The sequence below is a fragment of the Hyphomonas sp. genome (assembly GCF_022844445.1).
In the GTDB taxonomy this organism is placed as follows: domain Bacteria; phylum Pseudomonadota; class Alphaproteobacteria; order Caulobacterales; family Hyphomonadaceae; genus Hyphomonas.
Window position 1 is genome coordinate 111,154 of the sequence record NZ_JALHLS010000005.1, and the last position, 109,459, is coordinate 220,612.

At 63.8% G+C, this 109,459-nt stretch carries 113 protein-coding genes and 1 other RNA gene (2 of these 114 running past the window's edge); 46 read left to right on the plus strand and 68 right to left on the minus strand.

The window, feature by feature from the left end:
- Positions 1-264, minus strand: the 5' end (the start) of a protein-coding gene (gene mutL, locus Q0C17_RS07605) for a DNA mismatch repair endonuclease MutL (RefSeq protein ID WP_291203763.1). It extends 1,575 nt beyond the left edge of the window; the window shows 264 of its 1,839 coding nt (coding positions 1-264); its start codon is at positions 262-264; the stop codon falls past the left edge of the window.
- A 137-nt stretch (positions 265-401) separates the two neighbouring features.
- On the opposite strand from mutL, the gene Q0C17_RS07610 reads away from it, so the two are divergent.
- Positions 402-935, plus strand: a complete 534-nt coding sequence (locus Q0C17_RS07610; protein WP_291203766.1) for a cytochrome c family protein — start codon at positions 402-404, stop codon at positions 933-935.
- A gap of 89 nt (positions 936-1,024) precedes the next feature.
- Here the strand turns inward: Q0C17_RS07610 and Q0C17_RS07615 are convergent, their stop codons facing one another.
- On the minus strand, positions 1,025-1,531 hold the full coding sequence (locus tag Q0C17_RS07615; protein WP_291203769.1) for a DUF1543 domain-containing protein: 507 nt from the start codon (positions 1,529-1,531) through the stop codon (positions 1,025-1,027).
- Positions 1,532-1,683: 152 nt separating this feature from the next.
- Here Q0C17_RS07615 and Q0C17_RS07620 point away from each other — a divergent pair, with 152 nt between their 5' ends.
- A complete protein-coding gene (locus Q0C17_RS07620; protein ID WP_291203772.1) occupies positions 1,684-2,118 on the plus strand; it encodes a DUF2141 domain-containing protein in 435 nt (144 codons plus the stop codon).
- Positions 2,119-2,183: 65 nt separating this feature from the next.
- Here the strand turns inward: Q0C17_RS07620 and Q0C17_RS07625 are convergent, their stop codons facing one another.
- The 3 genes from Q0C17_RS07625 to Q0C17_RS07635 all read right to left on the minus strand — a co-directional run bounded on the left by Q0C17_RS07625 (position 2,184) and on the right by Q0C17_RS07635 (position 4,635).
- Positions 2,184-2,678: a MarR family transcriptional regulator gene (locus Q0C17_RS07625; protein ID WP_291204246.1), complete on the minus strand. Its 495-nt coding sequence runs from the start codon at positions 2,676-2,678 to the stop codon at positions 2,184-2,186.
- Positions 2,679-2,825: 147 nt separating this feature from the next.
- Complete coding sequence (locus Q0C17_RS07630; RefSeq protein ID WP_291203775.1) at positions 2,826-3,500, minus strand: DUF805 domain-containing protein; 675 nt, start codon at positions 3,498-3,500, stop codon at positions 2,826-2,828.
- A 70-nt stretch (positions 3,501-3,570) separates the two neighbouring features.
- Positions 3,571-4,635, minus strand: coding sequence for an enoyl-CoA hydratase/isomerase family protein (locus tag Q0C17_RS07635; RefSeq protein WP_291203778.1), 1,065 nt, complete (start codon positions 4,633-4,635; stop codon positions 3,571-3,573).
- A gap of 138 nt (positions 4,636-4,773) precedes the next feature.
- Here Q0C17_RS07635 and Q0C17_RS07640 point away from each other — a divergent pair, with 138 nt between their 5' ends.
- Positions 4,774-5,061 carry a PilZ domain-containing protein gene (locus Q0C17_RS07640; protein ID WP_291203781.1) on the plus strand — a complete coding sequence of 96 codons (288 nt, stop codon included), beginning with the start codon at positions 4,774-4,776 and terminating at the stop codon, positions 5,059-5,061.
- A gap of 12 nt (positions 5,062-5,073) precedes the next feature.
- Here the strand turns inward: Q0C17_RS07640 and Q0C17_RS07645 are convergent, their stop codons facing one another.
- From Q0C17_RS07645 to Q0C17_RS07655, 3 genes are all read right to left on the minus strand, one after another.
- Positions 5,074-5,913 carry a TauD/TfdA family dioxygenase gene (locus Q0C17_RS07645; RefSeq protein ID WP_291203785.1) on the minus strand — a complete coding sequence of 280 codons (840 nt, stop codon included), beginning with the start codon at positions 5,911-5,913 and terminating at the stop codon, positions 5,074-5,076.
- A gap of 18 nt (positions 5,914-5,931) precedes the next feature.
- Positions 5,932-6,483 (minus strand): cytochrome b, encoded by a 552-nt coding sequence (locus Q0C17_RS07650; RefSeq protein WP_291203788.1) that lies wholly within the window; start codon positions 6,481-6,483, stop codon positions 5,932-5,934.
- Positions 6,484-6,545: 62 nt separating this feature from the next.
- Entirely contained in the window at positions 6,546-6,932 is a 387-nt protein-coding gene (locus Q0C17_RS07655; RefSeq protein ID WP_291203791.1) for a globin, read from the minus strand.
- A gap of 107 nt (positions 6,933-7,039) precedes the next feature.
- On the opposite strand from Q0C17_RS07655, the gene Q0C17_RS07660 reads away from it, so the two are divergent.
- Positions 7,040-7,888 carry an SDR family NAD(P)-dependent oxidoreductase gene (locus Q0C17_RS07660; RefSeq protein ID WP_291203795.1) on the plus strand — a complete coding sequence of 283 codons (849 nt, stop codon included), beginning with the start codon at positions 7,040-7,042 and terminating at the stop codon, positions 7,886-7,888.
- A gap of 322 nt (positions 7,889-8,210) precedes the next feature.
- Entirely contained in the window at positions 8,211-9,761 is a 1,551-nt protein-coding gene (locus Q0C17_RS07665; protein ID WP_291203798.1) for an AMP-binding protein, read from the plus strand.
- 267 nt (positions 9,762-10,028) lie between these two features.
- Here the strand turns inward: Q0C17_RS07665 and Q0C17_RS07670 are convergent, their stop codons facing one another.
- Positions 10,029-11,168 carry an isobutyryl-CoA dehydrogenase gene (locus Q0C17_RS07670; protein WP_291203801.1) on the minus strand — a complete coding sequence of 380 codons (1,140 nt, stop codon included), beginning with the start codon at positions 11,166-11,168 and terminating at the stop codon, positions 10,029-10,031.
- A gap of 64 nt (positions 11,169-11,232) precedes the next feature.
- On the opposite strand from Q0C17_RS07670, the gene Q0C17_RS07675 reads away from it, so the two are divergent.
- The 3 genes from Q0C17_RS07675 to Q0C17_RS07685 all read left to right on the plus strand — a co-directional run bounded on the left by Q0C17_RS07675 (position 11,233) and on the right by Q0C17_RS07685 (position 13,601).
- Complete coding sequence (locus tag Q0C17_RS07675; protein WP_291203804.1) at positions 11,233-11,769, plus strand: GNAT family N-acetyltransferase; 537 nt, start codon at positions 11,233-11,235, stop codon at positions 11,767-11,769.
- A gap of 29 nt (positions 11,770-11,798) precedes the next feature.
- Positions 11,799-12,797 carry a porphobilinogen synthase gene (hemB, locus tag Q0C17_RS07680; RefSeq protein WP_291203809.1) on the plus strand — a complete coding sequence of 333 codons (999 nt, stop codon included), beginning with the start codon at positions 11,799-11,801 and terminating at the stop codon, positions 12,795-12,797.
- Positions 12,798-13,247: 450 nt separating this feature from the next.
- Entirely contained in the window at positions 13,248-13,601 is a 354-nt protein-coding gene (locus Q0C17_RS07685; RefSeq protein WP_291203814.1) for a hypothetical protein, read from the plus strand.
- A gap of 15 nt (positions 13,602-13,616) precedes the next feature.
- Here the strand turns inward: Q0C17_RS07685 and Q0C17_RS07690 are convergent, their stop codons facing one another.
- The 3 genes from Q0C17_RS07690 to Q0C17_RS07700 are packed head-to-tail and all read right to left on the minus strand — an operon-like array spanning position 13,617 to position 17,052.
- A complete protein-coding gene (locus tag Q0C17_RS07690; protein ID WP_291203817.1) occupies positions 13,617-15,680 on the minus strand; it encodes a penicillin acylase family protein in 2,064 nt (687 codons plus the stop codon).
- 41 nt (positions 15,681-15,721) lie between these two features.
- The gene (locus tag Q0C17_RS07695) at positions 15,722-16,162 is read right to left on the minus strand and encodes a DUF1801 domain-containing protein (protein WP_291203821.1); all 441 of its coding nucleotides are present in this window, start codon (positions 16,160-16,162) and stop codon (positions 15,722-15,724) included.
- Positions 16,163-16,188: 26 nt separating this feature from the next.
- Complete coding sequence (locus tag Q0C17_RS07700; protein WP_291203828.1) at positions 16,189-17,052, minus strand: NAD(P)-dependent oxidoreductase; 864 nt, start codon at positions 17,050-17,052, stop codon at positions 16,189-16,191.
- 140 nt (positions 17,053-17,192) lie between these two features.
- Here Q0C17_RS07700 and Q0C17_RS07705 point away from each other — a divergent pair, with 140 nt between their 5' ends.
- From Q0C17_RS07705 to Q0C17_RS07730, 6 genes are all read left to right on the plus strand, one after another.
- Entirely contained in the window at positions 17,193-17,879 is a 687-nt protein-coding gene (locus Q0C17_RS07705; protein ID WP_291203831.1) for a flagellar motor protein MotB, read from the plus strand.
- 100 nt (positions 17,880-17,979) lie between these two features.
- Positions 17,980-18,738 (plus strand): arginyltransferase, encoded by a 759-nt coding sequence (locus Q0C17_RS07710; RefSeq protein ID WP_291203835.1) that lies wholly within the window; start codon positions 17,980-17,982, stop codon positions 18,736-18,738.
- A 57-nt stretch (positions 18,739-18,795) separates the two neighbouring features.
- Positions 18,796-19,905, plus strand: coding sequence for a TRAP transporter substrate-binding protein (locus Q0C17_RS07715; protein WP_291203840.1), 1,110 nt, complete (start codon positions 18,796-18,798; stop codon positions 19,903-19,905).
- An 18-nt stretch (positions 19,906-19,923) separates the two neighbouring features.
- Positions 19,924-20,592, plus strand: a complete 669-nt coding sequence (locus Q0C17_RS07720; protein ID WP_291203845.1) for a TRAP transporter small permease subunit — start codon at positions 19,924-19,926, stop codon at positions 20,590-20,592.
- On the plus strand, positions 20,582-22,165 hold the full coding sequence (locus Q0C17_RS07725) for a TRAP transporter large permease subunit (RefSeq protein ID WP_291203848.1): 1,584 nt from the start codon (positions 20,582-20,584) through the stop codon (positions 22,163-22,165). The genes Q0C17_RS07720 and Q0C17_RS07725 overlap by 11 nt, the downstream gene beginning before the upstream one ends.
- A gap of 3 nt (positions 22,166-22,168) precedes the next feature.
- Positions 22,169-23,305, plus strand: a complete 1,137-nt coding sequence (locus Q0C17_RS07730) for an aminotransferase class I/II-fold pyridoxal phosphate-dependent enzyme (RefSeq protein ID WP_291203855.1) — start codon at positions 22,169-22,171, stop codon at positions 23,303-23,305.
- A gap of 355 nt (positions 23,306-23,660) precedes the next feature.
- Here the strand turns inward: Q0C17_RS07730 and Q0C17_RS07735 are convergent, their stop codons facing one another.
- The 3 genes from Q0C17_RS07735 to Q0C17_RS07745 all read right to left on the minus strand — a co-directional run bounded on the left by Q0C17_RS07735 (position 23,661) and on the right by Q0C17_RS07745 (position 25,316).
- Positions 23,661-24,290, minus strand: a complete 630-nt coding sequence (locus Q0C17_RS07735; protein ID WP_291203858.1) for a hypothetical protein — start codon at positions 24,288-24,290, stop codon at positions 23,661-23,663.
- A gap of 71 nt (positions 24,291-24,361) precedes the next feature.
- The gene (locus Q0C17_RS07740; RefSeq protein WP_291203861.1) at positions 24,362-24,706 is read right to left on the minus strand and encodes a hypothetical protein; all 345 of its coding nucleotides are present in this window, start codon (positions 24,704-24,706) and stop codon (positions 24,362-24,364) included.
- 46 nt (positions 24,707-24,752) lie between these two features.
- Entirely contained in the window at positions 24,753-25,316 is a 564-nt protein-coding gene (locus Q0C17_RS07745) for a LemA family protein (protein WP_291203864.1), read from the minus strand.
- A 278-nt stretch (positions 25,317-25,594) separates the two neighbouring features.
- Here Q0C17_RS07745 and Q0C17_RS07750 point away from each other — a divergent pair, with 278 nt between their 5' ends.
- The gene (locus Q0C17_RS07750; protein WP_291203867.1) at positions 25,595-26,338 is read left to right on the plus strand and encodes a Sir2 family NAD-dependent protein deacetylase; all 744 of its coding nucleotides are present in this window, start codon (positions 25,595-25,597) and stop codon (positions 26,336-26,338) included.
- On the opposite strand, the gene Q0C17_RS07755 is transcribed toward Q0C17_RS07750, so the two are convergent.
- On the minus strand, positions 26,335-26,883 hold the full coding sequence (locus tag Q0C17_RS07755) for a GNAT family N-acetyltransferase (protein WP_291203871.1): 549 nt from the start codon (positions 26,881-26,883) through the stop codon (positions 26,335-26,337). The two genes, Q0C17_RS07750 and Q0C17_RS07755, sit on opposite strands and share 4 nt — an antisense overlap.
- A gap of 20 nt (positions 26,884-26,903) precedes the next feature.
- On the minus strand, positions 26,904-29,141 hold the full coding sequence (gene parC, locus Q0C17_RS07760; protein ID WP_291203875.1) for a DNA topoisomerase IV subunit A: 2,238 nt from the start codon (positions 29,139-29,141) through the stop codon (positions 26,904-26,906).
- A gap of 119 nt (positions 29,142-29,260) precedes the next feature.
- Between parC and Q0C17_RS07765 the strand changes: the two genes are divergently transcribed.
- Entirely contained in the window at positions 29,261-29,956 is a 696-nt protein-coding gene (locus tag Q0C17_RS07765; protein WP_291203878.1) for an extensin family protein, read from the plus strand.
- 69 nt (positions 29,957-30,025) lie between these two features.
- The gene (locus Q0C17_RS07770; RefSeq protein WP_291203883.1) at positions 30,026-30,637 is read left to right on the plus strand and encodes a glutathione S-transferase family protein; all 612 of its coding nucleotides are present in this window, start codon (positions 30,026-30,028) and stop codon (positions 30,635-30,637) included.
- Here the strand turns inward: Q0C17_RS07770 and recO are convergent.
- Genes recO through rpoZ form a run of 8 tightly spaced genes read right to left on the minus strand, consistent with a single transcriptional unit; the run spans position 30,634 to position 37,420 of the window.
- Positions 30,634-31,365: a DNA repair protein RecO gene (recO, locus tag Q0C17_RS07775; RefSeq protein WP_291203888.1), complete on the minus strand. Its 732-nt coding sequence runs from the start codon at positions 31,363-31,365 to the stop codon at positions 30,634-30,636. The two genes, Q0C17_RS07770 and recO, sit on opposite strands and share 4 nt — an antisense overlap.
- Positions 31,362-32,309: a GTPase Era gene (era, locus tag Q0C17_RS07780; protein WP_291203891.1), complete on the minus strand. Its 948-nt coding sequence runs from the start codon at positions 32,307-32,309 to the stop codon at positions 31,362-31,364. Before era ends, recO begins: the two co-directional genes overlap by 4 nt.
- Complete coding sequence (rnc, locus tag Q0C17_RS07785; protein WP_291203894.1) at positions 32,306-33,061, minus strand: ribonuclease III; 756 nt, start codon at positions 33,059-33,061, stop codon at positions 32,306-32,308. Before rnc ends, era begins: the two co-directional genes overlap by 4 nt.
- On the minus strand, positions 33,058-33,468 hold the full coding sequence (gene acpS, locus Q0C17_RS07790) for a holo-ACP synthase (protein ID WP_291203902.1): 411 nt from the start codon (positions 33,466-33,468) through the stop codon (positions 33,058-33,060). The genes rnc and acpS overlap by 4 nt, the downstream gene beginning before the upstream one ends.
- Entirely contained in the window at positions 33,465-34,223 is a 759-nt protein-coding gene (locus Q0C17_RS07795) for a pyridoxine 5'-phosphate synthase (protein WP_291203909.1), read from the minus strand. The genes acpS and Q0C17_RS07795 overlap by 4 nt, the downstream gene beginning before the upstream one ends.
- Positions 34,223-34,804 (minus strand): orotate phosphoribosyltransferase, encoded by a 582-nt coding sequence (gene pyrE, locus Q0C17_RS07800; protein ID WP_291203915.1) that lies wholly within the window; start codon positions 34,802-34,804, stop codon positions 34,223-34,225. Before pyrE ends, Q0C17_RS07795 begins: the two co-directional genes overlap by 1 nt.
- Positions 34,794-37,061 (minus strand): bifunctional (p)ppGpp synthetase/guanosine-3',5'-bis(diphosphate) 3'-pyrophosphohydrolase, encoded by a 2,268-nt coding sequence (locus tag Q0C17_RS07805; protein ID WP_291203921.1) that lies wholly within the window; start codon positions 37,059-37,061, stop codon positions 34,794-34,796. Before Q0C17_RS07805 ends, pyrE begins: the two co-directional genes overlap by 11 nt.
- 8 nt (positions 37,062-37,069) lie before the next feature.
- Positions 37,070-37,420 (minus strand): DNA-directed RNA polymerase subunit omega, encoded by a 351-nt coding sequence (gene rpoZ, locus Q0C17_RS07810; protein ID WP_291203924.1) that lies wholly within the window; start codon positions 37,418-37,420, stop codon positions 37,070-37,072.
- A 156-nt stretch (positions 37,421-37,576) separates the two neighbouring features.
- On the opposite strand from rpoZ, the gene Q0C17_RS07815 reads away from it, so the two are divergent.
- From Q0C17_RS07815 to Q0C17_RS07825, 3 genes are read left to right on the plus strand one after another with little or no spacing between them, the layout of a single operon-like run.
- Positions 37,577-38,146: an NYN domain-containing protein gene (locus Q0C17_RS07815; RefSeq protein ID WP_291203927.1), complete on the plus strand. Its 570-nt coding sequence runs from the start codon at positions 37,577-37,579 to the stop codon at positions 38,144-38,146.
- The gene (locus Q0C17_RS07820) at positions 38,130-38,330 is read left to right on the plus strand and encodes a hypothetical protein (protein ID WP_291203933.1); all 201 of its coding nucleotides are present in this window, start codon (positions 38,130-38,132) and stop codon (positions 38,328-38,330) included. Before Q0C17_RS07815 ends, Q0C17_RS07820 begins: the two co-directional genes overlap by 17 nt.
- Positions 38,331-38,390: 60 nt before the next feature.
- Positions 38,391-38,564 (plus strand): hypothetical protein, encoded by a 174-nt coding sequence (locus tag Q0C17_RS07825; RefSeq protein WP_291203936.1) that lies wholly within the window; start codon positions 38,391-38,393, stop codon positions 38,562-38,564.
- 95 nt (positions 38,565-38,659) lie between these two features.
- Here the strand turns inward: Q0C17_RS07825 and Q0C17_RS07830 are convergent, their stop codons facing one another.
- On the minus strand, positions 38,660-39,538 hold the full coding sequence (locus tag Q0C17_RS07830) for a lipid A-modifier LpxR family protein (RefSeq protein WP_291203939.1): 879 nt from the start codon (positions 39,536-39,538) through the stop codon (positions 38,660-38,662).
- Between the two features lie 306 nt (positions 39,539-39,844).
- Positions 39,845-41,713, minus strand: coding sequence for a ribonucleoside-diphosphate reductase subunit alpha (locus Q0C17_RS07835; RefSeq protein WP_291203944.1), 1,869 nt, complete (start codon positions 41,711-41,713; stop codon positions 39,845-39,847).
- Between the two features lie 408 nt (positions 41,714-42,121).
- Between Q0C17_RS07835 and Q0C17_RS07840 the strand changes: the two genes are divergently transcribed.
- A complete protein-coding gene (locus Q0C17_RS07840) occupies positions 42,122-42,274 on the plus strand; it encodes a hypothetical protein (RefSeq protein ID WP_291203947.1) in 153 nt (50 codons plus the stop codon).
- A 260-nt stretch (positions 42,275-42,534) separates the two neighbouring features.
- Here Q0C17_RS07840 and ffs read toward each other — a convergent pair.
- Positions 42,535-42,627: signal recognition particle sRNA small type (gene ffs / locus Q0C17_RS07845), an RNA gene on the minus strand.
- Between the two features lie 128 nt (positions 42,628-42,755).
- Between ffs and Q0C17_RS07850 the strand changes: the two genes are divergently transcribed.
- Positions 42,756-44,861, plus strand: coding sequence for a S9 family peptidase (locus tag Q0C17_RS07850; protein ID WP_291203952.1), 2,106 nt, complete (start codon positions 42,756-42,758; stop codon positions 44,859-44,861).
- Between the two features lie 6 nt (positions 44,862-44,867).
- Here the strand turns inward: Q0C17_RS07850 and Q0C17_RS07855 are convergent, their stop codons facing one another.
- From Q0C17_RS07855 to Q0C17_RS07885, 7 genes are all read right to left on the minus strand, one after another.
- Entirely contained in the window at positions 44,868-45,056 is a 189-nt protein-coding gene (locus Q0C17_RS07855) for a hypothetical protein (RefSeq protein WP_291203955.1), read from the minus strand.
- Between the two features lie 142 nt (positions 45,057-45,198).
- Complete coding sequence (locus tag Q0C17_RS07860; protein WP_291203958.1) at positions 45,199-46,773, minus strand: acetolactate synthase large subunit; 1,575 nt, start codon at positions 46,771-46,773, stop codon at positions 45,199-45,201.
- Between the two features lie 257 nt (positions 46,774-47,030).
- Positions 47,031-48,899, minus strand: a complete 1,869-nt coding sequence (locus tag Q0C17_RS07865; RefSeq protein ID WP_291203965.1) for a feruloyl-CoA synthase — start codon at positions 48,897-48,899, stop codon at positions 47,031-47,033.
- Between the two features lie 101 nt (positions 48,900-49,000).
- Positions 49,001-50,416 (minus strand): M20/M25/M40 family metallo-hydrolase, encoded by a 1,416-nt coding sequence (locus Q0C17_RS07870; RefSeq protein WP_291203968.1) that lies wholly within the window; start codon positions 50,414-50,416, stop codon positions 49,001-49,003.
- A 63-nt stretch (positions 50,417-50,479) separates the two neighbouring features.
- The gene (locus Q0C17_RS07875) at positions 50,480-51,286 is read right to left on the minus strand and encodes an ion transporter (RefSeq protein WP_291203972.1); all 807 of its coding nucleotides are present in this window, start codon (positions 51,284-51,286) and stop codon (positions 50,480-50,482) included.
- Positions 51,287-51,332: 46 nt separating this feature from the next.
- Positions 51,333-51,497, minus strand: a complete 165-nt coding sequence (locus Q0C17_RS07880) for a hypothetical protein (protein WP_291203976.1) — start codon at positions 51,495-51,497, stop codon at positions 51,333-51,335.
- Between the two features lie 5 nt (positions 51,498-51,502).
- Entirely contained in the window at positions 51,503-51,805 is a 303-nt protein-coding gene (locus Q0C17_RS07885; protein WP_291203979.1) for a hypothetical protein, read from the minus strand.
- A gap of 213 nt (positions 51,806-52,018) precedes the next feature.
- Here Q0C17_RS07885 and Q0C17_RS07890 point away from each other — a divergent pair, with 213 nt between their 5' ends.
- From Q0C17_RS07890 to Q0C17_RS07910, 5 genes are all read left to right on the plus strand, one after another.
- Positions 52,019-52,831: a folate-binding protein gene (locus tag Q0C17_RS07890; protein ID WP_291203984.1), complete on the plus strand. Its 813-nt coding sequence runs from the start codon at positions 52,019-52,021 to the stop codon at positions 52,829-52,831.
- On the plus strand, positions 52,824-53,408 hold the full coding sequence (locus Q0C17_RS07895; RefSeq protein ID WP_291203989.1) for a DNA-3-methyladenine glycosylase I: 585 nt from the start codon (positions 52,824-52,826) through the stop codon (positions 53,406-53,408). The genes Q0C17_RS07890 and Q0C17_RS07895 overlap by 8 nt, the downstream gene beginning before the upstream one ends.
- The gene (locus Q0C17_RS07900; RefSeq protein WP_291203995.1) at positions 53,405-53,623 is read left to right on the plus strand and encodes a hypothetical protein; all 219 of its coding nucleotides are present in this window, start codon (positions 53,405-53,407) and stop codon (positions 53,621-53,623) included. The genes Q0C17_RS07895 and Q0C17_RS07900 overlap by 4 nt, the downstream gene beginning before the upstream one ends.
- A complete protein-coding gene (locus Q0C17_RS07905) occupies positions 53,620-53,898 on the plus strand; it encodes a hypothetical protein (protein ID WP_291204002.1) in 279 nt (92 codons plus the stop codon). The genes Q0C17_RS07900 and Q0C17_RS07905 overlap by 4 nt, the downstream gene beginning before the upstream one ends.
- Positions 53,899-53,993: 95 nt before the next feature.
- Positions 53,994-55,130 (plus strand): beta-ketoacyl-ACP synthase III, encoded by a 1,137-nt coding sequence (locus Q0C17_RS07910; RefSeq protein WP_366914779.1) that lies wholly within the window; start codon positions 53,994-53,996, stop codon positions 55,128-55,130.
- A 25-nt stretch (positions 55,131-55,155) separates the two neighbouring features.
- On the opposite strand, the gene Q0C17_RS07915 is transcribed toward Q0C17_RS07910, so the two are convergent.
- Entirely contained in the window at positions 55,156-55,305 is a 150-nt protein-coding gene (locus Q0C17_RS07915) for a hypothetical protein (RefSeq protein ID WP_291204014.1), read from the minus strand.
- Positions 55,306-55,467: 162 nt separating this feature from the next.
- Here Q0C17_RS07915 and Q0C17_RS07920 point away from each other — a divergent pair, with 162 nt between their 5' ends.
- Positions 55,468-56,085 (plus strand): HD family hydrolase, encoded by a 618-nt coding sequence (locus tag Q0C17_RS07920; protein WP_291204016.1) that lies wholly within the window; start codon positions 55,468-55,470, stop codon positions 56,083-56,085.
- Positions 56,082-57,020 carry an NAD regulator gene (locus tag Q0C17_RS07925; protein WP_291204026.1) on the plus strand — a complete coding sequence of 313 codons (939 nt, stop codon included), beginning with the start codon at positions 56,082-56,084 and terminating at the stop codon, positions 57,018-57,020. Before Q0C17_RS07920 ends, Q0C17_RS07925 begins: the two co-directional genes overlap by 4 nt.
- A gap of 63 nt (positions 57,021-57,083) precedes the next feature.
- On the opposite strand, the gene Q0C17_RS07930 is transcribed toward Q0C17_RS07925, so the two are convergent.
- From Q0C17_RS07930 to Q0C17_RS07985, 12 genes are all read right to left on the minus strand, one after another.
- Complete coding sequence (locus Q0C17_RS07930) at positions 57,084-58,508, minus strand: pitrilysin family protein (protein ID WP_291204030.1); 1,425 nt, start codon at positions 58,506-58,508, stop codon at positions 57,084-57,086.
- Positions 58,508-59,857 (minus strand): pitrilysin family protein, encoded by a 1,350-nt coding sequence (locus Q0C17_RS07935; RefSeq protein ID WP_291204033.1) that lies wholly within the window; start codon positions 59,855-59,857, stop codon positions 58,508-58,510. Before Q0C17_RS07935 ends, Q0C17_RS07930 begins: the two co-directional genes overlap by 1 nt.
- 42 nt (positions 59,858-59,899) lie before the next feature.
- A complete protein-coding gene (locus Q0C17_RS07940) occupies positions 59,900-60,397 on the minus strand; it encodes a DUF3035 domain-containing protein (RefSeq protein WP_291204036.1) in 498 nt (165 codons plus the stop codon).
- 41 nt (positions 60,398-60,438) lie between these two features.
- Positions 60,439-60,957 (minus strand): signal peptidase II, encoded by a 519-nt coding sequence (gene lspA, locus Q0C17_RS07945; protein ID WP_291204039.1) that lies wholly within the window; start codon positions 60,955-60,957, stop codon positions 60,439-60,441.
- Positions 60,958-61,041: 84 nt separating this feature from the next.
- Positions 61,042-64,062 (minus strand): isoleucine--tRNA ligase, encoded by a 3,021-nt coding sequence (gene ileS / locus Q0C17_RS07950; RefSeq protein ID WP_291204042.1) that lies wholly within the window; start codon positions 64,060-64,062, stop codon positions 61,042-61,044.
- A gap of 212 nt (positions 64,063-64,274) precedes the next feature.
- Positions 64,275-64,841 carry a YbjN domain-containing protein gene (locus tag Q0C17_RS07955; RefSeq protein WP_291204045.1) on the minus strand — a complete coding sequence of 189 codons (567 nt, stop codon included), beginning with the start codon at positions 64,839-64,841 and terminating at the stop codon, positions 64,275-64,277.
- 159 nt (positions 64,842-65,000) lie between these two features.
- Positions 65,001-65,927: a riboflavin biosynthesis protein RibF gene (gene ribF, locus Q0C17_RS07960; protein ID WP_291204049.1), complete on the minus strand. Its 927-nt coding sequence runs from the start codon at positions 65,925-65,927 to the stop codon at positions 65,001-65,003.
- Positions 65,927-66,358 (minus strand): MaoC family dehydratase, encoded by a 432-nt coding sequence (locus Q0C17_RS07965; RefSeq protein ID WP_291204052.1) that lies wholly within the window; start codon positions 66,356-66,358, stop codon positions 65,927-65,929. The genes ribF and Q0C17_RS07965 overlap by 1 nt, the downstream gene beginning before the upstream one ends.
- 58 nt (positions 66,359-66,416) lie before the next feature.
- Positions 66,417-67,268: a TIGR01459 family HAD-type hydrolase gene (locus tag Q0C17_RS07970; RefSeq protein WP_291204056.1), complete on the minus strand. Its 852-nt coding sequence runs from the start codon at positions 67,266-67,268 to the stop codon at positions 66,417-66,419.
- A 33-nt stretch (positions 67,269-67,301) separates the two neighbouring features.
- Positions 67,302-67,859 carry a hypothetical protein gene (locus Q0C17_RS07975; protein WP_291204061.1) on the minus strand — a complete coding sequence of 186 codons (558 nt, stop codon included), beginning with the start codon at positions 67,857-67,859 and terminating at the stop codon, positions 67,302-67,304.
- Positions 67,860-67,928: 69 nt separating this feature from the next.
- Complete coding sequence (locus Q0C17_RS07980; RefSeq protein ID WP_291204063.1) at positions 67,929-69,158, minus strand: EAL domain-containing protein; 1,230 nt, start codon at positions 69,156-69,158, stop codon at positions 67,929-67,931.
- Positions 69,159-69,474: 316 nt separating this feature from the next.
- Positions 69,475-70,308: a fumarylacetoacetate hydrolase family protein gene (locus Q0C17_RS07985; RefSeq protein WP_291204065.1), complete on the minus strand. Its 834-nt coding sequence runs from the start codon at positions 70,306-70,308 to the stop codon at positions 69,475-69,477.
- A 112-nt stretch (positions 70,309-70,420) separates the two neighbouring features.
- Between Q0C17_RS07985 and Q0C17_RS07990 the strand changes: the two genes are divergently transcribed.
- Positions 70,421-72,076: a DUF262 domain-containing HNH endonuclease family protein gene (locus tag Q0C17_RS07990; protein WP_291204068.1), complete on the plus strand. Its 1,656-nt coding sequence runs from the start codon at positions 70,421-70,423 to the stop codon at positions 72,074-72,076.
- On the opposite strand, the gene Q0C17_RS07995 is transcribed toward Q0C17_RS07990, so the two are convergent.
- The 3 genes from Q0C17_RS07995 to Q0C17_RS08005 all read right to left on the minus strand — a co-directional run bounded on the left by Q0C17_RS07995 (position 72,073) and on the right by Q0C17_RS08005 (position 76,052).
- Positions 72,073-73,467 (minus strand): PepSY domain-containing protein, encoded by a 1,395-nt coding sequence (locus Q0C17_RS07995; RefSeq protein WP_291204071.1) that lies wholly within the window; start codon positions 73,465-73,467, stop codon positions 72,073-72,075. The genes Q0C17_RS07990 and Q0C17_RS07995 overlap by 4 nt on opposite strands.
- Before the next feature lie 3 nt (positions 73,468-73,470).
- Positions 73,471-75,492 carry a TonB-dependent receptor gene (locus Q0C17_RS08000; RefSeq protein ID WP_291204074.1) on the minus strand — a complete coding sequence of 674 codons (2,022 nt, stop codon included), beginning with the start codon at positions 75,490-75,492 and terminating at the stop codon, positions 73,471-73,473.
- Positions 75,493-75,569: 77 nt separating this feature from the next.
- Entirely contained in the window at positions 75,570-76,052 is a 483-nt protein-coding gene (locus tag Q0C17_RS08005) for a DUF2946 family protein (protein ID WP_291204078.1), read from the minus strand.
- A 92-nt stretch (positions 76,053-76,144) separates the two neighbouring features.
- Here Q0C17_RS08005 and Q0C17_RS08010 point away from each other — a divergent pair, with 92 nt between their 5' ends.
- The 5 genes from Q0C17_RS08010 to Q0C17_RS08030 all read left to right on the plus strand — a co-directional run bounded on the left by Q0C17_RS08010 (position 76,145) and on the right by Q0C17_RS08030 (position 78,662).
- Positions 76,145-76,912 carry an SDR family oxidoreductase gene (locus Q0C17_RS08010; protein ID WP_291204081.1) on the plus strand — a complete coding sequence of 256 codons (768 nt, stop codon included), beginning with the start codon at positions 76,145-76,147 and terminating at the stop codon, positions 76,910-76,912.
- On the plus strand, positions 76,912-77,283 hold the full coding sequence (locus Q0C17_RS08015) for a tRNA-binding protein (protein ID WP_291204085.1): 372 nt from the start codon (positions 76,912-76,914) through the stop codon (positions 77,281-77,283). Before Q0C17_RS08010 ends, Q0C17_RS08015 begins: the two co-directional genes overlap by 1 nt.
- Positions 77,280-77,750 carry a PaaI family thioesterase gene (locus tag Q0C17_RS08020; protein WP_291204088.1) on the plus strand — a complete coding sequence of 157 codons (471 nt, stop codon included), beginning with the start codon at positions 77,280-77,282 and terminating at the stop codon, positions 77,748-77,750. Before Q0C17_RS08015 ends, Q0C17_RS08020 begins: the two co-directional genes overlap by 4 nt.
- Positions 77,751-77,830: 80 nt before the next feature.
- On the plus strand, positions 77,831-78,388 hold the full coding sequence (locus Q0C17_RS08025) for a TIGR00645 family protein (RefSeq protein ID WP_291204091.1): 558 nt from the start codon (positions 77,831-77,833) through the stop codon (positions 78,386-78,388).
- Between the two features lie 43 nt (positions 78,389-78,431).
- Positions 78,432-78,662, plus strand: coding sequence for a hypothetical protein (locus tag Q0C17_RS08030; protein ID WP_291204094.1), 231 nt, complete (start codon positions 78,432-78,434; stop codon positions 78,660-78,662).
- A 39-nt stretch (positions 78,663-78,701) separates the two neighbouring features.
- On the opposite strand, the gene queA is transcribed toward Q0C17_RS08030, so the two are convergent.
- Genes queA through gyrA form a run of 4 tightly spaced genes read right to left on the minus strand, consistent with a single transcriptional unit; the run spans position 78,702 to position 84,004 of the window.
- The gene (gene queA, locus Q0C17_RS08035; protein ID WP_291204097.1) at positions 78,702-79,757 is read right to left on the minus strand and encodes a tRNA preQ1(34) S-adenosylmethionine ribosyltransferase-isomerase QueA; all 1,056 of its coding nucleotides are present in this window, start codon (positions 79,755-79,757) and stop codon (positions 78,702-78,704) included.
- A gap of 45 nt (positions 79,758-79,802) precedes the next feature.
- Positions 79,803-80,675 carry a peptidylprolyl isomerase gene (locus tag Q0C17_RS08040; RefSeq protein WP_291204100.1) on the minus strand — a complete coding sequence of 291 codons (873 nt, stop codon included), beginning with the start codon at positions 80,673-80,675 and terminating at the stop codon, positions 79,803-79,805.
- Entirely contained in the window at positions 80,672-81,169 is a 498-nt protein-coding gene (gene coaD, locus Q0C17_RS08045; RefSeq protein WP_291204102.1) for a pantetheine-phosphate adenylyltransferase, read from the minus strand. The genes Q0C17_RS08040 and coaD overlap by 4 nt, the downstream gene beginning before the upstream one ends.
- Positions 81,170-81,211: 42 nt before the next feature.
- A complete protein-coding gene (gene gyrA / locus Q0C17_RS08050) occupies positions 81,212-84,004 on the minus strand; it encodes a DNA gyrase subunit A (protein ID WP_291204105.1) in 2,793 nt (930 codons plus the stop codon).
- Between the two features lie 177 nt (positions 84,005-84,181).
- On the opposite strand from gyrA, the gene Q0C17_RS08055 reads away from it, so the two are divergent.
- Positions 84,182-85,237 (plus strand): kelch repeat-containing protein, encoded by a 1,056-nt coding sequence (locus Q0C17_RS08055; protein ID WP_291204108.1) that lies wholly within the window; start codon positions 84,182-84,184, stop codon positions 85,235-85,237.
- Here the strand turns inward: Q0C17_RS08055 and blaOXA are convergent.
- Positions 85,225-86,082: an OXA-1090 family carbapenem-hydrolyzing class D beta-lactamase gene (blaOXA, locus tag Q0C17_RS08060; RefSeq protein WP_366914783.1), complete on the minus strand. Its 858-nt coding sequence runs from the start codon at positions 86,080-86,082 to the stop codon at positions 85,225-85,227. The genes Q0C17_RS08055 and blaOXA overlap by 13 nt on opposite strands.
- Positions 86,083-86,103: 21 nt before the next feature.
- On the minus strand, positions 86,104-86,595 hold the full coding sequence (gene ssb / locus Q0C17_RS08065) for a single-stranded DNA-binding protein (RefSeq protein ID WP_291204114.1): 492 nt from the start codon (positions 86,593-86,595) through the stop codon (positions 86,104-86,106).
- A 221-nt stretch (positions 86,596-86,816) separates the two neighbouring features.
- On the opposite strand from ssb, the gene Q0C17_RS08070 reads away from it, so the two are divergent.
- On the plus strand, positions 86,817-86,963 hold the full coding sequence (locus Q0C17_RS08070; protein WP_291204118.1) for a hypothetical protein: 147 nt from the start codon (positions 86,817-86,819) through the stop codon (positions 86,961-86,963).
- A 42-nt stretch (positions 86,964-87,005) separates the two neighbouring features.
- Entirely contained in the window at positions 87,006-89,975 is a 2,970-nt protein-coding gene (uvrA, locus tag Q0C17_RS08075) for an excinuclease ABC subunit UvrA (protein WP_291204121.1), read from the plus strand.
- A gap of 1 nt (position 89,976) precedes the next feature.
- Here the strand turns inward: uvrA and Q0C17_RS08080 are convergent, their stop codons facing one another.
- The 3 genes from Q0C17_RS08080 to Q0C17_RS08090 are packed head-to-tail and all read right to left on the minus strand — an operon-like array spanning position 89,977 to position 92,770.
- Positions 89,977-90,915, minus strand: a complete 939-nt coding sequence (locus Q0C17_RS08080; RefSeq protein WP_291204124.1) for a hypothetical protein — start codon at positions 90,913-90,915, stop codon at positions 89,977-89,979.
- Between the two features lie 18 nt (positions 90,916-90,933).
- The gene (locus Q0C17_RS08085) at positions 90,934-91,905 is read right to left on the minus strand and encodes a hypothetical protein (protein ID WP_291204127.1); all 972 of its coding nucleotides are present in this window, start codon (positions 91,903-91,905) and stop codon (positions 90,934-90,936) included.
- Positions 91,906-91,960: 55 nt separating this feature from the next.
- Entirely contained in the window at positions 91,961-92,770 is an 810-nt protein-coding gene (locus tag Q0C17_RS08090; RefSeq protein ID WP_291204131.1) for a hypothetical protein, read from the minus strand.
- An 81-nt stretch (positions 92,771-92,851) separates the two neighbouring features.
- Here Q0C17_RS08090 and trmFO point away from each other — a divergent pair, with 81 nt between their 5' ends.
- Entirely contained in the window at positions 92,852-94,255 is a 1,404-nt protein-coding gene (trmFO, locus tag Q0C17_RS08095; protein ID WP_291204134.1) for a methylenetetrahydrofolate--tRNA-(uracil(54)-C(5))-methyltransferase (FADH(2)-oxidizing) TrmFO, read from the plus strand.
- Between the two features lie 5 nt (positions 94,256-94,260).
- Here trmFO and Q0C17_RS08100 read toward each other — a convergent pair whose 3' ends face one another.
- Positions 94,261-95,565, minus strand: coding sequence for a sorbosone dehydrogenase family protein (locus tag Q0C17_RS08100; protein WP_291204136.1), 1,305 nt, complete (start codon positions 95,563-95,565; stop codon positions 94,261-94,263).
- A gap of 313 nt (positions 95,566-95,878) precedes the next feature.
- The gene (locus Q0C17_RS08105) at positions 95,879-96,529 is read right to left on the minus strand and encodes a squalene/phytoene synthase family protein (protein ID WP_291204139.1); all 651 of its coding nucleotides are present in this window, start codon (positions 96,527-96,529) and stop codon (positions 95,879-95,881) included.
- A 67-nt stretch (positions 96,530-96,596) separates the two neighbouring features.
- Between Q0C17_RS08105 and Q0C17_RS08110 the strand changes: the two genes are divergently transcribed.
- On the plus strand, positions 96,597-97,205 hold the full coding sequence (locus Q0C17_RS08110; RefSeq protein ID WP_291204142.1) for a superoxide dismutase: 609 nt from the start codon (positions 96,597-96,599) through the stop codon (positions 97,203-97,205).
- A gap of 45 nt (positions 97,206-97,250) precedes the next feature.
- Positions 97,251-97,949 (plus strand): hypothetical protein, encoded by a 699-nt coding sequence (locus tag Q0C17_RS08115; RefSeq protein ID WP_291204145.1) that lies wholly within the window; start codon positions 97,251-97,253, stop codon positions 97,947-97,949.
- 5 nt (positions 97,950-97,954) lie between these two features.
- Here the strand turns inward: Q0C17_RS08115 and Q0C17_RS08120 are convergent, their stop codons facing one another.
- Positions 97,955-99,403: an SUMF1/EgtB/PvdO family nonheme iron enzyme gene (locus tag Q0C17_RS08120; RefSeq protein WP_291204150.1), complete on the minus strand. Its 1,449-nt coding sequence runs from the start codon at positions 99,401-99,403 to the stop codon at positions 97,955-97,957.
- Positions 99,404-99,683: 280 nt separating this feature from the next.
- On the opposite strand from Q0C17_RS08120, the gene Q0C17_RS08125 reads away from it, so the two are divergent.
- From Q0C17_RS08125 to Q0C17_RS08135, 3 genes are all read left to right on the plus strand, one after another.
- The gene (locus Q0C17_RS08125) at positions 99,684-101,309 is read left to right on the plus strand and encodes a DEAD/DEAH box helicase (RefSeq protein ID WP_291204153.1); all 1,626 of its coding nucleotides are present in this window, start codon (positions 99,684-99,686) and stop codon (positions 101,307-101,309) included.
- Between the two features lie 127 nt (positions 101,310-101,436).
- Positions 101,437-103,386 (plus strand): alpha/beta fold hydrolase, encoded by a 1,950-nt coding sequence (locus Q0C17_RS08130; protein WP_291204155.1) that lies wholly within the window; start codon positions 101,437-101,439, stop codon positions 103,384-103,386.
- Positions 103,387-103,400: 14 nt separating this feature from the next.
- A complete protein-coding gene (locus Q0C17_RS08135; RefSeq protein ID WP_291204157.1) occupies positions 103,401-103,787 on the plus strand; it encodes a VOC family protein in 387 nt (128 codons plus the stop codon).
- A 54-nt stretch (positions 103,788-103,841) separates the two neighbouring features.
- On the opposite strand, the gene Q0C17_RS08140 is transcribed toward Q0C17_RS08135, so the two are convergent.
- Positions 103,842-105,278: a coniferyl aldehyde dehydrogenase gene (locus Q0C17_RS08140; protein WP_291204159.1), complete on the minus strand. Its 1,437-nt coding sequence runs from the start codon at positions 105,276-105,278 to the stop codon at positions 103,842-103,844.
- Between the two features lie 161 nt (positions 105,279-105,439).
- On the opposite strand from Q0C17_RS08140, the gene Q0C17_RS08145 reads away from it, so the two are divergent.
- Both Q0C17_RS08145 and Q0C17_RS08150 read left to right on the plus strand, forming a co-directional pair.
- Positions 105,440-106,240 carry an enoyl-CoA hydratase/isomerase gene (locus Q0C17_RS08145; RefSeq protein WP_291204161.1) on the plus strand — a complete coding sequence of 267 codons (801 nt, stop codon included), beginning with the start codon at positions 105,440-105,442 and terminating at the stop codon, positions 106,238-106,240.
- Between the two features lie 96 nt (positions 106,241-106,336).
- Complete coding sequence (locus Q0C17_RS08150; RefSeq protein WP_291204163.1) at positions 106,337-106,825, plus strand: DUF3291 domain-containing protein; 489 nt, start codon at positions 106,337-106,339, stop codon at positions 106,823-106,825.
- Here the strand turns inward: Q0C17_RS08150 and Q0C17_RS08155 are convergent, their stop codons facing one another.
- The 4 genes in view from Q0C17_RS08155 to Q0C17_RS08170 are tightly spaced (at most 3 nt apart) and all read right to left on the minus strand, a layout consistent with a single transcriptional unit that may run on beyond the window.
- Positions 106,826-107,194 (minus strand): TfoX/Sxy family protein, encoded by a 369-nt coding sequence (locus tag Q0C17_RS08155; RefSeq protein WP_291204168.1) that lies wholly within the window; start codon positions 107,192-107,194, stop codon positions 106,826-106,828.
- A 3-nt stretch (positions 107,195-107,197) separates the two neighbouring features.
- Positions 107,198-107,458 (minus strand): DUF3253 domain-containing protein, encoded by a 261-nt coding sequence (locus tag Q0C17_RS08160; protein ID WP_291204171.1) that lies wholly within the window; start codon positions 107,456-107,458, stop codon positions 107,198-107,200.
- On the minus strand, positions 107,455-108,690 hold the full coding sequence (locus Q0C17_RS08165) for a serine hydrolase domain-containing protein (RefSeq protein WP_291204174.1): 1,236 nt from the start codon (positions 108,688-108,690) through the stop codon (positions 107,455-107,457). The genes Q0C17_RS08160 and Q0C17_RS08165 overlap by 4 nt, the downstream gene beginning before the upstream one ends.
- Positions 108,690-109,459, minus strand: partial view of an acyl-CoA dehydrogenase family protein gene (locus Q0C17_RS08170; RefSeq protein ID WP_291204176.1) — the 3' portion only. Its footprint extends 391 nt past the window's final position; 770 of the gene's 1,161 nt are visible here — the last part of the coding sequence; the start codon falls outside the window, past its right edge; the stop codon is at positions 108,690-108,692. Before Q0C17_RS08170 ends, Q0C17_RS08165 begins: the two co-directional genes overlap by 1 nt.

Here is a 109,459-nt window from a genome sequence, read left to right on the forward strand (position 1 = left end):
AAGTTTCGAGGTCGCGTGCCGCTCCAGCGCCACCGACAAATCCTCTGCCGAGAGGCCGCAGCCATCATCCTCGATGGTGATCCGCTTCAGGCCGCCTTCCTCGATGGCGATCGAGATGTTGAGCGCGCCAGCATCGAGCGCGTTTTCCACTAGCTCCTTTACAGCGGCCGCCGGTCGCTCAACCACTTCGCCAGCGGCGATACGGTTGACCACCTCGGGCGGTAGCCGGAGTATGACGGGACGGAGGCGCGCAGAATCAGGCATCAGCCGCATATTGTAGCCGCCCGCCCGGCGCCTGTCCCGCGCGGAAGTGCGCGCTTCGGACGCGAGGCTTTAGCGTTGAATTTTCCCCGCTTCCCGGCGACACTGGTTCATCATTCCTCACTCAAGGCCTTGCTGTCATGCGCATTTTCGTCTCCGCCGCCCTGGCCCTCTCTCTCATTGCCGCCTGCGGCGGCCCGGCCGAAACGGTGCCCGCTGCCCAAGCCGCCCCGGCTGCCGCCCCCGCCGAGGCGATGCCGGCCCCGGCCGCGCCAGCAGCGTCACCCGGCGAGCCGAGCCCGGAATTCGCATCGCTGCCCGCGCCCTACAACACCGCTAGCTATGCTGCCGGGAACCGGACCTGGAAACTCTGCCAGTCCTGCCACCTGACTGCCGAGGGCGCTGGTAACCTCGTGGGCCCGAACCTGTATGGATTGTTTGGTCGCCCGGTCGCCTCGGCGCCGGACTTCGACTATTCGCCCGCACTGAAGGCCGAAACCTTCATCTGGTCGCCGGAACAACTCGACAATTGGCTGGCCAATCCGCGCACCTTCGTGCCCGGCAACCGGATGAGTTTTTCCGGCGTGCGCAAGCCGGAAGACCGCCTGGCTGTGATCGCGTACCTGATGGTGCAGACTGGATATTCGGCGCCGGAAGAAACACCAGCGGAGTGACTTTCGCTAGCGCCGGGCGCCGATCTAGCCCGCGGCCCTGATCGTGCGAGCACGGCGGCGGGCTTCTTCGATTGAGGGCTGCTTTGCGGTCAGAGCTTGATATAGTCCGAGATGATTTTCGGTGCAGGGGCGCCGGCGATGGGCGCGCCGAGGCTGATATGGATACCGCCTGCCAAAAGAGTGTTCACTTCGACGACCTCATCGACGGTGGCGAGGTTGTCCTTGTGGCGGGCTGACCAGTCGGGCGAGAGCGCGCGGGCGCGGCTCCAGATCTCGGCTTTGTCTGCGCCGGCCATAAAGAGATAATGGTGCTGCTCGCCGAAAAGTTCGGGCGTGTAACCACCAACATTGATGAACCAGAGGGAAGCACCGGGTTTCGCCGGCGCAGGGCCCGCGACGACCTCGACCGGCCGGCCGTCGACATGGGTAAGTTCGGCATATCCATCGATATGCAGAGAGGCCGGCGTGCCCCACCAGGCGGCGCGCAGCTGGGGCACGGTGTCCATCAGCGTCTCGCCGGTGACGAAGCGCAGGTCATGAAGCTCAATGTTGGCGCGGGGATGATTGCCGCCCACGAAAACCGCAAAGAGTTTCATCGGTCACTCGCCTCTGCCACCTCGACCGATTTGGCGCAGCCGGGCGGGCGGGGCAAGCCCCGGTCATTTCACTTTGCTTTGCAAAGTTGTTTGTTGACAGGCGTTTTAACTTTGAATTACAAAGTGCTTGTCATTTGACAAAGGAGACCGACATGACCCGTTCTATATCCCTGAAATCCGCGCTCGCGCTGGCGGGCGCGCTGGCCGCTGCCGGCATGGCGCAGGCGGCACCGCTCACGGTGAACGTGGAGGGCATCGAAGCGCGCGGCGGCAAGTTCTATGTGGGCGTGCAGACCGCGGCGCAGTTCATGAAGGAAGAAGGCATCGCCGGCGAGATCATTGAGGCGCCGGAGGCCGGCAGCCGCAGCTTCACCTTCGACCTGCCGGAAGGCGCCTATGCGGTATCGATCTGGCATGACTTCAACGCCAACGGCAAATTCGACACAGCCGAGAATGGCCGGCCGCTGGATGGCTGGACGTCGCCGAATGCCGAGACCCTGCGCGCGGCGCCGACCTTTGAACAGTCGGCCGTAAGCGTTGGCGCGGCCGGCGGCGGCGCTACGCTGAAGATGATCTATCCCGAGTAAGCCGGGCAAGTCCGTAGACGGAGGAGGAAGCCCCGGCCCCTTGAGGGGCCGGGGTTTTCGCTAGCCTAGAGGCGGTAGCGGATCTGGTCAGACCAGAAGCGTTCGAGGCGCGAGATCGTCTTGTTGAGCTGCGACAGGTCGTCGGCGCGGACGCTGGCAGTGGGCTCGAGGGCAGTCGCCTGCTTCTCGAACAGTTTCGCCACGCGGACACGGACCTTCTTGCCGCGGTCGGTGAGACGGAGCGTAACTGTACGCTTGTCGTCTTCCGAACGCGTCTGGATCAGGTAGCCACCTTCCTGCAGTTTCTTGACGTTGTAGGAGAGGCTGGTGCCGGCAAACGCGCCGCGGGCGCGGAGCACGGAAGCCGGAGCTTCGCCTTCGCCAATCTCGTACAGGAGGAGCGCCTGGACGCCGGTCAGCGAACGCTCACCACCGCGCTCAAGGTCGTCCTTGACCACATCGTGGAGACGGCGATGGGCTTGCTCAAGAAGCGACAGAGACTTCAGGAAAGACTCGCCGATAGAAGTATTTGCAGTTTCCTGCATGTCGATCATCATCATTGTAACCACCACTCAACTTTTGTTGTAGTTTGAGTAGAGTTACATGATGAGAACTAATATTTTGATAAGCATGCTTGGTATACGCAAGCACAGAGTTAATAAACGACGATTTTCATTAACCGTTACTGAGGCGTAACGGAATTGCCATCAGGCGAAGACGTCTACTGTCTGCGCACCGCCGTACTTTGGAGAGGGCCCGTGTTTGTTGGGCTGTGGGCGAGAATCGAAGAACATCAGAATGAAAAGTATGATCGCTCCAATATAAGGAATGAAGTTGATCAAGTAGAGCCAGCCGGACATGTCCTGGTCGTGGAGGCGCCGGACCGTAATGGAGATTCCCGGGATCAGGCTATAAAAATAGAACAGGACAATGAATATTGGCAGGAATCCAGCTTCTCCGTCAGCGTAGGCAATGAATACAGAAGCAGACACTACAGAGTCCGCGACGAAGCAAACAATCAGCGTGACTATGTAGAAAAACAGGTAACCCCAATACTCGGCGCGCCGGGCCCGGCCGTAGAACTGAAAGTAATTCCGCGACAGGGCCCGCAAGAAATATTGCAGCATCCCATCCGATTTTGCTGCAACAGCCGGAATATAGGCTGCATCTGTATTGGTGACCGGAAGCTCAGACTGGGCGCTGGCAACAATATAGATGTCGCGTGCATCCTCGCCGAGGCCGATGAAATCCACCTGCGCGCCGGCCGGCAGCACAGCGGCGCGATGAACATGGGCCGTGGTGAAATGATAGCGCTTGCCGTCCACGCCGAGGATCAGACCCGGGCCGCTCGCATCCTCAGGCTTCAGGACTTCGCCGCGCATTGATCCCTACCCTGCTCTGTGGTCGGGGCGAGTATCGGCGCCGGGCGCGGCGCCTGTCCAGCCCTGCCGGTCATGCGCTGAAGGTCAGCTCGTCAGGGCCCAGAGGCGCGAAATAGCGGGCGACATCGGCGTCCGACACGTCTTCCAGGCACGCGGGCTTCCAGACGGGCGCATTGTCCTTGTCGATGATGACGGCGCGCACGCCTTCCAGGAAATCCGCACTCTGAACCTTGCGCCAGCCGATCCGGAATTCCATGCGCATGTTGTCCTCGAAGGTTGCGGCGGAGCGGCCTTCGCGCAGCTGACGCAGGGCGACCTTGACAGTTTCCGGGCTCTTGGCGCGGAGCGTTGCGGCCTCAGTGCGAGCCCAGTCACCGCCATCAGCCTCCAGCGCAGCGAGGATGTCCTCGGCGCGGTCTGCGGCGAAGCAGCGATTGATGACAGCGCGGTGCGTCTCGAAGCTGCCAGGCGGGACGGCGTGGGTGAGCCGGCCGAGGATCTCGTTGAGGAGTTCGGCGGCGCCAGCGGAGAAGTCTGCTGCCTCGACTTGTTTGGCGAGGGCCGGAATGAGCTCGGAGGGGAGGAAATGCGTGGCGACGCGGGCAGCGGCGACGTCCGCGCCCTTGAGGCGCGCCCCGGTCAGCGCCAGCCACGTCCCGAGTTCGCCGCCAAGGCGCGGCAGGAACCAGCCGCCGCCGACATCCGGGAAGAGGCCGATACCGGTTTCAGGCATGGCGAAGACGGTGCGCTCCGTCGCTACGCGGTGTGATCCGTGGACAGACAGGCCGACGCCGCCGCCCATCGTAACACCGTCGATGACGGCGAGAACCGGTTTCGGGAAAGCTTCGAGGGCGGCGTTCATGCGGTATTCGGTTCGGAAGAAACCGCGGGCCTCGGCCCCGTCCGCTGCGCCGCTTTCAGCAAGCATGCGGATGTCGCCGCCGGCGCAGAAGCCGCGGGTGCCCTCCTGATGGTCGATCCAGAGAAGATGTATGGAGGGGTCTGCAGACCATCGGGTGACGGCGTCCAGGATGGCCGCACACATCGGCGTATTCAGGGCGTGCAGGGCGCCCGGGCGGGTCAGCGTGATGCGGCCGAGCCCGCCTTGCTGGCGGATCAACACGTCAGATGTCATGGCAGGTCTCCGTCCGGAAAGCGTAACGCAAACGTAAATGCCCACTTCCAAAATTGAGACAAGCTGTTTCGCCAAGCCTTTACATGTTTGTGCGACAACAGCGGTGAAACCCTGCCCTGTCCCAGCCCCGGAATGCCGATGTCCAGCCAGCTAACCACCAGCTCACGTCTTGAAGTGGGCAAGTTCAATCGCCGCGGCCAGCGCGTTCGCGTCGATGCTCGCGGACTGGTCAAGCTCGGCTGGTTCCGCAAACAGGAAGTGGAAGTGCGAGACGTCTCACCGGGCGGGGCGCGTCTTGCCCTGCCGGAAGGCGTGCTCCTGCCGGACGAGTTTGAGCTGCGCATCCCGCAGTTCAAGTATCCGCGCACGTGCATGAAGCGCTGGGAAAGCGGTCTGGAAATCGGCGTCGAGTTCAAGTTCGAATAGGGCGTCAGTCGCTCAGTTCAGCGCGCAGCCTTCGATAGTGATGCGGTGCATCAGGCGCCGCTCGCCGTGATAATCATTCATCGCCCAATGCCAGGTCGCGCGGTTGTCCCAGAAGGCGACCGAGCCGGGCTGCCATTTGAACCGGTGGGCGTGGGCCGGGTTCATTGCATGGGCATAGAGGCGCGCGAGAAGTTCATGTGACGCCTGGTCCGTGTATCCTTCGATCCGTGTCGTGAAAGCCGGGTTCACGTAGAGCGCCTTCTTGCCGCTCAGGGGATGGGCAATCACGACAGGATGTGTGACATCCTCCAGCACGTCCGCTGCGGCGGCATTTCCAATGCGGCTATCCGTGTCGCGGTTGGCTTTGTAGTGATTGTCCGGCGCCGAACCGAAGATGTGCCGAGCCGAGTGAACGGCCTGCAGGTCCGCGATTTCGGCCTTCGTGGAGGCATCGAGCGTGTCGTAGGCGGCATACATGGAGGCGAACCATGTGTCTCCGCCGGCATCCGGTAGCTGACGGGCGACGAGGACAGAGCCCATCGCCGGTTCGGCGTCATAGGAATGATCCGTATGCCAGCCGCCGCCGATATTGGTTTTCTGTTCCTTTTCCTTGAGCACCAGCGCAATTTCCGGAAAGCGCTCATGCGCCTGGAAGAAGCGGTTGATATTGATGGGGCCGAAGCGGCGCGCAAAGGCAATATGTTCGTCTTCGGAGAGCGACTGGTCGCGGAAGAAGATCACACCGTGATCGGCATAGGCCTGACGCACAGCGGCGAACTCGCCGGGCGTCAGATGACGGATATCCACGCCGGTGATTTCGGCGCCGGCGCCTTGAAGGGGCGTGACCTGCATGACGGACTCCTTCGGTGTCTAAGAGGCGGACTGCCCGGTCAGCATGCGCCGCAGGGTGCTATCGCGGTCGATGAGCGAATGCTTCAGGGCGCCGGCGATATGCAGGACGATCAGCGCGGCGAGAGTGTAGGCTGCATAACCGTGAACCGCGCGGAAGGACCGCGCGAGATCCTTCATTTCGGCCACCGGCGGGATCGTGAAGAGTCCGTACATGTCTATCGACCGGCCGCCGACCAGCGACATTAAAATGCCGGACAGTGGCATGACGATGAGTGTCAGGAGCATCGCGCCGTGAACGGCCTTTGACAGGGCGAGTTCCCAGCCGGCGCGGTCTGACGCGGCCGCCGGGAAACCCTGGCCAAGGCGCCAGGTGACCCGCCAGAGGGCGAACAGGAGCAACAGCGTACCGGTGGCTTTGTGCAGGTTGCGCACTTCGCCGGCCTGCTCGTCCGGCAAAACGTCATACGAAAGGATGAAGCCGACGATCAGCAGGCTGGCGAAGAGGACCGCGCCGATCCAGTGATTCAGGCGCGAGACGCTGCCATAGGTGCCTTCGGTCTTGTCGGTCATATGAAGCCCTCTCCAGACGCCTTCGTCCAACCTAGCGGAGCTTGCGCGGCGGCGCCAGTGGGTCAGGCGATGGATGCGATCTCGGCAAGGCGCGTCTCCCAGGCGGCCGCAGCTTCGGGTGTCCAGCTGGCGCCGTTCAGCTCACGAACCGTGTCGCGGATGGCGCCGAACATCAGGTCGAGGTCGGTTTCGGCAAGACCGTAGCCCGTATGGCTGAAGCGGGAGGACGAGATGATGACGCGCTGGACGGCTGCGTCATCGTCAAGGCCGAGGATGGCGTTGAAACAGGTTTCCAGCATCGAACCACGCACGCCGCCGTCTGTGTCCATCACGAACAGCGGCTCGAATTCCGGGCGCAGCGCGAACAGCCGCCGGTAGACCAGCGGCGCCGGGTCTGCGCAGGCCTCTGCGGCGCGTTCGAGCGTTTCGAGGATCAGGGCAGCGGTCATGAGACCTGTTTCGCAGATCGGAGCGGCAGCGTCAAAGCTGACGCCGGGGAGCCGATTGCGCCGCCGCACCGGCGAGCGCAGGATGGCAAAAACATCGGGAGGAAAACATGAAACACCTTGAAGGCAAAACTGCGTTCGTGACGGGCGCGGCCTCGGGCATCGGGCTCGGCATTGCGACCGCGCTGGCGCAGGCGGGCGTGAAAGTCATGCTGTGCGACATCGAGAAGGACGCACTGGACAAGGCGGTCGCGAGCCTCAAGGCGACGAATGCAAACGTGGCCGGCGTCGTGGCGGACGTGTCGCTGAAGGACAATCTGCAGCGCGCGGCCGACGAGACCATTTCGCAGTTCGGCAAGGTGCACATCCTCGTCAACAATGCCGGCGTCGGCGGCGGCGGTGACTATGGCACGTGGAACGACGCGTCCTGGAACTGGGTGATGGGGGTCAACCTCTGGTCAGTGATCTGGGGCATCGAGATTTTCGGACCGCTGATCGAGAAACATGGCGAGGGCGGTCAGATCGTCTCGACCGCATCGATTGCAGGCATGGTGGCACTGACGAACCCGTCCTATGACGTGACGAAGTTCGGCGTGGTGGCCCTGTCGGAGGACCTGCGGCCGAAACTGGCCGCGCGCGGCATCGGCGTGTCCGTGCTGTGCCCGGGGGTAATCCGCACGAACATCGTGTCTTCGGGTCGCAACATTCCGGACCGTTTTGCCGGGCAGATCCAGGCGGTGCCGACGGAAGGTCCGGGCACGGAGATCCTGAAGGCCGTGACCGAAGCGATTGCCAGCGGCATCGACCCACTCTACGTGGGCGAACTGGTCCGCGAGGCCATCGAAGGCGACTGGCCACACATCTTCACCGATCTGCAGTTTGAACCGCACATCGACGCACGGTTTGCGGCGATCAAGCAGGGCTTTGACCGGATTCGGGGAAGAACGCCGCGGCACTGAGGCCCAAACCTCGAAGGGCCTCTCACCGCCCAGGTTGGTTCCGGTTATCGATTTGCGATTATCGGCAGGGTCGCCTCGGTCCGGTCACTCGAGAACCCGGCGGATATTCGGCAGGACTTCGCCGCTGCCAGCCGAAGTCGCTTGCTGGCAGGCGTCCATCAACTCACGACGCCGATCTGTTTGCGCTAGCCGTCGCGTGGCCTATGTCTGACGCTGTTCCGGAGCAGCCGCCGGCGGGTGGCTGCCGCCGTGCTTGACAGCCACTTATCCCGCGTCGATGTTTTTCAGAAGAATGCCAGCTCGCCGTAGGCCAGGAGAAGCTATGTTACCAGGCGCAATCGCAACAACCGATCCGGAACGGATCGCGGTGATTATGGCGGGGTCAGGTGAAACCATTTCCTATGGCGAGCTTGAGAAGCGTACCAACAAGCTCGCACACTTGTTTCGCCAGCAGGGCCTGAGCCGTCTCGATCACTACGCCATCTACATGGAAAACAACGCGCGCTACGTCGAATGCTGCGGCGCGGGCCTCCGGGCCGGGCTTTATTTCACACCCACCAATTCCTACCTCGGCGTCGACGAACTGGCCTACATTCTCAACAACAGCCGCTCGAAGGTCCTCATCACCTCTCAGGCTAAACTGGAAGTGGCGCGAGCGGCGATGGCTCAGGCGCCGGGTGTCGCGCTTTGCCTCGTCGTCGATGGCGCAGGCGACGATAAAAAGGTCCGCGCATTGGACGACGCCGTCGCGGGAATGCCTGACACGCCGATCGCCGATCAGTGGCTTGGTACGGCGATGCTCTACTCGTCTGGGACTACCGGCCGGCCTAAGGGCATCGTTCGCCCGCTACCGGACGCGGGGCCGGACGAAGACCTGCCTGTGTTGAAGTTCCTGCAAACTCTCTGGCTTTACCGCGACCGGATGATGTACCTCTCGCCGGCCCCCCTTTATCACTCCGCACCGCAGATGGCGGTCGCATTGACGATCCGCGCGGGCGGCACAGCCGTCATCATGGAGAACTTCGATGCCGAGAGCTACCTCGCACTGATCGAGCGCCACCAGGTCACGCACAGCCAGCTCGTGCCGACAATGTTTTCGCGCCTCTTGAAACTTCCCGAAGACGTGCGCTCGCGCTACAATTTGAGTTCGCTCGAAGTCGCCATCCACGCCGCCGCCCCTTGCCCGGTTCAGGTCAAGGAGCAGATGATCGCCTGGTGGGGACCGATCATCCACGAATACTACGGTGCCACAGAAGGTCTTGGCTTCACCGCCTGTAACACGCCCGAGTGGCTCGCGCACAAGGGGACCGTCGGGCGCGTGGTGCTCGGTGACATTCACATCCTCGACGAAGACATGAACCCGTCGCCCAAAGGCGAGCCCGGCACGATCTGGTTCAAAACGGCCTCGCCGTTCGAGTATTTCGAGGACGAGGCCAAGACAAAGGAAAGCCGCTCACCGGACGGATCGATGAGCACGGTAGGCGACGTCGGCTACCTCGATGACGATGGCTTCCTCCATCTCACCGACCGCAAGACATTCATGATCATTTCCGGCGGCATGAACATTTACCCGCAGGAATGCGAAAACCTGCTGATCACGCATCCGAAGGTGACGGACGCAGCCGTGTTCGGCGTGCCGAACGAGGATCTCGGTGAAGAAGTGAAGGCCGTGGTGCAGGTCGCACCCGGTTTCGTGGCGGACACGGCCTTGGAAGCGGAGCTGATCGCCTACTGCAGAGCCAACCTGGCGCACATAAAATGTCCGCGTTCGATCGACTTTACCGACCAGCTGCCGCGCCTACCGACTGGCAAGCTTTACAAGCGTGTGCTGCGCGATCCCTATTGGGCAGGGCGCAAGAGCAAAATTTCCTGACGAACCAAACCTGCTCTTGCAAGCCCATTTCCGAAAGCTTGGTCTGGTTGCTTCCGGAAGGGTCACGTTCGCTTCTCGTGCCTGTACTTGGAACAACAAGTTAAGCTTGCCTGCAAACGGCCGCCAGGGGCTGACCTGCCACAGGATTTTCGGCCAAGCTAATGCCTGGGATACGACTGCCGCGCGGAAGTGAATGGCGCCTTTGGGCGATTGCTGCGCAATGGTGTTGCGCCCTTCCTCACCTGCGTGGCCGGTGAGGGGCTGGGATCAGCCCTTCAGCATATCCCTCGAGATGATCACGCGCATGATCTCGTTGGTGCCTTCGAGGATCTGGTGGACCCTCAGGTCACGGACGATGCGCTCGACCCCGTAGTCAGCGAGGTAGCCATAGCCGCCATGGATCTGCAGGGCGTCATTGGCGACCTTGAAGGCGGTGTCGGTGACGAAGCGCTTGGCCATCGCGCACCAGCGGGTGGCGTCCGGCGTCTTGCCGTCGAGGCGGCCGGCGGCTTCGTAGAGCATGACGCGGGCCGCCTGGAGTTCGGTTTCCATGTCGGCAAGCTTGAACTGCGTGGACTGAAAATCCGCGATCGCCTTGCCGAACTGCTTGCGATCTTTCGCATAGGCGACCGCCTTGTCGAGCGCGAGCTGGGCACCGCCGAGCGCGCAGGCGGCGATGTTGAGACGGCCGCCATCAAGGCCCGCCATGGCGAAGCGGAAGCCGTGGCCTTCCTCGCCGATGCGGTTGGCTGCCGGCACGCGGACTTCATCCAGGATGACCTGCGCGGTGGGCTGGCTTTTCCAGCCCATCTTGCGCTCGTTGGCGCCGAAGGAGAGACCGGGCGTGCCCTTCTCGATGATGAAGGTGGAGACGCCTTTTGCTCCGTCCTCTGACGTGCGCGCCATCAGGACATAGACATCCGAGGTGCCCGCGCCGGAAATGAACTGCTTGGTGCCGGTGATGACGTAGTCGTCGCCGTCGCGAACGGCCCTGGTCTTGAGGCTTGCGGCGTCGGAGCCTGCGCCCGGCTCGGTCAGGCAATAGGAAGCGATCAGCTCCATTGAAGTGAGGCGCGGCAACCATTGGGCGCGCTGTTCGTTCGAACCGAACGTATCGATCATCCAGCTGGCCATGTTGTGGATGGAGATGAAGGCCGCAGTCGAGACATCGCCGTAAGACAGCTGTTCGAAAATCAGGGCCGCGTCGGTGCGCGTCAGGCCCGAGCCGCCATGCTCTTCCTTCACATAGATGCCGGCAAAGCCAAGCTCGGCGGCCGAGCGAATCACGTCCACCGGAAAGTGGCTGTCGCGGTCCCAGGCCTCGGAATGGGGCAGGAGCTGCGCCTCGGCGAACTTGCGCGCCATGTCGCGGATCATGATCCGTTCGTCATCAAACATCAGGCTCATTGGCAAGGCGCCCTTATCTCAATATGTGTGGCCCCGAATTGCGATAGAGCCCGGCCTTATGTCAATGCGACGCCTTCCCGAAGGATACTCGATTTCGGGCGTGGCCGCCGACGAAATCCCGGACCTGATTGCCATCGACCTTGCCGCCAGCCAGCTGTTTGCAGGCACCGGGATGTTGCCCGATGAAGAGCTGTCGGACCATGTGCCGGCGGAGGTTTTCGAGGCAGCGATGCCCGGCGGGCATGTGTTCGTCGCGCGGGGACGGAAGGGCGTGCCAGCGGGCTTCGTACTGACCTCGCTGCGGGGGGACACGCTGTACCTCGACCAGATCAGCGTGCACCCGGAGCATGGCCGCAAAGGCCTCGGCGCGGCGCTGGTGCGCCGGGTGTTCCAGGACGCGGAGGACCGGGGGCTCAAGACCGTGACCCTATCGACCTTCCGGGACCTCCCCTGGAATGCGCCTTTCTACCGGACACTCGGATTCCGCGAACTTCCGCGCAGGGAGATGACGGCCTGGATGCTGGAAATCGAGACGCGGCAGGCCGAAGTGATGGATGTGACGAAACGCTGCTTCATGCGCCGCAAGGCGGGGTGGTTGTGAGCGGGGCGGATTTGGCGCTAGGAAGGCATATGACCCAGTTTCCCCAGTCCTTTCCCGCCACTCGGATGCGCCGCCTGCGGCAGGCGCCTTGGGTGCGTTCGCTGACCGCTGAAAACGTGCTCACCCCGGCCGACCTGGTCTGGGCAGTGTTCGTGCATGATGGCGAGGGCCGGGTCCCGGTCGCCTCGCTGCCGGGCGTGGACCGGCTCTCCGTGAAAGAAGCCGCCCTCGCGGCGAAGCGAGCGAAGGCGCTGGGCATTCCGGCGATCGCGGTGTTCCCGTATATCGGGCCGGAGGGCAAGGATGCCGAAGGCACGGGGGCGCTGTCGCCGGACGGCCTGGTGCCGCGGGCCCTGAAGGCGATGAAGGATTCGGCGCCGGAAGTCGGTCTGATCACGGACGTAGCGCTGGATGCCTATACGAGCCACGGGCATGACGGCCTGCTGGACGAGGACGGCACGATCCCGAACGATGCGACCGTGGAGCGTCTCGTGACGCAGGCTCTGGTGCATGTCGGCGCCGGCGCGGACGTGGTGGCGCCGTCGGACATGATGGACGGGCGCATCGGCGCGATCCGCGCGGCCTTCGAGGACGAGGGTTTCACCAACGCGATGATCCTTGCCTATGCGGCGAAGTATGCGAGCGGCTTCTACGGGCCCTACCGAGAGGCGATAGGTTCGGCGGCGGCACTCAAAGGCGACAAGAAAACCTACCAGCAGGATCCGGCGAACACGCACGAAGCGTTGCGCGAGGTCGCGCTCGATCTCGCCGAGGGCGCCGACATGGTGATGGTGAAACCGGGCTTGCCCTATCTGGACATCGTGCACCGCGTCGCCACCACGTTCGGCGTACCGACTCTGGCCTACCAGGTGTCCGGCGAATATGCGCAAATCATGGCGGCCGCGCAGAACGGCTGGATCGACGGCGACCGCGTGATGATGGAGACCCTGCTGAGCTTCAAGCGGGCGGGCGCCGCGGGCGTGATCACCTATTTTGCGGAGCGCGCGGCGGAGAAGCTGGGCGGATAAGGCGGCACTCAGGTCAGCCTGCTGGCCGGACGGCACGAACCATTGCGGGACCCCACCCAGGCAGCGCCAGCGGCGGCGCCGACTGAGCGATGAAGACCTTGCCGCACATCGAGCGCGGCATCCGCCAGAGCCACAACATCCCGATCGAGTTTCGCCCCGAAGGCGCCGCGCCCGACAGCTGCTTTTCGGCCTTTCACCGCCCGCGCGACGACGAGTGGTGTAATCTCAACCGCGCCGGGGGGAGGCTGGACCGAAGAGATGGCGTTGCCGCCAGACACTTGGGCCGAACGCTTCGGGCGCCGAACGCCGATCGGCGGCTGACAGATGGCGCGCCCGCAATGATGGACGCATTGTCATGTACAGCGGCGAGCCTCAGCAAGGTGTCATATCCTGTTCAGACGGCAAGCCGGGCATGTTAGCCTTCAGGGGAAGATAAGCCCGGAGTTTCATATGATCCGCACACTGATTGTTTCTGCCGCCCTGCCTTTCATCGCGCTGAGCGCGGGCGCGGGCGAACCTGCCAACCCGCTCGCCACCTGCATGATTGCCAACACCACCCCGTCGCAGAAGGCCGGCATGAAGCAGATGATCATTCACGCGCTGCAGGAGAACAAGCCGGCGGCAACGGAGACCTTCCTGAAGCTCAGCGTCGAGGCCATCTCGATCGCAGCCGCACAATGCGGAGCCACGTTTGCGGACGTTCAGTCACCTTCCTTCCAGGGCGCCCTGGAAGCCTATGGCCAGAGCCTGGGCGATGCCGTGATGAAGGACGCGCTGGCCTTCATGGACATCCCGGTCGACTGACCTGCCCACAGCGTCCTATTGATAGACCGGCAGCGGGCTGTCCTTGAACTCTTCCTTCGAGAACATTTCCGCCTGGTCGGCATAGTGCGGTGAAGCCGGGTGGCCCATGGCGGCGCCGAAGGGGTAGATAGTCCGCGTCTGCGGGGCGCTGCCATCCTTCGGCCATTTCACCACTAGCATGAAGCTGTCGCCACCGACGGCCGTGTAGCGGCCATCTTCGGCCGGGCGGTACATCAGGGCGCGGAGGGTTTCAGGGCCGCCGGCGAGGGGAAAATCCGCCTTGCCGCGGATGAGTCGCGCGAAGTCCGCATACGGCACGTCGAGCTTGCCAAAATGTTTGCGCAGATGGGTATCGGCATCGCCAAGGATTTCTCGGCCCGGACGCGGCTCTTCACGGGCATAGAGGTTCCACTGCAACTCCTGCAGAATGATCAGGGCAAGCGCGTCGGCGGCGCCCTGCCCGTCTGCTGTCCAGTCCCAGGTGTCGAGAAGCGTGACCGCCTCGGACAGCGTTTCGGCCGCGCGCGCATCGTCCACGGCGGCGAGGAAAGCCTCGCCGAGACGGGAAGCCTTGTCATAGCCCTTGTCGAACTTGATGCGGTGGATGTCAGCATCGTCGAAGATGTCGTCCGCTTCCAGCAATGTCTTTGCCCGGAGGATGCGGTTGGTCATCCAGGTCTCGATGCCGACGAGGTCAGGATAGTCTTCCGGTTTCATATCTTCCGCAGGCGCAGTGGCCAGCCAGGGAAGGTTGTTGGAATTGACGATGTAGCCGGCGGGCGGAGACAGCAGGAACGGAATACGCTCCGGCGGCTCATACTCGGTCCAGATCAAGTCAGACCGGTCGCCCGGAAGGACCTTCTCCCAGGCAATCGCGGGATCGCGCTTTGGCAGGCGGGCATTGTAGAGGTAAGCGATGTTGCCGAGCTTGTCGGCATAGATGTAGTTGGTGGCGGGGATGGCCTGCATAGCCATTACGGCGCGCCAATCCTCCAGCGATTTCGTGCGGCTGAGCCTGTAATACTGCTCGAACTGGCGCACCTCTCCGAATCCGGCGTAGCGGATGGCATAGGCGCCGGATTTGTTCTTGATCACTGGTCCGTGCACGGAGCCCCAGACGTTCTGGCGCACGGGGACAACGACCGGGCCCATCTTCACCTTCAGCCAGACATGGCGGTGCGTCAGGTCTTTCCACTCGCCGTCGAGCTTGTAGCGCTTCCCGCTCTCGTCCAGCACCAGCTTGTACACATCCGTCAGATCGGCGCGGTTGACTGTATTGGTCCAGCCGAGATGGGCGTTGTGGCCCATCAGGATCACCGGACTGCCGGGGAACAGCGCCCCCTGCATAGACCAGCCCTCGCCGCTGGCGATGCGCGCCTCGTACCAGGCGGCGGCACCTTCCCAGGGCTGGTGCGAGTTCGAGACGAGCACGGTGGAGCCGTCCGCCGTGCGGTGCGGCGCGAAGGCGAAGGCGTTCGATCCGCGCTCCTCGGGCTCGCGGTCCGGAGGGATCTCGCCATTGCCGAACAGGCGCGCGACGGTCGCGTCGACGCCGAAGAACAGCGGCGAGACGAGAACAAAACCGCCAATCACATCCTCGCCAGTCAGCGGGAAGACCTGCGGACGCAGCACTTCCTTCGGATGCTTCGCCGCGTATAGGTTAAGTCCGTCGGCATAGCCCTGCGCCATCGCGCGCGCTTGCGGGGAGACCGTCTCGATGCCGGCGGCGATCTGGCCCTTCACATCGATCAGCTTGCCGAAATAATCCGCCTGCGCCCCTTCTGCACCGTCCACGGCGCCCAATTCGCCGCGGACGGCAAGCACCTGGCGCTGGATCGTGGCGAAGTCGTCCTCGGCATGCGCGTAGGCCAGACCGAACGCCGTAGCAGCGTCCGTCTCGCCATAGATGGTGGGCACGCCGTAGGCATCACGCTCTATGCGGTAGGGCGCCGGCGGCGCCGTGCGATCGAGCGCCGAGAGACGCGCGGTGTTGCTGACACAGGATGAAACGGACAGGCCAGCCACCAACAGAAAGGCGCCGAGCAGTACGAAACATGCAATCCGGAAGAAAGACTTCATCCGTCAGAAACTCCGCACCGGAATGGAATGGAGAGACGCGGTTACGCGTCCCAGGATTGGTAGTTCTTACGCATCTGGGCGAGACCTTCCGTGACGATCTCTTCCAGAACCTTCATGTCCACGTCGGCAAGCTTGTTGATGTAGAGGCAGCTCTTGCCGATCTTGTGCTTTCCCAGGCGCGAGAGCGGCCCGGAGAGATCGCTGTAACCAGGGAGAATATAGAGCACCATGTTCGCCTTGCGCGGGCTGAAGCCGGTCAGGCACATTTCGCCGGAATGTCCGCTGTCATAGGTGTAGGCATAGCGGCCATACCCGACGATGCTGCCCCCCCACATCTTCGGCTTGAGACCGGTGACCTTGGTCATCCACTTCAGCAGGGCTTCAGCATCCGCCTTGCGCGGGCCGTCTTCCATTGCCGCGATGAAATCCTTCGGCGTGGTTTCCGTCGGCTTTGTTTTCGGTTCGTCCTTCGCCTTGGCCATCGGTCCCTCCTCCGTTGGCGTAAAGACTACGCGTCCCGGTTCAACCGGGCAATCAGGCTTGACGTATCCCAGCGGCTGCCGCCCATCGCCTGCACGTCGGCGTAATACTGGTCGACCATCGCTGTCAGCGGCAGGCTGGCGCCGGTCTCACGGGCGGCGTCCAGCGTGATCCGCAGGTCCTTGCGCATCCAGTCCACCGCGAAGCCGAAATCGAACTTGCCTTCGGTCATCGTCTTCCAGCGGTTCTCCATCTGCCAGCTTTGCGCCGCGCCGCCGGAGATCGCCTCGATCACCTTCTCGGCGTCGAGCCCCGCTTTCTCGGCAAAGTGCAGTCCTTCGGCGAGCCCTTGCACGATGCCCGCGATGCAGATCTGGTTGACGGACTTTGCAAGCTGGCCCGCCCCGATTTCGCCGATCAGCGTGATCTTGCGCGCGAAGGCGTTCATCACGGTCTCGGCCGCGGCAAAGGCCGCCGGCTCGCCGCCGCACATGATGGTGAGTTTGCCGTTTATGGCGCCGGCCTCGCCGCCAGAGACGGGGGCATCGATGAAGCGGGCGCCCTTCGCTTTGCAGCGCAGAGCAAGGTCGCGGGCAAGGCCGGCCGAGGCGGTCGTGTGGTCGATCACGGTCATGCCCGCCCCAAGGCTTGGCTCCAACGCCTCGAACACGGCGCGCACATCGGGGTCATCACCGAGGCACATCAGCACGAATTCGGCGCCGAACACGGCGGAGGCCGGATCTTTCGCCACATCGCCGCGGTGCACGGCCTTCCAGGCCTGCGCCTTCTCGGGCGAGCGGTTCCAGACGGAGACCTGATGGCCTGCCCGGGCAAGGTGGCCCGCCATGTGGAAGCCCATGACCCCAAGGCCAAGGAAAGCAGTGCGCGCCATGAGTGTCTCCTGATCTGGGTGTGCCGTTCTGGGACGCCCAATACATTGAATTTCATCGAAATCCCATCCCTGCCTGAAGCGTGGGTTTCACCATGACCTGATACACGATGATCTCCGTCAGAAGGACAGGAACCAGGACGATGGCTTACGCCACGACCCACCGGCAACTCGCAGGCAGAATGCCTGCACCACCGGCCCGCAAGATGGGCACGTGGAAGATGGCGTATGCCGACTTCCTGACGGCCCTGATGGCCTTTTTCCTGTTGATGTGGATGGTCAGCGGCGTCTCGCCGGATGCCCGCGCTGCCATCGCTGCCGAGTTCAAGACCAAAGAAACCGTCCTCGCCAGCGCCGCCCCGGTGGTGCCGACCGAAGCGGCCGAGCTGTTCAGCCTTTTGCAACTTTCCGAAAGCCTTAAAGGCGCCGGCGAAAGCGTTATCCTTTCCGCGGAGCCGGATGGGGTGCGCCTTGATCTCGTCGACACGGCCGGGCGCCCTCTGTTTGAAAGCGCCAGCGGCGCACTGACCGCTGAAGGCGCCAAACTCGTCGCCGCGGCGGCCACGACGCTTGAGCCACTAGCCAATCCCGTCTCCATCGAAGGCCACACCGATGCCTTCAGCCTTGCCCAGGCCGGCTATTCCAACTGGGATCTGTCATCCGACCGGGCGAACGAGGCCCGCCGCCTGCTCGAGGCCGGCGGTGTGGCAGGGGCCCGCTTCCAGGCGGTTACCGGCCTCGCCGACACAAAGCCGCTCGAGCCCGGCCAGCCGCACCTTGCCCAGAACCGCCGGATCAGCCTGAAAGTTCATCTGAGCGCCCAGCCATGAGGCTTTCCGGCAACGCCGGTGTGTCTTTTTTGCCGTGTCTCCGGGTCTGCCCGGTTTTCGCCCCTTGGCGCTGGCCCGGCGGCGTGTATCGTCAGCTCACATGAAGTTCACGGATTCCCATCTGTTGCCGGCCGGCCTGGAACGGTCGCTGAGGTTCTACGTTACGAACCCCAGCCCGTGTCCCTATTTGCCTGACCGCAAGGAACGGAAGGCGTTTACCAACCTCGCGATTCCGGAAGCCGATGCCGTGCACAATGTGCTCAGCCAGTCCGGTTTCCGCCGCAGCCAGTCCATCGCTTACCGGCCCGCCTGCCTGCGCTGTAGCGCATGCCGCAGCGTGCGGGTGCCGACGCGCGAGTTTGATGTCAGCCGCAATGACCGCAAAGTGATCGCCCGGAACGCTTCACTGGTGCGCCGCCCGGTGGCGTCCCAGGCCACGCGCGAGCAGTTCCGGTTGCTGAAGTCCTACGTGAAGACACGCCATGACAACGGCGGCATGTCGGAAATGACCTACCGCGACTATGTCGCCATGGTCGGCGGTAGCCCGGTTCAGAGCCTGATCTTCGAATACCGCGACGGGCCGGATGAAACCGCACCTCTGGTCGCCGCCTCCATCACGGACGTGCTGCGCGACGGCTTCTCGATGGTCTACACCTTCTTTGACCCCGAAAAGGACGCGCGCAGTCTTGGTCATTACGTGATCCTCGATCACATCCGCCATGCGCAGGAGATGGGCTTGCCCCACGTCTATCTGGGCTACTGGGTCAAGGGCAGCCCCAAGATGGCGTACAAGCGGCGCTACCAGCCGCTGGAAGTACTTGACGGCGACCGCTGGCGGCTCTTGAGAGACGACGAGTAAGCTGCACTTTCGACCGGCCCGGAGAGGCCGGACGGGCAGCACATGGGGAGGCTGCATATGATCAACCGGCGCAATCTCGTAGGCGCAGGCCTGCTGGGAGCGGCAGGCGCGGCCGCCACCTTCGCCAATCCGAAATCCGGCGAGGCGCTGTCCGGCCCCGCCATCGCGCGCAGCCGCCGCCGCTTCAACATGGTCACCACCTGGCCGAAGGGCCTGCCCGGTCTCGGCCGCGCCGCCGAGCGCGTTGCCGAGAAGGTGCTCAAGATGTCGGACGGGCTGATGGAGATCAAGGTCTTCGCGGCCGGTGAACTGGTGCCGCCTTTCGAGAGCTTCGACGCGGTCGCCAACGGCTCGGCCGACATTTACCACGGCGCCGAGTATTACTGGACTGCCAAATCCACCGCCTTCCCCTTCTTTACCGCCGTGCCCTTCGGCATGACGGCGCAGGAGATCATGGGCTGGATCGACCATGGCGGCGGTCAGGAACTCTGGGATGAACTTTCTGGCCAGTTCGGCATCAAGTGCATTCAGGGTGCCAATACCGGCCACCAGATGGGCGGCTGGTTCCGCAAGGAAATCCGTACGCTGAACGATTTTGTCGGACTCAAGATGCGCATTCCGGGTCAGGGCGGCGAAGTGCTGCGGGCGCTCGGCGGCGCGTCCATCTCTCTGGCGGGCGGCGAGATCTACCAGGCGCTGCAGACCGGAGCGATCGACGCGACCGAATGGGTTGGCCCCTGGAATGACTACGCGCTCGGCTTCCACCGAGAGGCGCCCTACTATTACGGCCCCGGCTTCCATGAACCCGGCGCCAGCCTTGCCGTCGGCATCAACCGGAGCGTCTGGGACAGCCTGATCCCCAGCGAGCAGGCGATCCTGAAAGCGGCTTGCGAGTCCGTGAACCATCTCTCGCTCGGCGAGTTCACCTACCAGAACTCCGTCCACCTCGACCTGCTGGTGCGCGAGCACGGTACACAGCTTCGTTCGTTCCCGGATGAAATCGTCAAACGCATGTCCGAGGCCGCCTTCGATGTGCGCGCCGCGAGCGGCAAGGACGGCATCGAGAAGCGTATTTATGAAAGCTTCGAGCGCTCGCTGAAGCTGATGCGGGGCTGGGCCAATGTCTCGGATGGCAAATACTACGCCGCCCGCGAATTCGGCAAATAGGCAGCGGGGCCAGGGCGAATGGATCCGCATATCTTCCTGACACTGGGCACGGCGCTGAAATGGGTGGGCCTTGCGCTCCTGCCGCTGTTCGCCCTGCCGCTCATCGTGCTCTCCGTGCCGCGCCTTCTCGACGGCGCGGCCAAACACCTGATTGCCGTCATCGACCGGTTCTCCGGCTTTGCCCTCGGCGGGGCCATGGCGTGCGGCCTGCTGTTGGTCTTCAGCCAGCTGATCGTCGTGCTCCTGCGCTATGCGTTCGGCCTGTCTTTCACCTGGCTGAACGAGATCGTGACCTATGCCTTCGCGGCGATGTTCATGTTGGGGGCCGCCGCCGCCCTGCGCGACGGCGCGCACGTACGGGTCGACATCCTGCGGCCACGCTTCGGCGAAGCAGGGCGCAACTGGATTGAGCTGGCCGGCGCCTACCTCCTGCTCTTCCCGATCTGCGTCCGTATCCTGATGACCAGCGAAGCAGGCCTCGCGCGCTCCTGGATGCTGCTGGAAGGCTCTCGCGAGTCCGACGGCCTGCCGATTCTCTATCTCTTCAAGACGCTGGTGCCGGTGTTCGCCGTGCTGCTGATGGCGCAGGGACTGTCGGAATCCCTTAAGGCCGCGCTGCGCCTTACCGGCGCACTGCAACCTGCCGAACCGGCATCCGATGCGAAGGTGAGCGGCCATGGAACTTGAAACGATCCTCGCCGTCACGATGTTTGTCGTGGCACTTGGCGGCCTGCTGGCCGGTTATCCCGTCGCGTTGACGCTCGGCGGCGTTGCCCTGATCTTCGCCCTGATCGGCATTGCTCTTGGCGTCTTCCCTGACTCTTTCCTGAAGGCTTTCCCGAGCCGTATCGAAGGCACGGGCATCATGCAGAGCCCGACGCTTATCGCGGTGCCGTTGTTTGTCCTCATGGGGGTCATCCTCGAGCGCTCGCGCGTGGCGGAAGACCTGCTGACCATGGCGGGGCGGCTGCTTGCCGGCGTACGCGGCGGCCTTGCCTATGCCGTAGTCCTTGTTGGCGCGCTGCTCGCAGCGTCTACCGGCATTGTGGGCGCAACCGTGATTGCGATGACGCTGATCGCCCTGCCTGCCATGCTCCGCCAGGGGTATGACACGCGCCTTGCCACAGGCACGATCGCGGCCTCCGGCACGCTCGGCCAGATCATCCCGCCGTCGATTGTCCTCATCCTTCTGGCCGACGCAATTTCCAATGCAGCCAGCCAGGCAAGCCTTCAGACCGGCGGCGGCTCCGCGGTCGTCTCGGTCGGGGACCTTTTCGCGGGCGCGCTTATTCCGGGATTGCTGCTCGTTGCGCTCTACCTCATCTGGATCGCTGTCATTTCCTTTCTGCGCCCTGAAGCCTGCCCGCCGGCAACATCGACCGACGATCTTGAACCTGTGGCTTTCCGCGACATCGCGCTCAGCCTCGGCGCGCCGCTCGTTCTCATCATCGCCGTGCTTGGCTCGATCCTCGCCGGTATTGCACCGCCTACGGAAGCCGCAGCAATTGGCGCCGGCGGCGCGCTGCTGCTCGCGGGCCTTCGCCTCGACAAGGAGACCGGCAGCCGCCTGTCACCTGTCATGTACCTCGGTCTTGCCGGCCTCCTGCTCATTCTGGTGCTTCGCAATCTTCTCGACCTGCGCGCGGGCGCGGCCACACACACACTGGTGGAGTATGCCGGCCTCGCGATTACCGTCCTTTCGACCATTGCCTTCTTCGCTGCCCTGACGGCTGGCCTTGTCGTGCTGCGGAATGCCAAGCAACTGACGCCTGCCCTGAAGAGCGCGACGCACATCACCTCGATGGTGTTCCTCATCCTGATCGGCGCGTCCCTCTTCAGCCTCGTTTTCCGCGGCTTTGACGGGGACGACATCGTCGCCGAGATCCTCCACAGCGTGCCCGGCGGCAAGTGGGGGGCGCTGGCGATGACCATGCTGGTCATGTTCGTGCTCGGCTTTTTCCTCGACTTCATCGAGATCGTCTTCGTCGTGGTGCCGCTCGTCGCGCCGCCGCTGATCGTGCTGGGGTGCGATCCGATCTGGCTCGCCATCCTGATGGCGGTGAACCTGCAAACCAGTTTCCTGACGCCGCCTTTCGGATTTGCATTGTTCTACCTTCGCGGCGCCGCGCCGCCAGAAGTCAGCACACTTCAGATCTGGCGCGGGGCAATTCCGTTTATCGGATTGCAGGTGTTGCTGATCATCCTGATCGCTGCTGTGCCATCGCTTGCCACCTGGCTGCCAGCCATCGCCGCGAAGTAACTGGTGGGACAGGACATTTCTCCCTTCCAGGCGATTACCATCAGCCGGCGCGCGCATGAACTGAAGGCGGCGGGCCAGCGCATCCTGCATATGGAATTCGGCCAACCCTCGACCGGCGCGCCGTCTGCGGCGATTGCTGCCGCGCACGGCGTGCTCGACCAGGAAGCGATGGGCTACTGGGAAAGCGTGCCGCTCAAGGCGCGCATCGCGCAGCACTATCAGGGCACCTATGGCGTCACGGTTGATCCGCGGCGCATCGCGCTGACCTGCGGGGCTTCGCCAGCGCTGGTGCTCGCCCTGTCAACGGCGTTCAATCCGGGAGACCGCATTGCCCTCGCCCGGCCCGGCTATGTCGCGTATCGCAACACGATCCGCGCGCTGAACCTCGTGCCGGTCGAAATTCCCTGCGGCGAGGCAGAGCGGTTCCAGATCTCTGCGGCGGCTATCGCCGCGCTGGATCCCGCACCGCAGGGCATCCTGCTGGCAAGCCCTGCGAACCCGACCGGCACGATCCTTCCAAATGCGGAGCTTGCCGCAATCGCCGCTGTCGCCCGCCGCATCGGCGCCCGCCTTGTCTCCGACGAGATCTATCACGGCCTCAGCTATGGCCCGGCGATCCATTCGATGCTGGAGCATGAGCCGTCCGCCTATATCGTGAACAGCTTCTCGAAGTACTTCTCGATGGCTGGTTGGCGGCTCGGCTGGCTCGTCTCACCTGAGGACGGCGTCGCGCGCACCAGCGCCTATATCGGAAACCTGTTCCTTACCGCGCCCTCGCTCGCCCAGCATGCGGGCCTCGTTGCCATGGACAGCCGCGCGGAGCTCGACGGGCATGTGGAAGTCTACCGCGCCAACCGCACGCTGATGCTGGAGGCGTTGCCGCGCCTTGGCCTTGAGCGGATCGCCCCGCCGGACGGCGCCTTCTACATTTATGCCGACATCTCGCGCTTCACCGATGACAGCCTTGGCTTTTGCCTGCGGCTGCTCGAGGAAACCGGCGTCGCAACCGCACCTGGGGTGGATTTCGATCCCGTTGAAGGCCAGCGCTTCATGCGGTTCTCGTTTGCGCTGTCGACGGAAGAAATCCGCGAAGCGCTTGGCCTCCTCGAGCCGTGGTTCAGGGCGCAACCAAGGCGCTGAAGCGGACGGCCCGGCAGGTTGCAGCTCTTTTGGCGTGGACACCCGGCGGTTTCTCGCCCGCGCCTTTGGCTTCGGCAGTTTCCGGAAACGGCTCTGGCACCAGGCGAACTCGACGCCGACATCGATCAAGGCATCAGACCGCCCGCACGGGCAGGCAAACTCCCAGAGATCCAGCACCCGGTAGGTCTCGCCGGCAACGAGCGGAACAGGCCGTCCCGTCACATGGTTCGGGGCCGCGTTGACGCACAAGACCAGATCGCCGGGACCAAGAGTATCGCTCATCGCGCGGCTTCCATACCACAAGCCGCGCGCTCAGACTATTCCAAGCGGTTGCGGGGCTTGGGCGCGCGCCGCGCTATTCGCAAGCACCCCAGAAGGTCTCGATGCCCGGCAGGGCACCTTCGGTGAGGACCTGCTCGGGCACGAAGACCTGAAAGTCCTCTTCCGGCATGACGCGAATATAGAGCGTCCGCGCGAGGCTGCCCGGGGTCTGTTCCGGCTCGTTCCAGCAGCCGGGGGCCACGGCGCCGAAGTTCAGTTCGTTCTCGCCAGGCGCTTCCGCCTTGAGGCGCGCGAGCTCGGCGCTCAGCGCGGCGAGGCGGGCGGCGTCTTCCGGCCGAGTGGCATAGGTCCAGATGGTGAAGCCGTCCTTGTTCTCGGTGGCGAGGAACTGGCTGTCGAACCCTTCGGACGTCACCAGCGGGAACGATTCAGCGAGGTCCACGCCCAGGCGCGGGCTGATCACGTTGATCTGCAGGTAGGCGCCGTCATCATAGGCGCGGAAAGTGGACGGGATGCGCATCGCCAGCGCGATCTTCGACAGGTCGAGCTGCGTCGGGTCGAGCGTCGGCGCCGGGGGCGGCGTCTCGGTCATCACGCTCGTTTCCTCGACCGGCAGCGGCGCCTCGGGCGCGGGCTTTTCGGCTTTCGGCGAACAGGCCGTAAGCAGCAGGGCGGCAGTGGCAACAACTAGGGCAAGGCGCATTGCATGGGCCTCCTTTCCGGATCAGCGCGCTATGCTCACCCGAAATCGCGGGTTTCGTCCAGCGCTTCGCTTCAGGCGCAATCATAAGCGGCTTCCGCGCCGCCGTCTTGCGTGCGGGTCAGCGAAAGAAATGTGCAACCCTGCGGCGCCGCCTTGCGGGCCGCTTCCTCCAGTTCGGCGGCCAGCGTTTCCTCGCCCGCCTGAACCCGGAAGTCGCCGTCCATGGCGAGCGTCAGCTTCAGCTTGAAACCCTGGCCATCCAGCGGGGCGGCGAAGAAGTTGTAATTGTCCGTGCCGATGGTCTGGGCCGCAAGGCCGTCCCAGGCCGAGGCGCTCCACCGGGCGGTCGGCGAACCACCGGATGCGCAAGCGGCGAGCCCGATGAGACCCGCCGCCAGAAGGATTGAAGCTTTCATACCGGCCTCCTGAGCAGGAAGACCAGTCTAGCCGAAAGCGGACAGGCTAGAAACCAACCTTCGGCGGCTCGTCCAGCGCGGCGCGGCTGTCGGCGCCGACATCGAAGAATTCGCGGGATTCGAAGTTGAAGCTGCCGGCGATGATCGACCCCGGGAACTGTTCGCGGGCCGTGTTATAGTCCTGGACCGCCGAGTTGTAGAACCGGCGTGCCGCGGCGAGCTTGTCCTCGATGGACGACAGCTCGTTCTGCAGTTGCAGGAAGTTCGTGTTGGCCTTGAGGTCCGGATAGGCCTCGGCGAGGGCGAACAGCTTGCCGAGCGCCTGGCTCAGCACGCCTTCGGCCCGCGCCATGTCGCCGGCGGTGCTGGCGGCCTGCGCGGCATTGCGCGCGGCGATCACCTGCTGGAACGTCGCCTGCTCGTGCGCCGCGTAGCCCTTCACGGTTTCGACGAGGTTGGGGATCAGGTTCTGGCGCTGCTTCAGCTGCACGTCGACGTCCGCGAAGGCCTGATTGACGCGCTGCCGCTTCATCACGAGGCCGTTGTAGATGAGGATGATCATGCCGACGATGGCGACGATCACCGCCAGGACAATGAGAACCAGGTTCATGGGGAGCCCCTCCGGAATGCCTTAAGTGCCAAGGCCTAACCGGCGCTGCGCCGTTTCGCAAGCAATATGCCCTCAGCGCGGCGGCGAGTAGGCCGCGGTGCTGACCTGTACAAAGTGGCGCGGGGCGGCCTCGGGATAGACCACCGCCGTCAGCGATCCGCCATGCACCGCGCCCGTGTCGATGCCGGTTGCGTGCGGAAACTGTGCCGACCCCGAACCATGTGACGGGACGGCATGTTCCGCTAGAACTTTCGGGCGAACGAATTACTCTGTCAGGCATGACAGATGCCGACATCCTCGCCCACATGATCCGCAATGCCCACAGGGTCGCCGTGTTTACCGGCGCAGGCATCTCAACCGAAAGCGGCATCCCGGATTTCCGCTCCCCCGGCGGCGTGTGGAGCAAGATGCAACCGATCATGTTCCAGGACTTCGTCGCCTCGCGCGACAAGCGCCGCGAAGCCTGGACGCGTGTGTTCAATCGCACCGCCGGCTGGACCGGTGCCTCGCCGAATGCCGGCCACTATGCGATTGCCGAACTGGTCGCCGCCGGGAAGGTGGCCAGCGTCATCACGCAGAACGTCGACAACCTGCACCAGGATTCCGGCGTCCCTGACCGGCAGGTGATCGAGGTGCACGGCAATGCCAGCTATGCCAAATGCCTCACCTGCTCGAAGCGCTACGAGATTGAAAGCCTGCGCCACCGCTGGGAAGCCGACGAGGACATCACCTGCATCTTCTGCACCGGTCTGATCAAGACCGCCACCATCTCCTTCGGCCAGGCGATGCCTGAAGCGGAGATGGAGCGCGCTTCGGAAGAAGCTTCGCTATGCGACCTGATGCTGGTAATGGGCTCATCCCTCCTCGTCTATCCGGCGGCCGGCATACCGCTGCTGGCCAAGAAACTTGGCGCCCAGCTTGCGATCATCAACCGCGAACCTACCGATCAGGATCCGTATGCGGACCTTGTGATAAATGACGAGATCGGGCCGCTGATGACAGATGTGGTGGGAAGGCTTTAGGCAGCGCTCTTGAAGCGCTTTCGCGAAACGTCCCATTCGGCGTGCGTCTGTGACCATTCATCATTCGGAAGTGAGTCAAAGGGCGGCGGCAAGACGATAGGCCCAAGATTTTTTGAACCCAGCCGAGCGGCCAGCTTCTGGGAAGCTGTGTTTGCAGGACGGATGGTATGGATGACGCGCGGCTCGCCGAGCTGATGAAACGCGAAATCCATCGCGGCGACGGCGCCCTCCAGTGCCAGGCCCTTTCCCTGATATTCCGGAAGAAGCATCCAGCCGACTTCGACACACGGCCAGCCAAATGGTTTCGAGGGGCCGAACCGCCCCACGAAACGGCCGGTAGCTTTCTCGATCGCGCAAAGCGAGCCCCAGCCCATAATCTTCCAGTGGCCAGCGATCGAAAGCAGCTGGTTCCAGCTCTCGCGCAGGTCCTGAACGCCACCCGTATTGGCTTTGACGGACTCGTCCGCCTCCATGATGGCCCATGCCTCATAGTCCCCTCGTTCCGGTGGCCGCAAAATCAGTCGCGAGGTTTCGATCCGAACCATCGTGATCGCGTCCTGAAGCCCTACCCCGTAAACGTTCCGCCTCTCGGGAAGCCTTTCGGGACGACCTTGCCGGCCTGGGCGCGCTGGCCGCGCCAGCTCTTCCATTCCTCGAAGGCGCGGTGGCGCCCGCCGGTCATCACGATCAGCCCATCGCGCTTGTCGAAGGTGATAAGGTCAGCCAGTTCGGACTTGCCGCTATAGGCTTGCAGCTTGTTGCCCTTGCCGCGGGACATTTCCGGCAAGTCCTTCAGCGGGAAGATCAGCATCTTCCTGTTCGTGCCGACCACGGCGATCATGTCGCCTTCCACCGGCGCGCAGACCGTCAGGCGCCCCTCACCCGTGTTGACGACCTGTTTGCCCGCCTTGCGGTTTGATTCCAGCTCGGTCTCCGGAATGACAAATCCGTACCCGGAGCTTGAAGCCATCACGCGCTTACGCTCGGCGTCAAACTTGAACATGGCGACGATGTCCACATTGTCTTCCAGCTCGATGGACAGGCGGATCGGCTCACCATTGCCGCGCCCGCCCGGCAGCTTGTCCGCCGCCAGGATAAAGGCGCGCCCGTCGGACGACATGATGACCAGCCGGTCGGTCGTCATCACCTCTTCCATCCAGGCCGGGCCATCGCCTTCCTTGAACTTGATCGAGTCCGCATCGATGCTGTGGCCCTTCATGCCGCGGATCCAGCCCTGCTGCGACAGGACAACCGTTACCGGCTCCTTTGGCCTGGAGGCTTCAAGCGCAGCAGCAAGGTCAACCTCTGGCGCTGCCTCGAATGTGGCGCGCCGTCTTCCGAGCGCCGTCCCCGGATCAAATTCATCGCGGGCGGATTTCAGGTCTTTCGATACGCGCGACCATTGCTTGCGCGGCGAGGCGAGCAGCGCGACGATTTCCTCGCGCTCTTCCTTGAGCTTTGTATGCTCACCCTGGATTTCCATCTCTTCCAGCTTGCGCAACGCACGCAGGCGCAGGTTGAGGATGGCTTCGGCCTGAATGTCGGAAATCTTGAACCGCTTCATCAGGACGGGCTTCGGCTCGTCCTCGGTCCGGATGATGCGGATCACCTCGTCGATGTTCAGGTAAGCTTTCAGGAAGCCTTCCAGGATGTGCAGGCGCTTCTCGATCTTGTCGAGGCGGAACTCGGAACGGCGCACCAGCACTTCGCGGCGGTGGTCCAGGTAAGCCTGCAGCACGGCCCTGAGGCCCATCACCTGCGGCGCGCCCTTGTGCAGCACGTTCATGTTGAGGCTGAAGCGCGTTTCAAGATCGCAGACCTTGAACAGGCTCTCCATCAGCACGCCCGGCTCGACCGTCTTGGCGCGCGGCACCAGTACAAGGCGCACATCCTCCGCGCTTTCGTCGCGCACGTCTTCCAGCAGCGGAACCTTCTTGGTTTCCAGCAGTTCGGAGAGCTTTTCGAGCAGGCGCGACTTCTGCACCTGGTAGGGGATCTCGGTCACGATGATCTGGTAGGTGCCCCGGCCGGTGTCCTCGACCTGCCAGCGCGCTCGCATGCGGAAACTGCCGCGGCCTGTCTCGTAGGCCTCCAGCATTGCGGCGCGTTCTTCGACGATCACACCGCCGGTCGGAAAGTCCGGACCCTGAACAAATTCCATCAGCTCGGCGGTCGTCGCCTTCGGCTTCTCGATCAGGAAGCGCGCGGCATCGATCACCTCGGCCACATTGTGCGGCGGGATCGAGGTCGCCATGCCGACGGCGATGCCGGTGGCGCCATTGGCCAGCAGGTTCGGATAGCCGGCGGGCAGCACCACGGGCTCTTCGTCATTTTCGGCATAGTTCGGGCGGAAATCGACCGCGTTCTCGTCGAGCCCGTCCATCATCAGCTCGGCCGCGCGCGTCATCCGCGCCTCGGTGTAGCGATAGGCCGCCGGGCTGTCCCCGTCGATGTTGCCGAAGTTGCCCTGCCCGTCGACCAACGGGTAGCGCACGTTGAAATCCTGCGCCAGGCGCACCAGCGTGTCGTAGATCGAGCTGTCGCCGTGCGGGTGGTAGTTACCCATGACGTCGCCGACGATCTTGGCGCACTTGCGGTAGCCGCCTTCAGGGTCGAGCCGCAATACGCGCATGCCGTAGAGGATGCGCCGCTGCACGGGCTTCAGGCCGTCGCGCACATCCGGCAGCGCCCGCGCCGTGATCGTGGAGAGCGCATAGGCGAGATAGCGCTTGGACAGCGCCTCGCTCATCGTCTCGTTGATGATCCGCTCTTCCGGCGGCGGAGTCGGTCCGCGCTTCACCATTCTGGTCTCTTCTGCAGTTCGTGCCACATTCTGTGCCTGCACGCGTTCTAGGGTCGATTCCGGCCCGCGTGCCAGCACTGGTTAACAGAAACAGGCGTTTGGTTAAGGAAAGGAAAAGGGTGAAGCTGCGAAAGGCCCTCACGCGCTATTTCACGTTGCTGGTCCTGCCTTCAGCGCTCGTGATCGGTGTTTTCCTGCGTTTTGCGCCGCCCCAGCACAACCCCTTCCTGCCGCTCGACCTGAACGACAGGCCGGGCCTCGCCTCCCACTTCAAGATGACCCAGCTGGTGCGCCATCCCTCGGCTTGTTTCGACGCCCTGGACGCGACGGGCGTGCTCTACACCCTGCTGGAAGACTCCCCGCCCGGAGAGGCCTGCGGAAAGTATGATGCCCTGACACTGGAACGCTCGCTGACCCCCTATTCGGCCACGCTCAGCATGACCTGTGGCCAGACCGCCTCACTCTACCTCTGGGAGCGCCATATCGCCCGGCCCGCGGCTGTGGAAATCTTCGGGTCCCCCATCGCGCGGATCGAGACTTATGGCAGCTTCTCCTGCCGCAACATCGCCGGGACGAGCCGCAAGTCCGAACACGCGCGGGCCAATGCCATCGACATCTCCGGCTTCCGCCTCGAGGACGGCCGCCTGATCAACGTGAAGACCCATTGGGACAATGGCGGCAAGGAAGGCGCTTTCCTGAAACGCGTCCACAAGGGGGCCTGCCGCATCTTCTCGGTCACCCTTGGTCCCGACTACGACGCCGCCCATGCCGACCATTTCCATTTCGACATGGGCAACCGGCGCACCTGTCGTTGAACGGCCCTTGCCGGACGCAGCGTCAGGGCCTCATTGTCCCTCCTGACAACACAAACCGGGAGGACCACCATGAAGCTCATCAATTCTGTAGGCCCCAATCCGCACGTCGTGCGCATGTTCATGGCCGAGCGCGGCATCACCCTACCGCTCGAAGACATCGACATCCTGAAGGGCAAGAACCGCGAGGGCGATTACCTGAAGACCAATCCCGCCGGCCAGTCGCCGGCGCTGGTGCTGGATAACGGCTCGGTCGTCACCGAAATCACCGCCATCTGCGAATACCTCGACGAGAAATTCCCGGGCGACAGCCTGATCGGCAAGACTGCCGAAGAGCGCGCCCAGACGCGCCGCTGGACCCGCTGGGTCGATCTCAATATCGTCGAACCGCTCGCCTCGGGCTTTCGCTATTCCGAGGGCCTGCCGATGTTCCAGGCGCGCATGCGCTGCCTGCCGGAAGCGGCCCCGGGCCTGAAGGCCAAGGCGCAGGACGGCCTCGCTTTCATGGACGCGCAGCTCGCGAGCCGCACCTTCGTCGCCGGCGAAAAGTTCTCACTCGCCGATGTGCTGCTGTTCTGCTTCCTCGCCTTCGGCGGCGCCGTAGGCCAGCCGCTGAACCCGGAGCTGAAAAACATCGGTCGCTGGTTCGCGGCCGTCGGCGCGCGCGCGAGCGTGAAGGCCTAGGGCTTCGTCAGCAGGCGGAGAACCAGGCGCTCCCGCTCCGGCGGCACGCCCCGGTGCACGGCGGCGAACAGGCGGTTCTCCAGGAAGTGACCGGTCAGCTTCAGCCCGGCGGCAATGTCGCCGGGCTTCACTGCCGCCGCAGGCCGCATGAGGAAATCCGGCAGGGCCAGGAGCCGGTCGAGGTATTGCTCGGCTTCCGACCCGCGCACAGCGCGCCCGGTCTTCGGCGAGACGTGCGTCAGCCCGTCATTGGCGCCGGATATCGCGCATTCCTCAAGGTCCAGCCCGAAGCCCAGCGCTGAAAGCAATCCCAACTCCCAGCGCACATACAGCGCCGGCCAGATGTCCCCGTTACCGAGTTCGTCGAGCAGCACCATCGTTGCCTCATAGAGGTTCGATCCAGCGGCATCGCCCTCGTTCATGCTGGCGCGGAGCATCGCCGTGATCGCGGAAACCGCCGCCAGCGCCGCCGGATCATCCAGCAGGCGCGAGGCGCGCTCCTTGCGCGGCTCTGCCATGTCAAACCGGCCCAGCTGGTCATCCAGCCGCCCCGACCAGGACAGCGCCACCGTATTTCCGGAATCGTAGTGCGCCCGCCGCTTTCGGGAGGCGCCGCCATAGACGAGGCCGGACCGGCGGCCCCGGGTTGCCGTGAGAACATCAAGGATGAGGCCGCCTTCGCCGAAGCGGCGCCCACCAAGGATTATTCCGTCATCGGACCAGTTCATACATCAAATTCGAGGCCGAAACCGGAGTAGTTCTCGCGCTTCTCCTGCCACCGCTCGTCCACCTTGACGAACAGGAACAGATGCACCGGCCGTTGCAGCATTTCCGTCAGTTCAATTCGGGCCTGCCGGCCGATTTCCTTGATCAGTGCGCCGCCCTTGCCCAGAACCATCGCCTTGTGGCCCTCGCGCCCCACAATGATGACCTGCTGTACACGAACTGACCCATCCTTGCGTTCCTCCCAGCTCTCGGTCTCAACCGTCAGCTGGTAGGGTAGCTCCTGATGCAGGCGCAGCATCAGCTTTTCGCGCGTCACTTCCGCCGCCAGCACACGCATCGGCAGGTCGGCAATCTGGTCCGGCGGGTAGAGCGCTTCGCTCTCCGGCATGCGCGACGCGATTGCGGCGGCCAGTTTGTCAACCCCGTCGCCCTTCTCGGCGGAGATCATAAAGATCTCCTCGTAGACACCCTCGGCGCTGAGTTTCGCCATGATCGGCAGCACACGATCATGCGGGAAGAGGTCGATTTTGTTTAACGCCAGAATCGCGTGCTTGCCGGCATCCTTCAACTGGCTGATGACCCGCTGATCGTCCTCGATTGAGTGGCGCTGCGCGCCGGTCGTGTGGCCCTCGTGCTCAGCCACCCAGGCCGAGGCATCGATCAGGTGCACGATCGCATCAGCATCATCCGCTCCGCCCCACGCCGCTTTCACCATCGCGCGGTCCAGCCGGCGTTTGGCGACAAAAATGCCGGGCGTATCGACGATTACCACCTGCGCCGCGCCGACCTGCGCCACGCCGCGCACCGGAAAGCGCGTCGTCTGCACCTTGTGCGTGACGATGGCCACCTTCTGCCCGACGAGCCGGTTGGTCAGCGTCGACTTGCCAGCATTCGGCGCGCCGATGATAGCGCAGAAGCCTGCATGAGTTACGGCCTGTTCGCTCATGTATTCCCTTTCAGTTGTTCCAGCATGCGCGCCGCAGCTTGCCGCTCGGCGTCGCGCTTGGAGGGGCCCGTTGCGGCGGCCGTCCCGTTCTGCGCGATGCGCACTTCAACCTGGTATTCCGGTGCATGATCCGGGCCGGAGCGGCCGGTGACGACATATTCCGGGAGCGGATGACCCTGCCCCTGCGCCCATTCCTGCAGCAGAGTCTTCGGATCCTTCATTTCGGCCGGCCCGCTGTTGAACTGCGGGGCCCAGCCTTTCTCGACAAACTTACGCGCTGCTGCAAGGCCGCCGTCGACGTAAATCGCTGCGATCACCGCCTCGCAGGCATCTCCCAGTGTCGATTCCCGCTCGCGCCCGCCGCTTGCCACTTCGCTGTCTGAAAGCAGCAGGAAGGCGCCGAGCCCAAGATGCCGGAAAGCCTCCGCACACGCACCTTTTTTCACAAGCCGGTTAAGCCGCGGCGCCAGATCGCCTTCGGTCTCGTTGCGGCGCCGGTCGATCAGGCGCTCGGCGATCAACAGGTTCAGCACCCTATCGCCGAGGAATTCCAGCCGTTGGTTCGCATGATGCAGCGACTCCGCCGCGCTCACCGCGCTCGGATGCGTCAGCGCCGTAAGCAGAAGCGCCTTGTCCTTGAACCGGTGGCCGCAGGCCGTCTCGGCCGCGAGAACGGCGGCCTCGCTGAGGCCCGGCCGGACGGCCTTGGCCGCAGCGCGTTGGCGCGTACGCTTGGGGCGAGCCTGGTTCATGGCGCTGCCAATGGGATGGCTTCGATGATCACCTGAGCTTCTGCCCACGGATGATCGTCTGTCAGTGTCAGGTGCACCACCGCACGGTGTCCCGGGGGCGTCAGCTTCGCGAGCCGCGCCGCCGCCCCGCCCGTAAGCTCGAAGCCCGGCTTGCCTGATGGCAGGTTGACCACGCCCAGGTGCTGCCAATGCACGCCTCCGCGCGGCACGCCGGTTCCGAGCGCCTTGGCGCAGGCCTCCTTCGCCGCAAACCGCTTCGCATAGGTTTCCGCTACACGCCGCCGGCCGCGCGCCTTCGCAATCTCGTATGGCGTAAAAACGCGCGTCTCGAACCGTTCTCCAAAACGGTCAAGCGAGCGCTGGATGCGCTCGATATTGCAGAGATCGTTGCCGATGCCGATGATCATGCCGCCGCAACAGCCCCGCGCGCGATGTCCATGCGGCGACGCATTTCGCGGATTGCTGCGTCGAGCCCGATGAAGATCGCTTCGCCGATCAGGAAGTGGCCAATGTTCAGCTCGGCCAGTTCGGAGATCGCCGCGACCGGTCCGACATTGTCAAAGGTCAGCCCGTGCCCGGCATGCGGCTCAATGCCCCGGCGGCGCGCATCGGCTGCCGCAAACTTCAGCCGCTCCAGCTCGGGCGCCGCGGCCTCAGCCCCGCCGTCCAGCCACAGTTCCGCATACTTTCCAGTGTGAAGTTCCACGACCGGCGCGCCGAGCACTTCCGCCACCGCGATCTGAACCGGATCCGGCTCAATGAACAGCGACACGCGCGCGCCCGCGCGGCGCAGCGTCTCGACCATCGGCGCGATCCGGTTGTGCATGCCGGCGACATCAAGCCCACCTTCGGTCGTACGCTCCTCGCGCCGCTCCGGCACGAGACAGGCCGCATGCGGACGAAACGCCGTTGCAATCGCCTCCATCTCGTCGGTGACCGCCATTTCCAGATTGATCGGCAGGCGCGTCGCGCGGCGAATGGCTTCAAGGTCGCCGTCGCGGATGTGGCGGCGGTCTTCACGCAAGTGGATGGTAATGCCGTCGGCGCCCGCGGCTTCAGCGATCTGCGCTGCGCGCACGGGATCCGGATGCGGCCCGCCGCGCGCGTTGCGAATTGTGGCAACGTGGTCGATGTTGACCCCGAGGCGCAGGAAGCCCGCCATCAGGCAAGCCCCCGCGAGCCGGGCTTCACCGCCGGCATCGCGGCCAGCTCGGGCGGCAGCGCATCGGCTGAATAGTCCGGGAAGTTCACCTGAGCGAGTGAGACCAGCTCGCAGCCGACATCGGCGCGCCCGCCGGAGCGGTCGATGATGCAGGCCCCGCCCACAACCCTGCCCGGCAACTTGTCGAGCGCCTCAACCGTCTCGCGGAACGAGAGGCCGGTCGTCACGATATCTTCGGCAATAAGTACACGGTCATTCTCACCGATAGAAAAGCCGCGGCGGAATTCCAGCTTACCGTCCACGCGCTCGGCAAAGATCGCCCGCGCGCCGAGATGGCGGGCAATCTCATAGCCGGGAATGATCCCGCCGACGGCGGGGCCTGCGACGACGTCGATCTTCCCGAACTTCGCCGTCAGCTTCTGTGCCAGCGCCTTGCAGAGTTTCTCCGAAAGGTCAGGGCGCGAAAAGACCAGCGCCTTCTGCAGGAAGACCGGGCTGCGGCGCCCCGAAGAGAGGATGAAATGCCCCTCCATCAGCGCGCCGGCATCGCGGAACACGTCGAGTACCTGATCACTGTTCATCCTGGCTCTCCTGGTCGCGCACGGCGCGGTCGACAACGGCCAGCGAGCGCAGGGCCGCCAGAATCTGGGTCAGGCGTTTCAGGTCTTCCACTTCAATATCCATCAGCAATTCAATGAAATCGGGTTGGCGCGTGCCGGTCGAGATGCCAACGATGTTTCCGTTCGACTCCGCTACGGCGGAGCAGAGCTTGGCGAGCACGCCTTTCTGGTTGGACGCATTGATCCGTATACGCGCAGTTGCCACTGCGCCGGTCTTCGCAAGTTCGGTCCATTTCAGGTCGCGCCACAGTTCCGGCCGGTCGTCATACTCGGCAAGGCGCGGGCAGCTGGAAATGTGCACCACGAGCCCCTTGTTGGGCACCTGGACGCCGATGATACGGTCGCCCGGCAGCGGTCGGCAGCACTGGCCGAGATGCAGCGTCACGCCAGGCATCAGATCCTTGCCTTCTACGAACAGCGGCGCATGGCGGCTGTCGATCGGCGTCTTGTCGGCATCGTCCGTGCGCTCGGCGGCATAGCCCGGGAACGCGGCATTCACTACCGCCGACGTCTGCAGCTTGCCCCGGCCCACATCCTCTCTCAGGTCATCGATCGAGGAAATGCCGATCTTGTTGGCGACGTCGATCAGCATAACGTCCACAGGTTCGGCGCCTGCGCGGCGCAGCGCCTGGTTGATCAGGCCCTCGCCAAGCCGGCGAAACTCGGCCGCTTCCCGGTCGCGCTCCAGCTTGCGCTGCTTGGATTTCGCCCGGCCGGTATAGGTCATCGCCTCCCAGCCGATCACCGGCGCCGGCGCCCGCCCACGGATGATGTCCACCACATCTCCATTCTTCAGCGGCCGGCGCATGGATTTTTCCTCGCCGTTGATTCGTGCACCGGTGGTCGTGTCACCCACGGCCGAGTGAACGGCATAGGCAAAGTCCAGGGGCATGGCGCCTGCTGGCAGAATGATCAGCTTGCCCTTCGGTGTGAAGGTGAACACATGCTCCCGGTACATCTCGAGCTTGGCATGCTCGAGAAACTCACCCGGCTCGGCTCCATCGCGCAAGAGTTCGGCAAAGGCCTTCAGGTTAGCTTCCGGGTCAAGACCGGCCGCGCGCGCGGAGTCCACGTCAAAGCCATAGGCACGGTTCTTGTACCCCCAGTGCGCCGCCACGCCGTATTCAGCCGTTCGGTCCATCGCCTCGGTCCGGATCTGCAACTCGACGCGGCGGTTGCCGCTGGCGCGTACGGTTGTGTGCAGGCTCGCATAGCCGTTCGGCTTCGGCACCGAGATGAAATCCCGGAACCGGTCCGGAATGCATGACCAGTGCGTATGGATTGCACCGAGTACGGAATAACAGTCCGGCACATTGTCCAGGATCACGCGGAAAGCGAACAGGTCCGCAACGTCACGGAAGGAGATCGACTTGCGCTCCAGTTTGCGCCACAGCGAATAGGGCTGCTTGCGCCGGCCCTTGAGACGGTAGCGGATGCCGGTGGCGTCGAGCAGCTTGGTGAGGTCGTCGCGGATCCGGTCGAGGTCGCCGCGGTTCTCGCGGTCGAGTTCTTCCAGCCTGAAGAGGATCGCACGGCGCGCTTCTGGGTTCAGTTCCTGGAAAGCGAGATCGTCCATTCGCGCGGCCACGTCATAGAGGCCCACGCGGCGCGCCAGTGGCGCATAGATGTCCATCGTCTCGCGCGCCGTCCGCTGCCGGCTTTCCGGCTTCTTGCGGTGGTGCAGCGTCTCCATGTTGTGCAGCCGGTCGGCGAGCTTCACCAGCAGCACGCGGATATCGCTCGTCATCGCAAGGATGAACTTCTGGAAGTTCTCCGCCTGCGCCGCTTCCTTGGAGGTAAACTCCAGCTTGTCGAGCTTGGTCACGCCGTCGACCAGCTCCGCCACATCCGCGCCGAAGCGCACCTCGATGTCGCCGATGTCGATGTCTGTATCTTCCACTACGTCGTGCAGCAGCCCTGCAACGATCGTCACCTCGTCGAGGCGCACATCCGCCAGCAGGTTTGCGACGCGGATCGGGTGGGAATAATAAACTTCGCCGGAATCGCGCATCTGCTCGCCGTGATGCTTCTTGGCGAAGTCATAGGCCCGGCCGAGCAGCTCGGAGCGCACGCGCGGGTGATAGGCCCGCACCTTGGCAATCAGCTCTTCGCGGGTAGGAACCGGCGGCAGCGCTCCGGCGCCATCCGGCGCAGCGGTCGTCTTGCCAGCGTTTGCGCCAGCCCCTTTTTCCGGACCGGAAAGGGCGCTGCCGTCCATTTGCTCTCCTAGAGGCGGTCGTCGCGCCCGGATTCGATTTCAGCCTGGTAGGCACGCAGCACGTCGTCCTCGGTGGCGGCCGGAGCAGCCATGAGAGCCTGGCGGTCGGCTTCGCGCTCGTTCTCTTCGCCCGGACGGATGTCCTGCAGGTTCGAGATCAGCGCTTCCTTGACCACTTTCAGGTCGATCGAGGAGTCGGCGATCTCGCGCAGCGACACGACCGGATCCTTGTCATTGTCCCGGTCGACGGTCAGCGGCGAGCCTTCGCGGATCATCCGCGCACGGTGGCCGGCGAGCAGGACGAGCTCGAACCGGTTGGGGACTTTCTGGATGCAGTCTTCGACAGTAACGCGGGCCATTTCGGGAAAATCTCCTGAGAACCGCCCTTTATATGCGCTGCAACACATCGCGGCAACCCAATCCTTGCAGGGTTCCGCTAGGACAGGTAAGCGATGTGAATACACGTTTCCGGGCAATTTATTGGCCCCTCCTATTTGAAGAAAAGGGTATTGCCAATGGCCTTCTACAAGGATGAGCGCCTGGCCCTGTTCATCGACGGCGCCAATCTCTACTCGGCCGCCCGCGCGGTCGGCCTGGAGATCGATTTCCGCAAGCTCCTCAAGGAGTTCCAGAACCGAGGGCGCTTGATCCGCGCCAACTACTATACGGCCCTCGTCGAGAACGACGACTACAGCCCGATCCGCCCGCTGGTCGACTGGCTGGCCTATAACGGCTTCAACGTGGTCAAGAAGCCGGCCCGGGAGTTCGTCGACCGCGATGGACGCAAGCGGGTGCGGGGCAACATGGATGTGGAGCTGGCCGTCGACATGCTGGAAGCCGCCGGCTGGGCCGATCACATCGTCCTGTTCAGCGGCAATGGCGACTTCCGCCGCCTCGTCGAGTCCGTGAAGGCAAAGGGTGTCCGGGTTTCAGTCGTCTCCACCATGAACGCCACCCCCCCGATGATCGCCGACGACCTGCGCCGCGAGGCGGATACGTTCATCGAGCTCGTAGACCTCGGCGAACTGATCGCCCGCCCCCGCCGCGAAACCGGCGACGCGCCGCAGGATGACGACGAGGACTGAGCCGGGGAGCGCCGCCGGCGTGAATTGGCGCGAAGGCGAGATCGACCTGGTCACTGACAACCTCACCTGCAAGGCGACCGAAGGCGTGTGGCGGAGGTTCCCACGCCGGCTTGTGGTCGGTCCAACTCTGGCTTTCGCTGATGTCCATCCAGCCGTTTTGCGCGCGTTCCTCGTCGCGCTCTGACATCCGTCAGTCACCTTGCCTTCGGGCAGCCGGGATGAGCACACAGCCGAGGCGCAGGTCTTGCGCTCCCATCACAACCACGCACCCGGCAATTATATCGAAGCAACGGCGATCGCCTTGCGGGCGACGGTCAGGCCTGACGAGATCGATCCCGTGCTCGCCGCCCCTGGGCCGCACATCCAGGCTTTCTGCCATATTGGCCCGGCGCGCCTTGGCCCCGTCGACTTTCCCTGAACTGCGTATTGCCCGCGCGCGTCGGAGTCCAAAAACAAAACCCCTGCCGAAGCAGGGGTAGAGGAGTCAATCGCAATGGGTTCGGCAACGTAGCATTAGCGCCGCATCGTGAACGTGATGCCGGCGAAATCTTCGGTATCCTGCAGTGTCTTGTTGCGGTCGCTGAATTCGATCTCGCGGCGGATATAGCTGAGCGACAGCTCGCCCCCCGCGCGCTGGATGGAGAAGCCGGCCTGAAGGTCGCCGACAGTCAGTTGATCCGTCATCTGAACATCGGTCAGTGTGTTCATGCCGAGCGTATTGAGTTCGGTATCCCAGACGAGCGCTTCACCGTCGGCGCCGACAAACACGTACCAGCCTTTTGGCGACGGGCCATCTGCCAGGTCGAGGCCCTGACCGAAGCGGAGTTCACCGCCGATGCTGCGGCCGCGCAGGTCGCCGCCATCGCGGATGGCCACGCGCGGAGCAAGGCCGACGTCGAAGCCGAGGCCGGTCTGGCCGCTGGTCGCGGCAATCGACACACCGAGCGACATGTCGTTGTATTCGGGGTTCGGCTGGCCGTAGCGGCTTGAGGCGAGCTGGGCAGCGACCGAGGCGATCGCGGGGTTGGCGCTCCAGCCAAAGTTCACGTCGGCGTCTGGCACGCCGCTCATGCCCGAGCCGGAAAGGCTGAACGCGGCTGGCGGGGCGCCGCCGGCGACAACCGAGACCGGCGCGTCGGGCGCCGTCAGGCGAATGCCGGCAGGAATGGGGGTCGAGATGGCGAGCGGAGAACCGGCGAAGGCGTTACCGGTCGGCGTGTTGAGTGCACCGTCTCCGAACGAACCTGGCACTGCCATTGTCATGCCGAGCGATGGCGCAACAGCCGGCTCCAGGCTGGCATAATAGTCCGCGCCCGTCGCCACACATCCCTGGCAGGCCAGGGTGATCAGGCTGGATGCGATTGCGTACACCATTCCCTTAAAACCTTTCACGGTCAGCTTCCTTACTCACACTCGTAAGAAAATGACCCTGTTCCACTAATCTACCATGAAGCTTTCAGGCGTCCCAAGGCCAAAACACGCTTCAAAGATTAATTCCTCAATACAGATCCTGAACGTTCAGAAGCCTCTGCAGTTCCCGGATTTTCAGGTAAATTTTGTCGCAAGAACCGCGCCAGAACATCTTACCGCATGATTAACCTGTTGAGATAATTGGCGAAAATGCAGCAGCCCGAACGCAGAACGGCCCACCTCTCGGCGGGCCGTCCGGGCCTTTCGGCGATCAACCTTGGCGCGGGCCTACTGGCAGGCGAGGCACTCGTCATAGTCGGTGCTCTCGGCGTCCATCTTCTCCGTCTCCAGCTTCTCTGAGCCGGCGAACGAGGCGCGCTGGACAGATTTGGACCGGCAATAGTAGAGCGACTTCAGGCCGCGCTCCCACGCCGTCCAGTGCAACATGTGCAGATCCCACTTGGACACATCGCCCGGCAGGAACAGGTTCAGCGACTGGGACTGGCAGATGAACGGCGTGCGGTCCGCCGCCAGTTCGATGATCCAGCGCTGGTCGAGTTCGAAAGCCGTCTTGAAGACATCCTTCTCCTGCTGGTCGAGACAATCGAGATGCTGGACCGAACCTTCGTGCTCGAGGATCGAAATCCAGACATCCGGCGTGTTCAGGCCCTTGGACTCGAGCAGCGTCTCGAGCTGCTGGTTCTTGACTGTAAACGAACCCGACAGGGTCTTGTGCGTGTAGACGTTGGCGGGGATCGGTTCGATGCCGGCCGAGGTGCCGCCACAAATGATCGAGATCGACGCCGTCGGGGCCACAGCCAGCTTGTTCGAGAAGCGGGCCATCATGCCGACATCGCGCGCGTCCTCGCAGGGGCCACGCTCCTTGGCGAGTTTCACTGAGGCCGCATCCGCGCCCTGGCGGATATGCTTGAAGATCTTGAGGTTCAGTGATTTCGCCGTCGCGCTCTCCAGCGAGACATTCATCGCCTGCAGGAAGGAGTGAAAGCCCATGACACCGAGGCCGACCGACCGCTCGCGCTTGGCCGAATAGACGGCGCGGGACATTTCCGGCGGGGCGCGCTCGATGAAGTCTTCCAGCACGTTGTCGAGGAAGCGGAACACGTCCTCCATGAACATCGGCTCTTTCGACCATTCCAGGAACGTCTCGGCGTTTACCGAGGAGAGGCAGCAGACGGCCGTGCGGTCGACGCCGCGATGGTCGACGCCGGTCGGCAGCGTGATCTCCGAGCAGAGGTTCGACTGCGTGACCTTCAGGCCGAGGCGTTTCTGGTGGGCCGGCATCGCATTGTTTACGGTGTCGGTGAACAGAAGGTAGGGTTCGCCGGTCTGCATGCGCAGCTCGAGAATCTTCTGCCACAGCTTGCGGGCATTGACCGTCTTCAGCACATCGCCGGATTTCGGCGAGATCAGCGGGAAGTCCTCGTCGTTGCGGACCGCCTCCATGAAAGCATCAGTGATGTTGATGCCATGATGCAGGTTGAGACTCTTGCGGTTGAAGTCGCCGGAGGCTTTGCGGATCTCGAGGAACTCCTCGATTTCCGGGTGGTGGATGTCGAGATAGCAGGCGGCCGAACCGCGGCGCAGCGAGCCTTGCGAGATCGCCAGCGTCAGCGAGTCCATCACCCGAATGAACGGAATAATACCTGAGGTCTGCCCGTTCTGGCCGACCTTCTCGCCGATCGAGCGGACATTGCCCCAATAGGTGCCGATGCCGCCACCATTCGAGGCGAGCCACACGTTTTCGGTCCAGGTCTCGACGATATCGTCCAGCGAATCGCCGACCTGGTTGAGGAAACACGAAATCGGCAGGCCGCGATCTGCGCCGCCGTTCGACAGCACCGGCGTCGCCGGCATGAACCAGAGTTTCGAGATATAGTCATAGATGCGCTGGGCATGGCCGGCATCGTCGGCAAAGGCGGAGGCCACGCGGGCAAACATGTCCTGATAGGACTCACCCGGTAGCAGATAGCGGTCATCGAGCGTCTTCTTGCCGAAATCCGTCAGCAGCGCATCGCGCGACGGATCGGTCTGGATGGAGTGGCCCTGCACCAGCGTGATCTTCGCTTCGGCGCCTGTTTTCGGCTTGCCCTTGCGAGCGGCTTCTTTGGCGACGGATGTAGCGTTGGTAGCCCGCATGGCGACCCTCCTGAATCATCTGGTTTTACTGGGATTCCGGGGCGTTTCGACCATATCTGGTCCGGCGCCTCTTCCCTGACACAACATATAGTGTCCGAAGGTTAATAGGGGGTCAACGGTGCATTTCGCAAATCCGTCAAAGAAGGGGTGGATAACTCCTGAATCAAAGGTTAACGGCGGGTCCGGATCGCCCGTGTTGCAGGGGCTTTGGACAGGATGTAGCCTTTCTCAAGCGACACCCGAAAGGCCGGACCATGAAACCCGCTTTTTAGGCGCTTGCGCTTCTGGTTTTTCCCTCCCGGCCATCTCACAACGCGACACGGCGCCCGGAGCAAGCGCCAGCCCGGCGGGGCCGCCGCGCCTCTCTCCGCGCTGGCCCAGCAGGCCCACAACGCCTGTCCCGGCCTGATGAGCCGTACCGAATCGGCAGTCGCAAACGGGTATATTCAGTACTACTACCTGAGCGACTGCGAGCGCATGGCCCGCGCCATCGACTTCAACACCGGGAACGAATCGACCGCTACCTATGACGGCCCGAAGCTGCCCGACTCGGACGCCTAAGTGATCATCGGCGCCCTCTGGAGCTCTGCCACGATCGAGGACGCCGTCGGCATGCCTTTCGGCCGGGGCTTTTCCCTGAAGAGCGAAAAAAGCCTCTACTGCTCGGAACTCGTCTGGCGGGCGCTTTCAGCGGGCGCAGGTAAGGATGCTGTGCCGCAGAAAAGCGAACGCTTCGGCCGCGTCTATGCCTCGATCTCGGACCCGTCGGAGAATGACCTCGCGCGCGAGGCGGCAGTGATCACGGCGAAGTCGGATCAGGGTGGAGACAGGCAAACGACCCGGGCTGAAGCTCGTTAGGGCTGCTCGGTTCCCCGCCTGACCCGATTGGCGAGCGACCCGTCCGCCGCCTGCCTCCGAGGGCTATATGCGGGAGGGGCGGCAGAATCGCAAGCTCGGCCTCCACCTGACGCCCGATTCCGCGCTATCGCCTTGTTCCACCTCATGTTAGCCCTTCGTCCACACACCGCTGACGGAGGGCTCCATGATCAGCCGCACCCTTACCCTGACGGCCCTTACCGCTGTCCTCGCCGCGCAGACCACTTTTGCGGAAACCGAAAAGGCGCCGTCCAAGCGCTTTACGGCCGAACGCGTGTTCGACATAGAATACGCCACCGACCCGCAGATCTCGCCTGACGGCAAGACCATCGTCTATGTACGCAATGCGATGGACCGGATTGCTGACCGTGACATCGGCTCGCTCTGGAGCCTCGATGTGGCGAGCGGCGCGCACCGCCCCTTAGTGACCGGCGTCTCCGCCACCAATCCGCGCTGGTCTCCGGATGGCTCGCGCCTCGTCTATTCGACGACCAATGGCACCAAGCCGGAAATCCGGATCCTCTATCTCGATACCGGCCGCAGCTTCTCGCTCGCCCAATTCCAGCAGGGCCCCTCGGAGACCGTCTGGTCGCCGGACGGCAAGACGCTGGCCTTCACGATGTTCGTACCCGGAGAAAAGCCGGGCTTCGCCAAGCCCCCTGCCGCCCCGGAGGGCGCGGCCTGGAGCGAGCCGGTCAAGGTGTATGACAATATCCAGTTCCGCGCCGATGGCGCCGGCTATCTCGAGGATGGGTCGACGCATGTCTTCACGCTGCCGGTAGAGGGCGGCACGCCGCGCCAGGTCACCTCGGGCGAAGCCTCGATGCAGCAGCCCGCCTGGCTGGACAACGACACCCTTCTCGCCTCCGGCAACAGAGCTGAAGACCGCGACATGGACCCGGTCGAAAGCGAAATCTACGCCATCGAGTTGTCGGACCTCTCCGTCCGCCCGCTGACGACCCGCGACGGCCCGGACTATGGCCCGGTTGTTTCGCCGGACGGTAAGCGCGTCGCCTATCGCGGCTATGACGACAAGGTCCTCTCCTACCAGCAGGATAATCTCTATGTGATGAACGCCGACGGCTCGGGCTCCACCGAGCTGGCCGCAGATTTCTTCGGCAGCTTCGACCAGACCGTCTGGACGCCGGATAACAAGAGCCTCCTCTCCCTCGTTGGCGATCACGGCGTGCTGACACTCTACCGCGTCGGCCTTGACGGGAAGACCTCGCAGGTCGTCACTGATATCGGCGGCGCCTCCATCGGCCGACCCTATGCGGATGGCAGTTTCTCCGTGAGCGGCGGAAAGAAGCCGTTGGTCGCCTATACCGCCGGCTTTGCCGACCGCCCTTCGGAAGTCGCCAGCACCGGCCTCGACGGCAAGGGCCAGAGGGTGCTGACCGCGCTGAACGATGATCTGATCCCCTATCTCGAGATGCCGCGCATCGAGGAGATCAAGGTCGCCTCCAGCCATGACGGCAAGGAAATCGAGGCCTGGATCGCGCTGCCTCATGATTTCAAGGCGGATGGCAGCTTCCCTATGCTGCTCGAGATTCATGGCGGCCCGTTCCAGATGTACGGTCCCTTCTTCGCCAGCGAGATCCAGCGCTACGCCGCCGAAGGCTATGTCACCGTCTGGTCCAACCCGCGCGGCTCGACCGGCTATGGTGAGGACTTCGCCCATGCCATCGACAAGGCCTATCCGGGCAACGACTATGACGACCTGATGAGCATCACCGACGAACTCGTCGCGCGCGGCTATGTCAGCAAAGACCGTTTGTTCGTGACCGGAGGTTCGGGCGGCGGCATCCTCACCGCCTGGATCGTCACCAAGACCGACCGCTTTGCGGCCGCCGCTTCAATCAAGCCGGTGATCAACTGGATGACGATGGCACTCGCCGCCGACATCTCGCAATACGTGCGCCGCCACTGGATACGCGCCGACCCCTGGACGGACCCCGAGGCTTTCCTGAAATTCTCACCGATCCGCTACGTCGACAAGGTGGTGACGCCGACGCTGATGATGGTGGGTGAGGAAGACTTCCGCACGCCCGCCTGGGAAGCCGAACAATTCTACACCGGCCTCAAGATGAACGGCGTCGACACCGCCCTCATCCGCATCCCCGGCGCCTCCCACGGCATCACCGCGCGTCCCAGCCGCCTGATTGCCCTCACGGACAATATCATGGGCTGGTTCGCGAAATATGATCCGGCGAAAGCAGCAGGCGCGCCCGCCGCGCCGGTCGCTGCGGCGGTCGAGACATCCGCGCAGTAGGCTGCTTCAGGTCTCGTTGGCAGGCGACTCGTCCCGGCGGCGGGTCTTGCTGACGGCCGTTATGACGCCGATACCCGTGAGCACCACGGCGCCGGTGCCGATCCAGACCGGCTGGAGGCCAAGCAGGTAGGCGCCGTAGCAGAGACCTCCGATCAGGATGATGAAGCCGGTCAGATAGAGCGCGAAGGACGACATGGGACACCTTGGGTGACTGAGGAAACTCAATCACAAACGCTGGACTCCGGCAGCGGTTCCATGAGGCGGCAATTGCCGGCCCGGCGATCACCGAATGAGGCGCTCACCTCGCGAGAGGTGCGGTTGTGGCCGGAGAGGGACTTCAGCGCGCCGGCACATGCGCCGCGATAAGGTGCGGCCCCGGCTCTGCGAAGGCGCGCTCAAGCGCCGCATCAAACTCCTCCGCCGCCCTCGCATTCACCGCCGGCACGCCCTGGGCTTCGGAGAGTTTCACCCAGTCGATCTCCGGGCGTCCGAGGCCGAGCAGGTCTTCCGCCACACGGCCCGGATTGCCGGCGCCAGTGCGGGCGAGTTCGATGTTCAGTATGCGGTAGGAATGATTGACGAAAATCACATTCACTACGTCCACACCTTCACGCGCCATGCTCCACAGGGCCTGGTTCGTATACATGCCGGCGCCATCGCCCGAGAGGCACAGAACCTTCGCGCGCCCTTTGGCCGCTACCGCTGCGCCGAGCGCCAGCGGCATGCCCTGACCGATGGCGCCGCCGGTCAGCATCATCCACTCGTGCGGGCGAGCACGGCCGGTCATCATGAAGGCAGGCAGTCCATTGGAGACGCCGTCATCGGAAACGAAGGTGCCTTCCGGCATGTGGCGCGCGATGGAGGCGCCGACTGTCGCAGCGTTCAGCGCCCCGGTTGGTGCACCGGGAATGTCCAGCAGCGCAGGATCGGCCGCGCCCTTCGCACCGAGCGCATCGGCCAGCGCGGCGAGGATCGCGGCGGCGTCGCTTTCCGGACCGCCAATCACCAGCGGTGTGCAGCCCTCCGGCACCAGCACGCTGGGCCGGCCCGGATAGGCGAAGAACGCGACCGGCACCTGCGTGCCGGCGACCAGCATGAGGTCGGCGCCTTCCAGATCAGCCATCGCGCCTTCGGCAAAGTATTGCATCCGGTCCGGCGCAAAAAGACCCGCGCCGCGGGCCATTCGCGGGAAGAAGGTATCCGTCAGTACACGGATGCCTGCCGCCTTGAGGCGCGCCGCCTGCGCAAGGCCCGCTGGCGTCAAGGCCGTACCGTTGATCAGGATCACCGGCTTCATCGCGCTGCGCACGGCCTTTGCCGCAGCCGCGATCCGGTCCGCATCCGGGGCGCGCAGCTTCGGGCGCGCGCGCTGTGCGCCGGGCTTGCCGCCTTCGGTCCAGGCGGTGTCGGCGGGCAGCAGCAGCGAAACCGGCCCCGGCACAGGCCCGAAACTCGCCTCCCAGGCCTCGGCGGCGAGATTGCCGGCTTCCGCCACCCGGTCGGCCGACTTGATCCAGACGGAGTTCGGGCCGGCAAGGCCGAGAATGTTTGAGGTCAGCGGCGCGTCATAGCGCAGGTGAGGCACGGCATGGTCGCCGATCACGTTGATCATCGGCGTCCAGGCGCGCTTGGCATTGTGGATATTGGCGCCGCCATTGAGATAGCCCGCGCCGAGATGCAGCAGTGTCATTGCCGGCAGGCCGGTCACGCGCGCATGACCATCGGCGGCGCCGGTCGCCACGCCTTCGAACAGGCACAGCACGGACTTGATCCGCGGCTCATGGTCGAGCGCCGTGACGAGGTGCATTTCTGAGGTGCCGGGATTGGCGAAACAGGCGGTGACGCCGTGGTTGGCCAGGGTCGAGACAAGGGCCTCCGCGCCGGTTTTCACGCTGCTGGTTGTGTCTGCCAATTCCGCCTCCCGAAGTGATCTTTCAGGCGTGCTTAGGCGAATTCAGGAGCGGGTGCAAAAGCGAAACGGGCCGCAGATCGCTCTAGAAGCAAGGGGGTCTTCCATGAACGGCCTGCGGCCCGCCATAGCCAAAGGGGAATGGCTGGGCTGCAGCATTCACTGCAGCTTGGGCGGGAATATACATCCCGAATGTCAGAAATCGACCCTTTTCTGAGCAGCCCCGCTGCAAACCACCGGTACGTATGCTCCGACAGGTGTCAAAACAGGAACTTACCGGCAAAGGCGTCCGCGGAATAAAGCCGTTCTATCTGCTCGGCCCGCAACTCCTGGGTGCGGGACTGGTTGATGTATCCCTTTTCGGTTATCTCGCCGAGGTCCGCCTGGGGCTGGCTGGCCTGCAGAAGCAGGCGGGCGATTCGGGCCGCGGCGTTGGGATTCTTCTTGTTGTAGGCCATAAATCCGTCTCGCAGCGCCGCTTCAACTGACGGATGGCGGACGAGCTCTTCCAGCCCAAGCGGCGCTCCGGCGAGGCGCTGGCAATAAGCCTCGTTGAGAAACCCGAGCAGGCCGATCTCTTCACGATTAAGCCCGCAGACGATCGCGTCCGACAGTACCCCCCCACTCGCCGCGACGGCGGCCACGCGGACTGATCCAGTGGAGACCCAGGTGCCGCTGACCAGCTTGAATTCCTCCACCGTGCGCCCGTCGAAGGCGAGGCCCTTCTCCGGCTTGCCAGGATCGACGAACTTCACGGCGTCGCCGAGGCGGTAATAGCCATCCTCATCGAAGGCCTCGGCGGTTTTTTGCGGATTGCGGAAATAGCCGGGCGTGACGTTGACGCCCTTGACGCGCAGTTCGAGCTTCTCGCCGGCGGGCACCAGCTTGAACGTGTTGCCGGGCAGCGGCAGGCCGATCAAGCCCATCTTGTCATTCGGCCAATGAACGTTCGAGGCGGTGGGCGAAGTCTCGGTCGCGCCATAGCCGGCAGAGAGCGAGATGCGCTCACTGGTGATGCGCACTGCGACTTCCTGGATACGCTCGTAGATGTCCTGCCCCATCGAGGCTCCGCCATAAGCCATCGAGGTGAGGCGCGAAAAGAAGACTTCGGCGAGCCCGTCATCCTGCTCCAGCGCAGTGGCGAGCGCCGCCCAGGCCTGCGGCACGGTGGTGTGCTGCGTGGTCGGAATTTCCTTCAGGTTACGGAGCATCTCGGCCAAGCGCTGCGGCGTCGGCGCACCGTGGCAGATGTAAAGCGTGCCGCCCCAGTCCAGCATATTGTGCAGGATGGAATGCGTGCCGTAGGTATGGCTCCAGGGCAGAAAGTTTACCATCACCTGCGGGCCGCCGGTGATCTCGTCGAGGCGCTCCTCGTCCCAGACCGAGCGGATCATCTTGGCATTCGCCGCCACCATGCCGTGCAGGTTGATTACCGCTTTCGGCTCGCCGGTCGAGCCGGAGGTGAGCATGTACTTGGCCACCGTCTTAGGCGTCAGCTTTGCATAGGCTTCGTCCACCGCCGGCCCGGTCTGCCCGGCAAAATCCTCGAGGCTTACGGCGCGCGGCACGTTCGGCGCGTTGCGCGAATAGATGACGATGCGGCCGGTCAGGTCGAGCGCGTCCAGCGCGCGCTGGTATTCCTTGCCGTCTTCCACATAGATGAATTTCGGGCTGGTCAGGTCGTCGATGTAGCGGAAGCGGACGAGATCCTGGCTCAGCGTCGCATAGGCAGGCGTCACCGGCACGACGGGACTGGACACCCACATGCCGGCATACATGACGAGTGCATTGTCGATGGAGTTCTTCGACAGGATCATTACCGGCGCATCCGGCCCTGCCCCCTCACTGAGGAAGGCGGCGGCGATGCGGCGCACCGCGGCGAGGCCTTCAGCATAGGTCACCTTGCGCCAGTCATCCTGCGCGGGATCTTCCGGCCAGCGCTCCGCGAGCCAGACCTGGTCCGGCCGGTCGGCCGCCCATTTCTCCAGCGGGGCGAGCATGTGCGGCGGGTGCGCCTTCAGCGGCAGGCCGCTTTCGAGATAGATCGTCCCGTCGGGGCGGCGGTCGATCTTCAGCTTCAGCGGAAGGTAGGGCACCTCGCGGAACGGGATATGCGCAGTTTTGCTCATGGGCGAATTCCTACCTCCAGCAGGCCTCCCGGAAGGCGCCGTGCATGTGTGCGTGTTGCTGATTGCTCGCGCAGTGCGGCGGAAAGGGCAAGCCCCCCGCCCTACTCCTTGGCGCCCGCCAGTTCCTTCAGAATCACGTACCAATGGTCCAGGCCGTCATAGAATGAGGCGACCGGCAGACGCTCGTTGAGACCGTGGGCAAAGGTGTCGTTCAGCTTCGCGCCGCTGCCGCCGATACCGAGCGTGTCATAACCGAGGTTACGGTAGTGCATCCCGTCGGTCCCGCCTGAGGACATGTGCGGCAGGATGGCGAGCCCGCCCAGGCCGCGCTCGGCCAGCGAGACGTTCAGCGCGGCGAGCACGTCTTCCGGCAGCTTTGATTCCGGGCTTTCGACGAGGGTGGAGATCAGTTTGAACTTCACGTCGTCATTGCCGATGACTTCCATGAGAGTCTTCTCGGTCGCCTCGATGCCGACGCCCGGGAAGATGCGGCAGTTGATGGTGGCGGTGGCCCATTGCGGCAGCGCGTTGTCGGCATGACCGGCGCGCAACATCGTGGGGATGCAGGTGGTGCCGAGCGTGCCGACGGTGGAGGGATCAGCTCGCAGCGCCGCGATGGCGGCCGCGTCGGCTGGGTTCGCCGCGAAGGCGAGCATCGCCTGACCGAGCGGGCCGGGCGTCTGCGCGCCGGCGGCCTTGAACGAGGCAATCGTCAGCGGGCTGTGCAGGACCGGGAAAGTGTAGGCTTCAATCTTCTTGAGCGCCGCGGCGAGTTCATAGATGGCGTTGTCCGCCCGCGGCGCAGACGAATGCCCGCCCGGATTGTTGATCGTCAGTTCGAAGGAGGCATAGGTCTTCTCGGCGCCCTGCACGCTGTAGAACAGGGCCGTGCCGTCAGTGTCCAGCGTCAGGCCGCCGGCGTCGGCGTTCAGCACATAGGCGGGGTCGACCGTCGCCGCGACATATTCCGCCTGCGCGCGCGTGGAGACCATGCCGGTCTCTTCGTCACCCGAGAGGGCAATGACGAGATCGCGGTTCGGTTTGAAGGCTTCCTGCTTCAAGCGGATGAAAGTGGACACGAGGCTGATGACGCCGTACTTGTTGTCGGCCGTGCCGCGCCCGAAGAAATAGCCGTCTTCCTCGATCAGCTCGAACGGATAGCGCACCCAGCTTTCCGGCAGGGCATCGACGACATCCATGTGGGCGAGCAGCACGATCGGCTTCTGCGCTGCAGCGCCCTCGGCGCGGTACCAAACCATGAGGCCCTGAACCGCCTCGCCGTTATTGTCATGGTCAGTGATGCGGATGTCAGCATCAGCAAAGCCGGCAGCCTTCAGCTCACGGACGAGATAGTCGACCAGCTCGGGCGTCTTCGCCTGGCCGCGCGCGGTGCGAATCTCGACGGCCGTCTGGTACATCTCACGAGCGGACTGTTCAAACGGCGTGCGCTCCTCGGCGCGGCCGAGCGGCGCGGCGAGCAGCAGCGCGGCCGAGAGGAGGAAGAGTTTGAGTTTCATGGGGGCCTCCGGGCGGTTTCAGCTTCCTTGCTCGCGCAGCGCGGGAGAAAGGGCAAGCCCCGATCAGGGGTCAAACCCCTCATTCTCGATATAGACCACCTCGCCGCAATGTTTGCAGTGCACCGCGTCGCGGTCATGCCGATACAGGCCGCAATTGGTGCACTCGACTTCGGCCTTGTCGGAAGGCGTGACGAGGGCGCGCAGCAGACGCAGGAAGAGCGTGACGCCGAGCAGCATAATGATGATCGGCAGCACCCTGCCCGTCCAGCCAACGAGGGTGATGTCGCCATAGCCAGTCGTCGTCAGACTGGTGACCGTGAAATAGAAGGCGTCAAGATAGTTGTGCACATCCGAGCCGGGCTTGTTCACCTGGTCGGCATAGACGAGGGCTGACATGATAAAGAGGAAGACGACGACATTGATCCCCCGCTCGATCACGACCCGGTGCAGGTGAAAGTATCTGGACAGCGGACTGTTGTCGCGCAGAAAAGTGAAGGCGCGCGCGATCCTCAGGGCCCGGATGATCCGCAGGAAGGCATAGTTCTGCGAGATCAGAGGCGCGAACATCGTGAACACCACGATGAGATCGGCAATGTTCATGAACCGCTGGAAAAAGCGCCGCTTGGTTGGCGCTATGTAGAAGCGCGCCAAAAGGTCGAGCGCGATGATGCCGCCGATCACATAGTCGAGCCAGAAGTGATAGCCCTCCTTCGGAATGAAGGGCGAGACGAGGAAATAGCCGATCGTCAGAATATCGAAGATCAGCACCGCCCAGCGGAACGTGACGGGCCACTTGCCCACGCCTTCATAGAGCCAGACCAGCGTGCGCCTGAGGCCTAGCGGTTTGCGCTCCGGGGTCGTCTCGGTCATTCCGTCTTCTCCTGATTGGCGCTTATGGCGGGTCAGGGCGGCGGTGTCACGGGGGGGGCGGCTTCGGTTTGGCGTCAGTCTCGGCGACGATGCCATCGATCAGGGCGACATAGGCGGGATCCTTGGCGAAGGCCCGGTATTGGGCGCTGCGCGAGATCGGATTGCCGGACCACCACGCCGCGATTCCCGGATTGGTGATGCTCCACTTCAAAGTGCTCAGCTCTGCCTCGAACCGCTTCGGCTCCAGCCCCCCGTGAGGGACTGGTAGTGCAGCATCTCAAAGATGCGCATGTGGCCGAGCGCGATGAAGCCGAAGGATGTAGGCTCATCATCGTCGAGCGTGTCCAAACCTGAAAGGCCGACACGCCGCAGGCGCGCAATCCCCGGATCGCTTGCAATGAGCCTGTTGATCGCGCTGAAACTGTCGCTGACGGCCTGGTGAGCCGTCGCCCTCAATGCCCTCCTTTTCCGGCGAATCTGATAGCCGACGAAACCCAGCGAGCCGACAATGGCGAGCACGGCAGTGTTCCGGCCAATGCATTAGTCCTCTTGAAGAGCTACGGCGCTTCCCTCAAACGCACGACAGAAACAAAGATATCTCAGGGCCGGAAAGAGCATGACTGGTTCGTCCGGATGCGGCCCAAGGCGTGGCTTCGAGTGCCGCGATGGCGTGTATGAGGTTGGCGCGGGCGGGCATTGCGGCGGGAAGGCGGGCGGACTAAACCGTTGGGCATGCACCGCCTCCCGAACCGCGCGATACTCCGTCTTGAAGGCTCCGACACGCTGGCGCTGCTGGAGCGGACGGTGACGCATACTGTGGCCGGCTGGGAGGCGGGGGTAGCGCGGTACGGCGCGTTGCTGACGCCGCAGGGCAAGGTGATTGCAGACTACATTGCGCACCGGACGCCCGAAGGCGTGCTGATCGACGTGCACGAGGATGCGGCCGAGGATCTTGTGAAGCGGCTGAAAATGTTCCGGCTGCGTTCGGCCGTGGAGATCGTGCGAGACGAGGCACTGGTTCCAGTGATTGATGCGGAAGGCGTGGCCGATCCGAGGACAGGGAAGCTGCCGCACCGGTCGGTTGCCACGGCGCGAGAGGCCGAGGCGCCCCTGCCCCGCTGGGACGCGCTGGCGATCAGCGCGGGCATTCCGGAATGGGGCCGCGATTTCCGCGCAGCAGAAGTGTTCCCGACTGACATCAACATGGATCTGATGGACGGCATCGACTACAAGAAAGGCTGCTTCGTCGGCCAGGAAGTTGCGAGCCGGATGAAGCGCAAGGCGCTGATCCGTAAACGGACGGTCCGGGTGAAGGGCAAATCGCTGGCGTCGGGCGCGCAAGTGCGTGCGGGCGCGAACCTGCTGGGCACAGTGACGAGCGCCGCAGATGGCGAAGGCTTGGCGCTGATCCGGACGGACCGGCTTGCAAAGGCAATCGAGGCCAAGGAGCCGGTGACAGTGAATGATGCGGCGGCAGAGATTGACGGCGCGCCCTGGCTGATCGCCGAAGTGAAAGCCTTGCTGGAGGCGCCGTCCGATGAGTGACGATACACCTTGTTGCGGCTGGGCGCCGGCGAGTGACAAGCTTTACCGCGACTATCATGACACCGAATGGGGCGTGCCGGAGCGCGATGCGCGGGCGCTGTGGGAAAAGTTGCAGCTCGACGGCATGCAGGCGGGTCTGAGCTGGATCACGATATTGAGGAAGCGCGAGTCGATTCGGGAAGAATTCGACGGGTTCGACCCGGAGCGCCTCGCCCGATGGACCTCGAAGCGGACAGCCAAAGCGCTGGAGAATCCCGGCATCATCCGCAGCCCGAAAAAGATCGAAGCGGTGATCGGCAATGCGCAGGCCTATCTCTCCATGATGGAGGAGGGTGAGGACTTTTCAGACTATTGCTGGGGCTGGGTGGGCGGCAAGACGATCCACGGGAAGTGGGAAAACTTCCGCCAGGCGCCAACCTTCACGCCCTGGTCAGAAGCGATGTCCAAGGACCTGAAGAAGCGCGGCTTCAAGTTCGTGGGGCCGACGATTGTGTACGCATGGGCGCAGGCAGTTGGCATGGTCAATGACCATGAGGTAAGCTGCCCCCGGCACAGGGCTGTGAGGAAGCACACATGAAGACCAAGTTGATACTGTTTGCCGCCGTTGGCGTGCTCGCGATGACCAGCGCCTGCCGGTCGGCCGAGCAGCCGGCATCGTACGCCAATCCGGTGGACGCGTGCGCGGGCGAGGAAACCGAGGAAGCGCGCGACCGCTGCATGAAGAACGTGGTGGCCGATGTGGCCACTTCGGTGAAGCGGGAAGCCCAGCGGAAAGCTCAACCGCCGCAATGAGCCGGGCTGGCGCACTGGCTGCCGGACTGGTTGCCGCAACGGCGCTGGCGGGTTGCCAGACCTGGACCGACAAAGCGGACGCAGCAATGCTGGCCGAATGCGCCCGGATCGCCGATCCGGACGCGCGGGACCGCTGCCAGACCGAAGTGATGACCGCGGCGGCGGATGCCGAAAGGGCCTTCCAGGAGAAGCAACGAGAGGCCGCCGAGGACCGCGAGCAGCGCGAGGCCTTGCGGGAGGCCTACGGCGTGCCGAAACGGGCCGCCTGGCCCTGAGGCCACGAGCCTTGGCCCCAAGCGGAACGCACGCTAGAGGTTGAGTCACATAAGGACATGAGGCCGCGCGCAAACCTGCCCTGCGCGGCCCGGCAATGGAGAGCACAGCTTTGACCCGCCCCGTCATTTCGGCCACCGGCCTCTGGACCCCGCCCCATTCGATTTCGAACGCCGAACTGGTGCAAAGCTACAATGCCTGGGCCGACACCTGGAACCGCGAGAACGAGGCAGAGATAAAATCTGGCCTGATGGAGCCAAAGACCCATTCCTCGGTGGAGTTCATCGAGAAGGCTTCCGGCATCAAGAGCCGCTATGTGGTGAACAAGGACGGCGTGCTCGACCCCGACATCATGGCGCCGCGCCTGCCTGAGCGGCCGAACGAGCAGATCTCGATCCTTGCCGAGATGGCCGTGCATGCGGCGCGCGAGGCGCTGAAGAAGGCCGGGCGTGATCCGAAGGACGTGAACGCGGTGATCTGCGCGGCCTCCAACATGCAGCGCGCCTATCCGGCGATGGCGATCGAGGTTCAGGACGCCCTCGGCATCGAAGGCTTTGCGTTCGACATGAACGTGGCGTGCTCGTCTGCGACCTTCGGCATCCAGACGGCGGCGGATTTCATCCGGTCAGGCAATGCGAAATCGGTGCTGGTGGTGAACCCGGAAATTTGTTCAGGCCACCTGAACTTCACCGACCGGGACAGCCATTTCATCTTCGGGGACGTGGCGACCGCCGTGCTGGTGGAGGCCGAAGACATCGCGCCGAAACAGCACTGGAAGATCCTCGGCACGAAACTGAAGACGCAGTTCTCGAACAATATCCGCAACAATTTCGGTTTCCTGAACCGCACCGCGCCGGAAGGCGTCGGCGCGCCGGACAAGCTTTTCGTGCAGGAAGGCCGCAAGGTGTTCAAGGAAGTGGTGCCGATGGTGGCGGAGATGATCACCGCACATTCCAGCGAACTGGGCATTCCAGCGGGCGAGTTGAAGCGCATGTGGCTGCACCAGGCGAATGCCAACATGAACCGGCTGATCTCGTCGAAAGTGCTGGGCCACGAGGCCAGCGATGAGGAGAGCCCGACGGTATTGGACACCTATGCCAACACGTCTTCGGCGGGATCAATTATCGCCTTCCATAAGCACTCGGACGACTTCCGCGCCGGCGACAAGGGGCTGATCTGCTCCTTCGGTGCGGGCTATTCGGCAGGGACGGTATTTGTGGAGAAGGTGGGGTAAACGAGGGCTCGATCAGCCCCTGCCCCTATTCCTCGAAATCTTCGGTGAACATGTCGCCCCAGAGGGCGCGGCGGCTGGCGCGGACGGCTTCGACGACGACGACCAGTGTGCCACAGGCGAGCATCATCACTGCAAAGCCCTGGCCGGAAAAGAAGTTGTAGAAGGCTTCCATCATCGCGTTTCGCTCTCTCGTTTTTTCTTGAGACCGTTATGCGCCAGATGCCTTAATGCGGCATTGGGGAATGGTGACCGCTATCGGGCGAGTTTGTAACCGGATCGCCGTGGTTTCTTTACCCGTGCTACCAATACCTTAAAGATGCGCCGATGGAGGCCTCTCGTGAAGCGATCTGTTAAGCCGCCCCGCGTCTGGCAGCGGATGTTGTCCGGCCGGCGGCTGGACCTGGCGCACCCATCGCCGCTCGACATCGAAATCGAGGACATTGCTCATGGCCTGGCCCGGGTAGCGCGCTGGAACGGGCAAACGCGGGGGGAGCATGCCTTTTCGGTGGCCGAGCATTCTGTGCTGGTGGAGAAGCTGATGCGAAAGCTGGAGCCTGGCCTCGGGCCGGCGGACCAGCTGACGGCGCTGCTGCATGACAGCCCGGAATACGTGATCGGGGACATGATCTCGCCGTTCAAGGCGTTGCTGGGCGAGAGCTACAAGGGCGTGGAGGCGCGCCTGCAGGAGGCGGTGCACCTGCGCTTCGGCCTGAAGGCTGTAACGCCGGCGGGGCTAAAGAAGACAATCAAGCGGGCGGACAATATCTGCGCCTGGTTCGAGGCGGTACAGCTGGCAGGCTTTTCGGAGGCGGAATCGGACGGCTTCTTCGGCAAGCCGCCGGAAGGGCTGAAACTGAAGCTCGCGCCGCTGCCGCCGACCGAGGCGCAGGCATTGTTCCTGAAACGCTTCGGAGAAATCCAGACGGCGATGACGCGGCAGGAAGCGGCGAAATGACTGTAATGATCGGCCTGTCTGCGGTGATGGTGGCGCTGGAGGACGGCGAGCCGCAAGTGCTGGTCACGCGACGGCCAAGTGGAGAATGCGCCCTGCCTTTCGGCCCGTTCGATCCGGCGGGCCACCGCACGTTTGACCTGTCGCTGCGCGGCTGGGTGCGCGAGCAGACCGGCTTCGAAATCGGCTATGTGGAACAGCTCTACACGTTTGGCGACAAGGACCGCGAGACGCCGGAAGCAACGCTGGCGGGCGCACCTCCGGATGCGCGGGTGATTTCAGTGGGCTATCTCGCGCTCACGCCCGAAGCAAGGCCGGCCGGCGCCTCGTTCGAGGCACGCTGGCAGGACTGGTATCATTATTTTCCATGGGAGGATCACCGCGTCCGGCGGCCGCCAATGATCGAAGTGGAGATTGCGCCGCGCCTGAAGACCTGGGCGGCGGGCAATGACCGCCGGCTCGGCCGGGCGCAGATCGCCTTTGGCCTCGACGGCGCGCGCTGGATGGAAGAGCGCGTGCTGGAACGCTACGAGTTGCTCTACGAGGCGGGGCTGGTGGCAGAATGCGCGCGCGATGCGGGCCTGCCGGAGCCGGGCATCTCGCTGGGCGGGAGCATGGCCTCCGACCACCGGCGCATTCTGGCGACGGGCCTGTCGCGCCTGCGCAGCAAAATCAAATATCGACCTGTGGTCTTCGAGCTGATGCCGGACCGGTTCACGCTGTCGGCGCTGCAGCGGTCCGTGGAGGGCATTCTTGGCCTGCAGCTCCATACGCAGAATTTCCGGCGGGCGCTGGACAAGGCGGACCTCGTGGCAGGCACCGGACAGATGGAGACCGGCACGGGCGGGCGGCCTGCGGAACTCTTCACCTTCCGGCGCGACCATGCGAGCAGCTTCTCGAGCCCAGGACTGGCGACGCCGAGAAAGTCTGCGGACTGAACGTGTGATCAAGCCTCTCACCGCAACCCCAGCTCCCGGGCGGGAGAGGGGTTTCAAGATCACTTAAGGGGTAACGGGCGCTTCGATCCCCTGCGGCTGACCGACCACGAAGAAAGAATAGCGGGCGGGGTCGAGGTAGGTTTTCGAGACGCGGTTGACGTCTTCCAGCGTGACGGCGGAGACGAGCGCGTTGCGGCGGTCGAAGTAATCAACGCCGAGATTTTCCTGGCGCACACCCATCATCTGGTTAGCGATCTTCGCATTGGAATCGAAACCGAGCGGATAGGAACCCGTGAGATAGGCCTTCGCGTCGGCGAGTTCCTGCTCGGTCACGCCGCTCTCAACGAACTTCGCCAGTTCCGCCTTGATGCCGGCAATGAACTCGCCCGCGCTCTCGTTCTTGGTCTGGCCGCCACCGGACCACGTCTTGAGGGTCGGGCCGGGGTCGATGCTGGTGGAGATGCCGTAGGTGAGGCCTTTCTGCACACGGAGCGTCTGCACAAGGCGGCTTTCAAAGCCGCCGCCGCCGAGCGTGTAATTCAGTACGAAGGCCGGGAAGAAATCCGGATTGTCCCGCCCGATGCCGGGCCCGATGAAGCGCACAAGGCTCTGCGGCTGTGGCAGGTCAATGACGGCTTCCGTTGCTGCAACACCTGTGAGGTCGATCGGCGGGATCGGGGCGAGCGTGCTCGTCTGCGGCAGGCCGGCAGCAACCTCGTCAATCAGCGGGGCCAGTTCTTCCGGTGTGACAGCGCCGACGGCTGTAACCAGGAGGCGGTCCTTGGTCACAAGGGCGCGCATGTGCTGGCGGGCAAGATCCGGCGTCAGGGCCCCGAGGCTTTCCGATGACAGCTCACGCGCGAACGGGTGCTCCGGGTACAGAGCTTTGGCCGTGGCGCGCCAGGCGAGATAGTTGGGGTTCGTCTCGCGCGTGTTGAGGCCGACTTCCTTCTCGCGCAGGAAGCGCTCGAACGGACCCTCATCGAACCGCGGCGCCGCGAAGGCGGATGCGACGAGCGACATCGCGCCTGCGGCATTCTCGGTCAGCGTCGAGATGGAGCAGCTCGTCCACTCCCCGCCAGCCCCGCAGCTGAAGTCCATATTGAGGTCTTCCATCGCGGTCTGGAAGCCCAGGGAGTCGAGGTCACCGGCACCCTCATTCATGTTGTAGGTGACCACCTCGCCGAGGCCTTCGAGGCCGGCGGGGTCAGACGCGGTGCCTCCTTTCCAGGCCATCTGCACGGCGAGGATCGGGATCGACGGCTCGGACACCAGCCAGACCGAAACCCCGCCCGGCGTGACGAATTGCTGGATCTGGGCGAACTCGCCGTCATGCACGATGACCGCCAGCTCAGGTTTGTCCGGCGATGTGAGGAGCGCTTCAGCGGCCGGCGGCTGCGGCGTGCCGACGAACCAACCCTTGATCGTGGAACAGCCCGTGAGCGCAGAGAGCGCAGCGGCGCACAGGAGAATCTTTGCGGCATGCATCAGAGGTCTCCTTCAGCCGGGAGAAGGTGGGCTTCGATATAGTGTTTTTCCGGCGCGAAGACGGCGCGGACCGCGGCAAGCGCCTCTTCAGGCGTGACGGCGCGCACGGCGTCCGGGTAGCCGAGGATGTCTTCCACCTTGCCGCCGAGGGCGAGCCAGGCGCCGAACGTTTCCGCCATGCCCGACTGGCTGTCGCGGCCGTAGATCGCATCAGCGGCCAGCTTGTTCCGGGCACGGATGACTTCAGCTTCGGCGAAGCCCTCAGCAAGGACCTTCTCGACTTCCGCCATTACAGCGGCTTCGAGCGTCTCCAGCGTGACGCCCGGCGCGGGGCTGGCGGAGATGACGGCCGGGCCCTCATCGTGGAGCGTTGTCCAGGCGAAGGTGCTGGCGGAAATGGCGAGTTGCTGCTGCTCGACCAGGGACTGGTAGAGCCGGCTGGTCATGCCGCCGCCCAGGACTTCGAGACCGACATCAAGGGCCAGCGCGTCGTCCGGCTGCCGGCGCTGGGAGACGCCGAGATAATACCGGCTCCAGTTGGGTTGGCGCACTTTCGGATCGGCGTGGGTGAGCAGGACGGTTTCGGTGAGCGGGGCAACCGACTGCCATTTGCGCGGTCCGTGTTCGGCCCCCGAGGCCGGGATTGCGCCGTAGTGTTCTTCAGCGAGAGCGCGCACTTCATCCGGCGTCACGTCGCCCGCAACGACGAGGATGGCGTTGGCCGGGCTATAATACTCTGTGTAGAAATCAAGGCCATCCTGCGGGGTGAGCGCGGCAACTTCCTCCATCTTGCCGATGACGGTGATTTCGTAGGGGTGGCCCTTCCACAGCGCGGAGAGCGCCTTTTCCTGCAGGATGGCGCCTGGATTGTTTTCGATACGCTGGCGGCGTTCTTCCTTCACGACGTCGCGCTCGGAGATGAACGGACCCTTGGGATCATCATTGATCACGAGGTTGACCATGCGCTCGGCCTCAAGGCCCATCATAGTACCAAGCTGGGCCTTGTGGACGCGCTCGAAATAGGCGGTATAGTCCCAGCTGGTGAAGGCGTTGTTCTGCCCGCCGGAGCGGCTGACGATCTTGTCGAACTCGCCGGGGCCGAGATTTTTCGTCTCCTGGAACATCACGTGTTCGAAGAGGTGCGCTATGCCAGACTTGCCTGGCGCTTCATCGGCGGCGCCGACCTTGTACCAGACCATGTGGGTGACGACGGGCGCGCGGTGGTCCGGCAGGACCACGACGTCCATACCGTTCGAGAGCGTGAAGGTTGAGGGCGCCCACGCGGCTTCCTCTGCAGCGGCATAAGAAGCAAACAGGGCGAATAGCCCGGCAGCGAGACTCCGTTTCATGGGCGTCCTCCGGTTAGGTGTAGCTGTAGTTTTCGGGGCGGATCAGGTTCCGGGGAGCCGGATCCGGTTGCCGCCGCTGGTTTGCTGGATGATCACCGGCTGGTCGCCGGTGGCATTGTCGGTGGCAGCGGACGCTGCGTCTTCCGGCTTGTCCTTGCGCCAGAACAGGATGCGGTCACCGATAGTGGCCGATTTGCGGATCGCTTTGGTCTCTTCATAGTCGACCTGCGCGCGCACCGAGGGGTTTGCGGCATTGGCACCTGCGGCGGCGACGAGTGCCTTCTCGGAAGCGCTGGCGTCCTGGCCCATCGTCGTGCCGAAGGCGGTCGTGTTGCCAGAGGTAGCCGCTTCGACTTCAGAGGGGATACTGGTGCCGGCCGGCGGCGGGCGCAGGCTGTATTCGGGCGGGATGCTGAGCGGGGCCTTGGTGACGACGCGGAACTCGTTGGGGGTCGAGCCGCCGCCACCGCCGTTGGAGGTGCAAGCCGCGGTGGCAGCAAGGGCAGCGCCGGCGGCGAGAATGAGGAAAGGATGCTTCATGGGCGGGGCAGATCCGTTTCTGGTGGCCGGTGGCCGGGGGTTTACGAGCTTGTAGCCTGTTTTGGACGCGAAAGCAGGAACTGGTCAATGAAGAGCAACACCGCGCCGACACTGATGGCGGCATCGGCGACGTTGAACACCCAGGGGAAATAGAGGCCGTTGGCATCGATGAAATCGACCACGGCGCCAAAGCGCACCCGGTCGATCAGGTTGCCGAAGGCCCCGCCGATCACAAGCGCCAGCGCGAGTCGCAGCCAGCGCCCTTCGGCCTTCAGGAGCCAGACAAAGAAGCCGATGGCGATGGTGGCCATGATGGCGGCGAGGATCCAGCGGCCGATTCCGTCCGTCTGGAACAGGCCGTAGCTCATGCCGCGGTTCCAGAGCATGGTGAAATCGAGGGGTCCCGGGAGGGGAATCCGGCCGCAGGGCTCCATCCGGTCAAGGCAGCCGAGCGCGTTGAAGCGCGGCTCCTGCAGGACGAGCCATTTGCTCCATTGGTCGAGCAGCACCACGACGGGCACCAGGAAGAACGGCCAAGCTGAAGGTGACGGCAATTTCATGGGGGTGAGATTGCAGACCGCGCCGGGGGGATCAAGCTTTTGTGTGCACTTCTGTTCCCCTCTCCCGCAAAAGGGGAAAGGGGTTCAAGAGGGCCAGACAATGGCCTGGTCCCATGCCTTCACGGCCAGCGCGTCGCGGGGCGTGATGTCCGGGAAGCCGGGGGTGGCGGTTTTGGGGTCGAAGTATTTCCAGCTGCGGCGGCATTTGATGCCGGGCGCCTTGGCAGGCACCACCCAGATGCCGGGCGAATCGTCGAGCGTGAAGGCGCCGGCCGGACCGGAGGCGCCCTGCACCAGCGTCGCGCCGGAGGTGATGAAGAGGTCGCCGGCGTCTTCGCCCGCGAAGGCATCCAAGAGCGCCTTGTCGCTGACGATGACTTCGGGCGCAGCTTCCAGCGAGGCCCCGATACGCTTGTCCCGGCGCTCGACTTCCAGCGCGCCGGTGACGACGCGGCGGACACGGAAGATCTTCTCCCAGCGCGCCGCGAGGGCGGCGTCGCGCCAGCTCTCCGGCGTTTCCGGGAAGAGCAGAAGGTGGACGGACGGCACCGAGCCCTTGAGGTGGCTTTCGCCGAAGGCTTCGTCCGTAGTGAACGGCATGACCGGCGCGAGCCAGGCGAGGAGTCGTTCCATCACGGCGGCCATCACCGTGCGCACGGCACGGCGGCGATTTCCGTAAACGGAGGTTTCAGCGTCCCAGGCTTTCTTGGTCGCGAAGGACGGGTCACAATAGAGCGCGTCCTTGCGAATGTCGAAATAGACGGCCGAAAGCTCGACGTTCACGAAATTCACGATCGCGGTCATCACGCGCTTGAAGTCGAATACCTGGAAGGCGGCGCGCACTTCGCTGTCGAGTTCGGCGAGACGGTGCAGGATAAAGCGCTCGAGGCCGGGCATATCCTTCGCATCGACAGCTTCGGCGACGCTGTAGCCATCCAGCGCGCCGAGCAGGTAGCGCAGCGTGTTGCGCAGCTTGCGATAGGTCTCGATCGTGCCCTTGATGATTTCGTCGGAAATGCGGGTATCGTCCCAGTAATCGGCCGATGCCGTCCAGATACGGAGGATCTCGATGCCATGCTGTTTCTGGAACTCGTCGGGCTCGATCGTGTTGCCGATCGATTTCGACATCTTCTTGCCTTCCGCATCGACGACCATGCCGTGGGTGACGACCTTCTTGTAGGGCGCCATGCCTCGCGTCGCACAGGACTCCAGAAGCGAGGACTGGAACCAGCCGCGGTGCTGGTCGGAGCCTTCCATATAGACGTCCGCCTGCCCGGTCGCGTTGTCGATGATGCCGCGCGCCCGCAGCGCGAAGGCATGCGTCGTGCCGGAATCGAACCAGACGTCGAGGACGTCGGTGACCTTCTCCCAGCCATCCGGCGAGACGCCCGTACCCTCGAAGAAAACGGCATCGGCTGTGGCGAACCATCCGTCCACGCCGGCTTTCTCGATGGCGGCCTTGATATTGGCGTTGAGCTTGTCGGCCTGCTCCCCGGAAAGGGCAGCGGTGTGCGGTTCGCCCTTCGCGTTGACGAACAGCGTGATCGGCACGCCCCAGTTGCGCTGGCGCGAGATCAACCAGTCGGGCCGGCTTTCGACCATGGCGGACAGGCGGTTGCGGCCGGTGGCGGGGAAGAACTCGGTTTCGGCGATGGCCTTCACGGCGAGTTCGCGCAGCGTCTTGCCCTTGTGGACCGGCTTGTCCATGGCGATGAACCATTGCGGCGTAGCGCGGCGGATAACCGGCGCCTTGGAGCGCCAGGAGTGGGCATCGCGGATCGTGGTGATGCCGCGCGCGAGCAGATTGCCACTCTCGGCGAGGAGGCGGATCACTTCATTGTTCGCCTTTCCCGCCTCGCCCCGCTTCTTGCCCGAGGTGACAATGATGTCGAGGCCGCGGAGCGGCTCCGGTACTTCGTCCGTATACTTACCATCTGGATCGACGATCTGGCGGATCTGCTGTGTGGTGCGCCCGGAGGCCACCCAGACTTCGAAGTCATCTTCGCCGTGGGCGGGCGCTGTGTGCACGAAGCCGGTACCCGCATCGTCGGTAACATGGCCGCCGGCGAGCATTGGGATCGGGTGCTGGAAGAAGGGCGAAAGACCGTGCAGCGGGTGCTGGAGACCCCAACCTTCCGGGTCGACGTCACAAAGGTGCTGATAGCCGCCTGCACGAACCTTGGCCGAGCTCATGGCGTCAGCGACCAACTTCTTTGCAAAGATCAGCTTGTCGCCTGCCTTCACATAGGGCGGGAAACCGAGTTCCTCCGCCGTCATCACATCGGTGACTTCATAAAGTCCGTAGGCGATTTCCGGATTGAAACTCACAGCCTGGTTTGCGGGGATCGTCCACGGGGTCGTCGTCCAGATCACGACCGACGCGCCGGCCACCTGTTCTGAACTCGGACCATCAGGCGCCTCCAGGCGAACCGGGAACTTCACCCACACCACCGGCACCTTGCGGTCGTGGTATTCCACTTCCGCCTCGGCGAGCGCCGTGCGTTCGACGGGGCTCCACATGATGGGCTTCGCACCGCGCACGAGGCCGCCCTTCATCGCCATGTCGAGGAATTCGGAGACGATCATGGCCTCGCTCTCGAACGCCATCGTCAGGTAGGGATTGTCCCATTCGCCCTCGATGCCGAGGCTGCGGAATTCCTTGCCCTGCACTTTCACCCAATGCTCGGCATAGGCGCGGCAGGCAGCGCGGAACTCATCCGCCGGTACCGAATCTTTGGGGCGGTTCTTGGAGCGGAACTCCTCCTCCACCTTCCATTCGATCGGCAGGCCGTGGCAATCCCATCCCGGCAGGTAGGAGGCGTCGAAGCCCTGCATCTGGTGCGAGCGGACGATGATGTCTTTGATGATCTTGTTGAGCGCCGTACCGAGGTGGATGTGGCCGTTGGCGTAAGGCGGGCCGTCATGCAGGATAAAGGGCTTGCGGCCCTTCGCATCGGCGCGGAGTTTTGCGTAGAGGCCCATTTCGTCCCAGCGCCTGATCCATTCGGGCTCGGCCTTGGGCAGGCCGGCGCGCATCGGGAACTCGGTTTTAGGCAGGAACAAGGTGTCGCGGTAATCGCGTTCAGTCGCAGCGGTATCGGTCATCGTGGATCAGGTCTTCGTCAGCGGAAACGGGAACGGGCGGGCGGCCTCAGGCCATACGGGATTACCCGGCCACGGCTGAACAAAGGGTTCAGCCGGCGGCCGGGCCGCTAATTCGAATTGCCTGAATCGCCACGGAATATGTCATCGCCGCAGCGGTTATCACGCCCCAACGGGGACTGTCACCCCTTGAGGCGAAGGTTCCGGGCTCGGGCCTACCACTCCTCGTCGTCGTAGTAATCTTCTTCGCCGGGGACGTAGTCATCGGCGTAGATGCCGGTTTTCCAGATGTAATCTGCCGCCTGCGGGGCGATGGCCAGCAGATTGAGGAGGTTGTCCTTGACGTTGCGGACGGTCATGCCGCCGTCGAGGATGACGTAGCGGGTGATGCCGACCGTCGGGGTTTCGCCGTCCACGCCGCCGGCGGAATACCAGGCAGAGGTGGCCGCCCACATCAGGTTGGCTTCGTTGATCCGTTCCAGCGTTTCCTGACCGTCCGCGTCATAGCGGACCTGCATGTTGATGCCGAGGCAGCCCGGATCGTAGCCTTCTAGATCGCAGGCCGTTCCCATAAGGTTGAAGATCAGACCGGTGTTGGCCGTATCGGTGGCCCGGACGGAGACATCGCCATCATCACCCGAACTATTGATGGTGTAGCCTTCCTCAATCAGGATGGTCTGCAGCTGCTGCAGGTTGACCGTTTTGACGAGCTGGTTGTCGTCGGCCAGTGCGGGCATTGCCAAGGCTGCCAGAACGGCCATGGAAGCGATGATACGGCGCATGAGATCCTCCCCTTGAGGCGCTGAATACCGCAAAACCCTCTGCCTATTTCGGGCGGCTGTGAAGGGCGGGAAAGCCGCCAAATTGCGGAATTTTCATGATTTCGGCGAGAATTGGCCACCAGAGCGCACAGGTGTGCCACGTCCCGGCGAAACTTGCGGTCAGGCGCCGCGCGCGAGGATCGCTCTCGCCTGCGCCGCGTCGCGGTGCATCTGCTCGACCATGGCATCCAGAGAGGGGAACTTGTGCTCCGGACGAAGGTAGGCAACTAGCTGCACTTCCAGGCGCCTGCCGTAGATATCGCCTGCAAAATCAAAGATATGACTTTCCAGTAGCGGGTCACGCAGGCCGGTGGTTGGCGTGCGGCCGAAATTGGCGACGCCGTCCCGCCACGCCTTCTCGCCTTCGATTCGGGCCCGGACCGCATAGACACCGTGCTTGGGATGGATCAGCTCGCCGAGCAGGATGTTGGCGGTCGGGAAGCCCAGCTTGCGGCCGTTCTGCTCGCCGGACTCGACGATCCCGTCGGCGATCCAGGGGCCGCCCAGCATTTCGGCGGCGAGTTCCGGCTCCCCCGCCATCAGCGCCTGCCGGATAGCGGTGGAGGAGGCCTTGGCGCCGTGGTCCTCGACTTCCTCCACAATCGTGACGCCGAAGCCGAGCGCGCGGCCAAGACTGGAGAGGCGCTGGGCATGACCCATACGACCCCGGCCGAAGCGGAAATCGGAACCGACACAGACATGCCTGGCCTTCAGGCCCTCGACCAGCACGGCGCGGACAAAGCCCTCATCGGTCATCGCGGCCATCTCGCCATTAAACGGGAGTTCGAACACGGCGGCAGCACCGGCGGCGAGGATGGCGGCGTTGCGCCGCTCGGGCCGCAGGATGCGGAAAGGCGGATCACCCGGTCGGAAATAGGCGCGCGGCGGGGGCTCGAAGGTCGCCACCGAGAACTTGCCGTGCCCGGCAAGGCGGGCGGCGTCCATCACGGCCTTATGGCCGATGTGCAGCCCATCGAAATTGCCGAGCGCAATCGAGGCGCCCTGGGCGCTTTCCGGAAGACCGCGATAGTCCGCGAAAACGGGCATTACTTGTCTCGGCTCGGGGCCACGACCTCGGCTTCTCCCGTAATGACCCGCTTGCCTTCAACGAGGCACTCAACCTTCAGGGTGACACGGTTGCCGCGGTCCTGCTTGTCGGCGACTTCGGCGCGTACCGTCACAACGTCGCCGATATGGACCGGGCGTTTGAAGCGCATGGAGAGGCCGACGAAGATGGCGCCCGGGCCGGGCAGGTTGTTGCCGAGGATGCCGGAGATGTAGCTGGCCGTCAGCGCGCCATGAGCGATGCGCTTGCCGAAGATCGTGCCGGCGGCGAACTCGTCGGACATATGCAGCGGGTTGAAGTCGCCAGATACTTCGGCGAAGCGCTGGATATCGTTCTCGGTGATCGTGTGCACGGTTTCGTGCGACTGTCCGAGCTGAAGGTCTTCGTACTTGAAACCGGTGAAATTCGTCATGCCGTCGGGGCTCCTGAATCCTTGATGTTTTGTCCGTTACACGCCGCGGCGCGCGGCGTCACCACCTGAGGCCTGTCATGGCATAGGTGGCTTCCTCGCCGTAATCGGCCAGCAGATCCGTCACTTCCGCTTCAAAATCTGCGCCATGCTGCTTCAGGCCTGTCCCGACATAAAGGCTGTCGAAGCCCTGCAGGCGGGCGCCGCGCACATCCGTGGCTGGGCTGTCGCCGATACACAGGATTCGCGTCGGGGGCGATTTCAGCTCCGAAAGCCGCGCAGCGGCCAGGGTATAAATCGGCGCATAAGGCTTGCCGGGGTAGATTACCTGCCCGCCCAGATCCTCGTAGATGGCGGCGAGCGCACCGGCGCACCAGTAGAGCTTGCCGCCTACGCGGACTTGCTTGTCGGGGTTGGCGCAGAGCATCGGGATGCCCTTGGCGACCGCCCGGGCAAGCTCGGCGCGGTAGTCCTCTGGCTGATCGTTCACCTGATCGCGCAGGCCGATGCACAAAAGAAGGTCAGCCCGGTCATCGTCGATAAAGGTGTGGCCGAGGCCTTCATAGAGGAACCGGTCATGTTCCCAGCCCTCGTCGCCGCCCATCCGCCAGACCGTCATCTCCGGCCGGGCGGCGAGTTCGGCGCGGGTGGCATCGCCCGAGGAGACGCAGGTATCGAACACGGCGTGCGGTACGCCAAGCGGCTCGAACAGGCGGATGACCTGCTTGTTGGGCACGGGCGCATTGGTGATCAGGCTCACCTGCCCGCCCTGCTGGCGGAATTTTACCAGCGCGTCGCAGGCCTCGGTGAAGGCGGCGCGCCCGTTATGGATAACGCCCCACACATCGCAGAGGATGGTGTCATAGCGCGGCGCGAGGGCGGCAAGCCCGGCAGGAAACTGGAGAGCGTTCATCGGGGCGGGAGGTAGGCCGGACAGACCAGAGGGTCAATCGCCAAGGCCGCAGGCCGAGGCCGGCAGCGGGTTGAGTACCCACTGTACCGCCGTCGGGACCGAGACCGACTGCGGCAGGAAGCAGCCGCGCAGGCGGTAGGTCGTGCCGACATCGTCCCCGGTGGCGCTCGCGGGATCATACTCGCAGGTGAAGAGGTTAGCCGGGTGGTCGACCGGCGAGCCCATGCGGACATCGAGCAGCATGTGGTTGGAGCCGGTCGGCACGGCGAGAACACCCGCGTCCATGGGCCCGAAACCGCAATCTGTGATCGGCGTATAGAAGCCGTCCTCGCCCTGCACGGTCGGCGACAGAGGTGGGCGGAGCGTTACGTCCAGCCGGACGGGCACAAGGTCGATCAGCGGATCAAGCAGCGCGGGCGGCAGGTCGCTTCCCGACTCCGGCAGCGAGCCGGTGATACCGATAAAGGCGAGGCGCGCTTCGGAAACCGTGGTGATCTCCGGAGGGGCAACCAGTTCGGTCGACTGAGGGGCGATCACGCAGGCGCCGATCAGCGACAGCAGGCCGACAGGAATCATTCCGGCAAGTTTCATGGGACCGCTTCCTCCGCAGATCCGCACCAGAAGGCCCCTGAATTCCGGCTAAATCAAGCCGGAACCGGGTCAGCCGAACTTCGACAGACGATCAATCAGTGCCTGAGGGGGGGCGGTGTCTTCCATCAGAGAGGCCTTGATAGGGCGCGGGGAGCCGAACACGTGACCCTGGCCATAGGGGATGTCGTACTCGAGAATCTCGATGACGCTGGCTTCGTCCTCGATCTTCTCGGCCACCATCGTGATGCCGTAGCGCGACATGACAGCGGTAACTTCCTTGCCGTCGAGGCGGCGGTTGATGTTCGAGGACGGACGCTCGCCCTGCGGATCACGCAGCATGTCGATCAGCTGGCCGCTGTTCATCTTGATGAAGCGGACACCGGCAGCCTGGAGGCGTGACAGGTCGAAGTTCAGGCTGGTCGCATGGTCGAGCGAGAAGCGGAAGCCGAGCGCGGCGAGCTTTTCCATGTTGGCGCGGATCACCGGCGAGCGGTTCTCGAATTTGTCGGCGCGCAGTTCGAAGATCACCGAACCGGAGAGGTCGCGGTTCTCGGTCATGAATTCGAGGAAGAGCGGAAACAGACCGGGATCTTCGAGCGATGCTGCCGCGATGTTGCAGAACACACCGACGCGGCGGTCGCGCTCGGCAAGCTTCCGCACGATCTGCACGCAGCGGAAAAGGGTCAGGTTGTCGATGATACCCATCAGGTTCGCGCGGCGGCCGGCATCGAGGAAATCGGCTGGCGGGATCAGCGAGCCGTCTGCCCGGCGCAGGCGCGTCAGGCCTTCATAGAAAGAAACGCGGCGATGCGGCAGCGAGACGATCGGCTGGAGATGAAGGTCGACGCGGCCGTCCTTGAGAGCGGCGCGCACATCGCGAAGGACCGAGTCTTCGATCGGGGTGACGCGCTGCTGGACTGAGGTTTCGGTCAGCTTGCGCTCGAAACTGACGGTCAGCCGCTCGATCAGCGTCTGCAGCTGTTTCATTTCCTTGGCGAGGTTCTCGCGCTGCTCGCCCATCTCGTGCTTGAGCGTTTCCTCGACGACATCAGTGCGTGCCTCGATCACCTTCACGGTGCGGCCCACGGCGGTGAGGTCCTTCTCGATGCGCTCGATCCGCTCGTCGAATTTCTTGGTTGCCGAACCCGCCCGGGCAAGCACGTGGATCTGGCCGAGAACGGCAGACGTGATGGCACCGCCGGCAATGGCCAGGGGGAGTCCCACGGTGGTGAAGGTGAAGATGCCGTAGCCTACGCCTGCGCCGGCGGCGAGGTATAGAAGGAACAAGACGAACGTCATCAGACCAGCACCCGGAAATAACCCATCAATCTTAACAATAAGGCAGAATTGGTTAACGAATTGCTCGGAATTGGCTTGATTTGCCCCGTCGGGCAACCCGGGCCCGAACCGTTGCCCGAACGCAACACGCCGCGATTTCCTGAGCCGGAACGGCAGATCCGGCATGGACCATTGCAGGGCGAGGCGATTAACAAATGCTTAAGCCTCATACGGCGCGCCGGTCCGCGGCCATTATTGGCCGGAGCGGGGGCGTCTCGGGGGAGACACGGGCCCTGTCCGCAAGGACGGGGCCCTGTCCTTACACCCTGATCTGCGCCTAGCCGATCCGCATCGTGTCCGGTTCCTCCACAACTTTATTCTCGATATGTCCGAGGCCATCGATCTCGATGCGCACCCTGTCGCCCGCTTTCAACCATTTCGGCGGATCAAACCCTGCGCCGACCCCGGCTGGCGTGCCGGTATAGATCACATCGCCCGGCTCCAGTGTGAAGGCAGCCGTCAAGTGTTCGATCTGGGCGGCGATGTCGTGGATCATGTCGCTTGGCCGCCCGGTCTGGCGCAGCTCGCCATTGACGAATGTGCGGATCTCCGCGCCGGAGATGTCGCCCGCCTCGTCCGGGGTCACCAGCGCGGGGCCGAACACGGCATGGGTGTCGAAGCCCTTGCCCATGATCATCGTCTGGCTCGCCTTCTGCCAGTCGCGCACCGAATAGTCGCCGCCGACGCAATAGCCCGCGACGATCTCCATCGCCCGCGCGCGCGGCACATGTCGACCGGCCTTGCCGATGACCACGACGAGTTCGCCTTCATAGTCGAGCTGCGAGGACACCTTTGGCAGGTGCACGTCATCATATGGGCCGTTCGTGGCCGTCGCCTGCTTGTTGAACCATTTCTGGACTTCGGGCTTCGCGGTGTTGACGAAGCTGACACTCTCCGCCGCATGGGCCGCATAGTTGACGCCGATGCCGAGAATCTTTCCGGGCCGCGCGACCGGCGCGAGCAACCGCACCGACGCGAGCGGCAGCGCATCGCCCAACGTTTTTCCGGCCAAAGCCTCCCCGAGTGTCGCCCCGGCGACACGCAGCACGCGGTCACCTTCGAGACGGCCATATGCAGCCTCACCGGCGAGTTCGAACCTGACCAGACGCATGGCGTTACTCTCCTGTCACACTCTATCGTCAATTGCATTGCGAAGCGTTCATGTCTCGTTGTGAACGCGTTTGGCAAGGGCTAGGGGAGAGGGCTTGTAAAGGGGTAGACGCATGCATCTCGGCGTTCGCGCGCAGGAAAGCTCGTTGAGCGACGTGTTTGCGCCCGGCGAGCGCCTGCGCATGCCGCCTTACCAGCGCAGCTATTCCTGGGGTGAGCCGGAGGCGCTTGAGCTGCTCGGCGACCTGCAGGAAGCCACCGATGCGCAGATTCCGCACTTCATCGGCGCGGTCGTTTTCGTGCATGGCGAGGAGCCAGGTGTACTGGAAATCGTTGACGGGCAGCAGCGCCTGACGACGCTGACCATCCTGCTCTGCGTGCTGCGCGATCTCGAGCCTGACAAGGACCGCGCCCGCAGGCTGCACACCCTGATTGCCGACGAGGCGCGGCCGATCCTCGGCGAAGGCGCCAACTGGCGCATCGCGCTGAACTACCAGGACGGCGCTTTCTTCCGCGACACGGTCCAGCGCCCGGGTGCGACACTGGTGCTGGACGCCGATCCAGGCGAGAGCGAAAGCCAGGCACGCATGGTGGCCAATGCGGCTGTGTTCCACAAGGAACTGGGCCTGATGACGCCGGAGCAACGCCGGGCGCTGGCCGAGATTGCCATGAAGGGCTGCGCCCTTGTGCGGGTCGTCGTGGACAACAAGGATCAAGGTTTCAAGGTTTTCCGTGTACTGAACACACGCGGTAAGGAGCCGGGCGCGCACGACATTATCAAGACCGAACTGTTCCAGCGGGCACGGTTCACGTCCGCCGAGGCGGCTCGTTATGCCGAGCGCTGGGCCGAGCATGAGGCCACGCTGGGTGGCACCGCGTTCGACGACCTGCTGCGTCAGATTCGCACGATCTTCGACCGCGGCACCAAAGGCGACATTGTCGCTGCATTCCAGAAGGGTGCGCTTGCCAAGTTTGATTCACGCAAGTTCCTCGACGAAATGCTTCCAGCCTATGTGCGCGCCTACCGCCAGATCGAGACCGCGCAGCTTGATGAAACGCCGCGCTCCGAGGCCATCGCCAACTGCCTGCATCAGATGCGGGCACTGGAGCAGCAGAACTGGCGTGCCCCTGCCCTGCACTTCCTCGCCGAACGCGGGGTGGAAGATGCCTCGGCTCCGGAATTCTTCCAGAACCTTGAACGCCTCGCCTATGTGATGCAGCTTCTGGTACACGACCGCGACCAGCGCAGCCGCCGCTTTGCGCGCGTGACTGAGGCGGTGCGCAATGACCGCGTGCTGCTGTCGAAGACCGGACCATTTGCGATTTCCCGCGATGAAGCGAAGAAGACGCGCGAGCGCCTGATCGGCCGCTTCGCCACCTTCGGCCAACGCCGCGCAATTGCGCTGCGCCTGTGCGCCGCGCTTGCGGGCGGAAGCACCATTCCGCCGGAATCCGACGCTACAGTAGAGCACGTCCTGCCCCGGACGATCCCTGATGACAGCCACTGGATGTTCACCTGGCCGGATGCCGGGCGGCGGCGCGAACAATGCGACACGATCGGAAATTTTGTGCTGCTGACCACCAAGGTGAACCAGAAGGCCGACCGGCTGGACTACCGGGCCAAGAAGGAAATCTACTTCAATGGCGGCGGCGGGCAGGAATTCGCCCTGACGCGCGACCTGATGGAGCAGGACGCGTGGACGCCTGAAATAGTCCGCAAGCGGACGGAAAAGCTCGCCGGAATCCTTGCGGACGCCTGGGGCCTCTAGGACCTCTTGCCGCCAAGGCGCCGGGCCGCCGAGATCAGAAGGTCTATCGTCAGCGCCGCCAGCAGCGTGAGGCCCGCCATCGGCAAGAATACGCCCAGCACAATGATCAGCGTGACCACCCCCAAAGCGAGGCGCTTGTCGCCCGGCATCGGCGGCGTACCGAGACGGCCTTTCGGCCGGCGGCGCCACCACATAATACCCCCAGTGGCACTGAGCAGGATCACACCGAGCGCGGCAATCACGCCGACCACCTGATTCAGCCAGCCGAACAGCGCGCCTTCGTGGAAAGCGACACCGAGCGCCATGAACCGGTCAACGGGATTGTGGTCGGTGAATTCGATGCGCATGATCTCGGCGCCAGTCCAGCGGTCATGGTGGACGGTAATCCTGTCCGGACGTGAGGGCGCCATGGAGCGGACGGTCCATACACCATTCTCCCCGCGCGGAGGCTGCACCTCGACCGGAGACGCGTAGCGCTCCGGCGCGGCGATGCGCAGCACCTCTTCAAGCGAAAGCGGGTTCAGGCCCGTGCTGCCGGCCCCAGCCGACTGCACGCCGACCTCAGCTGCGCCCTTCCCCTGATCCCAGAGTTCGGAACCGGTTCCATGATCCATGCCAGCATGCATGGAATGATCCGTATTCGGCGGGCCGGATTCCAGGGTGACGAACCATTCCTGGCCCGGTGCCTTCAGCCCTGCGAGCGTCTTCACCTTGTTGAACCCGTCGCCCCAGACCTGCGTCCATGGAAGACCGAAGAACAGGATGACCAGAATGACGCCGCCGATCCAGGCGCCGCCCATGCCGTGAACCTTGCGCCAGGTCTCGCGCTTGCCTGGGCCCTCGCCGAACCTGGGCAGGAAGACGCGCCAGAAAGGCATGTTGCGCGGCCACCAGAGATAAACCCCTGTGATGATGAGTATGATCATCCAGCTCGCCATAATCTCGACGACCAGCGAACCCCGGTCTCCGCCAAGCAGCGTGCCGTGGATTCGTTTGACCAAATTCATGAACCGGTCCGGCGTGGCAACGCTGTGCAAAACGTCGCCGGTGGAGCGGTCGATCCAGAGCGTGCGCGGCCCAGCCTCGCCCTTGAGGTCCAGTTCAACCGTCGGGTCATCCGGCCGGGAGGGGATGTAATACTTGCCGAGGCTGGCGCCCGGATAGGCGGCAAGGCCGGCGCTCAGCAGCGCATCCGCCGGCAGGGTTTCCCCGGCCAGCGGCGCGGCGCGGGCATTGATCCGCGCTTCGACAGCCGCGTCGAATTGCGGTTTGAACAGGTAGATTGATCCCGTCACCGCCAGAATGATGGCGAAGGGGATCACCATCAGCCCGGCGAAGAAGTGCCAGCGCCAGACGCGGTGCTGGAGCGTTGTGCGAACGGCGCTGGCCATGGCTCAGAACCTCGCGCGGATACCGCCGAAAACGGCGCGGCGTTCAACGGGGTAGTAGATGACTGAAGCCGGCGTTGCGGTGATCACCGCACCGACATCGCCGGCTGCCTTCTCGTCTGCGAGGTTGCGGGCATCGAGGAAGATGTCGATGTTGTCGGTCGCCTTGAAGCTGCCGGTTACGCCGAGCAGCGTGTAGCCGCCGGTCTGGGTCGTGTTGTTATAGTCCGCATATGGGCCGTCGGGCAGCCATTCGAGGTTCGGCGCGATGCTGAACCGGTCTCCGGAATACTTGATCTCGGCCCGGTAGACATGCTCCGGCACCACCGGAAGCGTGTTGTCGCCGTACTGTGCATCGCCCCGGAAGGAGAAGTCCGAGTACTGATAGACCTGGCGCAGCGTGATGCGGTCCGTCAGGTCGAGCGAAAGCCCGGCCTCGAGTCCCCTGTGGCGCGTCTTGTCGGCGTTGAAGGTCGTCGCCGGGATGTCCGGGCCTACCGTAAACTGCAGCATCTCGCCATCGATGTCGGCCGAGTAGATCGCCACATCCCATTCGGCGATGCCGGCGCGCCCGCGCGTGCCGATTTCTGCTGTCCAGGCGGTCTGCGCATCGACCGGCACGAAGCTGGCAACCTGGGCGACTTCCGAGAAGCCCGGGAACTCGGCCGAGCGGCTGTAGTTCGCAAACATCTGGATGTCCGGCGCGATTTCATAGAGCGCGCCGAACTTCGGCGAGAACTCTTCGAACTCCGCCGAGCCCTTCACGTTCGCGGGCAGGGCGTTGTTCCGGGTCAGCAACTGCTCGCGCTTGCCTTCTGCATAGATCGCCCCGGCCACCAGCGTCAGCTTGTCGGTTACGCCATAGCGGCCCTCGGCATAGACGTTGCGCGTCCAGGCGTCCTGGTCGGCACCCTGGGTCTGCGTACCGCGGGCGCCGTTGATATTGACGAAGCGCTTGGCATCCACGTCGCCTTCGCGCGCTTCGGCGCCAATCGTCAGACCGACCGGACCGGCCTGCCATTCATACCGGGTCCAGATGCCCTTATCGAGCGACTCGTTGTCGATCACCTGGAAGATCGGGTGATAGAGTTCCTTGTCGTTTAGCCAGAGGCCGGCGGCGAAGCTCGAGTTCTCGAAGTCGATGCGCGTCTGGTTCTGCACACGGATCGACTTGATGTCGCGGGCCTGGTCACCCACGAAGTTGCCCTGCTTCGGATTCGACAGCACGGTGGCGATGTTCAGCGCGCCGGGCAGTTCCTGGTTGATGTCGTTGACGCTGGCATAGAAGCGCGTGGTGATATTGTCGGTGACGTCATAGCCGAGATTGCCGTGGAAGCGCATGGAGTCGCGGTTGACATGGTCACGGTCACCGTTCGACGTATCAGCGCTGACGGCTGCCCAGGCATCCCACTTGCCGGACGAGACACCGCCCGAGACGAGGCCGCGATAAGTGTCGAAGCTGCCCACATCGCCGCGCACATAAATGCCCGGCGCAGTGTCGCCCGTAGGCGTCACGCCGTTGACGGCCCCGCCGAGCGTGCCCGAGCCGAAGCGCAGCGCATTGGCGCCGCGATAAACTTCGAGGTGATCGAAGAAAATCGGCTCAAGTTCCTGAAAGTCTCCGTTGTCGTCGGCGAGATTGATCGGGGCGCCGTCCTGCAGGAGCGTCAGGCCGCGCATGTGGAATCCCCGGCTGATGCCCGAGCCGCGGATCGAGACGCGTACTTCCTGACCATAGCGCGGCTGGGTGTAGACACCCGGCGAGAAGGCGAGCGTGTCGCGCATCGAAACGAGGAACCGGTCGGCATATTCCTCGTGGGTGATGACATCGGTGCCGCCTGGTGTGGCAGAGGCGCGGGCCTGTGCTTCAGCGGCGGCGGCGGTCGAGGTGACGATGATCGTCTCCTCGATGCGCACGTCGTCTTCGGTGTCTTCGATGGCTTGGGCTGCGGCTGGAAGGCTTGCCCAGACCGCAAGGCCAAGGGCGGAAAGGCTCAGCGCGGAGCCCGTCTTGAAGGTGAGTTTCATGGATCTTGTCTTCAGATGAAAGTGATCCGGACGGGAGACGTCCGGCAGTCAGCCCCTCCGTGGAGGGACGGCTAGGATCAGGCTTTCAGGAAGACGGGTGGGGCGCGTGAGCCGAGCGGGGGCCCGCGCGGCATGGCCCAGAAGCGGACGTCGCTGCGCGGGGCGATTTCGGGTTCAGGCGCGCTGAATGCAGGCGCGGCGACGTCCGGCACCACCGGCACCGTGGCGCCCTGGGCGAGCACGCAGTCATGGCAGTCGTGGCTCTCATCCGGCAGATCGCCGGCGGCCTTGTCGGCGAGCAGGGCAGCAAGATCGGCCCCAAGCGCGCTGGCGCCGGCGGACATTTCCTTGCCCGGCATCGCGCAGACGATGGCAGCAACCTCGCCCGGCCGCGACATGGCAGCGGCCATCGCACCCGGCATCAGCGCCTGGGTAACGAGGGCGAGCATGGCCAGCACGCGCGCGAGCAAAATGGCGGTGTTTCCCCACATCGCCGGCAGAAATATCAGGTTTCCGGCCGGCGAGAACAGTCCGCTTCGCCGCAGGTGGCCGGCCCACATAATTACCCCACGGAAACCCTAGCCGACCCGCGCCCGCTCCCCTAGGGTCGCCCCCGCTAACAAGCCTGCAAACAACACAAGGGAGGGCCACCATGAGCCTGTTCGATCTGAAGGGTAAATCCGCCATCATAACCGGTTCGTCGCGCGGTATCGGCCGGGCGATTGCCGAAGCCATGGCCGACCAGGGCGCCCGCGTTGTCATCTCCTCGCGCAAGCCGGGCCCCTGCGAGGAAGTCGCTGCCGCCATCAACAAGAAGCACGGCGACGGCACGGCCATCGCGATCCCCGCGAACATCTCCTCGAAGGAAGACCTGCAGGCGATGGTCGACGAGACCAACAAGTCGTTCGGCAAGATCGACATCGTCGTCTGCAACGCGGCGTCGAACCCCTATTACGGCCCGATGGCCGGCATCTCGGATGATGCCTTCACGAAGATCCTGCAGAACAACATCATCTCGAACCACTGGCTGATCCAGATGTGCGCCCCGCAGATGCGGGAGCGCAAAGACGGCGCCATCATCATCGTCTCGTCCATCGGCGGCCTGCGCGCCTCGCCCGTGATCGGCGCCTACAACATCTCCAAGGCGGCCGATTTTCAACTCGCCCGCAACCTCGCTGCCGAGTTCGGCGCCGACAATATCCGCGTCAACTGTATTGCGCCCGGCCTGATCAAAACCGACTTCGCCAAGGCTCTCTGGGACAATCCGGAAACGCTGAAACGCGCCCTCACTGGCACACCGCTGAAGCGTATCGGCGACCCGGAAGAGATCGCCGGCGCGGCTGTCTACCTCGCCTCGAAAGCCGGCGCCTACATGACCGGCCAGATGCTCGTCGTCGATGGCGGTGCCACGGTCACCTGATGCACCTCGTCGATCCGCCGGAGAACCCTCCGGCGCCTGAATTCACCTTCGAGGATTTCCGCCGTCCGGATATCCGCGCGGAGACGGTGCTGGCCGCCGCCCCGCTTGAAGGCGCGCGCAGACCGTCGATCCGGCCGGTCATCGATTTCGGGCCCGGGATCGGCGAATGGAACAGCTATGCCCAGATCACGGCGCATTACCAACCTGCCACTCAGGTTGGCCGGCAGATGACGGCACTTGTCCGTTCCCCCCCGCGCCGGATTGGCAAGTTCATGTCTGAAGTTCTCACTCTCAGCTTCGCCGATGTCGCGGGCGAGACAGTCCTCTTTTCACCGGATCAACCGGTCCCCAACGGAGCCCATCTCGCATGACGCGTACAGAACTCTCCGCCCAACAGACGGCCTTCTTCGCCCGGCTCCGGTCCGGCGAATGGGAACTGCCGCCGGGAATTCGCAATCTCGGCATCCGCCCGCAGGACTGGCTGAAAGACGTCTCCTATGGCCGCGTGCTCTATCAGTGGCCGAACGACGGCAGCCGCGACATCCAGCCAGACCGCGTGTTCGGCGGCTGGGTCGCCGGCCTGTCGGACCATATCGTCTCGATGACAATGGCGAGCGCGCTGGAAGACGGCGAATGGTTCACCACGATGGAACTGCAGACGCGCATCCTGCGCCCGGTGCCGAACGGCCTGATCACCATCGAGGGCCGGCTCGTCAGCCGAGGCAAGACGACCGGCCTTGTCGAAGCCGACTGGTATGACGACAAGCGCCGCCACCTTGCCCGGATTACGGCAGCCAAGGCCATCCGTGCCTATTCGGAGTTGCGCGGACCTGCCTGAATACGCGCCGAACGATCTATCCTCTGGACAAAACTGCCTTCGCGTGAACAAGGCGTGGCGAACCCGGAGATGACCCCGCCATGAGCCAAATCAACCCGCAGGACCCGCAGAACGCACCGCGCGACCCGCTGGCGGAGCGGATTGTCGAACAGGCAATCTTCAGCAGCCGCTGGCTGATGGCGCCGATCTATCTCGGCCTCATCGGCGCGCTGGGAATCCTGATCGTTACCTTCTTCCGCGAACTGATCCACGCCATTCCGGACGTCATGAGCATGGAAGAGGCGGACGTCATCCTGCTTATCCTGTCGCTGGTCGACATCTCGCTCGCCGGCAATCTGGTGCTGATCATCCTATTCTCGGGCTACGAGAATTTTGTCTCCAAGATAGGACCGGCGCAGCACCGCGACCGCCCAGCCTGGATGGGCAAGGTGGATTTCTCCGGCCTGAAGTCGAAACTGATCGCATCCATCGTCGCAATCTCAGCGATCCACCTGCTGAAGATCTTCATGGACCTCGGCAAGTACACAGAACAGCAGCTGATGTGGTACACGATCATCCATCTGAGCTTCGTCGTTTCCGGTGTCGGCTTCGCGCTCATGGATTTCATCGACTCCAAGTCCAAATCGAAATCGAAGTAGGCGAACCGGCTGCACGCTTGCGACGGTTGCGCAGGCAAGGCCCATGCGGATCGAACGCGTCAACCGTGCCTCGCCCAAGACGCTGTTCATCACGCGCACCGATAGCACGCGCGCCGAAGCCCCGGTTCCGAAGAAGGGACCGTTGTCTCATGACGGTATGCGCGTCGCGGTCGAACAGGTTCTCTGCGTCCGGCGCAGCTTCTTCGGCCTGCTCGCAGAAGGCCGCCGCCCGGGCGAAGTCGCCAGCCTCACATCCGCTGATCACGCCGCGTAACCCCTGATGATCTCCGCATCTCCCCGGCGCGGGGATTTCTCATGGCAGAAGCAGACAGGCATCGCCGTAGGAATAGAAGCGGTAGCCCTCACGGATCGCGTGCGCATAAGCCGCCTGCATCACATCTGTTCCCATAAGTGTGCAGACGAGCATGAACAGGCTTGATTCCGGCAGGTGAAAGTTGGTGACGAGCGCGTCCGTCGCGCGAATTTGGTCCCCCGGCTTCAGGAAAATATCCGTCGGCCCCGTGGCCGCATGCAGCGTGCCATCAGCCTCGGCGCAGCTTTCCAGCGTGCGCATCGCAGTCGTCCCCACCGGCACGATCCGGCGGCCTGCTGCCCGCGCCGCATTGAGCCGCGCCGCAACTTCAGGCGTGAGGCGGCGCCATTCCTCGTGCAGCCGGTTTTCGGCAAGGTGCTTTTCCTCCAGCGGCTTGAACGTGCCGAGGCCGACATGCAGGCGTACATGCTCACGCGCGATCCGTGCCGCCTCGATCTCTTCCAGAAGGCGCGGCGTGAAATGCAGCCCCGCCGTTGGCGCAGCCACGCTGGCCGCCTCCTCGCCTGCAAATTTCGTCTGGTAGGTCTCGCGGTCCTTCGCATCGGCCGGCCGGCGGCGCGCGATATAGGGCGGCAACGGCATCGCGCCGTGTGCCTCGAGGGCCGCCTCCAGCGCCGCGCCCTCGCAGTCGAACGCCAGCTCGATCTCGCCGCCTTCGCGCCGGCCGCTGATCGTGGCGGAAAATCCGTCGGCGAACACAATCGTGTCGCCTTCCTTCAGCCTCCGGCCCGGACGCGCCAGAGCCAGCCAGCGCCGGGCGTCGATCCGCTCGACAAGGTTGACGTCCACTGCCACATCGCGGCTGACGCCGTCGCGCGCCGACCGCACGCCCTTCAGCGCCGAGGGGAGCACGCGCGTATCGTTGAACACCAGGACATCGCCTGCTGCGAGATAGCGCGGCAGGTCGCGCACACCCGCATCCTCCAACCGCCCGTCCCCGTGTACCACCAGCAGCCGCGCCGCATCCTGCGGCTCAGCCGGGCGCAGCGCGATCAGCGCCTCGGGCAGGTCGAAACTGTACGGGGTAAGGTCCATGCCCGCGCTCATCGCGCAGGCATGGTCCAAGCGTCAAGCCTGAGCTTACTTTACGATCGCCGGGATGGGCGGCAGGTCGCACACATCGACCTCGCCCTTGGTGGACAGCTCGGCGGCAAACGCCTCAGTATCGGTGCGAAGCACCCAGGCTTTTGGCCGTTTGGCTTCCGGAATGTCAGCGGCGATCTTTACCGACGTCAAAAGGTCCGGATCGGTCACCGATCCACTGCCCGGCGCGCCCTTCTTCAGCGCCTTTACTACGTCCTGCCCCGCGATGACACGTCCCCAGGACGTGTACATCTTGTCGAGGTGGGGCGAGTGTTCGCGCATCAGGAAGAATTGCGTATCGGCCGAGTTCGGATCATCCGTCCGCGCCGTCGACAGAACGCCGCGGCAATGCGGGATCGACGTGCCGACAAAACCGTCTGCGGACATTTCAGCAAAGAAGGCTGGCTGCGTCAGCATGGGGAACCCCTTGAGGTAGCCCATCTTGCCGGTGTCGCCCGGCCCGATCACGACATCCAGCGGCATCTTCGCCACATCTCGGCGAATGGTAAACTCGCCCGGAATGCCCGGCCAGCCCGGATCCTCGCCCTTCTTGGCCCAGACGTCGCCGCCCTGCGCCATAAAGTCGTCGATCACGCGGTGGAAAGTCGTGCCATCGAGATCGCCCGATTGGATGATCTTGGTGAACTGGGCGAAGTGCTTCGGCGCCATGTCGGGAAAAGCCTCAACCAGGACGCGGCCCTTGGTCGTCTCGAACACCAGAAGGTTTGCCGGGTCCACGGCGCGCCAGTTGGCGTCGTCCGGCGTCTCGACACCGGCGCCAATCGTCCAGGCTTTCGCTGCCGTCTCCCCGCACGCAGGCATCGCCAGCCCGAGAAGGCCAGCCGCAATTCCAAACGCTACACGTTTCATTTTCCGTACTTCTCCAACAGCGCCCGCTTCACGTCCGGCGTGACAAAGGGCGTGATGTTGCCCCCGAGGCTCGCGATTTCCTTCACGAGCCGAGAGGCAACGGCCTGATGGCGAACATCCGCCATAAGGAAGACGGTTTCAATGTCGGGATTCAGTTGCTCGTTCATCGCGGTCATCTGGAACTCGTATTCGAAGTCCTGGACCGCGCGCAGGCCGCGCACAATGATCTGGGCGCCGCAGGCCTCGGCAAACTTCATCAGGAGGCCGTGCATCGGCATCACGCGTATTTCCGCCAGGCCCGGCCCATTCAGCTTGGCGCATTCGGCTTTCACCATCGCGACCCGCTCTTCCAGCGTGAACAGGGGCTTTTTCGACTCGTTGACCGCCACACCGATCACCAGTTCGTCGACCAGTTTCATGGCCCGGCCGAAGATGTCGATATGCCCATTGGTCGGCGGGTCGAATGTCCCGGGGTAAAGTCCGATACGGCGCATCTGCTGCCTCCTGTTGCCAGTCCAGTTGTCCGGCAGCGCGCGTCAGCCCTGTCCGCCTTCGACCTTATCCATACCGCCTTCGCCGTCTTCGACAAGCCGGGCGACCGAAACAACCTTCTCGTCGCCGTTGGTGCGCAACACCCAGACACCGCCGGTCGAACGCCCGGCGATCCGGATCTGGTCCACCGGCGTGCGGATCAGCTGGCCGGCATTGGTCACCAGCATCACTTCGTCACCTTCGCCTACAGGGAAGGATTGGGCCACGCGCTTGACCGGACCACCCTTCTTGTCGCGGCCCCAGATGTTCTGGGCCACCAGGCCTTTGCCGCCGCGTCCGGTGACACGGTAGTCATAGGCGGAGGAGCGCTTGCCCATCCCGTCATCGGCCACGGTGAAGATGAACTCTTCGGCCGCGCCAAGCGCCGCGATGCGCTCGGCAGACAGCGCGGCCTCAGCCACGGGCTCCTCATCGTCCTCGGAGATTTCCTCTTCCTCGCCCGTCGCCGCGCGCCGCATGGCGGCGGCATGCTTCAGATAGGCGCGCGCCTCTTCCGAGGTTACGTCCATGTGTCGCAGGATGGCCATCGAGATCACTTCGTCGCCGTCGGCGAGACGAACGCCCCGCACACCAGTCGAATCCCGGCCCGCGAACACGCGCACTTCCGTCACGTCGAAGCGGATGCACTGGCCGAGCGCGGTCGTCAGCATCACATCTTCCTTGTCGGAGCACACCTGCACCGAGACAATGCCGTCACCCGGATCCAGTTTCATCGCGATCTTGCCTGCGCGGTTCACGCGAATGAAATCGGCAAGCTTGTTGCGGCGCACGTTGCCGCTGCGCGTCGCAAACATCACGTCCAGCGTCTCAGCGGCGTTCTCGTCTTCCGGCAGAGGCAGCACGCTTTCGATGCGCTCGTCCGTGGCCAGGGGGAAGATGTTGACCAACGCCTTGCCGCGCGAGGTCGGCCCGCCGACAGGCAGCCGCCAGACCTTCTCCTTGTAGACAAGGCCGGCCGAGGAGAAGAACAGGATTTCGGTATGCGTCGTCGCAGTGAACACGCGCACGACAAAATCCTCGTCCTTCATCGCCATGCCGGAGCGGCCCTTGCCGCCGCGGTTCTGCGTCCGGTAGGCGGCAAGCGGCGTGCGCTTGACGTAGCCGCCATGCGTCACCGTCACGACCATGTCCTCGACTTCGATCAGGTCCTCGTCGTCCATGTCGACGCCGCCTTCGGTAAAGGCAGAGCGGCGCGGCACCGCGAACTTGGTCTTCACCTCGTTCAGCTCGGCCTTGATGATCTCGAGGATGCGAGGGCGCGAGCGCAGGATCGCCAGGAAGTCGGCGATCTTCTCGGCGAGGCCGCGGGCCTCATTGCCGATCTCGTCACGGCCGAGGCCGGTCAAGCGGTGCAGCGGCAGGTTCAGGATGGCGCGGGCCTGCTCGTCCGACAGGTAGATCGTGCCGTCTTCCGGGCCGCGGCGCGTACGCCGGTCGGCGATCAGGTCGATCAGCGGACCCATGTCCTGTTGCGGCCAGGCCTTGTCCAGCAACCGCTCGCGCGCCGTCGCCGGATCGGGCGAGTGGCGGATGATGCGGATGATCTCGTCGATGTTCGCGACGGCAAGCGCAAGGCCTACCAAGACGTGCGCGCGGTCGCGTGCCTTGCCGAGTTCAAACTTGGTGCGCCGGACGACGACCTCTTCGCGGAAAGCCACGAAATACTCGAGCACCTTGCGCAGGTTCATCAGTTCCGGCCGGCCGCCATTCAGTGCCAGCATGTTCACCGCGAAGGAGTTCTGCATCTGGCTGAACCGGTAGAGCTGGTTCAGCACCACGTCTGCGCTCGCATCCTTCTTCAGCTCGATGACAACGCGGATGCCGTTGCGGTCGGATTCGTCGCGCAGGTCCGAAATGCCTTCGATCTTTTTCTCGCGGACGAGTTCGGCGATCTTGGTGATCATCGCGGCCTTGTTCACCTGGTACGGAATTTCCGTGACGATGATGGCTTCGCGGTTATTCTTCGCCTTCTCGATTTCCGTCTTGGCGCGGACGATCACGCTGCCCCGGCCGGTCAGCAGCGCCTTGCGGCTGCCGGACAGGCCCATGATCAGGCCTCCGGTGGGGAAGTCCGGGCCCGGAACGATGGAGCAGAGTGCCTCCTCGTCGATGGCCGGGTTCTCGATCAGCGCCAGTGTCGCGTCGATGATCTCGCCGAGGTTATGCGGCGGGATGTTTGTCGCCATGCCGACCGCGATGCCGCCGCCGCCATTGACGAGCAGGTTCGGGAACTGCGCCGGCAGGACAATCGGTTCTTTCTGCGAGCCATCATAGTTCGGCTGGAAGTCGACTGTGTCCTTGTCGATGTCGGCGAGCAGGTAGGTCGCCTCCTTCGACATGCGGCTTTCAGTGTAGCGCATCGCCGCGGGCGGATCGTTGTCGATCGAGCCGAAGTTGCCCTGGCCGTCGACCAGCATCACGCCCATCGAGAAGGGCTGCGCCATGCGCACCAGCGCGTCATAGATCGCGCTGTCGCCGTGCGGGTGATAGTTACCCATCACGGAGCCGACGATATTTGCGGATTTCTTGTAAGGCTTGTCCGGCGTGTTACCGTTCTCGTTCATCGCAAACAGGATGCGCCGGTGCACCGGCTTCAGGCCGTCGCGCACATCCGGCAGAGCGCGGCTGACGATCACGCTCATCGCATAGTCGAGATACGAGGATTTCAGCTCCGACTCGATCGAGATCAGCTCGATTCCATCCTGCGGACCGGGGGGGCCACCCGCGCCATTTTCCGGGGATTCCGGCTCGTCCGGAGGGGTCGTGGGGTCGCTCATGGGAAGGCCTTCTGCATGTCACCGGCGGGGTACGGAACAGGCGTTCCGAATCGCCGTTTTTCGCTGGCTTTTACCCTAGCAGCCGGGCCGCGCCGGGGCTACCTTTCAATCGCCGGAAATAGCAGTCCCCATAGGGCTTTTCCGGCCTTTTCAGCCCCCTTTCCGGAGCCGCCTGACATGCCTCAGAAACACCCTTCGGGAATCACCCGCCGCTCGGCGATTACCGGCCTTGGCGCGGGGCTCGTGGCTGCGGCCTGCCAGGCCGCACCAGACGGGGCAGATTCCCCAGCCCTGGGAGCTCCGCAGGGCTGGTCGAGCGGTGATGCGCTGCCTTTTCCGGCCCAGGAAATCTATCCCTGCGCGCATGACGGCGCGGTCCACCTCGCCGGCGGCTTTGTCGCTGCCGCTGGCCGCATCACCGGGCCGACAGACCACCACCATATCTGGCGCCCGGATGGCCTAGGCTGGCGCCCCTCGGTGCCGCTGCCCGCCGCCCGGCACCACCCGCACCTGATCAGCTGGCGCGGCCAGGTCTGGGCCTATGGCGGCTTCGAATCGCCGTCGCCGGACGCCATCTGGACCATGCGAGAAAGCGGCTGGATCTTCGATGCTGCGAAGGGGCACTGGAGGCCCGCTCCGGCGCTTCCCGTGCCCTGCGCCGAAGCAGTGATGCTCGTCACCGGCGCCGGCTACCTTCACCTCGCGGGCGGACGCTCACCCGCCGGCAGCGCCAATGCCGCCTGGCAAGACCAGGCCGACCAGACCCACCACTACCTTATGGATGATCCCGGCGGCCCTTGGCGGACGGCGGCACCCTGCCTCACCGCGCGCAACAGCGCCGCAGGCGCGGTGCTGGACGGAAGACTGCACATCGTCGGCGGGCGCAGCGTCAGCGGCGGCAATACCGCCGCGCACGAGGTCTACGACGTGGCTGAAGACCGCTGGCGCACCGCCGCCCCGATGCCGCAGGCGCAAGCTGGCCTTGCAGCGGCCGAACTCGGCGGAAAGCTCTACGCTTTCGGTGGGGAGTATTTCGACAACGGCGGCGGCGTATATCCCGAGGCTTGGGCGTACGATCCTGCTACCGACACCTGGTCGGCCATCGAGCCTATACCCAACCCTCGCCACGGCCTTGGCGCGGTCGCGTTAGGCGGCGTGATCCACACCATCGGCGGCGCGCTGAAGGCCAGCGGTGTCGAGACGAGCGCGCTGGTGGAACTCTACCGGCCCTGATCGTCCGGAGGCAGCGCGCCGATGCTGCGCAGCGCACGCTCCACCGCCGCGCGCCGCTTGGGCGCCTCGGCCATACCTCCCGGCATGTCCATGTTCAGCGCGAACACATAAGTCCCCGGCGAATCGCCCGTTGTCTGTTCCGCCCATCCCACGAACCAGCCGATATCCATCTGGTCCGCGACGCTTTTCCAGCCGGTCTTGCCGTACAGCGCCCAGCCATCGCCGCGGGCCAGCTCCATCAGTGGGATAGTGGCCTCATAGGCTCCCGCCGAAAGAGGCAGCGTCCGGCGAACCAGCCGCGACAGGAACGCGGCCTGCTCCGCTGCCGAGATCGCCAGCGGCCCTTCGAGCCAATAGCGCGTGATCCGGTCCGGCGCGCCGATGTCGCCATTGCCATAGCCAAAGGCAGCGAATGCGGCCGCCAGATTCTCCGCGCCGATCCGCGGCACGACGATCTGGTACACCCACACCGTCGAGCGCCGGAAAGCGGTCGCAAAGTCCTGATCCTCGTTCCAGCCATCGACGAAGCGTTTTTCGCCGTCCCACGTGAACCGCTCGCCGGGGCCTGTCACCGCGCTCTGTTCGAATGCGAGCAATGTGTGCGGGATCTTCGACGTCGAAGCCGGCGTGAAGCGCTCCTGGATCCGCGCGCCGCCACTCAACCAGACATGTTCGTCTTCCAGACGGAGGATCACCAGCGCCGATTTCGAGGGATCGATCCCCTCTGCCTTCAGTGCGCTTTCCATCAGCGCCATCTCGGCTATCGGCTTCGCCGGTCCGGGAAGAGAGGCGCAGGCCGCGACACTCAAGGCCGCCATCAGCGGTAAGGCAAGCAGCCTGCGCAGGAACCCTGCCATCGTCAGATCCTAGAACGGGATCTCGTCGTCGAGGTCTTGGCTGAAGCTTTCCTTCGGCCCGCTCATCTGACGACTGCCGCCGCCACCGCCCGAATAGCCCATGTCCCGCTCGCGGCCACCACCGCCGCCGCCAGCACCGCCACCTTCACCGCGCCCGTCGAGCATCACAAGGGTCGCATCAAAGCCCTGCAGCACGATCTCGGTCGTGTAGCGGTCATTACCGTCCTTGTCTTGCCACTTGCGGGTCTGCAGCTTGCCTTCGATGTAAACCTTGGAGCCCTTCTTCAGGTAGCTCTGCGCAACCTTGATCAGGCCTTCCGAGAAGATCGACACGGCATGCCACTCGGTCTTTTCCTTGCGTTCTCCGGTCGCTTTGTCGCGCCAGTTTTCAGACGTCGCGATCCGCAGGTTGCACACCTGTCCGCCATTCTGGAACTGCTTGACCTCGGGGTCCGCCCCCAGATTGCCAACCAGGATCACCTTGTTCACTGAGCCCGCCATGAGGACCTCCGTCTGTCTGTTTCGCTATCGATTCGAACGCTTGTACGCTTTTGCCGGCCGGATGTCGCCTCACAGGCGATGAATTCCACTGGTGCCTGCACCTTCTGCCCAACAGCAGCCCGCAAGACATGTTCACATTTTGTTCTTGTCGTCAACAGGGACTCGCGGCACAGATAGTCGGAAGGCTGTTTCGCCGGTGCTTGTTTTGAAGAGATCAGTTGATGCCCAGCGCCCTCGCTGCTTTTGTGGTTGCTGCCATGCTCGTCTTGGCCATTGCCTGGTTCGTCATCATATCCCGGGCGCTGGCCAATACGGCCAAGGTCGAGTCATTCTTCTTCGGCGTTAAACCGCCTGAAGACCCAGTATAAACCTTCCCGTCAGCCCATCCTCCCGAGCGAGCCCCGATCCCCATGGCCGAATCCCCCTTCATCCGCGTGCGCGGCGCCAAGGAACACAATCTCAAGAACATCGACGTGGACATCCCGCGCGGCGAGCTTGTGGTGATGACCGGCCTGTCGGGCTCCGGCAAATCCTCGCTCGCCTTTGACACGATCTATGCCGAAGGCCAGCGCCGCTATGTCGAGTCGTTGTCGGCCTATGCGCGCCAGTTCCTGGAGCTCATGCAGAAGCCGGACGTGGAATCCATCGAAGGCCTCTCACCCGCCATCTCGATCGAGCAGAAGACGACCAGCCGCAACCCGCGCTCCACGGTCGGCACTGTCACCGAGATCTACGACTACATGCGCCTCCTCTGGGCCCGCGTCGGGGTGCCCTATTCGCCGGCCACGGGCCTGCCAATCGAAAGCCAGACCGTCAGCCAGATGGTCGACCGCACGATGGAGCTGCCCGACGGCACACGCCTCTTCCTGCTCGCTCCGATCGTCCGTGGACGGAAAGGGGAGTACCGCAAGGAATTCGCTGAACTGCTGAAAAACGGCTTCCAGCGCGTCAAGGTCAATGGCACGTTCCACGAACTGGAAGACCCGCCAAAGCTCGACAAGAAGTTCAAGCATGACATCGACGTCGTCGTCGACCGGATCGTCGTGCGCGCCGGCATGGAGCAGCGCCTCGCCGAAAGCTTCGAGACCGCACTCGGCCTCGCGCAGGGCATCGCCATCGCCGAATATGCCGATCTCGCTCCGGGCGAGACGGAGCCGAAGCGCATCAACTTCAGCGCCAATTTTGCCTGCCCGGTTTCCGGCTTCTCGATCCCGGAAATCGAGCCGCGCCTGTTCTCGTTCAACAATCCATTCGGCGCATGCCCCTCGTGCGACGGTCTCGGCGAACAGCTCAAGATCGATCCTGCGCTCGTCGTGCCGGACAAGGACCTCGGCCTTCTCGACGGCGCCATCGCGCCCTGGGCCAAGTCTACCTCGCCCTACCAGACACAGACGCTCCAGGCGCTCGCCGCGCACTACCGCTTCGACCTGACCAAACCCTGGAACAAGCTGCCCGAAAAGATCCAGGACATTATCCTTCACGGCACCGGCGATGAGGAAGTCCAGTTTCTCTATGACGACGGCATGCGCAGCTACAAAACGAAGAAAACCTTCGAGGGCGTGATCCCGAACCTTGACCGGCGCTACCGCGAAACCGACTCCGCCTGGGTCCGCGAGGAAATCAGCCGCTTCCAGTCCGCCGCGCCGTGCCCGGCCTGCGGGGGCAAGCGCCTGAAGCCGCAGGCCCTCGCCGTGAAGATTGCGGGCCTGGACATTTCGCAAGCCGGCGAATTCTCCATCCGCAAGGCGGGCGATTGGTTCGGCGGCGTCAACAAGACGCTGACAAAACAGCAGAAGGAAATCGCCGCGCGCATCCTGAAGGAAATCAACGACCGCCTGAACTTCCTCAATGATGTCGGCCTCGACTATCTCTCGCTCGGCCGCGCCTCAGGCACGCTGTCCGGCGGGGAAAGCCAGCGCATCCGCCTCGCCTCGCAGATCGGCTCCGGCCTCACCGGCGTACTCTATGTGCTCGACGAGCCCTCCATCGGCCTTCACCAGCGCGACAACGAGCGCCTCCTGCAAACCCTCCGTAGACTGAGGGATCTCGGCAACTCGGTCATCGTAGTCGAGCATGACGAGGACGCGATCCTCACCGCCGACCATGTGATCGACATGGGCCCCGCCGCCGGCGTGCACGGCGGCGAGATCATCGCCAGCGGCACGCCCGAAGAATTGATGGCGAACCCGAAAAGCCTGACGGCGGATTACCTGAACGGCACGCGCGAAATCCCGATCCCGAAGCGCCGCCCCGTCACCAAGGGCTCGCGCAGCCTCGTCGTGAAAGGCGCCACCGGCAACAACCTGAAAAACGTCACTGCCTCGATCCCGCTTGGGACGTTCACCTGCGTCACCGGCGTCTCAGGTGGCGGCAAGTCAACGCTGATCATCGAGACGCTGTACAAGGCGCTGGCGCGCAAGCTCAACGGCTCGTCAGACTCCCCTGCGCCGTATGACAGCCTCGACGGGCTGCAGCATCTCGACAAGGTCATCGACATCGACCAGTCGCCGATCGGCCGCACTCCACGCTCCAACCCCGCGACCTATACCGGCGCCTTCGGCCCGATCCGGGACTGGTATGCCGGCCTGCCGGAAGCGAAAGCGCGCGGCTACCAAGCCGGCCGCTTCAGCTTTAACGTAAAGGGTGGGCGCTGCGAGGCCTGCCAGGGCGACGGCGTCATCAAGATCGAGATGCACTTCCTGCCGGACGTCTACGTCACCTGCGAGACCTGCAAAGGCAAGCGCTACAACCGCGAGACGCTGGAAGTGATGTTCAAGGGCAAGTCGATTGCCGACGTGCTGGACATGACCGTGGAGGACGGCGCGAAGTTCTTCGCTGCTGTTCCGGCGATTGCCTCGAAGCTCGACACGCTGAACCAGGTCGGCCTTGGTTATGTAAAGGTCGGCCAGCAGGCGACGACGCTGTCGGGCGGGGAAGCGCAGCGCGTCAAGCTTGCCAAGGAACTCTCCAAGCGCGCCACCGGCCGCACGCTCTACATCCTCGACGAGCCGACCACGGGCCTCCACTTCGAGGACGTGAAGAAGCTTCTGGAAGTGCTGCACGAACTGGTCGACGCTGGGAACACGATCGTCGTCATCGAGCACAACCTTGATGTCGTGAAGACGGCCGACTGGGTGCTGGACCTGGGCCCGGAAGGCGGCGATGGCGGCGGCATGCTGATTGCGGCGGGTACACCCGAAGAGATCGCCGCAAAGCCGGAAAGCCACACGGGCCGCTTCCTCGCCGAAACCTTCCGCCGCCAGGACGAACGCCGCGCCCAGCGCAACAAGCGCTCCAAAGCGGCGGCGAAAGCTCCGCCCGCGGAGGACAAAGCGAAGAAGCCCACGAAGAAATCCAAAGCCGGCGCCGAGGCAAAATAGCCTACCCGAACGTCTCCGAAATCACGGTCCCGCCCGCCAGGCTGTCCTGCCGCACAACCCAGGCGGCGGGGCCGCCGAGCGCGTGGGCGAAGATGCTCTGCACCATCATCGCCATAAACATGGCAAAGGCGAGCGGGCCCCAGAAGCTGGGCTGGGCCATCGTTGCCAGTACGGCGTCCGCAGTTGCGGCGCCCGCGCTGGAATCAAGGGTCGGCGCAATCAAGACGAAACCGAGGATGCCGACCACGCCATAAGCCACCAGCGACAGGACGGTGAACCCGAGGAACAGCATGAAATAGCTGCCGGTCAGCCCCCAGCCGTTGCCTTTCGTCACGTTCCATGCCTCGAAGAAGCGGATCTGCCGGTCACGGATGGTCAGGGCCGAGGCAGGCGAGAGGCGCGCGAAAAGCCAGAGCGCCGCAATGATTCCGGCAAGGAAGATGAGGCCGCCGACGGCCACGCCGCCCGCAATACCCGCGATCGCGCCCACGATCACGCCAGAGATGATAGCCCCCAGCGCAAGCGCGAAATAGCCGCCGATCATCAGCGCGCCCCAAATCAGGCCGACGAGCGCGAGCCGGCCTTCATCGGCGCCAATCCGCAGGCGGAATCCCTCCGCGCGGATGTAGCGACGCTGACTTGCCCCTTCGAACAGCACCCAGATCACCAGCGAGAGGGGCAGCATCAGCAGCGAGCCGAGGTTCGACTGCATCGAGGCAGCGCTGAGTTCGTCCGCATACGCTGTGATGTCCCCGTCATTCTCCACGAAGGCCCGAAGATAGATTTCGTATATGGGCGCCTGCAGCCAGAGGCCGAAAGCCTGCATGACCAGCGTCGCTGCGGCATAAACGAGCGCGAAGCGCATAAGAAAGCCGCGCGGGCCTTCCGTGCGCAGGAAGTGCAACGTGGCGCCGCTCAGATCCGGGCGGTCGTCGGTCATCTTTTCGCTCCGACGGGTTCAGGTGAAGGATTCAAGCTGGTTTTCCTCATCGATGCCGCCGCGTGGATCGTGTCGAACCGCGAAGGCGGCAGGGCCGCCGACGACATGCTGCAATACGCCTTGCAGGAACATCAGTACAAAGACATACAATCCGACCGGGATGAGAAAGGCGGGTGACAGCATGTGAGCGGTCACATCGCCGCCTGCCTCCGCATCCTGCACCATCGCCATGAAGGCCGGCATCATGCCAAGCTGGACGATGCCGCCGACGACCTGAGCCAGGAGGCTGCCGGCAACCGACAGGATGAGGTAGGCGCCAAGGATCGGCCAGAACCGGCCACGCGAGACGTTCCACGCGTCAAAGAAACGTATCTCGCGGGCCCGAACCGTCAGCGCAAAGCAGGGTGCGAGCCGCGTGGCCAGAAAGACAAAGAGCGGCGTCAGCAGCAGCAAGAGACCCATGGCGGCGAATGTTGGCGCGACGATGCGCTGCCCGACTTCATCCTCCGTCAGCCCCTTGCTGGCAGCATCAATCGCCGCCCACACGCCCCCGAAGATCAGGCCAATCGGAACTGCCCAGATCAGGACACTGAACAGCATCCAAAAAAGACCGACCACCATCATCCGCACTTCGTCGGCACCAAAACCGAGCGAGAAGCCTTCGCCGCGCACGTACCGGCGCTGGGAGGCGGTCTCGAACATCGCCCAGACGACCCAGTAGGCCAGCATCGACAGGCCGTACCAGGGCAGCAGGGAGACCATCCCGCCGAACAACTGCCCGAAGACAAGATCCGGATCGGTTTCATTCTCGATCGATTCCATGGCCTGCGCCCAGGCGGTCAAATCCCCGGCTGCAGCAAAGCCGATTGCGGCGACGACCACCGAGAACACACCGGCATAGGCCAGCCCGTAGAGCCAGGGGAAGGAGTTGAAGTGCGGCGCAGCGAAGGGCCAGCTGAGCGCGCGCTCGAAGGTGAAACCCTTGATCATGCAGTGACCCTCCACGGCAACTGGCCGGGAGCCTAGCCGCGTTCGTGGGCTGCGATCAACCGGTTGCCGGTTCAGGCGCCGCGGCTTCGGGCCTGAGGCGCCGCCAGGCTGCTGCCGCCATGCCATGCCCGGCAAGCAGGAAGGGCGTGAACAGCAGGATCGCCGCCGCGCCTTCGATCAGGTGTCCCACCGGGCTGTCCGGCAGCGCCGCCCGCAGCGCTGCGTTGGCGCCGAGGCCCGCCGCGAAAGGAAGCACGTGCGTGGCGAGCGCGGCCAGCGTGAGGGTTTTCAGCTGGCCCCGCGTCCAGGGGAAAGTGATGAAGACATGCGCCTTGCCCCGGTCGATCGTGGCCGCGCCGAAGAGCGTCAGGCGCAAGGCGAAGTAGGCGAGCACCGCGACGCCCGCCACTGCGACGATCAGGTAGAGCGCCCCATAGGGTGTCGGCAGCATGTCGAGAAATGCCTGCTGCACGAGTTCCGGCGGGGCATCGCCCGCGAGGTCATGCTTGCCCTGCGCCTCGATCAGGATGCCGGGCAGGATCAGCAGGAAGAAGCCGACGAAGAAGCCGATGAAAAGGAAGGCCAGATAAACGGCGAGGTTGGCATGGGCGAGCTGGAGGAAGCCGCCGGGGCGCGGGCCGATCAGTCTGCGGTAGAGGCCGCGCGAGAACTGGATACCGGCGCCGAAGGTGAGGATCGCCATCGCCAGCGGCGCGGCCATGTTTCCTTCGAGGTGCAGGCTGGCGCTGTAGAAGGCGCCGGCCAGCGCGAACAGGCCCAGCCAGCGCAGGTTCGGGCCCAGCGCGGCGAGGCCTTGCTGCCAGCCTTCCTTCACAAGGTTTCGTGCGGAGATGCGGCGCGTCATGGGGCGAACAGGTAATTCGCCCTTGCCCGAGGGGCAAACGCCATCTTGACGCGCCCGGCCCCGGTGGCCCATGTCCGCCCCATGACCCTGAACCCCATCCACGTTATCGGCGGCGGCATGGCCGGCTCTGAAGCCGCCTGGCAGATCGCCTCAGCGGGCGTGCCCGTCATCCTGCACGAAATGCGCGGAACCCGCGGGACCGAGGCCCACCAGACCGACCGGCTGGCTGAGCTTGTCTGCTCCAACTCCTTCCGCTCGAACGACCATACGGCGAACGCCGTGGGCGTGCTGCACGAGGAAATGCGGCGCGCGAACGGCCTGATCATCTCCACAGCCCGCGATCACCAAGTGCCCGCCGGCAGCGCGCTAGCGGTAGACCGCGAGGGTTTCGCCGAGGCCGTGACCGCGAAACTGGAAGCGCACCCGCTGGTAACGATTGTCCGCGAGGAGGTCGACGGGATTCCGCCGGAGGAATGGGACTCGGTGATCGTTGCGACAGGACCGCTGACTTCGATTGCACTCGCCGAAGCGATCCGCGCTCATACCGGCGAGACAGATCTGGCCTTCTTTGATGCCATTGCCCCGATTGTCTATGTCGAAACAGTCGACATGAGCAAAGCCTGGCGCCAGAGCCGCTATGACAAGGCAGGCCCTGGCGGCGACACGGCGGCGTACATCAATTGTCCGATGACGGAGGAAGACTACAACCGCTTCCTCGACGCGCTGCTGGCGGCACCGAAAACCGAGTTCAAGGACTGGGAAAAGAACACGCCCTATTTCGAAGGCTGCCTGCCGATCGAAGTGATGGCGGAGCGGGGTCGCGAGACATTGCGCTTCGGCCCGATGAAACCCATCGGCCTGACCAATGCGCACAACCCGGCCGTCAAGGCACATGCCGTGGTTCAGCTGCGTCAGGACAATGCACTTGGCACGCTGTGGAACATGGTCGGCTTTCAGACCAAGCTAAAGCATGGCGCGCAGACAGATGTGTTCCGCATGATCCCTGGCCTTGAGCAAGCCGAATTCGCCCGCCTTGGCGGCATTCACCGCAACACGTTCCTGAACTCGCCCAAGCTGCTCGACAGGCAGCTGCGCATGAAGACGATGCCGCGCCTGCGTTTTGCCGGCCAGGTGACTGGTGTGGAAGGCTACGTCGAGAGCGCGGCGATGGGCCTCCTCGCGGGGCGCCTCGCCGCCGCCGAGCGGCTTGGGACAAAACTGGAAGCCCCACCGCCGACTACCGCAATGGGCGCGCTGGTCCACCACATCACGGGCGGGCACCTTGCGGCTGGACAAACCTTCCAGCCGATGAACGTCAATTTCGGCCTTTTCCCGGATATCGAGGACTATTCGAAGAACGGCGCCGACGGTAAACGCCTGAAAGGCAAGGACAAGGGCAAGGCAAAGAAAATGGCGCAGGCCGTCCGCGCGCTGGAAGACTTCGACACTTGGCTGGCGGGCGAAGCCGTCGTGGCGGCGGAGTAGGCTGCCTACCTTTTTGTCACGCGCCAGATGCGATTGCCGACATCATCGGCGACCAGCAGACCGCCGCGCCGGTCAAGCGCTACGCCGACCGGACGGCCGCGGGCGATATCGCCGTCGAGGAAGCCGGTCAGCACTTTGCGCGGCTCGCCTTCCGGGCCGCTGGCACCGAAGGGCACGAAGATGACTTCATAGCCGCTGCGCGGATCACGGTTCCAGGAGCCGTGCTGGCCGATGAAGGCGCCAGGTCCGAAGGCAGCAGACATGCCAGGCGCCTTGCCATCCGTCACATCGAGGCCGAGCGAGGCGGTATGTGCGCCAAGGGCATAATCAGGCGCGATGGCGCGGGCAATCAGTCCGGCGTCAGATGGTTTCACGCGCGTGTCCACGTTTTGCCCGTAATAGCTGAAGGGCCAACCATAGAAGGCGCCGTCCTTCACGGAGGTGAGGTAGTCCGGCACGAGATTGTCGCCCAGCTCATCGCGCTCGTTGACGACAGTGTAGAGCGTGCCATCCGCTGAGAAATCCATGCCGACCGGATTGCGCAGACCAGTCGCGAAGAGGCGACCCTTGGCGCTCGCAATATCGATCTCCCAGATCGCGGCGCGGCCGATTTCGGCGTCGAGGCCGTTCTCGCCGACATTGCTGTTCGAGCCGACGGCAGCATAGAGCTTGGTGCCGTCGGCGCTGGCAACGATGTTCTTGGTCCAGTGGTGGTTGATCGGCCCGCCCGGCAGAGTGAAGAACGGCTCCGGCCGCGCAGGGTTCGTGGTTTCGCCCGTGACATAGGGTACACGGACGATCTCGCCGGCATTGGCGATGTAGAGCGTGTCCTCGATCAACGCCATGCCGAAGGGCGACGTGAGGCCGGTCATGTAGGCGGTTTTCGTCTCCGCCACACCGTCGCCATCAACGTCGCGAAGCAGGGAGATACGGTCCGCGCTTGGCACGCCGGCACCGGCTCGGGCCATGGCGCGCTTCATAAAGAAGCCGCGGATGCCGCCGCCATCAGTTTTGGGCGGTGCGTTGGATTCGGCGACCAGAATGTCTCCGTTCGGAAGTTCGTAGAGCCAGCGCGGATGGTTGAGACCGGACGCAAACTCAGTAAGCGCATAACCATCGGCGGGCGCCGGCATCTGACCTTCAGTCCAGGCTTCGGCAGCCGCAACCTTGACAGTCGGCAGCAGCTTCTTCTCCGGGGCCGGCAGTTGCGGCGACGGGCCGAAGCCAATCGAGATGGGCGAAGTCTCTTCTGACGCGCAGGCGGATACCAGCGCAAGCAGAGCCAGCGGGAGAAGGCGGAGATGTTTCATTTTTTGGAAGCCCTTCGAGGTCTGGGCGTACAACGCGGTAGTCAGGCGGATGTTCCGCGCCGTACGTTTGGCCGGATGCAGCTTTCAGGTTGGCTGGAATCCAAGGGTGAGGGCGCAGCCCCGTCCTGGATAGCCCGAGGCTTCTCAGGGAGACTTCCTCCACCCCGGATGCGACCGGATTCGAAACGCGAAAAAACTTTGCTCAGGCGTCATCCCGGTCTTCGCCTGCACCGAAAGCGGAACGTCGACACCATGAGGTGGGAAATGGGGCGCGCACGGGGGCGTTCGCGAAAACGTGCGCCCACCGTGGCAGCTACACTTCGCCGGTATTCATCGCTTTCATGATCGAGAAGCGTTTCGACAGCGGGTTGGGCGCCTTGCCTTCACAGTAGAGTTTGCGGAGGCGGAAATGGGCGACGGCCGGGCGCAGGGGTTTGGGAGCCGGTGAGACGTGGGGGCCGAAGGCGTGGCCGGCCTTGCGGCGGACGGTGGCATAGGCGGCGGAGACGCTGCGGATTTCCTCAGCCCAGTTATGGACTGGAATGAGGATATTGGCGGCGGTGAGGGCGACCCAAACTTCCGGCTCCTTCGAGCGGTCCTGTTCGGTGAAGGCGGTCTGATAGCCGTCCACCAGTTTCTGCAGGGCGCCCGGCTTCAGGCGGCCTTCGGCGGCCTCTTCTGCAATGGCGAGGCAGACATCGTGGCCGCGCGGGGCCTTGCCGGCCTCGATTTCGGCGATCGCTTCGCGCCACCACTGGAAGCGGATGAGACCGAGGGTTTCTTCGCTGACCACTTCCTGCACGCGGACAAGCTCATAGTTCAGGGCGTAGAGCGCGGTGAGGGCGCGGCGCTGGGAGGCAGGGGCGAAACGGCTGGATATCCAGCGGTCCTCGTCGACGCGGCGGACGCGCTTGTCGATCTCGGCCCAGGGAGTCTTGGTCAGGGGTCTGGTCTCGTTTGACATGGCCCCCATATGTGCGAAACCGCTGCGAAGCGAAAGACATCAAAGCTGCAATAAAGGACGTTTCCCCATGGCCTTCACCCTGCCCGACCTGCCCTATGCCCGCACCGCCCTTGCCCCGCACATCTCGGAAGAGACGCTGAATTTCCACTATGGCAAGCACCATCAAGCCTACGTCACCAACCTGAACGGCCTGGTGAAAGACACCCCCCTCGAGAAGGCCTCGCTGGAAGAGGTCATCAAGGACTCAGCCGGCGACAAGGCCAAGGCCGGTATCTTCAACAACTCGGCGCAGGTCTGGAACCACACGTTCTACTGGCATTCGATGAAGCCCGGCGGCGGCGGCAAGCCGCATGGCAAGGTGGCAGAGCTGATCGACCGCGACCTCGGCGGCTACGACAATTTCGTAAAGGAGTTCAAGGCCGCGGGCGCCACGCAGTTCGGCTCCGGCTGGGCCTGGCTTTCCTACAAGGGCGGCAAGCTGGTGATCAGCAAGACGCCGAACGCCGAAACGCCGCTGACCGAGGCCGGCACGACGCCGCTGCTGACGATGGATGTGTGGGAGCATGCCTATTATCTGGATTTCCAGAACCGCCGCCCCGATTACATCGACACGTTCCTGTCGAGCCTCGTGAACTGGGACTTCGCCAACCAGAACCTGGCTGACGCGGGGGCCTGATCGAGCTAGATTCCCCTCTTCGATGAGAAGAGGGGAGTGCCTCGAATGTTCTGTACCCAATGCGGCAAGGCGGCCGCGTCCGAGCATGTGTTTTGTGCCGGCTGCGGCACAAAGCTGCTGCGCGAGACGGGCGCGGCGCCGGTGGGCCCGATCGCGGCCGTCAGCGAGCCGGCTACGGCGCCGGTTACCGAGGCCACCTCCTGGGAAGATTGGCGCGAGACGACAAACTACCGCGTCGTGCTCGGCCACCCGGAAGTGAAGGCTCTCATCGCGGACGCCGCGAAGGTCAGCAAGGCCGGTATGACCGGCGACGAGTTCCTGAAACTGGCGCAGCCGATCCTCGATGCCTCGGGTTCGGGCGGCGTGCCGATGAAGCTGATCGCAGAGATTGCGACGCCGCTCTATGCCAAGATGGGCGTCAAGACCGGCAAGGATGCGAAGAACGGGTACGCGACCACTTACGGGCGGACGCTCGGAGCTATCCTCTGCTCACTGGCGAGCCGGAACCAGACGCTGGTTGCGGTGCATGAAGGCACGGACGGGTGCGTGGTACAGGCGGAGATCCCGTCGAGCATGACGACCTGGAAGGGCAAGCTGTCGCTCACGCTGGAACGCAAGGCGGAAGGCACTCTGGTGTCGAGCGCGGTGGTGTTCGAGGGGCAATCATCAGACTGGGGCCGGTCGAAGCGCATACTGGATGATCTGCATCAGGACATTCTGAATTATCGCAGCCTGCAGCCCTGACCCGTTCAGGGCTGGGCGGCGACGCGGAAGCCGGTCAGCTCGTCTCGCGCATTGCTGTCGAGACGGGCACGGGCGGCGATGCGCAGCTCCGCGGGGGTCGACTTGTACGACCCGCCGCGCACGACCCGCAGTTTGCAGGCGGCGATCTCGACCGAGCGGCCATCGAGTGGGGCGTTGGCGAAGGTGTTGACGTAGCAGTCCTGCACCCATTCGCGCACATTGCCGGAAACGCCGGCGAGCCCGAGCGCGTTGGCGGGAAGTGTGTCGACGCCGCGGGGGTCGGTGCCGGTGGCAGCTTTCTCAGCTTCGAAGAGAGGGCCCCACCAGAAGGGCGTGGTGGTACCGGCGCGGGCGGTGAACTCCCATTCGGCTTCGGAGGGCAGCCGATAGAGACGGCCGGTCTTCTTGCTCAGCCATGTGGCGTAAGCTTGCGCATCTTTCCATGAGACTTTCGCGACCGGCTGGAGGCCGCGGCCTTTAGCGCCGGCGGGGGGCGTATAGCCGCCGCAGCCGCCATCAGCGACACAGGCATCCCACTGGTCATAGGTGACTTCGGTCATGCTGATCGCAAAGGGCGCCATGGCGACCTTGCGCTGCGGTCCCTCCCAGGCATTGCGGGCAAGTTCTTCCTCGGGCGCGCCCATCAGGAAAGTACCTCCGGGAATGTTGAGCATGTCCGGGCACATGTCGCACTCGCGGAAGGTGACGCTTGCGGCTTCGGCAGGTTCTTCCTGGAGCGGCTCGGGTTCCGGTGCGAGGATCGGCTCTTCCGCAGGCGGAGCAACTACCTCGGCGGCGACCGATGCGCTGGCGGCAGGCGCGGCTTGAGCGGTATCAGCCGAAGCGAGCACAGCGAGGCGCGTCAGGACCGGAGCGACAAGATCGGGTCGCAGAATGTAGATGCCGGCGGCACTGAAGATCCCGAAAAGGAAGGTCAAAGTGATTGCGGTGAGCAGGCCGCCCCCGGAGCGCTGTTTCGGCTTGGGCGGCTTGACGCGCCTGCGGGCTTTCTCTGAGGCAGGACGTCCGCCCCGGCTTTCGCTGCCCTTGGACGCGGTGGGCGCAGCGGCGAGGCGTTTTTTGATGACCTCAATGAAGGCGAGCCAGGCCGGATCAGCGCGGTCTCCGTGCCATTTCGACAGGTCGGTGGTCTGGATCAGCTCGAACATGACCGGCCGGTCGCATTCCTCGATCATCAGGGGCACGAGCGTGTTCTTGCGGGCGCCGATGGTGGCCTCGGCGCGGACCCAGCGCGATTTTACCGATTTGCTGGACCAGAGGACGACCACTGCGCGCGCCTTGTGCAGGCGCTCTTCGGTGATTTCGTCATAGTTTTCGCCAGCCTGGAGGTTCTGGTCCATCCAGACATTGAAGCCTTCGGCGATCAGCCCATCGACGATGGCCTGCGCGGTTTTCAGGTCTTCGCGATTATAAGATACAAATATTTCCGACATACGATCCCCCGGTCTTTCGGGTCCCACGACCGGTGGCACTAGAAGCGCCAATTTCAGCACGGTTGCAAGGGCATTGGTCCGGTTTTGCTGCAGGATGCGGGGTTTGCCTGAATGGCGGGCTATACGGCGGGCTGAAAATGCAGTATGGGCCCCGAATGTTCCGGGCATGGGATTCGCCCGGCTGCAGTTCTTCTGGCCATTGGGGCCCGATAGACGCAGGACGAGCGCCGCCAATACGGGTGGCCAGGCAGATCAACCAGACATCCCGGAGACACTACCCTTGACTGAGACAACATTCGCGGATTTCGGCCTTGCCGAGAACATCCTCAAAGCTGTGCTTGAAGCCGGCTACTCCATCCCCACCCCTATCCAGACTGAAGCGATCCCGCACATCCTGATGGGCGGCGACGTGACCGGCATTGCCCAGACCGGCACCGGCAAGACGGCTGCCTTCGTGCTGCCGATGATCCAGCGCCTCTCCACCGGGCGCGCCCGGGCGCGCATGCCGCGCTGCCTGATCCTCTGCCCGACGCGCGAGCTGGCGGCGCAGGTAGCCGAGAACTTCGAGAAGTATGGCAAGTACCTGAAGCTGACGATGGCGCTGCTGATTGGCGGCGTGAGCTTCAAAGAACAGGAAGGCCTTCTGCAACGCGGCGTCGACGTTCTGATCGCGACGCCCGGCCGCCTGATGGACCAGTTTGACCGCGGCAAGCTGTTGCTGATGGGCGTCGAGACGCTGATCATCGACGAGGCGGACCGGATGCTCGACATGGGCTTCATCCCGGACATCGAAAAGATCTGCTCCAAGCTGCCGGCGAGCCGCCAGACGCTGCTTTTCTCGGCGACCTTCCCGACGGACATCCAGCGCCTCGCCAAGACGTTCCAGAAAGATCCGAAGAAGATTGAAGTGGCGCGCCCGACCGACGCCGCCCAGACAATCACGCAGCATGTGGTTCATCTGCCCACGAACGATGGCAAAGCCCGCCGCACGGCGCTTCGCCGCGTGATCGAGACGTGCAACGTGAAGAACGGCATCGTATTCTGCAACCGCAAGGTCGAAGTCGATATCGTGGCGGCTTCGTTGTCGAAGCATGGCCATGACGCTGCGCCGATCCATGGCGACCTGCCTCAATCCGTCCGTACAGAAACGTTGCAACGCTTTCGCGATGGATCGTTGAAACTGCTGGTCGCCTCGGACGTTGCCGCACGCGGCCTCGACATTCCGGATGTCGGCCATGTGTTCAATTTCGGCCCGCCGCCGAAGGACGAGGACTATATCCACCGCATCGGCCGCACGGGCCGCGCCGGACGCACCGGCGAGAGCTACACGCTGGTCGGGCCTGCGGACGAGAAATCCTGGGGCTTCGTGCTCAAGATGATCAAGCAGGACGTGAAGTCCTTCATGCCGGAAGGCCTGCTCGAAGAGCTGAAGGACTTGCCGCCGGAAGAGAAGCGTGACCGCCCGGCTGGGCGCGGCGGCCGTGACCGCGACCGCGAACGCGGCCCGCGCGGACGCAGCGAGCGCGGCGAAAGCCGTGAACGCGGCCCGCGCCGCCGCGAGCGGAGCGAAGAGGCTCCGGCCGCTGTTGAGGCCGTGGAGGCCATCAGCGATGTCGCCGTGATCACCGAGGCGCCAGCCGAAGCACCGGTGGCGCGCGACGAGGCGCCGAAGCGCGAGCGCGGCCCGCGCAGCGACAAGCGCCGTGAACGCGGTGACAAGCCGCGCGCCGAGCGCAGCGAACAGCCCCGCATGGAACGCACCGAGCGCACCGACCGTGCGAGCGACAAACGCGAACGCCCAAGCCGGGACTACAAGCGCAAGGATGACGACCTTATCCTCGAGCCGGCCCCGGAACGGGTCAAAGGTTTCGGCTCGGACATTCCGAGCTTTCTGAAAAAGCGCTGATCGGCGAATAAGCCCTGCACTGAGAACGCCCGGCCGTGTGCCGGGCGTTTTGCATTTTCAGAGAAATGGCCGCTTGAATTCTGGGTAGAAGCGGGGGAAACCTGAAGCTTCAAGCGGAGGGTGAACCATGCGTAGCCAGATCTTGGTTTCAGGCTTGCTTATCTTTGCATTCGGCGCCCCAGCGGCGCTGGCCCAGACCGCGCCGCCGCCCCTCGAAGTGTATGGCGGCCTTCCCCTGTTTTCCGATGTCGAACTTTCGCCAGACGGCACCCGGGTCGCGGCGATTGCCAATGTGCAGCAGGACACGCGACTGATGGTTCTGGGGACGGACGGAAACCTGATCCTGCGGGTTGGCGTCGACTCGATCAAACCCCGAGGTGTCTCGTTCTATGACAACGATCACATGCTCGCCCTGGTATCGGACACGACGAAATTCTTCGGCTCCCGCAGCAAGCTGGAGTTTTCCGGCGCCTACTCGATCAACGTAAATGAAGGCGGGCCGGTGCCACTGCTCTACAAAACCAAGGACCTATTTCCTGCGCAGAGCGGGCTCGGCCGGATCGTCGGGCACGGGAGTAAACCGGGAACGGTGCTGATGCCCGCCTATATCGGTTCAATGTACCAAACGCCATCGAAGGACCTGCTGGAGGTGAGCCTCAAAACCGGCAGGGGTATAACGAAGTTCAAGGGTACAACGGACACGATCGACTGGTTCACGGATGGTCATGGCGGCGTGCTCGCGCGCGAACGGTACAACAACGAAAGCGATGTCTATGAGGTACAGATACGCGATGGCGGCTGGAAAACGATCTTTGAGCGGAAGAAAGTCGAAATCCCTCCACTCTCCATCACCGGCGTCATGCCGGACGGCTCGGGTTTCGCATTTGTGGATCCAGGTGATGAGGACATATTTGACGGACTGATGGTGCTTGGGCTCGACGGCAAGATTTCCGGCCCGGTCCTGAAACGTCCCGGACATGACATCGACGCCGTCTACCGGGACGATGAGCGCCGCATTCTGGGCGTCCGCTATTCAGGCATGAAGCCGGACTACGAGTTCCTCGATGCCGGACTGAAGGCGAGCCATGAAGCCATGACGGCGGCGATGCCGAACGCGGTGCTGTATCTCGACTCGTGGTCGGATGATCGCAAAACCGTTCTCTACTACGCCTTCGACCCCGCACTCGGCGAGGTCTGGCTGGTGCAGGATATGACGACGGGCGGGCTGCAGCTGCTGGCGCGGGCACGCGAAAAGCTGGCGGCAGCACAGACTTCCGCGCCGGTCGGCATTGAATACAAGGCCCGCGACGGCCTGACCATTCCCGCCGTCGTGACCCTGCCGCCTGGCGCTTTGATCGACGATCAGGCGAAGCGTCCGCTGATCGTTCTGCCGCATGGCGGGCCGGCCGCCTATGACCGGCTCGACTTCGATTGGATGGCGCAATTCTTTGCGAGCCGGGGATATGCCGTCCTGCAACCGAACTTCCGGGGCTCGGCGGGTTTTGGCAAAGACTTCTTGGATGCCGGCGCGGGCGAATGGGGCGGCAAGATGCAGGATGACCTGACCGATGGCGTGATCGCGCTGGCTGACTCAGGCATTGCCGACAAGGACCGCGTCTGCATCGTCGGCGCCAGCTATGGCGGGTATGCGGCGCTGGCGGGCGCGGCATTCACGCCGGACGTCTACAAGTGCAGCGTTGCAATTGCGCCGGTGAGCGATCTCAACGCGATGCTGCAGGAGAGCCGGCAGAAATACGGATACGATCACTGGGTCATCAGCTATTGGGAAAGCATAATGGCGGATGGTGAGGCCCGGCGGAAAAAGTTACAGGCCATCTCTCCGGCGAAGGCGGCGAGCCAGATCAAAATACCTGTGCTGCTGATCCATGGCGTGGACGACACGGTCGTCCCGATTTCCCAAAGCGAACTGATGGAACGGGCGCTGAAAGATGCGGGCAGGCCAGTGGAGTTCGTGATACTGAAGGGTGAGGACCACTGGCTGTCGGGCGCCGAAACGCGCTTGCAGTTACTCAAGGAAATCGACGGGTTCCTGCAAACCCACCTGCCCGTTGATTGACCAGAGTTGCGGAGATGCCGGTACTTGGAATTGGAGGCGTGTTCTTTCGCGCGAAGGACCCTGAAGCGCTGAGCGCATGGTATGACCGCCACCTTGGCGTAGGCAGCGGGCATGATGGTAGTGGCACGAAGAACGCGGACGACTGGTTCTGGCAGGTGAAAGCGGGGCCGGTGGTGTTTGCGCCTTTCAAGGCTGCGACGGATTATTGGCCGTCGGGCAAAGAGTTCCTGCTGAACTTCCGCGTTTCGGGGCTGGACCACCTGCTCTCGTCCCTGCGCGCGTCGGGCATTGAGGTGGAGACCCGCGCCGAATGGGACGCGCCGGAGACCGGGCGGTTTGCGCGTATCTGCGATCCTGAAGGAAACCCCGTCGAACTGTGGGAGCCCCCTTCCGCGGGCTGATTAAAAAATGAGGGGCCCTCTCCCCGGGGGAGGGGCCCCTTCTGGTTGTTTGGCCTACTTCTTCAGGCGGCCCTTCACCTGGGCGCGGAACTTGTCGCCGTAAGGCGGGCGCATCATGGCGAGGATTTCGTTGTTGGTCTGCGTGTAGATAGCCTTCTTGTGACTGAACTCCAGGAAGCCGTCGCGGCCGTGATAGGCCCCCATGCCGGACGGGCCGACGCCGCCGAAGGGCAGGTCTTCCTGTGCGACGTGGAAGATCACGTCATTGACGGTGACACCGCCTGAGGTGGTGTTGTTCAGGACAAGGTCTTTCTCGGCGGCATCTTCGCCGAAATAATAGAGGCCGAGCGGGCGCGGATGCGCGTTGATATAGGCAACCGCGTCTTTCGCATCGTTGTAGGACTTTATGGGCAGGATCGGCCCGAAGATTTCATCCTGCATCACCTTCATGTCGTCGGTCGGATCGATGATCAGTGTCGGCGGTATCTTGTGGTGCGGCTGCTGGGCAAAGTTTTCGGACTTCGGATTCAGCGTGACGACCTCGGCGCCCTTGGTGCGCGCATCTTCGATATAGCCCTGGATCCGGTCGAAGTGGCGCTGATTCACGACGGAGGTGTAGTCGTCATTGTCTTTCAGGCCGGTGGGATACATCGTCTCGATGGCGCGGGTGGCGGCGCCTACGAATTCCTGCGTCTTGTCTTTTGGCACGAAGGCATAGTCCGGCGCGAGGCAGATCTGCCCGGCGTTCAGCGTCTTGCCGGCCATGATGCGGCTGGCAGCTTTCTGCAGGTCGGCAGAGCGGCCGAGGATGACGGGCGACTTGCCGCCCAGCTCCAGCGTCAGCGGTACGAGATTGTCAGCGGCGGCGCGCATGACGTGATGGGCAACCGACGTCGCGCCGGTGAAGAGGATATGGTCGAACGGAAGCTTCGAGAATTCAGCGCCGATATCCGGCCCGCCGGTGACGACGACGACTTCCTCGGCGGTGTAGTATTTCGCGAACAGCTCTTTCATCAGCTCGGACGTCGCCTCGGTGAACTCCGACGGCTTGATCATGCAGCGGTTGCCGGCGGCAAATACGCCCGCGAGCGGCGTGAAGGTTAGGTTCACCGGGAAGTTCCACGGGCTGATGACGCCGATGACGCCTTTCGGCTGGTACTGCAGCTCGGCCTTCGAGCCGAGCAGGCCGAGCGGGAACTCCACCTTGCGCTTTTCCGGCTGCATCCATTTCGCGACATGCTTCTTGGCGTGCTTCAGGGCGCCAATGGAGCCCGCGATGTCGGTGAGGTTCGACTGGTCCTTCGAACGGTGGCCGAAGTCTTTCGCCATCGCATCGTTCAGCGCGTCACCGTGCGTGGCGAGCAAGTCGATCGACTTGTCCAACCATTCGATGCGCCGGGCGAGCGAGGGCGCGCCGTCGCGCAGGTGCGCAGCTTTCTGGCGGTCGAGCAGTGTACGCATGCCTGTACCGGTGATCGCGTCGAGGGCCATTGAAATTCTCCGAAGTTGAGCTTGTGAACAGTGTAGCGTGCGTTCAGCATTTGCGCCATGGGGGCCGGAACCTGACCCGGCGTGAGGCTTTTCGCGGGCCGGGCAATCGGCTTAATTCGCGCTCAAACCCGAATATGGGCCGGCATATGGGAGCGTCTGCGATGACCAAGTACGAGAAGATTTCCTACGAGCGCGACGGCGATATTGCGATCATTGCATTCGATGACGACAAGACGCTGAACGCCTGCGGCGTCGATACGGCCATTGAGTTGCTGCACGCTTTTGAAGTTGCCGCAAAGGAAGCGCGCTGCACGATCCTGACCGGCAAGGGCCGCGGCTTCTGCTCGGGCGCCAATCTCGGCGGCATGGGTTCCGGCCCGGCCCTCTCCCACCCTGATTCGCCGCCGGATGCCGGCAAGGCGCTGGACGCATTCTACAATCCGCTGGTCACCGCGATCCGCGAACATCCCCATCCGGTGATCACCGCCGTGAACGGCGCGGCGGCCGGCGTCGGCTGCGCGATCGGCCTGATGGGCGACTTAGTGATCGCCGGCAAGAGCGCCTACTTCCTGCAGGCCTTCCGCCGCATCGGCCTGGTGCCGGATGGCGGCTCGAGCTACTTGCTTGCCAAGACCATCGGCCGGGTGCGCGCTATGGAAATGGCACTTCTGGGTGAAAAACTGCCAGCTGAAACGGCGCTGCAATGGGGCCTCGTGAACCGCGTGGTCGAGGATGCGAAGCTGATGGAAACCGCAAAGGAATTTGCGCAGAAACTAGCGACCGGCCCGACCGTCGCGCTGTCGCTGGCACGCCAGTGCATCTGGGACGCCTGCGATGACGATTTCGGCGCCGCGCTTCACAATGAACGGGTCGCCCAGCGCGATGCGGGACGCACGGAAGACTTCCGCGAAGGCGTCTCGGCCTTCCTCCAGAAGCGTGCCGCGGTATTCAAGGGCAGGTAATCCCTGATTGCAGACCTGAAATTGCGTTTCCCTTAAAGATTACGAAACCCATTTCGCTCTAAGTACCGTTTCGGACGCAAAACCGGATTGGGCGCAATGGACTACAGGCTCGTGCACTTCAACTGCGCTCGCCCCATGGGCAAGTTCGACTTCAGCAATGAATTCGTTCAGGTTTTTGTCGCGCTGCTGCCGCGCATCTTCAAGGATGGCGACGCGTTTGAAGGCCTGATCCATCATGATCATGGCCTGCGCTGCCCGGACGGGAGTTGGCGCGGGTTCACGAATGCGTTTCCGTATCCGCAAGAATGGCGTGCGCCCGATATTTCCACCCTCGCCGTCTGGCGTTCGCTGGAAGACCTGAAGGCGTTCAGCCACAATGGCCGCACCCATCCGCCTGGCATGCGGCGCCTGGCTCAGGAAATCGACCGCAGCGATGGCCCCGGCTTCGTGATGTGGTGGGCTCCGAAAGGCGCGCGCTTTACGCTTGAGGACGGCTGGCAGCGCCTGCAGCATCTGCGCCAGCATGGCTCCACCGACTATGCCTTCTCGCTGGATCAGCCGGTGAAGTGTCCCGTGGCGGCCTGATCACTTCTTCTTTCTGGGCTTCGGCTTTGCCGCCGCCTTTTCTCGGGCGACCGCGAGCGCGCGTTTGCCCCACTGGCTCGCTTCATCGGGATCGTCCATCGCCGAGGATGGCAGGCTGACATAGCCCATGTCGATCACTTCGCCGGTGCTGGGTTTCGTCCAGAGGAAAGGCGCGCAGCCTTCGGCTTCAAGATCAGCGCGCAGTTTAGGGTCGGTCTTCAGATAGACGGTATCATCCCCGAGCAATGCAAACATCAGACCTTCGCGGAACACACCCGCCCCGCCGAACATGCGCCGTATGCTGACGGTCCCCATCGGGGCGAACAGCTCGGCCACGAACTCATGGAAGGGGTCAGGCGCCTTGGCCATGGCTCAGGCCGCCGGCAGGCCCAGCCGGTAGACACCCTTGAATGTATCCGGGTCTCCGACCGGCTTGCCTTTCCGGTAGATTGCGATAGCGCCCGCCTTGTGCAGCCGGATCGCTTCGGCACGCACATCCTTCAGTACACGCACGAAGTTCTCCGGGCTGACGGCCTTGGCGGCGTCCTCCGGCGCGATCGTCTTGCCAGCGCCTTTGGCGGCGGTCAGCGCGAGGATTGCGTCGCGAACCGGATTCTTGGGCGGTTCGCTCACCAGTCGATCGCCGAATAGACGAGCTGCTGGAACTGCATGCGCATCGGATAGGTGGACGACGGCATAAGCTGCGTGGCCTGAATGGCGATCAATTCTTCTTCGGAATCGATCCAGAAGAAGGTGGAGGCCAGGCCGCCCCAGCTGAAGGTGCCGTTGCTGCCCGGCTGGCGGGTCTGTACAATATCGGTGACGACCGAACCGCCGAGGCCAAAGCCAACACCATCTGCCATAACTTCGGTGAAGGCCGAGCGGCCCATACCGCGCATGGTCTGGCCATCCGGCAGGTGATTCTGGCGCATGAACTCCCAGGTCTTGGGACTGATGATGCGTGCGCCGTCGAGCGTGCCGCCGCGCAGAAGCATCAGGGCAAAGCGGTGATAGTCACGCACCGTGGAGGCGAGACCGCCGCCGGCGTTGAGCAGGTTCGGGCGCTTCGAATAAAGTTTCGATGCAGCGCCGCCGGGGTCGGCGAGCGTCGTCTCACCAGTCTTTGCGTCCTTCTGATAGCAAGCCATCAGGCGATGGATCTTCTCCGGCGGCACCCAGAAATCAGTGTCGTCCATGCCGAGCGGACCGAAGATGCGTTCACGGAAGAATTCGTCAAGCGGCTGGCCTGAGATGATCTCGACAAGGGCGCCGAGCGTGTCGATGGAGTGGCTGTAGCGCCATTCCGTTCCAGGAGAGAACGCCAGCGGCAGCTGGCCGATCTGGCGGGCCATGTCCTGCAGCGTATCCTTCGGATGGCCGACCTTGTTGATGCGGTAGATTTCGTCGGTCTCGTCCTGCATCAGGAAGCCGTAGGTAAGGCCGGATGTGTGGGTTACCAGATCCAGCACGGTCATTTCGCGGTCGGGCTTGCGGAGTTTCGGCGCGGCCGCCGTGCCGCCGTCCCAGACCATGGCGTTCTTGTATTCCGGAATGTAGCGGCTGACCGGATGGTCTAGCCGGATCTTGCAATCCTCGAGCAGCATCATGATGGCGAGCGTCGTGATCGGCTTCGTCATCGAATAGATTCGGAAGATCGTCTCGGCACTGATTGCTTCCTTGCCGCCCATCTCGGTCGTACCGGTATAGCTTTCATGCGCGATCTCGCCGCCGCGCGAGACCAGCAGCGCCATGCAGGGCAGCTTGCCGGAGTCGATATAGTTTTCCTTGAAATAAGCCGGCATCGCGGCGAGCCGTTCTGCATTGAGGCCGACTTCGTGCGGGTCTGTGGGGTCGTGGTCGAACATCAGAGGGTTCCTGCTTTGGCGGCCCGGGCAAGTTCGCGGGCGATGATGATCTGCTGGATCTGGCTGGTGCCTTCATAAAGGCGGAAGATGCGAACGTCGCGGTAGAAACGCTCGATACCGTAATCGGTGACGTAACCGGCGCCGCCGAAGATCTGGACGGCACGGTCGGCGACACGGCCGCAGGCTTCGGTGGCGAAGAGCTTGGCGCAGGAGGCGAGCATGGTGACGTCTTCGCCCGCGTCGCGGCGGCGGGCGGCATCGAGGATCATGCACTCGGCGGCATAGGTTTCGGCCTGGCTGTCGGCGATCAGGCCCTGCAGCAGCTGATGCTCGAAGATCGGCTTGCCGAACTGCCTGCGCTCCAGCGCGTAGGCGACCATTTCGCGGATCAGGCGTTTGGAGACGCCTGTGGCGACGGCGGAAATGTGCAGGCGGCCCTTGTCGAGGACACTCATCGCGACCTTGAAGCCTTCGCCTTCCTTGGCGATCAGGTTGGCGGCGGGCACGCGGGCATTCTCGAAGATCACGTCACAGATATGCGCGCCTTGCTGGCCCATCTTCTTCTCGGGCTTGCCGACCGAGAGGCCGGGCGTGCCGCGCTCGACAATGAAGGCCGAGACGCCCTTGGCGCCGGGCTCGTCCGGATTGGTGCGCGCCATCACTGTGAAGAGGTCTGCCTTATTGGCGTTGGTGATGTAACGCTTGGTGCCGTTCAGTACGTAATGGTCGCCGTCGCGGACCGCGCGCGTCTTGAGGCCGGCGGCGTCAG

What these genes read in the sequence shown, in the direction of transcription:
- Q0C17_RS07660 (WP_291203795.1), top strand. Translation starts at nt 7,040, where the DNA reads ATGAAACACCTTGAAGGCAAAACTGCGTTCGTGACGGGCGCGGCCTCG.
- Q0C17_RS07725 (WP_291203848.1), top strand. Translation starts at nt 20,582, where the DNA reads ATGGAACTTGAAACGATCCTCGCCGTCACGATGTTTGTCGTGGCACTT.
- rpoZ (WP_291203924.1), bottom strand. Translation starts at nt 37,420, where the DNA reads ATGGCCCGCGTTACTGTCGAAGACTGCATCCAGAAAGTCCCCAACCGG.
- Q0C17_RS07955 (WP_291204045.1), bottom strand. Translation starts at nt 64,841, where the DNA reads ATGCGCCGTATCATCGCTTCCATGGCCGTTCTGGCAGCCTTGGCAATG.
- Q0C17_RS07915 (WP_291204014.1), bottom strand. Translation starts at nt 55,305, where the DNA reads ATGATGGAAGCCTTCTACAACTTCTTTTCCGGCCAGGGCTTTGCAGTG.
- Q0C17_RS08155 (WP_291204168.1), bottom strand. Translation starts at nt 107,194, where the DNA reads ATGGCCAAGGCGCCTGACCCCTTCCATGAGTTCGTGGCCGAGCTGTTC.
- Q0C17_RS07670 (WP_291203801.1), bottom strand. Translation starts at nt 11,168, where the DNA reads ATGAGCCTGATGTTTGATGACGAACGGATCATGATCCGCGACATGGCG.
- queA (WP_291204097.1), bottom strand. Translation starts at nt 79,757, where the DNA reads ATGGACCTTACCCCGTACAGTTTCGACCTGCCCGAGGCGCTGATCGCG.
- Q0C17_RS08140 (WP_291204159.1), bottom strand. Translation starts at nt 105,278, where the DNA reads ATGGCCCTCGACGCGATCACCGGTACAGGCATGCGTACACTGCTCGAC.
- era (WP_291203891.1), bottom strand. Translation starts at nt 32,309, where the DNA reads ATGAGCGAACAGGCCGTAACTCATGCAGGCTTCTGCGCTATCATCGGC.
- Q0C17_RS08030 (WP_291204094.1), top strand. Translation starts at nt 78,432, where the DNA reads ATGCGGATCGAACGCGTCAACCGTGCCTCGCCCAAGACGCTGTTCATC.
- gyrA (WP_291204105.1), bottom strand. Translation starts at nt 84,004, where the DNA reads ATGAGCGACCCCACGACCCCTCCGGACGAGCCGGAATCCCCGGAAAAT.
- Q0C17_RS07940 (WP_291204036.1), bottom strand. Translation starts at nt 60,397, where the DNA reads ATGAAGCATCCTTTCCTCATTCTCGCCGCCGGCGCTGCCCTTGCTGCC.
- Q0C17_RS08150 (WP_291204163.1), top strand. Translation starts at nt 106,337, where the DNA reads ATGGACTACAGGCTCGTGCACTTCAACTGCGCTCGCCCCATGGGCAAG.
- Q0C17_RS07685 (WP_291203814.1), top strand. Translation starts at nt 13,248, where the DNA reads ATGATCCGCACACTGATTGTTTCTGCCGCCCTGCCTTTCATCGCGCTG.
- Q0C17_RS07695 (WP_291203821.1), bottom strand. Translation starts at nt 16,162, where the DNA reads ATGGCCAAGGCGAAGGACGAACCGAAAACAAAGCCGACGGAAACCACG.
- Q0C17_RS07700 (WP_291203828.1), bottom strand. Translation starts at nt 17,052, where the DNA reads ATGGCGCGCACTGCTTTCCTTGGCCTTGGGGTCATGGGCTTCCACATG.
- Q0C17_RS07710 (WP_291203835.1), top strand. Translation starts at nt 17,980, where the DNA reads ATGAAGTTCACGGATTCCCATCTGTTGCCGGCCGGCCTGGAACGGTCG.
- Q0C17_RS07990 (WP_291204068.1), top strand. Translation starts at nt 70,421, where the DNA reads ATGCATCTCGGCGTTCGCGCGCAGGAAAGCTCGTTGAGCGACGTGTTT.
- Q0C17_RS07910 (WP_366914779.1), top strand. Translation starts at nt 53,994, where the DNA reads ATGGAGAGCACAGCTTTGACCCGCCCCGTCATTTCGGCCACCGGCCTC.
- Q0C17_RS07965 (WP_291204052.1), bottom strand. Translation starts at nt 66,358, where the DNA reads ATGACGAATTTCACCGGTTTCAAGTACGAAGACCTTCAGCTCGGACAG.
- recO (WP_291203888.1), bottom strand. Translation starts at nt 31,365, where the DNA reads ATGAACTGGTCCGATGACGGAATAATCCTTGGTGGGCGCCGCTTCGGC.
- Q0C17_RS07930 (WP_291204030.1), bottom strand. Translation starts at nt 58,508, where the DNA reads ATGCATGCCGCAAAGATTCTCCTGTGCGCCGCTGCGCTCTCTGCGCTC.
- Q0C17_RS08115 (WP_291204145.1), top strand. Translation starts at nt 97,251, where the DNA reads ATGTTCTGTACCCAATGCGGCAAGGCGGCCGCGTCCGAGCATGTGTTT.
- uvrA (WP_291204121.1), top strand. Translation starts at nt 87,006, where the DNA reads ATGGCCGAATCCCCCTTCATCCGCGTGCGCGGCGCCAAGGAACACAAT.
- Q0C17_RS07815 (WP_291203927.1), top strand. Translation starts at nt 37,577, where the DNA reads ATGGCCTTCTACAAGGATGAGCGCCTGGCCCTGTTCATCGACGGCGCC.
- trmFO (WP_291204134.1), top strand. Translation starts at nt 92,852, where the DNA reads ATGACCCTGAACCCCATCCACGTTATCGGCGGCGGCATGGCCGGCTCT.
- Q0C17_RS07645 (WP_291203785.1), bottom strand. Translation starts at nt 5,913, where the DNA reads ATGCAGGTCACGCCCCTTCAAGGCGCCGGCGCCGAAATCACCGGCGTG.
- Q0C17_RS08070 (WP_291204118.1), top strand. Translation starts at nt 86,817, where the DNA reads ATGCCCAGCGCCCTCGCTGCTTTTGTGGTTGCTGCCATGCTCGTCTTG.
- Q0C17_RS08080 (WP_291204124.1), bottom strand. Translation starts at nt 90,915, where the DNA reads ATGACCGACGACCGCCCGGATCTGAGCGGCGCCACGTTGCACTTCCTG.
- Q0C17_RS08090 (WP_291204131.1), bottom strand. Translation starts at nt 92,770, where the DNA reads ATGACGCGCCGCATCTCCGCACGAAACCTTGTGAAGGAAGGCTGGCAG.
- Q0C17_RS08130 (WP_291204155.1), top strand. Translation starts at nt 101,437, where the DNA reads ATGCGTAGCCAGATCTTGGTTTCAGGCTTGCTTATCTTTGCATTCGGC.
- Q0C17_RS07795 (WP_291203909.1), bottom strand. Translation starts at nt 34,223, where the DNA reads ATGGCGGGCTTCCTGCGCCTCGGGGTCAACATCGACCACGTTGCCACA.
- Q0C17_RS07890 (WP_291203984.1), top strand. Translation starts at nt 52,019, where the DNA reads ATGCACCGCCTCCCGAACCGCGCGATACTCCGTCTTGAAGGCTCCGAC.
- Q0C17_RS08100 (WP_291204136.1), bottom strand. Translation starts at nt 95,565, where the DNA reads ATGAAACATCTCCGCCTTCTCCCGCTGGCTCTGCTTGCGCTGGTATCC.
- Q0C17_RS07850 (WP_291203952.1), top strand. Translation starts at nt 42,756, where the DNA reads ATGATCAGCCGCACCCTTACCCTGACGGCCCTTACCGCTGTCCTCGCC.
- Q0C17_RS08010 (WP_291204081.1), top strand. Translation starts at nt 76,145, where the DNA reads ATGAGCCTGTTCGATCTGAAGGGTAAATCCGCCATCATAACCGGTTCG.
- Q0C17_RS08025 (WP_291204091.1), top strand. Translation starts at nt 77,831, where the DNA reads ATGAGCCAAATCAACCCGCAGGACCCGCAGAACGCACCGCGCGACCCG.
- Q0C17_RS08055 (WP_291204108.1), top strand. Translation starts at nt 84,182, where the DNA reads ATGCCTCAGAAACACCCTTCGGGAATCACCCGCCGCTCGGCGATTACC.
- Q0C17_RS07640 (WP_291203781.1), top strand. Translation starts at nt 4,774, where the DNA reads ATGTCCAGCCAGCTAACCACCAGCTCACGTCTTGAAGTGGGCAAGTTC.
- Q0C17_RS08145 (WP_291204161.1), top strand. Translation starts at nt 105,440, where the DNA reads ATGACCAAGTACGAGAAGATTTCCTACGAGCGCGACGGCGATATTGCG.
- Q0C17_RS07840 (WP_291203947.1), top strand. Translation starts at nt 42,122, where the DNA reads ATGAGCCGTACCGAATCGGCAGTCGCAAACGGGTATATTCAGTACTAC.
- parC (WP_291203875.1), bottom strand. Translation starts at nt 29,141, where the DNA reads ATGGTGAAGCGCGGACCGACTCCGCCGCCGGAAGAGCGGATCATCAAC.
- Q0C17_RS07625 (WP_291204246.1), bottom strand. Translation starts at nt 2,678, where the DNA reads ATGATGATGATCGACATGCAGGAAACTGCAAATACTTCTATCGGCGAG.
- Q0C17_RS07690 (WP_291203817.1), bottom strand. Translation starts at nt 15,680, where the DNA reads ATGAAGTCTTTCTTCCGGATTGCATGTTTCGTACTGCTCGGCGCCTTT.
- rnc (WP_291203894.1), bottom strand. Translation starts at nt 33,061, where the DNA reads ATGAACCAGGCTCGCCCCAAGCGTACGCGCCAACGCGCTGCGGCCAAG.
- Q0C17_RS08135 (WP_291204157.1), top strand. Translation starts at nt 103,401, where the DNA reads ATGCCGGTACTTGGAATTGGAGGCGTGTTCTTTCGCGCGAAGGACCCT.
- ileS (WP_291204042.1), bottom strand. Translation starts at nt 64,062, where the DNA reads ATGACCGATACCGCTGCGACTGAACGCGATTACCGCGACACCTTGTTC.
- Q0C17_RS07875 (WP_291203972.1), bottom strand. Translation starts at nt 51,286, where the DNA reads ATGACCGAGACGACCCCGGAGCGCAAACCGCTAGGCCTCAGGCGCACG.
- Q0C17_RS07740 (WP_291203861.1), bottom strand. Translation starts at nt 24,706, where the DNA reads ATGAAAGCTTCAATCCTTCTGGCGGCGGGTCTCATCGGGCTCGCCGCT.
- Q0C17_RS07820 (WP_291203933.1), top strand. Translation starts at nt 38,130, where the DNA reads ATGACGACGAGGACTGAGCCGGGGAGCGCCGCCGGCGTGAATTGGCGC.
- Q0C17_RS07655 (WP_291203791.1), bottom strand. Translation starts at nt 6,932, where the DNA reads ATGACCGCTGCCCTGATCCTCGAAACGCTCGAACGCGCCGCAGAGGCC.
- Q0C17_RS08085 (WP_291204127.1), bottom strand. Translation starts at nt 91,905, where the DNA reads ATGATCAAGGGTTTCACCTTCGAGCGCGCGCTCAGCTGGCCCTTCGCT.
- ribF (WP_291204049.1), bottom strand. Translation starts at nt 65,927, where the DNA reads ATGCCCGTTTTCGCGGACTATCGCGGTCTTCCGGAAAGCGCCCAGGGC.
- Q0C17_RS07675 (WP_291203804.1), top strand. Translation starts at nt 11,233, where the DNA reads ATGCGACGCCTTCCCGAAGGATACTCGATTTCGGGCGTGGCCGCCGAC.
- Q0C17_RS07770 (WP_291203883.1), top strand. Translation starts at nt 30,026, where the DNA reads ATGAAGCTCATCAATTCTGTAGGCCCCAATCCGCACGTCGTGCGCATG.
- Q0C17_RS07835 (WP_291203944.1), bottom strand. Translation starts at nt 41,713, where the DNA reads ATGCGGGCTACCAACGCTACATCCGTCGCCAAAGAAGCCGCTCGCAAG.
- Q0C17_RS08105 (WP_291204139.1), bottom strand. Translation starts at nt 96,529, where the DNA reads ATGTCAAACGAGACCAGACCCCTGACCAAGACTCCCTGGGCCGAGATC.
- Q0C17_RS07865 (WP_291203965.1), bottom strand. Translation starts at nt 48,899, where the DNA reads ATGAGCAAAACTGCGCATATCCCGTTCCGCGAGGTGCCCTACCTTCCG.
- pyrE (WP_291203915.1), bottom strand. Translation starts at nt 34,804, where the DNA reads ATGAACAGTGATCAGGTACTCGACGTGTTCCGCGATGCCGGCGCGCTG.
- Q0C17_RS07905 (WP_291204002.1), top strand. Translation starts at nt 53,620, where the DNA reads ATGAGCCGGGCTGGCGCACTGGCTGCCGGACTGGTTGCCGCAACGGCG.
- Q0C17_RS07715 (WP_291203840.1), top strand. Translation starts at nt 18,796, where the DNA reads ATGATCAACCGGCGCAATCTCGTAGGCGCAGGCCTGCTGGGAGCGGCA.
- Q0C17_RS08040 (WP_291204100.1), bottom strand. Translation starts at nt 80,675, where the DNA reads ATGAAACGTGTAGCGTTTGGAATTGCGGCTGGCCTTCTCGGGCTGGCG.
- Q0C17_RS07745 (WP_291203864.1), bottom strand. Translation starts at nt 25,316, where the DNA reads ATGAACCTGGTTCTCATTGTCCTGGCGGTGATCGTCGCCATCGTCGGC.
- Q0C17_RS08165 (WP_291204174.1), bottom strand. Translation starts at nt 108,690, where the DNA reads ATGTTCGACCACGACCCCACAGACCCGCACGAAGTCGGCCTCAATGCA.
- Q0C17_RS07925 (WP_291204026.1), top strand. Translation starts at nt 56,082, where the DNA reads ATGACTGTAATGATCGGCCTGTCTGCGGTGATGGTGGCGCTGGAGGAC.
- Q0C17_RS07610 (WP_291203766.1), top strand. Translation starts at nt 402, where the DNA reads ATGCGCATTTTCGTCTCCGCCGCCCTGGCCCTCTCTCTCATTGCCGCC.
- Q0C17_RS07705 (WP_291203831.1), top strand. Translation starts at nt 17,193, where the DNA reads ATGGCTTACGCCACGACCCACCGGCAACTCGCAGGCAGAATGCCTGCA.
- Q0C17_RS07975 (WP_291204061.1), bottom strand. Translation starts at nt 67,859, where the DNA reads ATGAAACTTGCCGGAATGATTCCTGTCGGCCTGCTGTCGCTGATCGGC.
- Q0C17_RS07900 (WP_291203995.1), top strand. Translation starts at nt 53,405, where the DNA reads ATGAAGACCAAGTTGATACTGTTTGCCGCCGTTGGCGTGCTCGCGATG.
- Q0C17_RS07735 (WP_291203858.1), bottom strand. Translation starts at nt 24,290, where the DNA reads ATGCGCCTTGCCCTAGTTGTTGCCACTGCCGCCCTGCTGCTTACGGCC.
- Q0C17_RS07980 (WP_291204063.1), bottom strand. Translation starts at nt 69,158, where the DNA reads ATGACGTTCGTCTTGTTCCTTCTATACCTCGCCGCCGGCGCAGGCGTA.
- Q0C17_RS08110 (WP_291204142.1), top strand. Translation starts at nt 96,597, where the DNA reads ATGGCCTTCACCCTGCCCGACCTGCCCTATGCCCGCACCGCCCTTGCC.
- Q0C17_RS07895 (WP_291203989.1), top strand. Translation starts at nt 52,824, where the DNA reads ATGAGTGACGATACACCTTGTTGCGGCTGGGCGCCGGCGAGTGACAAG.
- Q0C17_RS07870 (WP_291203968.1), bottom strand. Translation starts at nt 50,416, where the DNA reads ATGAAACTCAAACTCTTCCTCCTCTCGGCCGCGCTGCTGCTCGCCGCG.
- Q0C17_RS07650 (WP_291203788.1), bottom strand. Translation starts at nt 6,483, where the DNA reads ATGACCGACAAGACCGAAGGCACCTATGGCAGCGTCTCGCGCCTGAAT.
- lspA (WP_291204039.1), bottom strand. Translation starts at nt 60,957, where the DNA reads ATGAAATTGCCGTCACCTTCAGCTTGGCCGTTCTTCCTGGTGCCCGTC.
- Q0C17_RS07755 (WP_291203871.1), bottom strand. Translation starts at nt 26,883, where the DNA reads ATGGTTCGGATCGAAACCTCGCGACTGATTTTGCGGCCACCGGAACGA.
- Q0C17_RS07855 (WP_291203955.1), bottom strand. Translation starts at nt 45,056, where the DNA reads ATGTCGTCCTTCGCGCTCTATCTGACCGGCTTCATCATCCTGATCGGA.
- Q0C17_RS08020 (WP_291204088.1), top strand. Translation starts at nt 77,280, where the DNA reads ATGACGCGTACAGAACTCTCCGCCCAACAGACGGCCTTCTTCGCCCGG.
- ssb (WP_291204114.1), bottom strand. Translation starts at nt 86,595, where the DNA reads ATGGCGGGCTCAGTGAACAAGGTGATCCTGGTTGGCAATCTGGGGGCG.
- Q0C17_RS07985 (WP_291204065.1), bottom strand. Translation starts at nt 70,308, where the DNA reads ATGCGTCTGGTCAGGTTCGAACTCGCCGGTGAGGCTGCATATGGCCGT.
- Q0C17_RS07995 (WP_291204071.1), bottom strand. Translation starts at nt 73,467, where the DNA reads ATGGCCAGCGCCGTTCGCACAACGCTCCAGCACCGCGTCTGGCGCTGG.
- Q0C17_RS07935 (WP_291204033.1), bottom strand. Translation starts at nt 59,857, where the DNA reads ATGAAACGGAGTCTCGCTGCCGGGCTATTCGCCCTGTTTGCTTCTTAT.
- Q0C17_RS07750 (WP_291203867.1), top strand. Translation starts at nt 25,595, where the DNA reads ATGACAGATGCCGACATCCTCGCCCACATGATCCGCAATGCCCACAGG.
- Q0C17_RS07635 (WP_291203778.1), bottom strand. Translation starts at nt 4,635, where the DNA reads ATGACATCTGACGTGTTGATCCGCCAGCAAGGCGGGCTCGGCCGCATC.
- Q0C17_RS07630 (WP_291203775.1), bottom strand. Translation starts at nt 3,500, where the DNA reads ATGCGCGGCGAAGTCCTGAAGCCTGAGGATGCGAGCGGCCCGGGTCTG.
- Q0C17_RS07805 (WP_291203921.1), bottom strand. Translation starts at nt 37,061, where the DNA reads ATGGACGGCAGCGCCCTTTCCGGTCCGGAAAAAGGGGCTGGCGCAAAC.
- Q0C17_RS08000 (WP_291204074.1), bottom strand. Translation starts at nt 75,492, where the DNA reads ATGAAACTCACCTTCAAGACGGGCTCCGCGCTGAGCCTTTCCGCCCTT.
- hemB (WP_291203809.1), top strand. Translation starts at nt 11,799, where the DNA reads ATGACCCAGTTTCCCCAGTCCTTTCCCGCCACTCGGATGCGCCGCCTG.
- acpS (WP_291203902.1), bottom strand. Translation starts at nt 33,468, where the DNA reads ATGATCATCGGCATCGGCAACGATCTCTGCAATATCGAGCGCATCCAG.
- coaD (WP_291204102.1), bottom strand. Translation starts at nt 81,169, where the DNA reads ATGCGCCGTATCGGACTTTACCCCGGGACATTCGACCCGCCGACCAAT.
- Q0C17_RS08120 (WP_291204150.1), bottom strand. Translation starts at nt 99,403, where the DNA reads ATGTCGGAAATATTTGTATCTTATAATCGCGAAGACCTGAAAACCGCG.
- Q0C17_RS07720 (WP_291203845.1), top strand. Translation starts at nt 19,924, where the DNA reads ATGGATCCGCATATCTTCCTGACACTGGGCACGGCGCTGAAATGGGTG.
- Q0C17_RS08015 (WP_291204085.1), top strand. Translation starts at nt 76,912, where the DNA reads ATGCACCTCGTCGATCCGCCGGAGAACCCTCCGGCGCCTGAATTCACC.
- Q0C17_RS07615 (WP_291203769.1), bottom strand. Translation starts at nt 1,531, where the DNA reads ATGAAACTCTTTGCGGTTTTCGTGGGCGGCAATCATCCCCGCGCCAAC.
- Q0C17_RS08005 (WP_291204078.1), bottom strand. Translation starts at nt 76,052, where the DNA reads ATGTGGGCCGGCCACCTGCGGCGAAGCGGACTGTTCTCGCCGGCCGGA.
- Q0C17_RS07620 (WP_291203772.1), top strand. Translation starts at nt 1,684, where the DNA reads ATGACCCGTTCTATATCCCTGAAATCCGCGCTCGCGCTGGCGGGCGCG.
- Q0C17_RS07970 (WP_291204056.1), bottom strand. Translation starts at nt 67,268, where the DNA reads ATGAACGCTCTCCAGTTTCCTGCCGGGCTTGCCGCCCTCGCGCCGCGC.
- Q0C17_RS07665 (WP_291203798.1), top strand. Translation starts at nt 8,211, where the DNA reads ATGTTACCAGGCGCAATCGCAACAACCGATCCGGAACGGATCGCGGTG.